This is a genomic window from Pseudomonas fluorescens (assembly GCF_018614775.1).
Classification (GTDB): Bacteria; Pseudomonadota; Gammaproteobacteria; order Pseudomonadales; family Pseudomonadaceae; genus Aquipseudomonas; species Aquipseudomonas fluorescens_BY.
Map to the genome: position 1 here is coordinate 57,488 of NZ_JAGGOF010000045.1, position 93,746 is coordinate 151,233.

The following is a 93,746-nucleotide window of genomic DNA, read 5'->3' on the forward strand; positions in this document are numbered from 1 at the left end:
ATCATCTGGCAGTCACATACCCCGACACGGGTTGCTGCTGGCTATCGACGTGGGGGGCACCAAGACTCACGTCGCCTGCTACGACATCGCCAGTGGGCAACTGCGCAGCGACATCGTCGCGACCCATGCCGAGGGCTTGCAGGGCGTCGCGGCGCTCGAGCGTATCCTGGATGCGGCGCGCGCCTGTGCCGAGGTTTTCCGCGGGGCGCCGTTGCTGAGCGTCGCCGCCGTATTCCCCGGTGTCATCCAGGGCAACACCTTGCTCATGGCGCCCAATACCCCGGGGCTGGATGGGCTGGACCTGCATGGGCTGATCGTTCGTGGGCTCGGATGCCCATCGGTGCTGCTGGACAATGACGTCAAGGCCGGTGCCCTGGCGGAAGCTCGCTGGGGCGCGTTGGTGGGCATCGACGACGCCATCTATCTGAACCTGGGCACCGGGTTGTCGGCGGCGGCCATTGTCAATGGACGGTTGCTGCGCGGGCACAACGGTGCGGCCATGGAAATCGGCTATCTGTCATCGCCGTTTCTCGACAGCGATGAGCAAGACAGTTGGCGTACCCACGCCGAGGGGGCCGCTCCGCTGGAAGAACTGTTTTCCGGCAATGCACTGGGTGAGCTTGCTCAGCAAATGCTCGGCGAAGGCCATCAGGCGCTGGATCTTTTTTCCAGCCACGATGCGGCGGTCCGCCGTGCACTGCACGAGCGCATCACGGCTTGCGCCGTGCAGGTTGCCAATATCGCCGTGGCTCTGGATGTTGAATGCATCGCCATTGGCGGGGGACTGTTCCGTCAGGCCAGCCTCCTGGAGCCGATCATCAAGCAGTTGATCGGCCGGATCGTACCTTTTGCGCCGCAGGTGGTGGCCGCGAGGTTTGCCCAGGATGCCCCACTCTGGGGTGCCCTGAGCATGGCCATGGACGCCGCCAACCTTGACCGGATCGACCTGCGAGCGATCGCTGCCACTGTCGAGCCTGTGGCTGTCCCTTGAGTCACGCCTGGAGAATTTGATGTCATTGATGCAGATCGAAACCTTGTCCATACCGGACATCTTGCAGCGGATGCTGGCGGATGATCACGCCATCCAGGCGCTCGTGCGGCAAATGGCCGTGGACTTGCCGGACCTGATGATCACCGTGGCGCGAGGCAGTTCGGACCATGCCGCGGCTTACTTCGGGCATGCGCTGATGAGCCAGGTGGGCGTGCCCTGTCTGTCCATCCCGTTGTCGCTGGTGAGCCTGCAGCGCGCGCCGTTACGCCTGAAAAACGCCTGGGTCGCAGCATTCTCGCAATCCGGCAAAAGCCCGGATTTGATTGACAGTGTCCAGCACCTCAAGCAGCTGGGCGCGAAGGCGGTGGCTTTCGTCAACACGCCAGCGTCGCCCTTGGCCGCTGTTTGCGACACGCAGATTCTGCTGCCCGCTGGCCTTGAACAGAGCGTGGCGGCGACGAAAAGCTTCGTCGCCATGCTGATGGCGGGCGTTCAGGTGACGGCGGGCCTGGCGGTGTCCCTGGGTCTCAATCGCGCCTTGGCGCACGCACTGCCGCAACTGCCGGCCCAGATGCAGGCCGCCGCCGAGCATGACTGGTCCAAGGCGGTCGCCTTGCTGGCAGGGGCCGACAAAATGCTGGTCATCGGCCGTGGCAGTGCGCTGTCGATCGCCCAGGAGGCCGCGCTCAAACTCAAGGAAACCTCCGGCATCCAGGCGGAAGCTTTTTCCAGCGCGGAGGTGCGCCACGGGCCGATGGAAATCATCGAGCCGGGTTACCCCGTCCTGGTGTTTGCCCCCAGCGGCCCGGAGCAGGCCGGCACGCTGGCGTTCGTCGAAGAGATGCGTCAGCGCGGGGCAAACGTACTGGTGATCGCGCCGGTGGGCACGGCGGGAGCCGATCTGGCGAGTGCCACCACCGGCCATCCGTTACTGGAGCCGTTCACCATGATCCAGGGGTTCTACCTGATGGCCGCGCAACTGGCTGAAGCCCGGGGCCGTGACCCCGATCAGCCGCGGTTCCTGAAAAAAGTCACCGAGACTCGGTAAGGCCGTAATCCGGCCGTTCATCGCTGCTGAAGTGCGCCTCACCCAACGTTGCGATCAAGGAACCATTGTCGTTGAGCTTCGTGCTCGCCAAGTTATCAGGGTAAGGCAGCAATGGAGTCGGTTTCAATTCGATCAGAACGCCGCATGGTTTCTGGAACACCGACCCATAGCAGCAAAAACGCCACCCCGGCGACGCCGCTAAGGGTCAGGAATGCCGCATCGTAGCCAGCCAGTCCGACCACATACCCCGCCAGACCGTTGCTCAACGCAGCGCCCAGGCCAAGCACGGTGGTGAGCGCACCCAGGCTGATATTGAAGTGGCCGGAACCGAGCGTGAGATCCTTGACGATGACCGGGAACAACGCACCGAAAAGACCGGCGCCTACGCCGTCGAGCAGTTGTACTGCGACTAGCCAATACGGATCATCCGACAACGTGTAGAGCACACCGCGTATGGGAAGAAACAGAAAGCCTGCCAATAGCAGGCGCTTTCGGCCCCACTGGTCGGCTTTGGCGCCAGCCAGCAAGGCCATCGGCACCATGACCAGTTGCGCCGCGACGATGCAGGCGGACGTGAGCGGGGTGGCCATGTGCAAATTGGCCTGGGCGAGCTTCTGGCTGACCAGAGGCAGCATTGCGGCATTCGCCAAATGGAACAAGCCACAGCATATCGCGAACATCAACAGCGACCGATGGGCCAATAGCACTGAAAACCCAGAGGGCTGGGGCTGGCCGCCGCTGTGGGGGGCGAGACCGCGCGCCAGATCGTGGTCAATGGCATCAGCTGAAACGAATCCCACGGCGCATATGCTTGCCAGAGCCATGACCGCCATCAGATAAAACACAGCCACCGGGCCGAACAGATAAGCAACCAAACCGGCCAGCAAGGCTGCGCAGGCGTTGCCGGCGTGGTTGAAGGTTTCGTTGCGCCCGGTTCGCCGGGTAAATGCTCGTGGGCCGGTCATTCCAAGGGTAATGGCGGAAATGGCCGGAGCAAAGATCGAGGCCGCCGCGGCACTCAAGGTCTGTGTGAGCGCCACCAGGCTGAATGACGAGACGAAGGGCAGCAGCAGGCAACTGGCGGTCACCACCAACGCGGCAGCAACAATCAGTGCTCGCTTGCTGCGGCTACTGTCAACCAGTGCTCCGGCGGGCGTTTGAGCAACGAGAGCAGCGATCCCGGCAAGGGTCATCACCACGCCGATGCTGGCCGGGTCCCAGTGATGCACTGCCAGCAGATAGATCGCCAGGTAGGGCCCGAGGCCGTCGCGCACGTCGGCGAGGAAGAAGTTGAGGCTGTCGAGCGACAGATTGATGCGGCGATCCAGGTAGATGCTCACGGGGCAGGCTGTTCGATGCTTGAGGTCCGGCGGAATGACTCAACCTCGGCCACCCTGATGACCTACGACTTCAATATTAGTTCTGAGATGTGTCGCGACAGAAATTGCGCAGAGCCTGAAGCTACTCCCTGCCGGCAGGCAGCGTGACAGGGTGGCTTATGTGCGTATTTACCGCAGGGCCACAGCCAACAATTGCAATCAGAAACCCTGCGTCCTCAAGTACGAAAATGCCCCACTCGTTGCAGTTGGTGGTTGGCCATTTCATAGAGCTGAAGGCTGGCTTGCGATGCGTCCTGCATCCGGTGGGTCAATGTTTCACTGATTGTGCGAATGTCGCTGACCCGATGGCTGATCTCTTCGACCACTGAGCTTTGTTCCAGGGAGGCGTTGGCGATCTGTTGGTTCATTTGCTCAATCACTTCTATGGCGTCACTGATGTGCTGCAAGGCCGCGTGGGTTTGTTCGACCTGCGTCACGCTGCCCCGCGCCAGTTCGCGGCTGAGTTGAGTGTTATGCACGACTTCCCGGCTGAGCTGCTGCAGCGCTTCGATCACCTTGCGGATGTGTTCGACCGAATTCTGGGTATTGCTGGCCAGGTGTCGAACTTCGTCTGCCACCACCGCGAAGCCGCGACCTTGTTCACCGGCCCGGGCTGCTTCGATCGCTGCGTTCAAGGCCAGCAGGTTGGTCTGTTGGGCGATGGCGCAGATCACGTCCAGCACCTGGTTGATCTGTTGGCTGTTGTCAGCGAGTGTCTGCACTTGACCGAGGGTGGTTTCGAGGCTTTGGTCAAGGGTACCGATGCTGGCGACGGCGTTGGCGAACAGCGCGCGCCCTGATCGGCTTGCGCCTTCGGCGCGGGTTGCCGCATCCGCTGCCTGGTGGGAGTTGCGAGCGACTTCCTGGGCACTGGCGCTCATCTCATGCAGGGCGGTGGCGGCCAGTTCGACGTCCCGGTACTGCCTGGACATGCCGGTGCTTACTTCCTGGGCCACCTGCGAGGAGGTGTCGGCGGTGTTGCGGGTGTCTTGGGACGCTTGCTGGATATCGTGGATGATGGGCTGCAGTTTGGCAAGGAAGCGATTGAAACCGTTGGCCAGCTGGCCCAGCTCATCGCTGCGATCGTCGGGCAGGCGCCGGGTGAGGTCGCCGTCGCCCTCGACAATGGCATTGAGCATGTCGGCCACGGTTAGCAGCGGCCGGGTCACGCCATAGGCGGTCAGCCAGATGAGTGACAACCCGAGGCCACCGGCCAGCAGGCCCAGGCCCAGATTGACCCAGTTGGCGTGTTGCTGTCTGTCATCCAACTGGGCTTGCATCTGCAAGGCCGGTGCCTGCACCAAGGCTTCGGGAACGCGTATCTGCAACTGCCACGGGGCGCCGGCGGTGACTGTCTGCACGGTCTGGCGCACGTCGACTGAGGTGTCCGATACGCTGCCGCTGTGGCCGGCAAGCTGCCCCGACGGCGACAGTATGCTGATCTCGCTGTGACCGGGATACAAGTCATCGGCCAGGCTGGTGGCGAGTTTCTGCAGGGTATCGAGGCTGATGTCCATGCCCACCACGCCGATGGCCTGGCCCTTGTCCATCAGTGGGATCGAGATACTGCTCATGAGGGTTTTCTGGCCCTCGACTTCAACCTCGTAGGGTTCTGTCACACACGTGCGCCGCTCCGTCTGCGGGCAGAAGTACCAGGCATTCCCCGGCTCGCTGCCCGGCGGCGCAGTGTTGGCGATGATCTGGGCTTCGCTGAGCACGTCCTGGACCAGTTGCCCTGGCTGGCTTTGCGACCAATACAAGGCAAAGCGACCGCTCTCGTTACCCGCCAGGTCCCGCTGGCCCGAGAAACCGGCATCTTCGCCGGCCAGCGCGTCGGGCAGCAACACGACGTACAGCCCAAGGATCTTCTCGCGCTTGAGCAGGGCCTGGCGGGTGGTGCCGATCAGCACCTGGCGCAGTTGCGCCGCGGTCAATCGCCCATCCAGGGTCTGGGCGCGCAGTTGAAGAACCTGTTGCGCGAAGCCTTCCCCGTACAGCGCTGTTTCATTGAAGAAGCGCTCCACCCGTTGGCCGTGGGCGAGGGCTTGGGCCTGCAAGCGTTCCAGGGCGGATTGGCCGAGAAGCAGACTGCTCTGCCGTTTCAACAACTTTGCGCCCTGTTGGTTCTGGTACAGGGACGCGCCGGTCAACGCGCCGACGACAGCCAGCAGGGAGAGCCCACTCAGGAGCGTGATCCGCCACTGAATAGTGAGACGAGTGAAGAACATGCTGAGACTTCCTGCTGGCGGCTTCAGATCGCGTGCAGCCAGGCCTGGGTTGGCGTTGGGAAGGCACGGCACACCTGAATTGTTGTTGGATGACCGGCCCTGGATGCAGGGGCGGGCGAGGCTATCTTGCGCGCGGGAGGGAGTCTCCCGTTAGCCCGAATCGGCAGCCATTGCCGTGTACCCGACACTGGGTTGCCCCACCGTGGGGCGCGACTTCCAATGCTGCCGATTTGGGATAGCGAACGGTTTTGGCGAGGGCATAGCATCGGCCTCAGCACCCAACCCACAAGGGTGTGCGGAACGGTGAATCTGGCATGCCCCGGTCCTGCAACAGCGGCCTCATACAATAAGGTTAAAAAAATGAGCGTATCTTTCCCGATCAACAGCTCGACGGAGTTGAAGCGAGGCGCCCTAGGCGTCGGCTTCATCATTTTCTTTGTGGTATCGGCTGCAAGCCCGCTGAGCGTCATCGCCGGGGGCTTTCCCATCGGCATCATGCTGGGTAACGGTGCCGGCACGCCGGCCTTGTTGATCCTGGCCCTGCTGGTATTGCTGGCGTTCTCGGCGGGATACACCGCCATGTCCCGGCACATGACCAACGCGGGCGGGTTCTATGCCTTCACTGCCCGAGGGCTGGGCGGCCTGGCTGGCGGCGCGGCGGGGGTGTTGGCGATGTTCGCCTACAACATCCTTCAGGTCGGCTTGTACGGCATGTTCGGTGGCGTCGTCAGCGGCACGATGGCCAGTGTCTTCAATCTGCAATTGCCCTGGTGGTGCTATTCGCTCCTGGCGATGGCCAGTGTTGCGATCCTGGGCTATCGCAAGATTGACCTCTCTGCGCGAGTGCTCTCGGTGGTGGTCATTGCCGAGTACCTGGCCATCCTGATACTGGATTTCGCCATCCTCAGAACTGGCGGCGACAGTGGCATCAATCTCGATTCGTTCGACCGCAGCCACGTGTTCAGCGGGACGCCGTCGATTGGCTTGCTGTTTTGCTTCGCCGCGTTCATCGGCTTCGAGGCCACCACCATCTATGGGGAGGAAGCGCGCGATCCGCATCGCACCATTCCGATTGCCACCTACAGCTCGGTGCTGATGATCGGCGGCTTCTATGCCTTGTCGGTCTGGGCAATGGTGGTGGGTGTAGGAGCGGACAAGATCGTCCCGACGCTGCAGGCCTTGCAGGACCCGACCACGTTCATCTATGGCATGTCCGATCACTTTGTCGGACCGCACCTGACCCAGGTCATCCGCATCCTGTTCATGGTCAGCATCTATGCCGGCCTGCTGGCGTTCCACAATGCTGCGGCCCGTTACTTCTATGCCATCGGGCGTGACGGCTTGCTGCCTCACCGATTGGGCACGACCCACCGGGTGCACCAGAGTCCGCACATGGGCTCGGCACTGCAAAGCCTGATCGCCGCCGTGGTGGTGCTGATTTTCGCTGCGCTGGATGCTGATCCGATCCTGCAGCTGTTCGCCTGGCTCTCCAACCTGGCGACCCTGTGCGTGATCCTGCTGATGGCGCTGACCTCGGCTGCGGTAGTGGTCTACTTCCGGCGTCATCCGGAGCTGAAACTGGGTCTCTGGCGCGGTCGGATCCTGCCGGTCTTTTCCTGTCTGGCGCTGCTGGTGGTCTTGGCGCTGGCGGTGATTCATTTCGACGTGCTGACCGGGGCCAGCGTGCTTCTGTCTTACTCCCTCTGCGCCATCATCCCTGTTGCGTTGATCGTCGGTGTAGGCCTGGCGGTCCGGCTGCGCAGGTTTTCGCCCGAGCGGTTCATGGCGTTGGGCAGCCACAAGCTCTAGGGCCCTGCGCGGCACTGTTCAACTCTCACGAAAAATACCGGTCCGCGTGGTACGGGACGGCCCGTCTGCGCGTGAAAGGGAGGTTCTGATGCACGATTATAAAATGCTCATCAACGGGGTTGCGGTCAGCGGTGAAAAGGGTGACTTCGATGTCATCAACCCGGCTACCGGCAAAGCCTTCGCCCGATGCCCGGCCGGCTCCCTGGCTCAGTTGGACCTGGCGGTCGACGCGGCGCAAGCGGCCTTCAGCGAGTGGCGGCACAGCACCGACGAAGACCGTCGCGAGCGCCTGCTGGGCATCGCGGCGGACATCGAAGCGCAGGCCGAGGCGTTGGCCCGGCTGATCGTCCAGGAACAGGGCAAGCCACTGGCGCTCGCCCGCTTCGAAGTCATGGGCGCGGTTGCCTGGACACGATATACCGCTGAACAGCAGATTCCGGTGGAGCGGGTGGAAGAAACACCGGCCCAGCGCATCGAGCTGCACCGCAAGCCGTTGGGGGTAGTGGCGTCGATCACGCCGTGGAACTGGCCGTTCATGATCGCCATCTGGCACATCATGCCGGCGCTGCGTGCGGGCAATTGCGTGATCAGCAAACCCTCCAGCCTCACGCCTTTGAGCACCCTGAGCCTGGTGCACATCATCGCCCGTCATGTGCCCAAGGGTGTGATCAACATTGTGACGGGTGAACAGGGTTTCGGCAGTGCGATCACCTCCCACAGCGGCATCCACAAGATCGTATTCACCGGCTCCACGGCCACCGGCCAGAGCGTGATGCGTGGCGCCGCCGGCAATCTCAAGCGCCTGACGCTGGAGCTGGGGGGCAATGACGCCGCGATCGTGTTGCCAGGTACGTCGGTGGAGGCCGTGGCCGAGGACATTTTCCAGGCGGCCTTCCTGAACATGGGCCAGACCTGCGCCGCCCTCAAGCGTCTGTACATCCACCAGTCCCAGTACGAAGCCTTCGCCGAGGCGCTGGCGCGGATTGCCGCGCGCCAGAAGGTCGGTGACGGCCTGGAACCCGGGGTCACCTTCGGGCCGGTGCAAAACCTCGAACAGTTGGAGCTGGTCGAGGCGTTGGTGGCCGATGCCCGTGCCCATGGGGCCCGGGTGTTGTGTGGCGGTGCACGCCTGGACCGGCCGGGCTTTTTCTACCTGCCGACCCTGGTGGCCGATGTGACGGACGGGCAGCGCCTGGTCGATGAAGAACAGTTCGGTCCGGTGCTGCCGCTGATCGCCTATCAGGATGTCGAGGATGTCGAGGATGTCCTGCGCCGCGCCAATGCCAGCGACATGGGCTTGGGTGGGTCGGTCTGGGGCAGCGACGTCGAGCAGGCACAGGCCTTGGCCTGCCGCCTGGAAAGCGGCGTGGCCTGGGTCAACTGCCATGCGCAGATCCAGCCGAATACGCCTTTTGGCGGCAGCAAGATGTCCGGGTTCGGTGTCGAGTTCGGCCTTGAAGGGTTGCTGGAATTCACAGGCCAGCAATTGCTGTTTGTACGCACCCGTGAAACTGAGTGAGGGTTTGAATCATGTATGAGCAATACAAGACAGCGCAGAAAAAATTCTGGCACCCGATGAGTTCTGCGGCACCGGCCCAGCGCTCGAAAACCCTGATCATCGCCAAGGGCGACGGCAACTACATCACCGACATCGACGGTCAGCGCATGCTCGACGGCGTCGGCGGCTTGTGGAACGTGAACGTGGGCCACAATCGGGCGTCGGTGAAGGCCGCCATTGCCGCGCAACTGGACGAGCTGGCGTACTACCAGACGTTCGATGGCATCGCTCATCCGCGGGTGTTCGACCTGGCTGAGCGACTGATCGCGATGTTCGCCCAGGAAAACATGGCCCGGGTGCTGTTCAGCGCCGGCGGTTCGGATGCGGTGGAAACCGCATTGAAAATGGCCCGCCAGTACTGGATCGCCAGCGGCGAGCCGGGGCGCACCCGCTTCCTGTCGTTGCGCAACGGCTATCACGGCGTGCACATGGGGGGCACTTCGGTGGGTGGTAACGGTGTGTACCACTACAACCATGGGCCATTGCTGGCGGGCTGTCATTTGCTCGACACGCCGTGGCTATATCGCAATCCCTGGGATTGCCGCGATCCGGAAGCACTGACGGCCCATTGCATCCGGCAGTTGGAAGACCAGATCGCGCTGCTGGGCGCACAAACCATTGCTGCGCTGATCGCCGAACCGGTGCAGGGCGCGGGTGGCGTCATCGTGCCGCCGGCGGACTACTGGAAGCGACTGCGCGAAGTCTGCGATCGCCACGGCATTCTGTTGATTGCCGATGAAGTGGTGACTGGGTTCGGCCGTACTGGCTGCATGCTCGGCAGTCGCGGGTGGGGTGTCGCGCCAGACATGCTGTGCCTGGCCAAAGGCATCACCGCCGGTTACATCCCGATGGGCGCCACGGTGTTCAACCAGCGCATTGCCGATGCAATCGAGAACGGGCCGGGGTTCAGCAGTGTGATCATGCACGGCTACACCTACAGCGGGCACCCCACCGCTTGCGCCGCCGCCCTGGCGGTGCTGGATATTGTCGAGGCCGAGGACCTGCCGGCCAACGCCGGGAAAATCGGCGCCCAGTTGCTGGAGCAGTTGCAGCCTATGACCGAGCGGTACGCGGTGGTGGGTGAGGTGCGTGGCAAGGGCCTGATGATCGCCTTGGACCTGGTGGCGGACAAGACCTCCCGCCAACCCCTTGATCCAGCGACAGGCCTTGCCAGTCGCATCGCTGACGAAGCACGCCGCGCTGGCGTGCTGGTGCGCCCGATAGGCAACAAGATCGTCCTGTCGCCGCCGTTGACCCTCACCTCCGAAGAAGCCGACGTGATGGTTCAGGCCCTCGACAGCGCCTTCGCCACCTGCCGCTGACCCTGTAAAGCCGGCGCGGTGAGCTGCGCCGGCTTCACGAATCGCCAAGACAGCCTTTGAAAGGCGCACCACAAGGAGCTTCAGCCATGCGGTATCCATCGCGTATTGAATTTTTCAGCGGCGGTCTCGCCTGCACATTGGCGTTCTGCGCCATGGGCCAGGCCCAGGCCTATGAGCTGTTTGCCGACGAAGACAGTCATCTCAACGCCGACGTGCTGGCGGTATTCGGTCATTTCAACAGCCGCAAGAACTACGACGGGACGCCGGGCGGGTCTATCTGGCGCGAAGGTTTCATCAAATATGGCTTGAGTGGCGACCAGGCCCTGGCCGGTCGTGGAACCGCCTACGGGGCGTTCAGCCTGGTCAGTTCCGCGACCTGGGGAGACGGTGACGCGGCAGGCAACAGCCTGGGAACCGAGCGGACCACGAAAATTGAAGACGCTTATCTAGGCTGGCGTTCCGCCGATCTGTTCCCGCTGTTGGGGCAAGACGGCGTCGACATCTCGGGCGGACGCCAGGTGGTCAAGCTGGGCAGGGGATTCCTGATCAACGATGACGGGCCGAACCTGGGCAAAGGCCCCGCCGATGGACGCCTGAATCGAGGTGGCGCCTATTACCTGGCCGCCCGACACGCCTTCGATCAAACCGCCGTGGTGCGCCTGGGTGGGCAGGACGGTGTGCATGGCAGCATGGCGTGGCTGAAGTCCGACAACCGCGCCCAGGCCGAAACCGAGCTGGCCGCCGCTACTCTGGACTACACCGCCAAGGCCGGGACGTTGGGGCTGACGTGGGTGCATGGCCTTGATGTGAATGAGCGCTGGGCCAGCGACTTCCAGAAGCAGCGCGAGGGGATGGATGTCTACAGCCTTCGTGGTGAGGGGGACGCGGGCATCGAGAACGTCAGCCTGGCGTTTGAGTACGCCTGGCAAGACAAGGACGCCGGCCCCGAGAAAGCCTGGTACGCCGAGGCTGGATACACCTTTGCCGACGTGGCCTGGGCACCGAAACTGACGTACCGCTATACCCGCTACTCGCAGAAATGGGACTCGTTGTTTACCGGCCAGAGTACCGGCTACGGGACCTGGTTCCAGGGCGAAGTAGCCGGTAACTACGCCGGGCCGTTCAACAGCAATACCGCCATTCACCATGTCGGCCTGAAGGCCACGCCGCTGGAAAACCTGACCCTCGGCGTGCTGTTCTTCGACTTCAACACGGTGCGTAAAAGCAATGCGCTGAACCTGGATGCACGGGAACTGGATGTCTACGCCGAGTGGGCCGTTAACCCACACCTGATCATCACCCCGCTTGTGGGTCTCTACAAACCGGACCGGGACTCGACAACGGGGGGCAATCAAGCGACAGGCAACGGCAGCAACCTGTACAGCCAGGTGACGGTGGCCGTTCCGTTCTGAAGCACGGGCTGCGGCTCTGAGTTGCGCCGCAGCACTGCGGTCTAGCGCTGGAGCGGCGCGGGTGGGGTCTGCATTTTTTCGGCGATGCGCCGGGTGGTGTCCATCACCATTTCGACCACCGTTTCCTGGCGCAGCAGCTTGAAGCTTTGGCTGCTGCCGACCGCAGAAAGGCTACCCACCACCTCGTCGATCTCAGGGTGGATGATCGGCGCCGCGATACCGGTCAGCCCCTGGTTGAGTTCATCGTGGGTCAGGCAGTAACCGTCCTTGCGGATCTTCTTCGCCGCTTTGGAGAAACTCGCCCAGTCATAGGGATTGTCGGGGTCGTTGGCCATGTGTTCGTCGTACAGGCGTTGCAGGCGTCGGCTCTTCTGGAAGGCGATCAGGACCTTGGACTGTGCACCCCGGAAAAACGGCAGCGGTTGCCCCCGGCCGAATGCGAAATGGTAGGTATCGGTGGGCTCGGCAATGTAGGTGTTGATGATGTGACCGTCATAGAAAACGCTGGCGAACACCGCCAGGCCGGTTTCTTCGGACAGCTCGTGCATCAGCTCGCGGCCGGCCACGAGGATCGGGTCGTACTGCCGCATCATCCAGTCCAGCTCGATGATCCGTGGCCCCAGGCCGTAGCTGCCGGCATCCACCCGGCTCAGCAGGCCCGCGTCGCAGAGGTCCTTGACGTAGCGATACACGGTCGCCCGTGAAAGGCCCATGTGCTCGGCAATGGTGTCGGGATCGATCTTCAGCCGTTGCGGGCCGAACAGGTCCAGGACACTCAACATTTTACTCAGACTGCTCATTTGGCTCCTAAGGGGGAAGGGCGCGTGGCTGGCCGTTGGGTGAGCACTATAGGTAGACGCGCCAGGGATGGAAAGCCTGCTCAGCAGCTGACTGATGCGCCGCCACGTTACTCCAAGGCTTGAGAAATGCAAGCGTATTTGTGGGAGTGATTTCTCGTAAAAATACATTAAATCTCAAAATACGAGTTTTACGCAAATAAAGTGCTTGTTATGTTGGTTTTGATGTGTGATAAATCTCAGCCAATGCAAACGCTCGTAGAAGAGGGCTGGAAATGAATGGCGCGCAACTGATAGTGAAGGCGGCGGTGGCAAGCGGTATCGAGTACTGTTTCGCCAACCCCGGAACGACTGAAATCCCCCTGGTGGCCGCCATGGCCAGCGCCCCGGCGCTCAAGCCGGTCCTGTCCCTGTTCGAGGGCGTGTGCACCGGCGCTGCGGACGGTTACGGGCGGATTGCCGGCAAGCCGGCGATGACCTTGACTCACCTGGGGCCCGGCTTTGCCAATGGCATTGCCAACCTGCACAACGCCCGCCGCGCCAACACCCCGATTGTCAATGTCATCGGCGATCACGCGTCATGGCACGTCAACTACGATCCACCGCTCGCCAGTGATATCCAGGCGCTGGCCGGTAGCGTCTCCGGGTGGGTGCGTACCTCGCGCACGGCGTCGGGCATTGGCGAAGATTTCCAAGAGGCCGTGCGTTGCGCCTGGCAAGCCAAGGGCCAGATCGCCAGCCTGATCCTGCCGATGGATCTGCAAGCCAACGAAGTGGTGCAGGAACGCGCCTTTACCACCTTGCACGCGCCGGTTCGGCGGTTTGCCGGTGATCGGATCGAAGCCGTCGCCCGGGCACTGCGCAATGGCCAACGGCTGGTGTTTATCGTGGGCGACCAGGGTCTGTCGGTCGCCGGCCTCGAAGCGGCAGGGCGCCTGGCGCAATTGCCCGGCGTGCATCTGTTTGCCGAAACCTTCCCACGCTTGAGCTACCGCGGCGGTGGCCTGCCGGACCTGGACCGCTTGCCCTATTTCCCCGAGGTCGCCATCGGCGTCCTGGACCAGTACGACGCGGTGGTGTGCGCCGGTATCCCCGAGCCGATCAGCTACTTCGGCTACGAAGGGATTCCCTCTCGCCTGGCCGAACGTGATCGCTTGCTTCACCTGGCAGACGTCGGAGATGACGTGGCCGGCGCACTCACCGCGCTGGCCGACGCACTGCAAGCGCCGGCCTTCGTGCCGACGCCGATGGGTGTCGAGTTGCCGCCGGCCGCCGCCGAGCTGACCCCGCAGTCGATAGGGCAAGTGTTGGCCGCGTCGCTGCCGCACGACTGCATTGTCTCGGTGGAAGGCGGCACCTGTGGCTACCCGTTCTTCACCGCTTCGGCCCGTGCCGCACGGCACCGGGTGCTGACCAACACGGGCGGCGCCATCGGCCAGGGCATTCCGGTGGGCTTCGGCGCGGCGTTGGCCGAGCGCGGCAGCCGGGTGTTCTGCCTGCAATCGGACGGCAGTTCCCAGTACACCATTCAAACCCTGTGGAGCATCGCTCGTGAACAACTGCCGGTGGTGATCCTGATCGCGGCCAACCATCGCTACGCGATCCTGCAGAACGAATTGCGCCGTTTTGGCATGACCGAGCTGGGCCCCGAAGCCCTGAGCCTCACTGTGCTGGACCGTCCACGTATCGACTGGAAAGCTCTGGCTAAAGGCTACGGCTTGCCGGCCAGCACGGTGCACACCAATGCCGAACTGCAGCGGGCTTTGGCCAATGCATCCGCCGATGGCGGTCCTTGCCTGATTGAAATGGCGTTGTGAAGGAGGGGATATGAGTCAGATCCAGTTATTGCCTGCCGTCGAAACATTCCTTTCGCAACCCGGCCGTCTATTCATCGGCGGCACTTGGCAGGACGCCGACGGTGGTCGCCGGTTCGCCGTGGAAAATCCGGCCAGCGAATGCAGCGTGGCTGAAGTGGCCGAAGGCAGCGAGCGCGATGTCGACGCCGCCGTTGCGTCAGCTCGCGCAGCCTTCACCGGACCCTGGGCGCAACATTCACCCGCCCAGCGTGGCCTGTTGTTGTTCCGTCTGGCTGAACTGCTGGATCAGCACCGCGAAGAGCTGGCTCAGTTGATCACCCTGGAAAACGGCAAGCCGATCGCCAACGCCCGCGGTGAGGCAGCCAGCGCCGCCAACATCATTCGCTATTTTGCCGGTTGGCCGACCAAGATCGAGGGCGGCACGCATCCGGTGTCACCTTCCAGTGGCGCGCCGATGCTCAATTACACCCTGCGTGAGCCCGTGGGGGTCTGTGCGCTGATCGTGCCGTGGAACTTCCCGCTGACCATGTGCGTGTGGAAGCTCGGTCCGGTATTGGCGACCGGTTGTGTCGCGGTGCTCAAGCCGGCCGAGCAGACGCCCCTGGTTGCGATTCGCCTGGTGCAGTTGATCGAGGCCGCCGGTTTTCCGGCCGGGGTGGTCAACCTGATCACCGGCCTGGGCGCCCATACCGGCGCACCACTGGCCGGGCATCCGGACGTGGACAAGATCGCCTTCACCGGTTCGACTCAGGTCGGTCGGCTGATCGCTCAAGCGGCCACCGGCAACATGAAAAAGGTCTCCCTGGAGCTGGGCGGCAAGTCGCCCAACATCATCTTGCCGGACGCCGATATCGTGCGCGCCGCCAAGGGCGCCGCCGACGGGATTTTCTACAACCAAGGGCAGGTCTGCACCGCTGGCTCGCGCCTCTACGTGCACGCCAGTGTGCTCGATCAGGTGCTGGAAGAACTCCAGCGCCACGCCGCCGCCCATGTGCTCGGGCCCGGGCTGGACCCGGCCAACAGCATGGGGCCGCTGGTATCGGCCCGCCAGTTGGGCTCGGTCCGTGGTTACTTGCAACGGGGCCAGGAGGAAGGCGCCGAGCTGATCTGCGGCGGCGAGCGGCCGGCCCATCTGGAGCACGGCCACTTCATCCAGCCCAGCGTGTTTCTTGACCGTGCCGAGCGGGCCTGCGTCGCGCGCGAAGAAATCTTCGGCCCGGTGCTGACCGTCATGAGCTGGACTGAAGTCGACGAGTTGGTACTGCGGGCCAACGACTCGCCCTATGGCCTGGCAGCGGGGCTCTGGACCCGGGACTTGCGCTCCGCTCATCGCGTCGCCGCGCAACTGAAGGCCGGCTCGGTGTGGATCAACTGTTGGAACGTCGTCGACCCGGCCTCGCCGTTTGGTGGTTACAAACATTCCGGTTGGGGACGGGAAATGAGCAAGAACGTGATCGATGCCTACACCGAAACCAAAAGTGTTTTCGTCGATCTCGCCTGAGCCGAACAATCACAAGAGGAACTGCTATGGATCTGGAATTAAAAGGCCGCGTGGCGATCGTCACCGGCGGTGGCATGGGCATTGGCAAGGAAGTCGCACGCTTTCTGTCCCAAGAGGGCTGCAAGGTGGCGATCTGCGCGCGGCGCATGGAGTTTCTCGAGCAGGCCGCCGAGGAAATCAGCGCAGAGACCGGCAACGAAGTGTTGCCGCTGTACTGTGACACCAACCAGATGTCGGCCGTGTCCGACATGGTGCAGGCCGCCCACAAGCACTTCGGCCGCATCGACATCCTGGTCAACGGGGCGGCGGCGCCGTCCGGCGTGGTGCGCAACGACATCGAGCACGCGGGCGACGATGAATTGCTCTCGGACCTCAACACCAAGGTCATCGGCTATTTCCGCTGTGCCAAGGCCGTCACCCCGCACATGAAGGCGGGCGGTTTCGGCCGGATCATCAACATCGGCGGCCTGACCGGGCGCGGCAGCAAGGTGCTCTCGGGAATGCGCAACCTGGCCATTGCTCATATGACCAAGACGCTCTCCGACCAGCTTGGTCCTAGCGGCATCACCGTCAACCTGATCCACCCCGGTGTGGTGGATACCCCGCACATCCAAGAGCTGTACGAGCGCGAGGGGGTCAAGCAGGGCAAGACGCCCGGGCAGATCGAGCAGGGCTACATCGACGCGACGCCGATCCGCCGCACCCTGGCGCCCATCGAGATGGGCTGGTTGATCGGCTTCCTGGCGTCCCCCAAGGCCGGCGCCGTCACGGGCGAGTCCATCGGCATCGATGGCGGCCTGACACGTGGCATCTTCATTTGAGGAGCAGCAGCAATGAGTAACGGAACCCTTTTGGTTGCCACCGTCGGCCAGGCGGTGATCCGCAGCGCCGACGACGGCCGGACCTGGCATCGCCTGGGCCTCGGGCAGGACCTTGAGTTCGATGCGATCACCCGATCCCTGAGCGTGCATCCCGGTACGCCTGAAGTGATCTATGCCGGTACCGACGTCGGCCTGTGCGTCAGCCACGACACCGGTGGGCATTGGCAGCGAGTGGACTCGCCGTTCAACGACCAGACCGTGTGGAAGGTTGCCGTGGACCCGGCAGATGCCCAGCGTATTTTCGTTGGCACAGGCGCACCTTCACGAGCAGTCCTCTGGCGCACCCTCGACGGTGGGCGAAACTGGGAGCGTGCCCCGGTGGAGATTCCGGAGTTCTGCGAGGGCGTCAGCCGGCCCCGCTTGCTGGCCTTCGCCTATGACCCGATTGATCGCAACCAGCTCTGGTTCGGCCTGGAAGAGGGTGGCCTGTTTCATAGCCGCGACGGGGGCGAGAGCTGGACCCGAGTCGACGATCGGCTGCTATGGGACTTCAACACGGACGTCCACAACATCCTGGTGTTGCCCAACCATGGCCAGAAAGTCATCGTGGTGGTGTGCGTCAACGCGGTCTACCGCAGCCTCGATGAAGGACAGACCTGGACCGGCATCGTCGCCCGCGAAACCTTCGGCTTGTATTACGTGCGCGCGATGAACGCACCACTGGGCAGTGAGAGCACGCTTTACCTGAGCATTTCCGACGGTACCCCCGGCACCACGAGCAAAGTGCTCATCTCCCGCGACGCGGCTGTCAGTTGGGAGGTGCTGCCATTGTCGCAACAACCCAACTCATGCATCTGGGCGATTGCCTGCAACCCGGCTGACCCACGCCAGATCGTCGCCGGCACCAAGTACGGGCACCTGTTCACCTCCGAGAACGGCGGTGACGGTTGGCAGAAGCAATGGCGCGAGTTCAGTGAAATCGCCGATGTGCTCTGGACACCGGCAGTGGCGCAGATCAAGTCCGGGCATCAATCCATCATCAAGAAGAACTGAGGTATCGCGCGATGAAAGTCGAGGTCGTTCGTACCCACCTGTCGCTGTTCGTTCGCGACCCGGAAACGTCGGCACGCTGGTACGCCGACGTCCTGGGCATGCACGAAAGCGCCCGGGGAGACAGCTGGATCATGATGGCGTTCGGTGCCAAGCACCACGACATCGCGTTACTCCGTGCCGAGCCAGGGGCCCATCAGGGCGGCCTGGGCCTGCAGCATTACGGGCTGGAAATCGCCGGTGACCTGACCACGCTGCGCCAGCTCTACGGCATGTTGCTCGGCAAGGGGATCGAGGTGGTGAAAATCACCGATCACGAGATCGGCAACGGCGTGTATTTCAACGACCCCGACGGCAACCGCATGGAATTCTTCCTCGAGACCGAACATGACGACGAGCGAGGCAAGGCCCGGTTCAGGGCCGCCGGAGCGCCCAGCCGCAAGTTTGACCTCGATCCACTTTGAAAGAGCACTGAGCCATGAAAAGCGCAAATTTCGCCAGTTACCACATCCGCAAATGGTACAGCTTCGTCGAAGAAACCCTGGCCAACGAAAGTGGCCGGTTGGCCGATGGCGAACCGTTGTTCAAATACGCCGTCGCCGCCGTGATCGCCAACCCCTACGCCGGCCGCTACAGCGAAAGCCTGGCCGAACTGGTGGAACCGTCACCGTTGCTGGGCCAGGAGTTTGGTCGGCGCATCCAGGCGTTGGCGGGCGAGCATGCGATTGTCAGTTATGGCAAGGCGTGCCTGGTCGGCACCCTGGGCGAATACGAGCATGGCAATGCGCTGCTCACCAATCCGGCGGCGGATCCGATCCGTGTTGCCTTGGGCGGTGGCAAGTCCTGGGTACCTTCCACCGGCAAGCGCGGCGGCCCAGGCGTGACCATCGACGTGCCGCTGGCCCACAAGGATGCGCTGTACGTGCGTTCGCATTACGACAGCCTTTCGCTTTCGTTTGGCGATGGGCCGTCTGCCGATGAGCTGATCATCATCTGGGCCTTCGCCACCCGTGGACGTTTGCATGCGCGTCTGGGCGGCCTGCAGGCCGCTGACGTCAAGGGTAATGACGGCTTGCATTGAGGCATTGACTGTGGGAACCGAACGAATGTCCGCAAACAGCCATTTCTTCAGCAATCGAACGGGGCTGCGCCTGCACTATCTGGCCTGGGGCAGCCTGTCCCGGGACGATACACCAGGCATCCCGGTGGTGCTGCTTCATGGGCTGCGATCCTATGCCCAGACCTGGCACTCCCTGGCCAATGCCCTGGGTGAGCCGTACTGCTGCTATGCCCTCGACCAGCGCGGCCGAGGACACAGCGAATGGGCGCCTGCCAGCACCTATCGGACCGAGACCTATGTCAACGATCTGGAGGATCTGGTGGCGCACCTGGGGTTGCAGCAGTTCGTCCTGGTGGGCCATTCCCTCGGTGGTACCAATGCGCTGGAGTATGCACGACTCAACCCCGGGCGACTCCAGGCACTGGTGATCGAGGATATCGGTCCCGGATCCTCGATCAGCGGCGACGGTGCCGAGCGCATCCGCCGCGAGATGAGCGAAACGCCCCTGTCTTTCTCCGACTGGGAAAGCGCCGCTCAATTCTGGCAACGGGCGCGCCCCGGTCTTTCCCAAGAGGCGTTGGCCTCCAGGCTGACGTATTCCATGAAGGAAACGCTCGAAGGTATCGAGTGGCGTCACGACCAACTGGGCATTGCCCAGGCGCGCCTGAGTATCACACCGACGGACCTGTGGCCGGCGGTAAGGGCGCTGGATTGCCCGACGTTGTTCATTCGCGGCGCGCGCTCCGACTTTCTTCCGGCGGCGACGCTCGAGGCAATGAAGGACGCCAACCCGATGGTACACAGCGCGGAGATCGCCGACGCCAGTCATTACGTCCATGATGATCAGGGCGCAGCGTTCAACCGTGTGGTCGCCGACTACTTGCACGGCCAACACCTACAACCACAACAACGAAGCGGTGAAGCGTGATGAAGCAGGACAAAACCCAGGTGGTCATCGTGGGCGGTGGCCCGAACGGGATCACCGCCGCGCATTACATGGGGCTGTACGGTATCGACTGCGTCGTCCTCGAGCTGTCGGACGGCATACTGCCGTATCCGCGTGCGGTGGGCATGGATGATGAAGCGCTGCGCGTTTTGCAAGGCATCGACATCGCCGAGCTGGCCACGCGGGACATGATCTGCAACGTGCCGCTGCGCTACTACAACGCCCGGGGCGTGTGCTTTGCCGAGGTCAAGCCCAGCACCGCCCACTATGGCTGGCCGATGCGTAATATCTTCATGCAGCAGTTGCTGGAAGGCACGCTGCGGGAGCAATTGGGCAGACACTCGAGCGTCGAGTTGCGCCAGAGGCATGAAATGCTCGGTCTGGAGCAGGATGCGCAAGGTGTGACCTTGCAGGTGCGCGATGCCCAAGGCGAACCGTATCAGCTCCAGGCGCAATACGTGATCGGTGCGGACGGCGGGCGTTCCAGCGTTCGCAAGAAACTCGGGATCGAGTTGCTGGGGCTGACCCATCCACGCAAATGGGTCGTGGTCGATACCACCAACGACAGCCTGGATGCCCCCTACACGGCCCTGCATGCCGACCCTCAACGGCCCTTCGTCTGCATCTACCTGCCTTACCAGCAACGCCGCTGGGAATTCATGCTGCTGGAGGGCGAAGATGAAAACACGATGTGCGAGGAAACGACCATCCGTGGCCTGATCCGCGGGCATATTGGCAGTGCAGCCGATCAACTGGAGATCATCCGCATACGCGCCTACACCCATAATTCCCGAGTGGCTGCACGGTTTGTCGAGGGCCGCGTGGCACTGGTGGGCGATGCGGCGCATATTTCCCCGCCGTGGGCCGGGCAGGGGCTTAACTCGGGCCTGCGGGATGTGGTGAATATCGCCTGGAAAATCGCCGCCATCATCCAGGGACGCGCCTCGGCGTCGATTCTGGCCAGTTACGACCAGGAACGGCGCGGGCATGCGACCGACCTCATTGCCCTGGCCGATAACATGGGCGCGGTGTTGGGGCTGACCAATCCGCTGATGGCCGGTGTGCGGGACTGGTTGTTCCAGGCCGTCAACAGCGTCGACAACCTGCGCTCGCACTTGCTGGAATTCAAGTTCAAACCCAAGGCGACCATTACCAAGGGCCTGGTGCATCACGAACGCGCCGAATTGCACGAGGATGACCTGGTGGGGCAGTTGTTCATCCAGCCGGCCGTCGAAGATGAGCAAGGCCAGCGGCGGCGTCTGGACGAAGTGTTGGGGCATTCTTATGCCGTGCTGGGCTATCGGGTCAACCCGAGCGAGCCCCTCAGCGAAGAAACCCGGACCTACTGGGCGCGCTGGGACACGCGCTTCATTCAGATCAACCGCTCGCGCAGTGGCAAGGGCCGTAACCAGCCGTTGTCCGCCGCCCGGGCCATTTGCGTCGAGGACGTCGATAACCGTCTGGGAGAGTGGTTTACCAAGGTCCGTGACTGCGTCGTGGTGGTGCGGCCGGACCGCTTTGTCGCCGCGATTACCACGCCCGAGAGACTTGACGGAGTACTGCGCAAACTCGCGGAGCAACTTTCATGAGGCAATCGGATGAACTGCTGGTCCAGCTTCATCGTGCAACCCTGGCGGCGCAGGCGTTGCCGGCCTTGAGCCCCCAGGCGTTCGACTTGCCGGCAGGCTACGCCATGCAGCGCGAAGCGTTGCGTCAGCGTCAGGCCCGTGGCGAGCAACTGAGGGGATGGAAGGTCGCGTTCGCCGGCAGCGCAGCGCAGAACCGGATGGGCATTCACGAACCGGTATTGGGCGCCCTGACTGATGTCATGGCCGTCGAGCCAGGCAGTTCGGTGGACCTGACGAGCCTGATCCAGCCCAAGCTCGAGATTGAATTGGCGTGCTTTCTGGGGCGAACCCTGGCGCCCGGCGATTATAGTGACGAGCAAATCCTGGCCTGTGTCTGCGCCGTCGCGCCGGCCTTTGAAATTGCCGACTGTCGATGGCAGGACTGGAGCTTCGGCGCCGGGGCGTTTCTGGCCGATAACGCGGCGGCGGCGCTGTACTGCGTTGGTCCGCGCATCGAGCTTGAGCCCGGTCAGATACCCCACGTGAGCTATTGCCTGGCGCGAGACGGCGTGGCTTGCGGCAGCGGTGATACCCAAGCGCGGGAGGACACGCCGCAGGTGAACGTATGCTGGCTGATCCGGCGATTGCTGGCGGACGGGCAGCGCCTTGAAGCGGGGCAGGTGGTGTTGTCGGGCGCGTTGCTGCCGCCCATGGACATTCAGCCCGCCGAGTACCGCCTGCACATGCTTGGCACGGAACTGGCTTTGGTTTTCCAGGCGGACGCTGGCGCCGTGTAAACCCTGCCGCTGTCATGGACGATCGAGGACCTTATGAACGGCCTGCCATAAAAATCGGGCCACCGAGGAACACTGATCATGCTCGCCGAAGTCCGTACCTTCAATGACCCTCAACAGCACGCCGGTTCGATCCTGGGCTGGCAGCAGGTCTATGACCAGCTAGGACGTGGATGCCTTTCCAGCGAACTGCAGCATATTTGCGCCGAGCGCTTTCAGATCTTCCAGGAAGTGCTGGACAAACGCGTGGTGCAGCGCGGTTGCGCGCCAAAGGGCCGCTTGTGCATTGCCATGTCGTTGGGCACCGCGCCGGTGGTCCAGGGGCATCAGGTCGACGCTCACAACGTCGTGCTGTTACGCGATGGGGAAGACTTTGTCTTGCATGCTCCGCAAGGGACGCGTTTCTTCGCGATCAACGTCGACATGCTGCGTTTTGCCAGGCTGGCGGCCCTTGAACTACCGGATGAACAACTCAAACGCTTGAAAAGCGTGTCGCAGGTCAGCGTGGATGAAAAGGTGCTGCTGCGCGTACAGCAGAGAATCCAGCCGCTGTTTCGTCACCTTCTGGAACAGGCGGAGGCGATCAGCCCGGCCTCGGAAAAAATGCTGGAGGACGTTCTGCTTGATGCCTTCCTCGATCTGTTCAGTCATGCCTCGGACGAAGTTCGCAGTCGTCGCGGCAATTTTGCCGTCAGCGCCTATTTGGTCAAGCGCTGCCAGGAGCTGGTCGGGGACAGCGGCGATACATCGCTGAGCATTCTCGATTTGTGCGAGCGTCTGCGGGTGAGTCGCAGGACCTTGCAGAACAGCTTCCAGGCAGTGACCGGGATGCGTCCGGTCGAATATCTGCGCAACCTGAGGCTCAATGCCGTTCGGCGATGTTTGATCACCACCCAGGCTACCGCGCAAAACGTCGGTGAGATCGCGGTGGCCATGGGGTTCTTTCACCTGAGCCACTTCGCCACGCACTACCGGGAACTGTTTGGCGAGTCACCTTCAGAAACACCGAGGGCGGGAAGCTGATTGCTCAGGGCCCCATCCTGGATAAGGATCGCTTCTTGTGCGCTCTTGTCATCTCATGTGAGACAGCCGCTTTGCCGGAGGACTTTTGACGGGGCCTGCGGCCCAGGCAAAGAAAAAGCGTGGGACTTTGCGCCCACGCTTCATTCAATCACAGCATGCGACGCAGGACGTCCTTTCGGGGATCCCGGTCGAGGAACCGATGCTTGAGCGCTCCGGCGATGTGCAGCAGGATCAGGCCGAGCAGGGTATAGGCGAGTACTTTGTGCAGCCATTGGAACACGACGAACCAATCGTCATTTTTCGGCAGGAGCTCCGGGAGATTGACCCCGAAAAAGAACACCCCGTCGCTCATCGTGTAGGTGCTCGACATGGAGTACCCCATCAGCGGCACGATCACGAGAAGCGCATACATGGTCCGTTGCACAAGGTTTGACAGTACCTGTTCAGACCCGGTCAGCGTCTGCAGCGGCTTCGGCAGCCTGGGGGTCATGTAACGCAAGGCGATCTGAACCAACACCACCAGGAACGTCAGCACCCCGAAGGATTTGTGCCAGGGGTAATAGAGCTCGTACTTGCTTGCCGCTTCATCGTTCATCCCGGTCATGTGCCAGCCTGCCCAGAGGAGGCCTGCCACGAGCACGGCGCGCGCCCAGTGCAGGAGCAGCAGGGACGTCGGATACCGATCAATGATCTCTTGATTCGTGGTGTTCATCGCGGTCGCCTCATCAATCGTCAAAGAAATCAGGAATGCACGTTGAACCACCACCCTCGGTACCCCACAGGAGGTGGAGGGTGGTTCGCTCCGTGCACTATTGTTCTCAAGCAGGCAGCAGCACGGTGATGACCTTCTCCTCGGTATACGCGAGTGCGCCGCTGAATCCTCCTTCACGGCCAATACCGCTGTCCTTGACGCCGCCCCAAGGCAGGTTGGCGTCCAGCGGGCTCCAGCAGTTGACGCCCACGGCACCGGCCTTCACCGCAGCGGCGACGCGGTGCGCTCGCACGAGGTCACTGGTCCAGACCGTGGCGGCCAGGCCATAAGTGGAATCGTTGGCCAGCGCAACCGCTTCATCTTCGGTGTCGAAGGTGATCACCGTGCCGACCGGGCCGAAGATCTCGTCGCGGGCGATCGCCATGTCATTGCTGGCATTGGCGAAGATGGTCGGCCGGACAAACCAGCCCTGCTCAGGGTTCGATACGCCGCCGGCCAGCAGAGAGGCGCCTTGGTCAATGCCCAGCTGGATGTAACGGTTGACCCGATCGAACTGCGCCTTCTTGGCGACCGGCCCCATCTGTACGTCGGGCTGCCGCGGATCGCCCACCTTGATGGCCCGCGCAGCATCGGCAAGCCCCGCGGCGAAGCGATCTGCGATGCTGCGCTGGACCAGGATGCGCGAGCCGGCCGCACAGACCTGGCCCTGGTTGGCGAACAGACCGAGGGTGCACCCACGCAGCGCGTCGTCGAAGCCGGCATCGTCGAAGACAATCTGCGGGCTCTTGCCGCCCAGCTCCAAGGCCACGCGTTTGAACAATACACCGGCAGTGCGCTGGATCTCGCGTCCGGCCTCGGGGCTGCCGGTGAAACTGATCTTGGCGACATCCGGGTGTTCGCACAGGGCGCGGCCGACTTCCTCGCCATAACCGGTGACCACGTTGATCACACCGTCGGGGAAGCCCGCTTCTTGAGCCAGCACCGCCAGGTGCAGGGCTGACTGCGGGGTTTCTTCCGATGGTTTGATCACCACGGTGCAGCCCGCTGCCAACAACGCGGCGAGTTTCCAGACCGTGATCATCAGGGGTGAATTCCAGGGTACGATGGCACCGACCACGCCCACCGGTTCGCGTACGGTGTACGAGAGGGTCCTGGTGCCAAAGTAGCCGCCGGAAGGGATGGTGCGACCTTCGAGCTGATTGGCCCACCCGGCAGCGGCGCGCAGGTTGGCGAGCACGTTGGGGATGTCCAGGCGGCGCGGTTCGATCGGTGAGCGACCGATGGCGTCGGCGTCCAGATCGGCCAGCAAGTCGGTGTCGCGCTCCACCAGGTCAGCCAGCTTCAACAAAAGCCGGCCGCGCTGGGCGCCGTCGAGCTGGCTCCAGGCGCCACGTTCGAGCTGGTTGCGTGCCGCTGCCACGGCACGGTTCACGTCCTCGGTCGTGCCGCGGGCGGCGCTGCCGTATACCTGCTCGGTAACGGGGTTGATGAGGCTCGTTCGACGGCCGTCGGAGGCTTCAAAGGACGCCCCTTCGATGAAGTGATTCAGGTGCTGAGTCATTTTGGTATCCATGAGTGATGTGCAGTCATGCCTTGAGGGAAGCCAGGGCGTCACCGAAGATGTCCAGAGCCTTGAAAAACAGCGAGCGCGAAATCGTCAGCGAAGGCATGACACGCATCACGTTGCTGTACCGACCGCAGGGAATCATCAACACGCCGTGGTTCAGCAGGTAGCCCATGAGTTGGCCGATCCTGGCGCCCTCCAGCGGCGCCTTGGTGACCGGGTCTTCCACCAGTTCGATGCCGATCATCAGGCCGCGGCCGCGGACCTCACCCACGAACGGGCTGTTGAAGCCGCGGATACGCTCCTGCGCTTCGAGCCCCAGCGTGTGAGCACGGTTGAGCAGATCGAGCTCCGGGTCTTGCAGAATGCTGATGTTGGTCAACGCCACGGCGGCGGACAACGAGTTGGCGGCAAAGGTATTGGGTACTGAACCGTCTGGAATCGAAGCTGCCAGGTCCGAGCGCATGATCAGGCCCGCCATGGGCAAGTCGCTGCCGATGCCCTTGCCAAAGGTGAGCATGTCGGGCTTCACGCCGGAGTGCTCGACCGCCCACATCTTGCCGGTGCGCCCGGCGCCGGACTGCACTTCGTCGACGATCAGCAGCGCGCCGCTACGGTCGCAGGCAGCGCGCAAAAGCTGCAGGAACTCAGGGGAGGGCGGCACGTAACCGCCTTCGCCTTGTACCGGTTCGACGATCACGGCGGCCACGTCATCGGCGGCGGTGTAGGGGGTGTTCAGCAGGTAATCGACGTATTCGCCGGCGATCTGCTCGGCGCTTTTATGGGTAGTGTCGAAGGGGAAACGGTAGGCATAAGGGTAGGGCGCGTGAATGACGCCGCCCATCATGGCGCCGTAGCCTTTGCGGTAGGCCGTACCTGTCGTCAGTGCGCCCGAGGCGTTCCACACACCGTGGTAGCCTCCGTGAAAGGCGATGATCTGGTGCCGCCCGGTGATGCGCTTGGCGAACTTGACGGCAGCCTCCAGCGCATCGCTGCCGCTCTGGGTGAAGAAGGTGATGCAGTCGCCGCGCAAGCCCTCGGGCGCGATCTCGGATATCTTGGCAGCCAGCTCGGTACGCCGGGTGCTGTTGACTTCCAGGGCATGCATCAGCACCTCGGACTGTTCGCGAATGGCCTGCACCACTTTCGGGTGGCAGCGGCCTACACTGCTGACGCCCACACCGGCGGACAAATCGATGTAGGTGTTGCCATCCGGGTCCTTGAAGGTCGCGCCGAAAGCCCGGTCCATGGCCACCGGCATGCGTGCGCCGCCGCGCGCCATCGACTCGGTGCGGGCCGATAATGCCAGGGCCTCGCGGGTCATCGGGCCGGGCAGGGTGCCTGAGGTAATCCGCGGGGCATCCGCGAAGTGCAGGGATTCAAGTTTGGCTTCACTCATGACGGTCTCTCTGGATGTCGGTTGTCGTGTGCCGATCATCTCTAGCGTGAGCCTTGGGCCGGTAGCCCGAATCGGCACATGGGTGAAACGCAGCGAATCAGGTGAATTGATATTCCCTTATGGAATTTTGCAAGATTCCTTTAATGTGCGAATATCGATCAAGAAGGCGAAATAAAAACAATAATAGTTAAGAGGCTTTCGCGTATTATGAGAAATAAACACATAAATCACTTTCGCGACGTCCATCTCCATGCCGCCACAGTCCAGGAGTGGAGCCAGGACTACAGCCAGTTAACCGCCGGTTCGGCCGAGAGTTCGCTCATGCAGTTGACCACCGCGCACTGCCACGTCTTTCGCGAGCAGATCAACCAGCGTGTCGTCCAACACGGCGTGGCCCCCCGAGGCAAGATGTGCTTTGCAGTGCCCATCAACGTCCCGGGCGCGATTCGGATGCAAGGGCGCGAGGTGGACGACAGCAGCCTGTTCTTTCTCCACGGCGGCGAGGAGTTCATGTTCCATATGCCGATGGGCATGGAGCTGCTGTCCATCACGTTCGAGCGTGAACTGTTCGAGCAGGCGCTGGCGCACACGGCATCGGCGAAGGACATCAGCCAGTTGCTGCGTCAACCGGTGATCAGAGTGTCCACGTCGCGCTTCGCGCAGGCACGTCGTCGGTTGCTGGCTGTATTCTCCCAAGCCCTGGCGAATGATGAGCTCGATAGCCTGTGGGAGCAGCAATTGGAACAGGCCATGCTCGGCGAATTGCTGCAGCTCATGACCGATCCGGCCTGCGACAAGTACCAACGCACCACCAGCTCCACCCGTAGCTTCATTGTCGAAAAATGCCACCGTCTGGCGACCGCTGAAATGAACAAGGTGCCCAGCGTGGACGAGTTGTGCCAGCGACTCCACGTGAGTCGGCGTACCGTGCAGAACAGCTTCCGCTCGGTTACCGAGACGACGCCGCTGAACTACCTGCGCTCCGTCAGGCTCAACGGCGTGCGCCGAACCCTGATGTCCACCCGTGCAGCGCACCTCTCGATCGGCGACGCCGCAGCCCAGTGGGGCTTCTATCACCTCAGCCACTTCGCGGCGGAGTACCAGGAGCTGTTCGCCGAGCTGCCGTCCCATACCCAGCGCGCAGCCATTGCCGGTTGTGCGCTTGCCTGAGCCTCGGTCAGAGGACCAAGTCGAGCAACCACAGGATTGTGTGGGGGCTGAAGGGATCGCTCGGGCTTTTTATGGGTAAGGTTTTTCTGATTACCGATTTGGGTTAGTGGCCCGCTGCCGGGCAGGCATAGGATCGAACCCGGCGCGCAACCGAACAAAAAGCCACTCGGTGCCGGTGAAAGGATGACTGCATCGAACCCACAGTGACTGCTCACACAATAAGGTCAAGCACATGAGTGTACCTCTCCCGGTCAACACCTCCACGGAGCTCAGGCGTGGTGCCTTGGGTGTCGGCTTCATCATTTTTTTCGTAGTGTCAGCGGCGAGCCCGTTAAGTGTCATCGCCGGTGGATTTCCCATCGGCATCATGCTGGGCAACGGCGCCGGTATGCCGGCGCTGCTGATCCTGGCCTTGCTGGTGTTGCTGATGTTCTCGGTGGGCTACACCACCATGTCGCGGCATGTCACCAACGCCGGTGGTTTTTATGCGTTTACCTCTCGGGGCCTGGGTGGCCTGGCGGGTGGCGCGGCGGGGGTGCTGGCGATGTTTGCCTACAACATCCTCCAAGTCGGGCTGTACGGCATGTTCGGCGGCGTGGTCAGTGGCACCATGGAGAGTGTGTTCGGCCTGGCAATGCCCTGGTGGTCGTATTCGCTCATGGCGATGGCCAGTGTCGCGATCCTGGGTTATCGCAAGATCGATCTCTCGGCGCGGGTGCTGTCGGTCATTGTGATTGCCGAGTACCTGTCTATCCTGGCCCTGGATTTCGCCATCCTCAGGTCGGGCGGTGACAGTGGCATCAATCTCGACGCGTTTGATCGCAGCCATGTGTTCAGCGGCACGCCGTCAATCGGCTTGCTGTTCTGCTTCGCAGCGTTCATCGGCTTCGAGGCCACCACCATCTACGGCGAAGAGGCGAGGAACCCGCAACGTACCATCCCGATTGCCACCTACTGCTCGGTATTGTTGATAGGAGGGTTCTACGCGCTGTCGGTCTGGTCGTTGGTGGTGGGGGTGGGCGCGGACAAGATCGTTCCGATGCTGCAGGCATTGCAGGACCCCACGACCTTTATCTATGGCATGTCCGACCACTTTGTAGGCCCGTACCTGACCCGGATTATCCGGGTGCTGTTCATGGTCAGTATCTATGCCGGGCTGCTGGCCTTTCATAACGCGGCCGCCCGTTACTTCTATGCCATCGGGCGTGACGGCCTGTTGCCGCGCCAGTTGGGCACGACGCATCGCGTCCACCAGAGTCCCCATATGGGGTCGGCGTTGCAGAGTCTGATCTCTGCCGTGGTGGTGCTGATTTTCGCGGCCATGGATGCCGACCCGATCCTGCAGTTGTTTGCCTGGCTGTCCAACCTGGCCACGCTGTGCGTGATCTTGTTGATGGCGCTCACTTCCGCGGCGGTATTTGCCTTTTCCCGGCGCCACCCCGAGCTCAAGTTGGGTGTCTGGTGTGGGCGGATCTTCCCCGGCCTTTCCTGCCTTGTCCTATTGGCGGTGCTGGTCATCGCGGTGCTGCATTTCGATGTGCTGACAGGCGCCAGCCAGGCCTTGTCATACGGCCTTTGCGCGATCATTCCCGCGGCCCTGCTGGCAGGCGTGTTCCTGGCGGCTCGGCTTCGCAAGGGCGCACCGGAGCGTTACCTGGCCTTGGGAAGTCACACGCTTTAAGGATGGAGCCGTTGTAGAGGTGGCTCATTCGGTGTAATGAAGGTGGGGGCAGCATGCCGGCGCCGTTGCCTTTTGCTGCCATCCGTTCATTTGCCACCGGTCACGTCGAGAAACGTACCGGTAATGAATGAAGCTTGCGCGCTGGCCAGCCATAGAATCGCCCGCGCCACTTCTTCCGGCTGGCCACCCCGGCCCATGGGGATCGAGTCCTTGACGCGATCGACCCGCCCCGGCTCGCCGCCGCTGGCGTGCATGTCGGTATAGATGTGACCGGGGCGAATGCAGTTGACGCGTATTCCTTCCCGAGCCACTTCTTTGGCCAAGCCGATGGTGAAGGTTTCCAGGGCCCCCTTGGATGCCGCGTAGTCGATATATTCATGGGGGCTGCCGAGGCGTGCCGAGGCCGAGGAGACATTGATCACCACGCCGCCCGGGCCGTTGTGCCGATAAGCCATGCGCTTCACCGCCTGCTGGGCGCAGAGAATCGGGCCAATGGCATTGACCGCGAAGATGCGCTGCATGCGCTCGAAGCCGAGGTCTTCCAGGCGTGACTGGGCTTGCAATACCGCTGCGTTATTCACCAGTACGTCGATGCGCCCGAACACGCGGTCGATGGTCGCGAACAATTCGGCGACCTGCTCGGGATCCGCGCTGTCGGCCCGCATGGCCAGCGCTCGGCGTCCCTGTGCTTCGACATCCGCCGCGACGGCCAGCGCGGCGGGCTCGTTGGCCACGTAGCTGATCGCGACGTCATAGCCTTGTGCGGCGGCGAGCCGCGCGGTGGCGGCGCCCACTCCGCGACTGCCACCGGTGATCAGAATCAGCGGTGCCTGGGAGACGTTTTCCATAGCGATGACCTCCTGCAATGGTAAGAGATGGGGCCTGTCAGCCGATGATGAAGATGCCGCCGGCCATCACTGCGCAGGCCAGGAGCCGGCGGGCGGTGAGTGCCTCGCCGAGAAACAGATAGCCAATCAATGCGGCAAACAGCACGCTGGTTTCGCGCAACGCCGATACCGCGCCCATCGGTGCCTGGTTCATGGCGAAGATGACGATTGCATAGGCCAGCAAGGAGACCAGCCCGCCAACCAAGGCGGTCAATAGTCCGGGTCGGATGGCGAACAAGCTGCGGGCGTCGCGCAGGCCGATGTACACCGCAGGCATCAGCACGCCCCACAAGGCGCACATCCACATCGTATAGGCGAGCGGCGCGCCGGAGAGCCTGGCGCCGATGCCGTCGGTGACGCTGTAGGCCGCAATGAAGCAACCCGTTCCCAGCGCATAGGGCAAGCTGGGAACCGACAGCTTTCGTCCCCGGAAGGCCAGCGAGATGATTGCGCCTGACACCAGCGCGATACCGAGCAGCGCGCCAGGGGCGATGCTTTCCCCGGCAAAGACCGCGGCACCGAGGGTGATCAGAACCGGTGACGATCCACGCGAAATCGGATAGACCTGCCCGAGGTCGCCGACCCGGTAGCTGCGCACCAGAAACAGGTTGTATCCAACATGCAGCAACGCCGAAAGTACCGCATAGCCCCAACTGGCAGGCGCCGGTGGCGCCATGAATGCAGCGGCCACGACACTGGCGATGGCAACGGCGATGCACATGACCGTCATTGACCAGAGCCGGTCGGCGCCGCCACGCAGCAGTGCATTCCAGCTGGCATGCAGGAGTGCGGCGAACAGAACCAGTAACGTGATATGGATAGGCATGCGTGCCAGTTTATGCAACGCAGCGCCCGGACTACAGAGAAGTCTCCTCATTGTTTCATGAGTAAATCCTCATGCATCAGCCATAGGCTTGCTGGACTTTCTGCGCCTCGCTGATCAACCACTGGCGGAAGCTGACGATGTGCGGCTGCGACTCGGTGCCTTTCGGGCAGACAAAATAGTAGGCAAGGGGTGAGGGGAACGGCACATCGAACAGTCGCACCAGGCGGCCATCGCTGATTTCGGTTTCAACATGCCCGCTGCGTACCAAAGCGACGCCCTGGCCGAGCAGGGCGGCCTCGACCGTCATGTTGGTATCGCCGAATCTGACGCTTTCCCTGAGCGGCAAGAACTCCAGTCCGACCTTTTGAAACCAGAGCTCCCATTTAGGCACCAGCTCGGCGCCATCCCGGGTCAGCAGCGGATAGTGCAGCAACTCCGCTGGGCTGCGCGGCGTCCCGAAGCGTTGCAGCAAGTCGGGACTTGCCACCGGAAAGACCTGCTCGCCGAACAGGAACTCCGAATAGAGGCCCGGGTAAGTGCCTTTGCCCAGGCGGATCGCGACATCCGCCTGGGCAGCGGAGAAGTGGATGATCTTGTCGGTGGTGTCCAGCGAGACCAACAGCTCGGGATGCTGGCGGGACAGGTTCGGCAAACGCGGCAACAGCCACTTCAGTGCGAACGAGTACGTGGTGCTGACGTCGAGTCGGACTCGGCCTTTCTGCTCGCGCAGATCGGCCAGAGTCGCTTCCAGGTTCAGGAAGAATTCCCGCACGATGGGCGCCAACGTGGCACCCGCTGCGGTGAGGCTTAACGACTTGCCACGCTCGAACAATTGCAGTCCCCAGAGCGCCTCGAGATGCTTGAGCTGGTGACTGACCGCACTCTGGGTAACGTGCAGCTCCTGCGCGGCAGCGGTAAAGGTCGCGTGCCGGGTGGCGACTTCAAAGGCACGCAATGTAGCGGTCGGTGGCAGGTCTCTCATGGATACGATGTCCCGGCGAGTCATCAGGATGCGTCATGAACGCAGGCTCATGGTAAAGCATCCGGGGTGCATGTCGTGTGTGTCCGGCGTGACGCAACACATCAAGCCTTGATGTAAACGGTCCCACCGCAATCGCGAGCAAGCTCGGCTCCCACAGAGGCTGCGACAAGTACAGAACCTGTGAACCCTTGTTTTGATATTGGTTGGCTTTCCAAGGAAAGCGCAATGAAAAACGCCGCGGGCCCTTTCCAGGACCCGCGGCGTTTTTCATGCGCGGTGAAGATTACTCTTCGAGGTTGCCCATGGCGGTGGTGTTGAAGCCGCCGTCCACGTACATGATTTCACCGCTGATGCCCGACGCCAGGTCGGAGCACAGGAAGGCGCCGGCGTTGCCGACTTCTTCGATGGTGACGTTGCGACGCAGCGGGGTTTGCGCTTCGTTGGCGGCCAGCATCTTGCGGAAGTTCTTGATGCCGGAAGCGGCGAGGGTGCGGATCGGGCCTGCCGAGACGCAGTTGACACGGGTGCCGTCCGGGCCCAGGGAGCCGGCCAGGTAACGAACGCCGGCTTCCAGGGAGGCCTTGGCCATGCCCATGACGTTGTAGTTCGGCATGGTGCGCTCGGCGCCCAGGTACGATAGGGTCAGCAGGCTGCCGTTGCGGCCTTTCATCATTTCGCGACCGGCCTTGGCCAGGGCCACGAAGCTGTAGGCGCTGATGTCGTGGGCAATGCGGAAACCTTCGCGGGTGGTGGCTTCGGTGAAGTCGCCGTCCAGTTGGTCGCCCGGGGCGAAGCCGACGGAGTGCACGATGCAGTCCAGGCCGTCCCACTTCTGGCTCAGTTGTTCGAAGACCTTGGCGATTTCTTCATCGCTGGCGACGTCGCACGGGAAGCACAGCTCAGGGCTCGAACCCCAGCCTTGCGCGAACTCTTCGACACGACCCTTGAGTTTGTCGTTCTGATAAGTGAAGGCAAGCTCAGCGCCCTCGCGATGCATGGCGGCGGCGATGCCGGATGCGATGGACAGCTTGCTGGCGACACCGACGATCAGTACGCGCTTACCGGCGAGAAAACCCATGTGTTGCTCCTCTTTCAGGTTATTCGGCAGCTGTTGGGGCCAGGAAAGCGGCCTCCAGCAACTGCTGTGTATAGGGGTGCTGCGGCGCGGCGAATATGCTGCGGGCATCACCTTGTTCGACCACTTGGCCATGCTTGACCACCATCAACTGGTGGCTCAGCGCTTTGACGACAGCCAGGTCATGGCTGATAAACAGGTACGTCAGGTTGTACTTGGTTTGCAGCGACCGTAACAGCTCCACCACCTGGCGTTGCACGGTACGGTCCAGGGCCGACGTTGGTTCATCCAGCAGAATCAACGCCGGCTTGAGCACCAGGGCCCGGGCAATGGCGATACGCTGCCGTTGCCCTCCGGAAAATTCATGGGGGTAGCGGTTCCGGGTTTCCGGGTCCAGGCCTACCTCCTTCAATGCCGCGATTATCGCGTGTTCCTGTTCGGCCGCGGTGCCGATCTTGTGGATCCGCAGGCCTTCGCCGACGATCTGGCTCACACACATCCGTGGGCTCAGGCTGCCGAACGGGTCCTGAAACACCACTTGCATCTCCCGGCGCAGCGGCCGGACCTGCTGCTGCGTCAGGCTGTCCAGCTGCTTGCCTTCGAAGCGGATCCCGCCCTGGCTTCCGATCAACCTCAAGATCGCCAACCCCAGGGTGGACTTGCCCGAGCCGCTTTCGCCGACGATGCCCAGGGTCTGGCCCTGGGGCAGGCTGAAGCGGATTCCGTCCACGGCCTTGATGTAGTCCACCGTGCGTTTGAGCAGGCCCTTCTTGATCGGGAACCAGACTTTCAGGTCCTGGACCTGCAACAACGGCGGGCCAACCTCGTTGCTCGCCGGGGTGCCGCTGGGTTCTGCACCCAGCAGTTCTCGAGTGTACGGATGCTGCGGTGCGCGGAACAACTCTGCGCACGATGCCTGTTCGACGATGCAACCGCGCTGCATGACACATACGCGATGCGCAATTCTTCGCACCAAGTTCAAATCGTGGCTGATCAACAGCAGCGACATGCCCAATCGTGCCTGCAGATCCTTGAGCAGATCGAGGATTTTCAGCTGGACGGTGACGTCCAGGGCGGTGGTCGGTTCATCGGCGATCAGCAGTTCCGGCTCGTTGGCCAGGGCCATGGCGATCATCACCCGCTGGCGCTGGCCGCCGGACAGCTCATGGGGCAGGGCCTTGAGGCGCTTGTGGGGCTCGGGGATGCCGACCAGCTCCAGCAACTCCAGGGTCCGCCGGGTCGCGACTTTGCCGCTCAGGCCCTTGTGGATACCGAGCACTTCATTGATCTGTTTTTCAATGGAGTGCAGCGGATTCAGGGACGTCATCGGTTCCTGGAAGATCATCGCGATCCGGTTGCCGCGGATATGGCGAATGGTTTTTTCCTTCAGGCCCAGTAGGTCCTGCCCGGCGTAGCGGATGCTGCCGGTGGGGTGATGGGCCAGCGGGTAGGGCAGCAGGCGCAGGATCGAGTGCGCCGTCACCGACTTGCCCGAGCCGCTCTCGCCCACCAGGGCCAGGGTTTCACCGCGCTTGATGTCGAAGCTGACGTCCTCGACTACGCGCTGGCGGTGTTCGCCGACTACGAACTCCACCGCCAGGTCGCGCACTTCGATCAGGTTGTCGTCGTTCATGTCACTTCCTCGGGTCGAAGGCATCGCGCGCGGACTCGCCGATGAACACCAGCAGGCTCAGCATCAGCGCCAGCACGGCGAACGCGCTGATGCCCAGCCATGGCGCCTGGAGGTTGGATTTACCCTGGGCCACCAGTTCGCCCAGGGACGGCGAGCCTGCCGGCAGGCCGAAACCGAGGAAGTCCAGGGCGGTGAGGGTGCCGATGGCGCCGGTGAGGATGAACGGCATGAACGTCATGGTCGAGACCATGGCGTTGGGCAGGATGTGGCGGAACATGATCGCGCCGTTCTGCATGCCCAGCGCTCGCGCGGCGCGCACGTATTCCAGGTTGCGCCCACGCAGGAACTCGGCGCGGACCACGTCCACCAGGCTCATCCACGAGAACAAGAGCATGATGCCCAGCAACCACCAGAAGTTCGGCTGGACGAAACTGGCCAGGATAATCAGCAGGTACAGCACCGGCAGCCCGGACCAGATTTCCAGGAAACGCTGGCCGGCCAGGTCGACCCAGCCGCCATAGAAACCCTGCAGGGCGCCCGCAATCACGCCGATGATCGAGCTGAGCACGGTCAGGGTCAGGGCGAACAGCACCGAGATGCGAAAGCCGTAGATCACGCGCGCGAGGACGTCACGGCCCTGGTCGTCGGTGCCCAGCCAGTTCATCGCCGAGGGCGGCGCCGGGGCCGGGACCTTCAGGTCATAATTGATGCTCTGGTAGCTGAACGGAATCGGCGCCCACAGCACCCAGGCGTCCTTGGCGGCCAACAGTTCGCGGATGTACGGGCTCTTGTAGTTGGCTTCCAGGGGGAATTCGCCGCCGAAGGTGGTTTCCGGGTAGCGCTTGAGGGCCGGGAAGTACCAGCCGTTGTCGTAGTGCACCACCAGCGGCTTGTCGTTGGCGATCAGTTCGGCGCCCAGGCTCAGCCCGAACAGGATCAGGAACAGCCACAGCGACCACCAGCCACGCTTGTTGGCCTTGAACAGTTCGAAGCGGCGGCGATTGAGCGGGGACAGGTTCATCTCAATGCTCCCGGCTTTCGAAGTCGATGCGCGGATCGACAAAGGAGTAGGTCAGGTCGCCGATCAGTTTCACCACCAGGCCCAGCAAGGTAAAGATGAACAGGGTGCCGAACACCACCGGGTAATCGCGGTTGATGGCCGCCTCGAAACTCATCAGCCCGAGGCCATCGAGGGAGAAGATCACCTCTACCAGCAGGGAGCCGGTGAAGAAGATCCCGATGAACGCCGAAGGGAAACCGGCGATCACCAGCAGCATGGCATTGCGGAACACATGGCCGTAGAGCACGCGATGACGGGTCAGGCCCTTGGCCTTGGCAGTGACCACGTATTGCTTGTTGATTTCGTCGAGGAAGCTGTTCTTGGTCAGCAGGGTCATGGTGGCGAAGTTGCCGATCACCAGCGCGGTCACCGGCAAGGCCAGGTGCCAGAAATAGTCGAGGATCTTGCCGCCCAGGGTCAGCTCATCGAAGTTGTTCGAGGTCAGCCCGCGCAACGGGAACCAGTCGAAGTAACTGCCGCCGGCAAACACCACGATCAGCAGGATCGCGAACAGGAACGACGGGATTGCGTAGCCGACGATGATCGCCGAGCTGGTCCACACGTCGAAATGGCTGCCGTGCCGCGTGGCCTTGGCGATCCCCAGCGGGATCGACACCAGGTACATGATCAGCGTGCTCCACAGGCCGAGGGAGATGGACACTGGCATCTTTTCCTTGATCAGGTCGATGACCTTGGCATCGCGGAAGAAACTGTCGCCGAAGTCCAGGTGCGCGTAGTTCTTGATCATGATCCACAGGCGTTCGGGGGCCGATTTGTCGAAGCCGTACATCCGCTCGATTTCCTTGACCAGGCTCGGGTCCAGGCCCTGGGCACCGCGATAGGAGGAGCCGGCCACCGACACTTCGGCGCCGCCGCCGGCAATGCGGCTGGTGGCGCCTTCGAAACCTTCGAGCTTGGCGATCATCTGCTCCACCGGCCCGCCGGGCGCGGCCTGGATGATGACGAAGTTGATCAGCAGGATGCCGAACAGGGTCGGGATGATCAGCAGCAGCCGCCGGAAAATATAAGCCAGCATCGGGTTACTCCACGCTCGCGGGGGCGGTGTTGGTCTGTTGTTCCATGACTTGCTTCTCGACTTCGGCGGCAGGCTTGGCGTCCGGCTTGACCCACCAGGTGGTGGTGCCGATGTCGTAGGTCGGCGTCACTTTCGGATGGCCGATGTGGTTCCAATAGGCCACGCGCCAGGTCTTGATGTGCCAGTTGGGAATCACGTAGTAACCCCACTGCAGCACCCGGTCCAGCGCCCGGGCATGGGTTACCAGGCTTTTGCGCGAATCGGCGTTGATCAGCTGTTCCACCAACTGGTCAACGGCCGGATCCTTCAGGCCCATGGTGTTGCGGCTGCCGGGCTTGTCGGCGGCGGCCGACATCCAGAATTCGCGCTGCTCGTTACCCGGTGAGCTGGATTGCGGGAAGCTGCCCACCACCAGGTCGAAATCCCGCGAGCGCACGCGGTTGATGTACTGGGACACGTCGACCCGGCGGATCACCAGGTCGATACCCAGGTCGCTCAGGTTGCGCTTGAACGGCAGCAATACCCGTTCGAATTCGGTCTGGGCCAACAGGAACTCCAGCACCACCGGTTTGCCCTGGGCATCGACCATCTTGTCGTCGACGATGCGCCAGCCGGCTTCCTGCAGCAACTGGTAAGCCTTGCGCTGCTGGTCGCGGATCATGCCGCTGCCGTCGCACATCGAAGGCTGGAACGCGTCGGTGAACACCTGGTCGGGAATCTTGCCGCGCAGCGGTTCGAGAATCTTCAGTTCGTCTTCACCGGGCAGGCCGGTGGCGGCCATTTCCGAGTTTTCGAAATAACTGCGGGTGCGGGCATAAGCGCCATTGAACAGCTGCTTGTTGGTCCACTCGAAATCCAGCAACAGGCTCAAGGCCTTGCGCACCCGCACGTCCTGGAAGATCGGCCGGCGCAGGTTGTAGACAAAACCCTGCATGCCGGTGGGGTTGCCGTTGGGGATCTGTTCCTTGATCAACCGACCCTCGGTGACGGCCGGGATGTTGTAGGCATTGGCCCAGTTCTTGGCCGTCATCTCCAGCCAGAAGTCGAACTGCCCGGCTTTCAGGGCCTCGACCGCCACGGTGTTGTCGCGGTAATAGTCGGTGGTCAGCACGTCAAAATTGTAGAAACCGCGATTGACCGCCAGGTCCTTGCCCCAGTAATCCTTCACCCGCTCATAACGAGTCGAGCGTCCGGCCTTCACTTCGGTGACTTTGTACGGGCCGCTGCCGAGGGGGATTTCCAGGTTGCCCTTGTTGAAGTCGCGATCGGCCCACCAGTGTTTCGGCAAGACCGGCAGTTGGCCGAGGATCAGCGGCAATTCACGGTTATTGGTGTGCTTGAACTTGAACAGCACCTTGAGCGGGGCTTCGGCGATGACTTCGGCGACGTCGTTGTAGTAGCCGCGAAACATCGGCGCGCCGTCCTTGGTCAAGGTCTGGAAGCTGAACACCACGTCTTCGGCGCGCACCGGGTGGCCGTCGTTGAAGCGGGCTTCGGGGCGCAGGTAGAAACGCACCCAGGCATTGTCCGGGGCTTTCTCGATCTTTTCGGCGATCAGGCCATATTCGGTGAAGGGTTCGTCCAGGCCCTGCTTGGCCAGGGTGTCGTAGATCAGGCCGATGTCATCGGCCGGTACGCCTTTGCTGATGAACGGGTTGAGGCTGTCGAAGCCACCAAACCCGCCCTGGCGGAACATCCCGCCCTTGGGCGCGTCGGGGTTCACGTAATCGAAATGCTTGAAATCGGCCGGGTATTTTGGCGGCTCGTTGTACAGGGTCAGGGCGTGCTGCGGCGCGGCACAAGCCAGCCCGGCGAACAGTAGGCCGCCGGCCTGCAGGAGCAGGGCGCGAAAAGGCTTCATTGATCTTTCTCCGAAGATTTCAGCCACCAGGCGCTCAGGCCCAGGGTGTAGGGCGGCGTGGTGACAAAGGCGAACCGGTTGCGGTAGGCCAGGCGATGATAGTTGAGGTACCAGTTGGGAATGCAGTAGTGCTGCCACAACAGCACCCGGTCCAGGGCTTTGCCGGCGGCGACCTGTTCATCCCGGGTCTGGGCGGCCAAGAGCTTTTCCAGCAGGTGGTCGACCACCGGGTTGGCGATCCCGGCGTAGTTCTTGCTGCCCTTGATCCCGACCTGGCTGGAGTGGAAGTACTGCCATTGTTCAAGGCCCGGGCTCAAGGTCTGGTTCAGGGTCAGCAGGATCATGTCGAAGTCGAACTGGTCCAGGCGCTGCTTGTACTGGGCGCGGTCCACCGTGCGCAGGCGGGCCTGGACGCCGATGCTGGCAAGGTTCTCGACATAGGGTTGCAGGATGCGCTCCAGGTTCGGGTTCACCAGCAGGATCTCGAAGCTCAGGGGCTGGCTGTTCGCGTTCAGCAGGCGCTGGCCGTTGAGGGTCCAGCCGGCCTCCTTCAATAGCCCCAGTGCCTTGCGCAAGGTTTCCCGGGGAATGCCGCGTCCGTCGGTCTGGGGCAGGCTGAAGGGTTCGGTGAGCAGGCGCGGCGGCAGTTGTTCGCGGTAGGGCTTGAGCATTAGCCACTCATGGCCCACGGGAACGCCGCTCGCGGAAAACTCGCTGTTGGGGTAGTAACTGAGGGTGCGCTTGTAGGCGCTGCTGAACAGCGTGCGGTTGGTCCACTCGAAGTCGAACATCAGCCCCAGGGCCTCCCGCACCTTGACGTCAGCAAAGGTGCCGCGGCGGGTGTTCATGAACAGACCCTGGCTCTGGGTCGGGATCTGGTGGGGAATCTGCGCCTTGATCACATCGCCGCGGCTGACCGCCGGGAAGTCATAGCCGTTGGCCCAGTTCTTGGCCTGGTGTTCGATGTAGATGTCGAACTCCCCGGCCTTGAAGGCTTCGAAGGCCACGTCGCTGTCGCGGTAGAACTCCACCTCCATGCGGTCGAAGTTGTATTTGCCGCGATTGACCGCCAGGTCCTTGCCCCAATAGTCCTTGACCCGTTCGAACACCAGTTGGCGACCGGGTTGCACTTTGGTGATGCGATACGGGCCGCTGCCCAGTGGCGGTTCAAAGGTCGTTGCCTTGAAGTCGCGCCCTTTCCAGTAATGCTGGGGCAACACCGGCAGCTCGCCCAGGCGCAGGATCAGCAGAGGATTGCCGGCGCGCTTGAAGACAAAACGGATTTTCAGCGGGTTGAGAATGTCGACCCGCAGCACTTCCTGCAGGTTGGTGCGGTATTGCGGGTGGCCGTCCTTGAGCAGCGTCCGGTAGGAGAACGCCACGTCATAGGCGGTGATCGGCACGCCGTCATGAAACCGCGCCTCGGGCCGCAGGTTGAACACCACCCAGCTACGGTCTTCGCTGTACTCCACCGACTGGGCGATCAGGCCGTAGCTGGACGTTGGTTCATCACCGGACGGCGCGTACTGGCCGGTGCCGACCATCAAGGGTTCGTTCAGCTCGTTGATGCCGTATTGCAGGAAATTCGGCGTGGAAACCGGGCTGCTGCCCTTGAACGTGTAGGGGTTGAGCGTATCGAAGGTGCCGAATGCCATGACCCGCAAGGTACCGCCCTTGGGCGCTTGCGGGTTGACCCAGTCGAAGTGGGTGAATCGGGCCGGGTACTTGAGCGTGCCGAACTGCGCATAGCCGTGGCTTTCGCTGAGGGCGGCACTGGCGGGAGGACTCAAGGCCAGGCTGATCAGGAGCAAGAGGAGGGGACGTATCAAGTCTGAGATCCGATCCAGGCGGCTTTGGCGTTATGGCCTGTACAGTAACAGCTTGTATCGGCAGGAAAAAGGCGGGGCAGCGGGAGCAGGCGGTCCGTCAAGGATCAAGTGGTGCCAAATCCGTGGGAGCAAAGCTTGCTCGCGATAGCAGGGTAACGGTCAACATCGATGTCGACTGCCGTCCCCCCATCGCGAGCAAGCTTTACTCCCACAGGTTTGTAGCGAGCTGACAGGCATCAATGAGGGGAATAGACCGTCAGCACCTGGCCTGGCTTGAGGGCCTTGCCCATCCGCGGGTTCCAGCGCTTGAGGTGCTGCATCTCGACGTTGAAGCGCTTGGCGACCACGTACAACGAGTCGCCCTGCTGTACCTTGTACTGGGTCTGGGGCTGTTGTTTCTTCTGGTTCTTGCTGTTGGCAGCCAGCACGGTGTTGATGCGCTTGTCAGTGGACCGGGTTGCCTTGATGGCTTTGGTGTCCTGCATCACCAGGGTCTGGCCGACCTTGAGTTTGTTGCCACTGAGTTTGTTCCAGCGCTGCAGGTCCTTGGTCTGGACGTTGTTGGCCTTGGCGATCTGGGCCAGGTTGTCGCCGCGCTTGACCCGGTAGCTGCGCCGGGCGCCTTCCACTTCGCTGTCATCGGCGGTTTCAAAGACCGGCTTGAGCGAGCGCGGGCTGATCAATTCTTCCGGACGCATGGTCGACAGACTGGCGGTCAGCAACTGGGCCTTGGACGTGGGCACCAGCAAATGCTGGGGGCCGTCGACGGTGGTGCGCTGCTTGAAGGCCGGGTTGAGCTGGAACAGCTCGTCTTCGTCGATATTGGCCACCGCCGCGACCTTGGACAGGTCCATGCGCTGGTTGATCTCGACGACCTGGAAGTAGGGTTCGTTGGCAATCGGGTTGAGGTTCACCCCATAGGCATCGGGGGCGAGCACCACCTGGGACAGCGCCAGCAGCTTGGGCACATAGGCCTGGGTCTCGGCGGGCAGCGGCAGGTTCCAGTAGTCGGTGGGCAGGCCGAGCTTTTCGTTGCGCTCGATGGCGCGACTGACCGTGCCTTCGCCGGCGTTGTAGGCTGCCAGGGCCAGCAACCAGTCGCCGTTGAACATGTCGTGCAGGCGCGTCAGGTAATCCATGGCGGCCGTGGTGGAAGCGGTGATGTCGCGACGCCCGTCATAGAAACGGGTCTGGCGCAGATTGAAGTAACGCCCCGTGGACGGGATGAATTGCCACAGGCCTACTGCGTTGGCCCGGGAATAGGCCATGGGGTTGTAGGCGCTTTCGATGACTGGCAGCAGGGCCAGTTCCAGCGGCATGTTGCGTTCTTCGAGGCGTTCAACAATGTAATGGATGTAGAGGCTGCCACGTTCACTGGCGCCCTCGAGAAACGACGGGTTGCTGGCGAACCACAGGCGCTGCTGCTCGATACGCGGATTGACGCCAGCCGTTTCCTGCAACTGGAAGCCCTGTCGCATGCGTTCCCATACGTCCTGGGGCACTTGGGGGCTTGGCTTTTCGCTGAGCCACAAGGGCTTCTGCTTGGCGCGAGCGGCGAGGTTCGGCGTGTGGGCCGCGTCGGTTGGCGGTACCTGGCTCGTGCTCTGGCAGCCCGCCAGCATGGCGGACACAGCCACCGCGATGGCTTGAGCCAAGCGGGTCAATGTGTCTGACTGGGCGGACCTGCGTATGGATGACGACATTGGCTGGAAGTAAGTTCCGGGCGAAAATGTCGGGCGATTCTAGAAAGCACACCCCAACAGGTCAACCATTCAGAATTTTTGTACCAATCGATAGCTGGCTTAGAACGTATCTTTCCACGCCCGCAAGGCCGCAAAAACCTCACTCGCCGTCTGGTTACGCTGGCCGTTCCGTTCGTCTGCTTTTTGTTTAACGGATGTTTCGGCGGTGCGTAGGAACGGGTTGGTGAGTTTTTCCAGGGCCAGGGTCGAGGGCAGCGTCATGATGCCTTCGCTGCGTTGCCGGCTGACTTTTACCAGGCGGGCAGCAATGTCCGCGTTGTCCGGCTCCACCGCAGCGGCGAACTTCAGGTTGCTGAGGGTGTACTCGTGGGTGCAGTAAACCAGGGTATCGTCCGGCAGGGCGGCGAGACGGCTGAGGGAGTGATGCATCTGCGCCGGCGTGCCTTCGAAGAGGCGGCCGCAACCGGCGGCGAACAACGTGTCGCCACAGAACAGCAGGCCGTGGTGGTAATAGGCGATATGCCCCAGGGTGTGGCCGGGCACGGCGTAGACCTCGAAGTCCAAGCCGAGCACGCTGACGGTGTCGTTGTCATTCAGGGCGGTGTCCCGCGCCGGGATGTTTTCGCTGGCCGGGCCATGGACGGTGGCGCCTGACGCATGCTTCAACGCCTGCACGCCGCCAACATGATCGTGGTGGTGATGGGTGATCATGATGTCGCTCAGGACCCACTCGGAGTGGGCATCGAGCCAGGCCTGGACCGGTGCGGCGTCACCCGGGTCGACCACGGCGCAGCGCTGGGTCGAGTGATCCTGTAACAACCAGATGTAGTTATCGGTGAAGGCGGGCAGGGCACTGATCTGTATCATCGCGGAATTCGCCAAGCTGAAAACAAAGGCGCATCTTAGAACTTCCTGACGCGTTGGAGAATGCAATGACCGATGAAGCGTTCGCCCAGGCCGATCCCGACTGGCTGGCGTTGATCAGCGCTGCCCGTGAATGGCTGTCCGGTCCTGTCGGGCAATTTTTGCTGGATGAAGAGCGGCGCATGCTCGAGGAGGAGCTGGGCAGGTTCTTCGGTGGCTACCTGGTGCACTATGGGCCGTCGGCGCAGACGCCGCCGCAGGCCCCCCAGGTCCAGCGCAACGTGCGCCTGGGCGCGCCGCTGCCCGGGGTGGAAATTGTCTGCGAGGAGCAGGCCTGGCCGTTGAGCGAGCATGCCGCCGATGTGGTGGTCATGCAGCACGGTCTGGACTTCTGCCTGTCGCCCCACGGTTTGCTGCGTGAAGCGGCGAGCAGTGTGCGTCCCGGCGGGCATCTGCTGATCATTGGCATCAATCCCTGGAGCAGTTGGGGGTTGCGCCGGGTCTTCGCCCAGGACGCCTTGCGCCACGCTCGCTGCATCTCGGCGTCACGGGTAGGCGACTGGCTCAACCTGCTGGGCTTCGCGCTGGAGAAGCGCCGCTTCGGGTGCTATCGTCCGCCGCTTGCGTCGCCCAAGTGGCAGGCCCGTCTGGCCGGCTGGGAACGCAAGGCCGGTGACTGGCAACTGTCCGGCGGCGGTTTCTACTTGCTGGTGGCGCGCAAGATCGCAGTCGGGCTGCGCCCGGTGCGCCAGGCGCGGCGCGAGCCGATGGGCAAGCTGATTCCCTTGCCGATGGCCAAGGTCAATCGTCGTCACATCGAGCCGTAAACCTTTTTGATGGCCCGGCCGACCTGTCGGCCACGGGTCTTTGCATTTTTTTTCTGGATAGATTGGCATGAGCGATAGCGTGGAACTCTTTACTGACGGCGCCTGCAAGGGCAATCCCGGCCCGGGCGGCTGGGGCGCGTTGCTGGTGTGCAAGGGCGTTGAGAAGGAGCTCTGGGGCGGCGAAACCAATACCACCAACAATCGCATGGAGCTGATGGGCGCCATTCGCGGCCTCGAAGAGCTCAAGCGGCCCTGCGATGTACTGCTGGTGACCGACTCGCAGTACGTGATGAAAGGCATCAACGAGTGGATGGCCAACTGGAAGAAGCGCGGCTGGAAAACCGCCGCGAAGGAGCCGGTGAAAAATGCCGACCTCTGGAGGCAACTGGACGAGCAGGTCAACCGCCACAACGTCACCTGGAAGTGGGTACGCGGCCACATCGGCCACCATGGTAACGAGCGGGCCGACCAGTTGGCCAACCGTGGCGTGGATGAGGTGCGGGGCTACAAGCAGGCCTGACTGCGGCAGTTCCCTGTGAGCGTGTTAACATCCGCGCTTTTGCAAGCCTGCCCGTTGAGAGCTGAACACAGATGGCCAACAGATCTGTAGTACTGGATACCGAAACTACCGGTATGCCGGTGACCGACGGTCACCGGATTATCGAAATCGGTTGTGTCGAGCTGATCGGCCGGCGCCTGACCGGTCGCCATTTCCACGTTTACCTGCAACCGGACCGCGAGAGTGACGAAGGCGCCATCGGCGTCCACGGCATTACCAACGAGTTCCTGGTGGGCAAGCCACGGTTTGCCGAAGTAGCCGACGAGTTCTTCGAGTTCATCAAGGGCGCGCAGTTGATCATCCACAACGCGGCGTTCGACGTTGGGTTCATCAACAACGAATTCGCCCTGGTGGGCCAGCACGACCGTGCGGACATCACCCGGCATTGCACCATTCTCGATACCCTGATGATGGCTCGGGAGCGGCACCCGGGGCAGCGCAACAGCCTCGATGCCTTGTGCAAGCGCTACGATGTCGATAACTCCGGCCGCGAACTGCACGGCGCCTTGCTCGACTCCGAGATCCTGGCCGACGTCTACCTGACCATGACCGGCGGCCAGACCAGCCTGTCCCTGGCCGGTAACGCTTCGGATGGCAACGGTTCCGGCGAAGGCTCCGGTAACCAGGCCACGGAAATCCGTCGGCTGCCGGCCGACCGCCGGCCAGCCCGGATCATCCGCGCCAGTGAAAGCGACCTGGCCGAACATGCCGCGCGTCTGGAAGCCATCGCCAAATCGGCGGGCGCTCCGGCACTGTGGACGCAGTTGGCTGAAGCTTGAGAGCATTTCACGCATAAATCCCTGTGGGAGCGAGCCTGCTCGCGATAGCGGTGAATCAGCCGATATTGATGTAACTGACACACTGCTATCGCGAGCAGGCTCGCTCCCACCAGGGATGTTGTCAGTATTCATCTTTCATTTCTCGCCACAATCGCCGCGACCTTCTAACCTGAGGTAACGGGCAGCTACGGATCCGCCTGATGAGTGAAGATTTGAAAGGCAAGGGCAATGGATGGCAATGCGCCGTTGGTTGTCTCAAGGAATGAGGACGTTTCCCAGTATGCAACCGGTCATGAATCCCAAGCACCCCGGCCTCTCGGTACGCGTTGCCGATGACGGCTTCGCGGTCTATATCTGGGGCAGTGATTTCAGCTTCGAGGTCAGCGACTACGTTACGGCGCAGATCGGCAGGCCCGTGAGCCAGTGGCCGGTGACGCCCATCGTTCCCTATCGCAAGTGCTATGGCATCGATCCCGAGGAGTTCAGCAGCTTCCGCGACGCCCCGGACAGTGAGATCTTCATGGCTTATCTCGATGACCAGCCGGTGGGACACCTGGTGGTCAGTACCAACTGGAACGGCTTCGCTCACATCGACGAACTGGCGGTACACGCCCCGGCTCGTCGCCACGGGGTGGCCAGGGCCTTGCTCGACGTCGCGCATTTCTGGAGCCGCAAGAAAAAACTGCCGGGCATCATGCTCGAAACCCAGAACAACAACCTGGGTGCCTGCCGGCTCTACGAGCGTTGCGGCTATGTGCTGGGCGGTATCGATCACCTGCGCTATCGCGGCATTGACCGCCATACGGCTGAGGTGGCGCTGTTCTGGTACCGGCTGTTCGATGATCCGCTGGGCATGGCCATCAGTGGCCCAGCAGCGCCTCGGCTTGTTCCGTAACCCGCTCCAGCAGTGACTGCAGGGCGGGCGAGGGCGTGCTGCCATTCAGGCTCAGGGCATAGAGGCTGATCGTCACCGCGGGCGACACCGGGCAGGCGTCCAGGCCGGTGGCTTTGGCGCCCGAGGCGGTGAACGGGTCGACGATGGCCAGGCCTTCGCCGGCTTCGACCATGGCGCGCATCATCTGATGCGTCTGCACGCGGATCTGGATCACCGGCGCCGGACGTAGCGCCCCCAGCTTGTGTTCGAACGCCGGACTCAACGGGTCGTGACCCTCCAGGCCGACCAGCGACTGGCCCGCCAGGTCCTGAAGCGAAATGTATTTTTGCCGTGGTTGCAGCCAGCCATGGGGCGCCAGCAATTGCAGCTTGCCCTGGGCGATCGGCTGGCATTGGATGTCGGGGTGTTCAGGGTTGTGCAGGCTCAGGCCCAGGTCGCTTTCGCGCAAGAGCAGGCTCTGGACGATCTCGCGGGTCGGCTGGCTGAGCAGGGTGCACGGTGCATCCGGGTAGCGTCGACGCAGGGCAGCGATGCTCTGGGGCAACAATTGCTGGGCCAGCGGCGGCGTACAGATGATGCGCAAGGGCGGTGCCTGATAGTGTTTCAGGCTGCTGGCCAGTCGCTGCACCGGCTCGAGGGTGTCATACACCCGCGCGATGCCGTCGCGCAATTCGAGGGTTTCCCGGGTGGCCTGCAGGCGCCCGCGCACACTGGCAAACAACATGAAGCCCAATTGTGCCTCGGCGTCGCGCAAGATCGCCTCGACTTCCGCTACCGGCAATTGCAGCCATTCGGCCGCCGTGCCCAGATGACCGGTCTGCAGCAGCGCCTGGATCACTTCGATGTGGCGTAAACGCATGCAAGAAGTCCATGTTCGGCGGGTAAGCCATTGAGTGGCCGAATCCTAACCCAAGTCCGGGCATGACTTCTGCTCATAACAATGGTTATGAGGCGATTTGCGTTTCAGGTTCGCGCGTCAGTTCAATACCAGACTGCACCAGCAGGAAGCGATCTTCGTCGAGTTTGTTGACGCGATCGCCAATGGCCAGTTTATAGGTGGTGACAGGCTCCTTGCCGTTTCCGTCGTGCGACGGGGTCGATTCCTGGAATTCATGCACCGAATAGACGCGACCTTCGGCGTCCCGCGCATGAAATTGTCCGACAAGTACTGCTGCCATTGCTAAGAACCTCTAAAAAAAGATCACTCGATTTGCGGTTCTGTAGACCTTGGTCAAGCGCGGTAAGTTTTCCCACAAGAAAAAAATAGTCCAGCCGGCAGGAATTCGTCGCTCCATTGGTCCAAATGTAACGCCGATCATCTATAACTACAGATCCTTTGAGCCGACAGTCGAGAAGCCTCTCATGAGTAATGTCTACACCGTGGCCGTTTTGGTGGGCAGCCTGCGCAAGGCGTCGATCAACCGCAAGATCGCGCTGGCACTGGCTGACCTGGCGCCCGCCTACCTGAAGCTGGAGATCGTCGAGATCGGTCAATTGCCGCTCTATAACGAGGACATCGACGTGACCCCGCCACCGGCCGCCTATACCGCGTTTCGCCAACAGGTGGGCGCCGCCGACGCGCTGCTGTTCGTCACCCCGGAGTACAACCGCTCGGTGCCGGCGCCGTTGAAAAATGCCATCGACGTTGGCTCGCGCCCCTACGGCCAGAGTTGCCTGAGCGGCAAGCCGGGCGCAGTGATCAGCGCTTCGCCGGGGGCCATCGGCGGTTTCGGCGCCAACCACCACCTGCGCCAGTCGCTGGTGTTCCTCGATGTACCTTGCATGCAGCAACCGGAAGGCTACCTGAGCGGGGCGGGTACGGCGTTTGACGAAGCGGGTAATCTGTCGGAGTCGTTAAAGCCGTTCCTGCAGAAGTTCATCGATGCCTATGGCGCGTGGGTTGAGCAGCATAAAAAGGCCTGATGCCCCTGAACACTGAGCCACGATAAGGGGTGGCGAGGACATTTGTGGGAGCAAAGCTTGCTCGCGATCCAGGCGCCGCGATTCTCAAGGACTGCGTCGTTGTTCATCGCGGGCAAGCCTTGCTCCCACAGGTGAAGTGTTTAAATTCAAGCACTGCTTTACTGAATATTCGAATTTCCATATATTCGCCCTTCGTTCATCCAGGCTTTCCCTGCCATGCCCGATTCCCACAACCCTGTCGATGTCTTCAAGGCGCTGGCCGACGACACTCGCACGCGCATCGCCTTGCTGGTGGTCCGTGAAGGTGAGTTGTGTGTCTGTGAACTCACCGCCGCGCTAGGCCTGAGCCAGCCGAAGATTTCCCGGCATCTGGCCCAGTTGCGCAGCGCCGGGCTGCTCAGCGACCGGCGTCAGGGGCAGTGGGTCTATTACCGCTTGCACGCGCAGTTGCCCTTTTGGATCAGCACCTTGCTGGAGCAGGCACTGGCCGCCAACTCGGCCTGGCTGGCGGCGGATGTGGCGCGCTTGGGCGCGATGACCGACCGTCCGGTGGCGCGTTGCTGCTGATGTCTTCTTTCCAATCCCTCTTGCAAGGCTGTTGCACATGCTTATCGCGTCGTTGATTTTCCTGCTGACCATTACCCTGGTGATCTGGCAACCCAAAGGGCTCGGCGTTGGCTGGAGCGCGACGTTCGGCGCGCTGCTGGCCTTGTTGAGCGGGGTGGTGCAGGTCAGTGACATTGCGCTGGTCTGGCAGATCATCTGGAACGCCACCGGCACTTTCGTCGCGCTGATCATCATCAGCCTGTTGCTGGACGAAGCGGGTTTCTTCGCCTGGGCAGCCCTGCACGTGGCCCGCTGGGGCCGGGGCAGCGGGCGCAAGCTGTTCGCGTTCATGGTGCTGCTGGGGGCGCTCGTGTCGGCCCTGTTTGCCAACGACGGCGCGGCGCTGATCCTGACGCCGATCGTGATCTCCATGCTGCTGGCGTTGCGCTTTTCCCCCGCAGCGACCCTGGCGTTCGTGATGGGCGCGGGTTTCATTGCCGACACTGCAAGCCTGCCGCTGGTGGTGTCGAACCTGGTGAACATCGTTTCGGCGGACTTCTTCGGCATCGGTTTCAACCGCTACGCGGCGGTCATGGTGCCGGTGAACCTGGTCAGCGTGGCGGCGAGCCTGGGGGTCCTGTTGTGGTTCTTCCGCCGCGACATCCCGAGCGATTACGACCCGCATCAGTTGGACGATCCGGCCACGGCGATCCACGACAAGGCCACGTTTTATGCAGGTTGGGCGGTGCTGGTGATCCTGCTCGTGGGCTGCTTTGCCCTGGAGCCGCTGGGCATCCCCATCAGTGCGATTTCGGCGGTGTGCGCCGCGTTGCTGCTGGCCGTTGCAGCCCGCGGCCACAAGATCTCCACCCGCAAGGCGATGAAGGAAGCGCCGTGGCAGATCGTGATCTTCTCCCTGGGCATGTACCTGGTGGTCTACGGCCTGCGCAACGCCGGGCTGACCGGCTACCTGGCCCACTGGCTCGATACGTTCGCCGAATACGGCGTGTGGGGCGCGGCCATGGGCACCGGGCTGCTCACGGCGCTGCTGTCGTCGATCATGAACAACCTGCCGACAGTGCTGGTGGGCGCGTTGTCCATCGACGCCAGCCACGCCACCGGGGCGGTGAAGGAAGCCATGATCTATGCCAACGTCATCGGCAGCGACCTGGGCCCGAAAATCACCCCGATCGGCAGCCTGGCCACCTTGCTCTGGCTGCATGTGCTGGCGCGCAAGGACATCCGGATCGGCTGGGGTTATTACTTCAAGGTTGGCATCGTGCTGACGGCGCCGGTGTTGCTGGTGACGTTGGCGGCGCTGGCGGTGCGGTTGTCCTTATAATTCGCGGCGGCCCTATCGCGAGCAGGCTCGCTCCCACAGTGGGCCTCTGGTGATCACAAAATTCATGTTCACAGAAGATCCCCTGTGGGAGCGAGCCTGCTCGCGATGAGGCCCTCGCAGACACCGCCAAACTCAAGCATTCCCCGGCACATCCGGCCAACGATCCGCCACCAGAAACACCCGTTCGGCTTCATCCCACTCACCCTCGCTGTTCTCACCCAGGCGCACCAGCAACTGCGCCGGCGCCATCGGGTCGAGCGCCCGCCGCCAGGCTTCCAGTTGTGCGCTGTTCCAGGTCTGCTCTTCCGGATACCGGGCCGGGGCCAGCCAGGCGGCGCGGGGCAGGGGTTGCCAGCGGCCCGGCGGACGTTGGGCGACGAAGGCCGGCCAATCCCGTTGATGCAGCCAACTGCCGCGCAAATGCCCGGGGTGGGCGCCGGTCGGCGATTCGGCCCGGTTCGGCCAAGGATACAGCAGGTACCCACCCAACCACAGCTCGGAGCGGAACAACTCGATACCCGACGGCTCAATGCCCAGCGCCGCCAGGGCCTCGCGGCTTTCCGGGCGTGCCGAGATCGGCAATTGGTGCTCGCGCAAATGGGTCAGCTTGCGGTCGAGCCGGTCATGGCAGCCCGGGCCCAGCCACTGGGCGGCGTCTTGACCGTCACCTTGTTGCGGGCCCAGGTACAACTTGATCGCCAGTTCCAGGTGATGGATGCCGTCGCCATCGCGCAGCAGCAGGTCCAGTTCGCCCAGGGTATGGCCCTCGCGGCGGATCGGCAGGTTCGCCGCGATCAGCTCGATGCCCGGTGCGTGCTGCACGGCAAATTGCCACAACCTTTCGTAATACAGCCCCAGGCGCCGCGTCTTCCCTTGCGACAGCCAGTGCAGCAACGGGTAGCTGTCGCGGTCCAACTGACGTAGCCAGTGTTCCAGTCGATCGGGGTGGCGTACCCAGTCACTGCCGGTCAGCGGATGACGCTGGGGCCAGGGTGTGTCGAGAAGCATGGGCGGGGCGAGCAGCGCCCATGCCAGGTCGCGCACTTCGGGATGGCGCAGGCGGCGGGGCAGGTCCAGCAATTCTGGGAACAGGATCATTTTGCGAGCATAGCTGTTGCGGCGACGTCTTAAAGAATTTTGTCTATGGAGCGCTTTCGCCCATAATCGTGATTTTCGCCCGCCGCAGACCCTCGCAGGAGCCTCATGGAGCAATTTCGCAATATCGGCATCATCGGTCGCCTGGGCAGTTCACAGGTATTGGACACCGTTCGCCGTCTCAAACGTTTCCTCTTGGAGCGGCACCTGCATGTGATCCTCGAAGACACCATCGCCGAGGTGTTGCCGGGTCATGGCCTGCAGACGTCCTCGCGCAAGATGCTCGGCGAAGTCTGTGACATGGTGATCGTGGTCGGCGGCGATGGCAGCCTGCTGGGGGCGGCCCGGGCACTGGCGCGGCACAACGTCCCGGTGCTGGGAATCAACCGCGGCAGCCTGGGCTTCCTGACCGATATCCGTCCGGACGAGCTGGAAATCAAGGTCGCCGAAGTGCTCGACGGCCATTATCTGGTGGAGAACCGCTTCCTGCTGCAAGCCGAGGTGCGCCGTCACGCCGAAGCCATCGGCCAGGGCGATGCCCTCAACGACGTGGTGCTGCATCCTGGCAAATCCACGCGCATGATCGAATTCGAGCTGTACATCGACGGCCAGTTCGTCTGCAGTCAGAAGGCCGACGGCCTGATCGTCGCCACGCCCACCGGTTCCACGGCCTATGCGCTGTCCGCCGGTGGCCCGATCATGCACCCCAAGCTCGACGCTATTGTGATTGTGCCGATGTACCCCCATACCTTGTCTGGGCGACCCATTGTGGTCGATGGCAACAGTGAGCTGAAAATCGTCGTGTCCAAGGATATGCAGATCTACCCGCAAGTGTCCTGTGACGGCCAGAACCATTTCACCTGCGCGCCGGGTGACACCATCACCGTCAGCAAGAAAGCGCAGAAACTGCGCCTGATCCATCCGCTGGATCACAATTACTACGAAGTCTGCCGGACCAAGCTCGGCTGGGGCAGTCGGCTGGGAGGTAGAGGCGATTGATGCTCGATCCTGCGCGCAGTTACGACCTGATCGGCGACGTGCACGGATGCGCCCTGACCCTGGAACGCCTGTTGGACCGACTCGGCTACCACAAGCAGGGCGGGGTCTGGCGGCATCCGTCGCGCATGGCCGTGTTCCTCGGCGATATCATTGACCGTGGCCCGCGGATCCGCGAGGCGCTGCACATCGTCCACGACATGGTCGTGGCCGGTGAGGCGCTGTGCATCATGGGCAACCACGAGTTCAACGCCCTGGGCTGGAGCACCCCGGCATTGCCCGGCAGTGGCCAGCGCTACGTGCGCGAACACACCCCGCGCCACGCCCGCCTGCTCAACGAAACGCTGACCCAGTTCGAGCAGCACCCCGGCGACTGGCAGGACTTTCTCGAATGGTTCTATGAGCTGCCGTTGTTTGTCGATGCGGGCCGTTTCAGGGTGGTGCACGCCTGTTGGGATGCCGGCCTGATCGAACCGCTGCGGGGCCTGTTCCCGAACGGCTGCGTCGACGAGCATTTCCTCCAGGCGTCGGCGCAGCCGGGCAGCTTTGCCTGCACGGTGTTCGATCGCTTGCTGCGTGGCACCGACATGCGTCTGCCCCACGGCATGACCCTGACCGGTGGCGACGGCCTGACCCGGTCGTTCTTCCGCACCAAATTCTGGGAAGACGACCCGAAAACCTACGGGGACATCGTGTTCCAGCCCGACGCCTTGCCCGAGCCGGTCGCGCGCACGCCGTTGACTGCGGATGAGAAGAACAACCTGTTGCGCTATGGCGTCCATGAGCCGTTGCTGTTCGTCGGCCACTATTGGCGCAGCGGCAAACCCGCGCCGATCCGTCCGAACCTGGCGTGCCTGGACTACAGCGCGGTGCTCTACGGCAAGTTGGCCGCTTATCGACTTGATCAGGAAACCCGCCTCGACCCGCACAAGTTCGTCTGGGTCGATGTCGAGCGGCCGGAGGTGGTGCGGTGAACCTTGTCGCGGTGCTGCGTTTACCTCTGGCGGCGGACCTGAGCGGCTTCGTCACGCTGCTGCAGCGCATGCAGGTGCCCCACCGGGTCAGCGAAGAAGCGGGCGAGCAGGTGCTCTGGGTGCCGGACGACATCGGCGAAGATGTGCTCTCCTTGTATGCACGCTTTCCGGCCGGAGATCCTGAGCAATTGCTGGAGCTGCCGGCCATCGGCAGCACCGCGCGGCGGCCAGGCTTCGTCCAGCAACTGACCCACAGCCCGATTACCGCCCTGATACTGCTGCTGAGCCTGATTGTCGGCGCCGTGACCCTGCTGGGCGACAATCTCCAGGCGTTGCGCTGGCTGACCTTCCTGGAGTTTCGTGTCGTCGGCGAGTACATCCAGTTCACACCGCTGGCCGACAGCCTGGCGGCGGGGCAGTGGTGGCGCCTGGTGACGCCGATGCTGATCCACTTCGGTTTCCTGCACATCGCCATGAATGGCATGTGGTACTGGGAACTGGGGCGGCGGATCGAAGCGCATCAGGGCGGCATCAACCTGCTGGGGCTGACGCTGCTGTTCAGCCTCGTGTCCAATTTCGTCCAGTACTTTGTCAGCGGCGCGACGCTGTTCGGCGGTTTGTCCGGCGTGTTGTACGGCTTGCTGGGCCATTGCTGGATCTATCAATGGCTGGCGCCGAACCCGGCGTATCACTTGCCCCGGGGCGTCCTGGTAATGATGCTGGTGTGGCTGGCGCTGTGCCTGTCCGGGCTGGTCTCGATGATCGGCTTCGGCGAAATCGCCAACGGCGCCCATGTTGGCGGGTTGCTCATCGGTTGCTTCACAGGCTTGTTGGGTGGGCTGTTCGCTCGCCGAAAAATGGCCGCCTGACCGGTGCTTGTACCACTTTAATAGGCGCGAACGCGCGGAGAACCCATGTCCTCGTTCAACGAAATGATCCAGAACATCACCCCCGACATCTACCAGAACCTGAAGCTGGCGGTGGAAATCGGTAAATGGGCCGATGGCAACAAGCTCACTGCCGAACAGCGCGAGCTGTCGTTGCAGGCGATGATCGCCTGGGAAATCCAGAACCTGCCCGAAGAGGAGCGCACCGGTTACATGGGCCCGCAGGAGTGCCAGTCGAAATCGACCACCGTGCCGAACATCCTGTTCAAGTCGGACGCCATCCATTGATCGAGATTGGCCGTGGTGCAATCAGCAAGATGTCGGCGCGCCTTGACGGGCCGACCGTTCAATACGCCTTTCGCCTGGGCGATGTCGAGGTGCCGGTCAACCCGTTGATCGGCAGCACGGTGCGCCTGGAGTTTCTCGGTGCGATTCATTGCAGCCATTGCGGACGCCGGACCAAGACCAGCTTCAGCCAGGGCTATTGCTACCCATGCATGACCAAGCTGGCCCAGTGTGACCTGTGCATCATGAGCCCCGAGCGCTGCCATTTCGAGGCAGGCACCTGCCGCGATCCGGCCTGGGGCGAGCAATTCTGCATGACCGACCACGTGGTCTACCTGGCGAATTCCTCCGGCGTGAAAGTCGGCATCACCCGGGCCACGCAGCTGCCGACCCGCTGGATCGACCAGGGCGCCAGCCAGGCGTTGCCGATCCTGCGGGTCGCCACTCGTCAGCAATCGGGCTTCGTCGAAGACCTGTTCCGCAGCCAGGTGGCGGACAAGACCAACTGGCGCGCCTTGCTCAAGGGCGATGCCGTCGCGGTGGACCTGCGGCAGATCCGCGATTCGCTGTTTGAAAGTTGCGCCCAGGGATTGCAGGGCTTGCAGGAACGATTCGGCCTGCAGGCGATCCAGACCATAGCGGACGTCGAGCCCGTCGAGATCCGTTATCCGGTGGAGCAGTACCCGGCCAAGATTGTCAGCTTCAACCTGGACAAGCACCCGATCGCCGAAGGCACGCTCCTGGGGATCAAGGGCCAGTACCTGATTTTCGATACCGGCGTGATCAACATTCGTAAATACACGGCCTACCAGCTCGCCGTGCATCAGTAGAAGGATTCGACCCATGCGCACCGAACAACCGAAGATGATTTACCTGAAGGACTATCAGGCGCCCGAATACCTGATCGACGAAACGCACCTGACCTTCGAGTTGTTCGAGGACCATAGCCTGGTCCATGCGCAACTGGTGATGCGCCGCAACCCCGAGCGCGGCGCCGGACTGCCGCCGCTGGTGCTCGACGGCCAGCACCTGGAGTTGCTCTCGATCAAGCTCGACGACGCCGACCTGGCGCCGGGCGACTATCAGCTCGATGACAGCCACCTGACCGTGCAGCCCAAGGCCCAGGCCTTTACCGTCGACACCAGCGTCAGGATCCACCCGGAAACCAACACCGCCCTGGAAGGCCTGTACAAATCCAGTGGCATGTTCTGCACCCAGTGCGAGGCCGAAGGTTTCCGCAAGATCACCTATTACCTCGACCGCCCGGATGTGATGAGCAAGTTCACCACCACCGTGGTGGCGGAACAGCACCGCTATCCGGTGCTGCTGTCCAACGGCAACCCGGTTGCCAGTGGTCCTGGCGAAGACGGCCGGCACTGGGCGACCTGGGAAGACCCGTTCAAGAAGCCGGCTTACCTGTTTGCCCTGGTGGCCGGTGACCTGTGGTGCGTCGAAGACACCTTCACCACCATGAGCGAGCGCAGCGTGGCGCTACGCATCTATGTCGAGCCGGAAAACATCGACAAATGCCAGCACGCCATGACCAGCCTGAAAAAATCGATGCGCTGGGACGAAGAGGTGTACGGGCGCGAGTACGACCTGGACATCTTCATGATTGTCGCGGTCAACGACTTCAATATGGGCGCCATGGAGAACAAGGGCCTCAACATCTTCAACTCCAGCGCCGTGCTGGCCCGCGCCGAAACCGCGACCGACGCCGCTCACCAGCGGGTCGAGGCGATCGTTGCCCACGAATACTTCCACAACTGGTCGGGCAACCGCGTGACCTGCCGCGACTGGTTCCAGCTGTCGCTCAAGGAAGGCTTCACGGTGTTCCGCGACGCCGGCTTCTCCGCCGACATGAACTCCGCCACCGTCAAGCGCATCCAGGACGTAGCCTACCTGCGCACCCACCAGTTCGCCGAAGACGCTGGCCCCATGGCCCACCCGGTGCGTCCCGACAGTTTTATCGAGATCTCCAACTTCTACACCCTGACCGTGTACGAAAAGGGTTCGGAAGTGGTTGGCATGATCCACACGCTGCTGGGGGCGGACGGTTTCCGCAAGGGCAGCGACCTGTACTTCGAGCGCCACGACGGCCAGGCCGTGACCTGCGATGACTTCATCAAGGCCATGGAGGATGCCAACGGCGTCGACCTGAGCCAGTTCAAGCGCTGGTACAGCCAGGCCGGCACGCCGCGGCTGGCGGTGAGCGAGTCCTACGACGCCGCTGCCAGGACCTACAGCCTGACCTTCCGCCAGAGCTGCCCGCCGACCCCGGACAAGCAGGAAAAGCTGCCGTTCGTGATTCCTGTCGAACTGGGCCTGCTGGACAGCCAGGGCGCTGAAATTCCCCTGCGCCTGGCGGGTGAAGCAGCGGCCAGCGGCACTTCGCGGGTGATCTCGGTGACCGAAGCCGAGCAGACGTTCACCTTTGTCGATGTCGCCGAAAAACCATTGCCATCGCTGCTGCGCGGCTTCTCGGCGCCGGTGAAGCTGAGCTTCCCCTACGACCGCGACCAACTGATGTTCCTGATGCAGCATGACAGCGACGGTTTCAACCGCTGGGATGCCGGCCAGCAGTTGTCGGTGCAGGTGTTGCAGGAACTGATCGGCCAGCATCAGAAGGGCGCGAGCCTGGTGCTCGACCCGCGTCTGGTCACGGCCTTGCGCGCGGTACTGTCGGACGAATCCCTGGACCAGGCGATGGTCGCGGAGATGCTTTCGCTGCCGAGCGAAGCCTACCTGACGGAAATCAGCGAAGTGGCCGACGTCGAGGCGATCCATGCCGCCCGCGAGTTCGCCCGCCAGCAACTGGCCGAGAACCTGTTCGAGGCCTTGTGGCTGCGTTATGAAGCCAACCGCGACCTGTCGAAACGTACGCCGTATGTGGCCGAGGCCGAGCACTTTGCCCGGCGCGCCTTGCAGAACATTGCGCTGTCGTACCTGATGCTCACCGACAAACCGGAAGTGTTGAGCGCGACCCTGGAGCAGTTCGACAGCGCCGACAACATGACCGAACGCCTGACGGCGTTGGCGGTGCTGGTCAATTCGCCGTTCGAGACCGAGAAGGCTCATGCCTTGGCAGTGTTCGCGGAAAGCTTCAAGGGCAACCCGCTGGTCATGGACCAATGGTTCAGCGTCCAGGCCGGCAGCCCGCTGCCGGGTGGCCTGGCGCGGGTCAAGGCGTTGATGGAACACCCGGCGTTCAATATCAAGAACCCGAACAAGGTGCGGGCTCTGATCGGTGCGTTCGCCGGGCAGAACCTGATCAACTTCCACGCCGCCGACGGTTCGGGTTACCGCTTCCTGGCCGACCTGGTCATCCAGCTCAACGGCTTCAACCCGCAGATCGCCTCGCGGCAACTGGCGCCGCTGACCCGCTGGCGCAAATACGACAGCGCCCGCCAGGCGCTGATGAAAGCCGAACTGGAACGCATCCTCGCGTCCGGCGGGCTGTCCAGTGATGTGTTCGAGGTGGTGAGCAAGAGCCTGGCGTAAATAGGCACTGCTTGATCGTTCCCACGCAGCAGCACTGATCGTTCCCACGCTCCGCGTGGGAATGCATCTGGTGACGCTCCGCGTCACGACCCAAAGCGGACGCGGAGCGTCCATGGCTGCATTCCCACGCGGAGCGTGGGAACGATCAGTCGCGAGCGTGGGAACGATCGATCGCGAGCGGAAACGATCGGGTCCGCTTTCGCAGTGTTCATCCATCACCCCACCGAATACCCCGCCATTCACCCGCGCCCCAATCCCCCGTGGTTAACAAAAGATAACGTGGCGTCGATTGTCAGACCTTTCGAAAGCCCGATAGGATAGGTCAGCTTCCGAAGGGGCTCTAGATTGCAGGTTTCAGGACTATGCTCCAGATCCGGCAATCGAGAGGAGCCCGCTTACGGCGCCCTGAAAGGTTGAATGACCTAACAATAATAATGGGGGAAAGGTCTATGAATGAGCCTGTCATGGCTGTGGGCCGCTGCCGCCCGCCAGTGCTGCGCAGAGTCGCGTTGCTGGCATCGGTGCTCTCGCTGCTGGGCTCTGCCGTGTTGTCGGCACCGGTGATGGCCGTTGCGGCGTCGACCTCCGATGTCATCTACTCCGTCGAATCGGCCAAGGCCAGCAAGACCCTGATGCTCGATGTGGTCCATGCCGGCCCGCGCCTGGTGGCGGTCGGTGACCGGGGGCACATTGTCTACTCGGACGACCAGGGCCGCTCCTGGAGCCAGGCCAAGGTGCCGACCCGCCAACTGCTCACCGCCGTATTTTTCGTCGACGACAAACACGGTTGGGCCGTCGGTCACGACGCACAGATCCTCGCCAGCGAGGACGGTGGCAGCACCTGGACCAGGCAATTCGAAGACCTCACCCGTGAAGCGCCGCTGCTGGATGTCTGGTTCAAGGATGCCAGCAACGGCTTCGCCGTCGGCGCCTACGGTGCGTTGCTGGAAACCACCGACGGCGGCAAGCACTGGGAAGACGCCAGCGACCGCCTCGACAACGAAGACCAGTTCCACCTCAACGCGATCACCGCGGTGAAAGACGCCGGCCTGTTCATCGTCGGCGAGGCCGGCAGCATGTTCCGCTCCGCCGATTGGGGCCAGACCTGGGAAAAACTCGAGGGCCCTTACGAAGGCTCGCTCTTTGGCGTGATCGGCACTGCCCAGCCTTCGACGCTGTTGGCCTACGGCTTGCGCGGCAATCTCTATCGCTCCACCGACTTTGGCAGCACTTGGGAGCAGGTCGAACTCAAGGCCGCCCGTGGCGCCCTGGAATTTGGCCTGTCGGGGGCCACGCTGCTGGCGGACGGTTCCATCGTGATCGTCGGCAACGGCGGCAGCGTGGTACGCAGCACCGACGACGGCGTGAGCTTCAACGTGTTCAACCGCCCGGACCGGATTTCGGTATCGGCGGTCACCGCGGCGGGCAATGGCAACCTGATCTTGGCGGGGCAGGGCGGCGTGCGCGCCACGACGTCAACCGGTGCTGAACTGAGCAAATGAGTCGAGCCTGCACGACGGGCATAAAAACAAGAAGGCGCAACCCATGAGCAGTCATCACCAAGACAAGGCGACGTTTCTCGAACGCCTGATTTTCAATAACCGCCCGGCAGTGATCATCATTTGCCTGCTGGTCAGCGTTTTCCTGTTCTGGCAGGCCACGCTGATCCGGCCGTCCACCAGCTTCGAAAAAATGATCCCGCTCAAACATCCTTTCATCGAGAAGATGCTTGAGCACCGCAACGACCTGGCGAACCTGGGCAACACGGTGCGGATTTCGGTGGAAGCCACCGACGGCGACATCTTCTCCAAGGAGTACATGGAGACCCTGCGCCAGATCCACGACGAGGTCTTCTACATTCCGGGCGTCGACCGCTCCGGACTCAAGTCGCTGTGGAGCCCGAGCGTGCGCTGGACCGAAGTGACGGAGGAGGGCTTTGCCGGCGGCGAGGTGATTCCCCAGAGCTACAACGGCTCGGCCGACAGCCTCGACCTGCTGCGCAACAACGTCCTCAAATCCGGTCAGGTCGGACGGCTGGTTGCCAACGATTTCAAGTCGAGCATCATCGACATCCCGTTGCTGGAGTCCTATCCGGACCCACAGGACCAGGGCAAGCTGCTGGCGCTGGACTACCAGAAATTCTCCCACGAGCTTGAAGACAAGATCCGCAACAAGTTCGAGGCGCAGAACCACAACGTGCAGATCCACATCGTCGGCTTCGCCAAGAAGGTCGGCGACCTGATCGATGGCCTGATCATGGTGGTGATGTTCTTCGGCGTGGCCTTCGTCATCACGCTGATCCTGTTGTACTGGTTCACGAACTGCATGCGCAGCACCGTCGCGGTATTGAGCACCACGCTGGTGGCGGTGGTCTGGCAACTGGGATTGATGCATGCCGCCGGTTTCGGCCTTGATCCATACTCGATGCTGGTGCCGTTCCTGATCTTCGCCATCGGTATTTCCCACGGCGTGCAGAAGATCAACGGCATCGCCTTGCAATCCAGCGAAGCGGACAACGCCCTCACGGCGGCACGGCGCACCTTTCGCCAGTTGTTCCTGCCGGGGATGATCGCGATCCTGGCGGACGCCGTCGGCTTCATTACCTTGCTGATCATCGACATCGGCGTGATCCGCGAGCTGGCCATTGGCGCATCCATCGGCGTGGCGGTGATCGTGTTCACCAACCTGATCCTGCTGCCGGTGGCAATTTCCTACGTCGGCATCAGCAAGCGCGCCGTCGAGCGCAGCAAGAAAGACGCGACCCGCGAGCATCCGTTCTGGCGCATGCTGTCGAACTTCGCCAGTGCCAAAGTCGCGCCGGTGTCCATTGCCCTGGCCGTGATCGCCTTTGGCGGTGGCCTCTGGTACAGCCAGAACCTGAAGATCGGCGACCTCGACCAGGGCGCCCCGGAGTTGCGCCCGGACTCACGCTACAACCAGGACAACAATTTCATCATCAGCAACTACTCCACCAGCTCCGATGTACTGGTGGTGATGGTCAAAACCAAGGCCGAAGGCTGCTCGCGCTACGAAGCCATGGCGCCGATCGATGAGCTGATGTGGAAGATGCAGAACACCGAGGGCGTGCAGTCGGCGATTTCCCTGGTGACCGTGTCCAAGCAGATGATCAAGGGCATGAACGAGGGCAACCTCAAGTGGGAAACCCTGTCGCGCAACCCTGACGTGCTGAACAACTCCATCGCCCGGGCCGATGGCCTGTACAACAACAGCTGCTCCCTGGCGCCGGTGCTGGTGTTCCTCAACGATCACAAGGCTGAGACCCTGGACCGTGCAGTCGCGGCGGTGCAGGCCTTCGCCAAGGAAAACAACCGCGACGGCCTGGAGTTCATCCTGGCGGCCGGTAACGCCGGCATCGAAGCGGCCACCAACGAAGTGATCAAGGAATCGGAGCTGACCATCCTGATCCTGGTGTACATCTGCGTGGCAACCATGTGCATGATCACCTTCCGTTCCTGGGCGGCGACGCTGTGCATCGTCCTGCCGCTGGTGCTGACCTCGGTCCTGGGCAACGCGCTGATGGCTTTCATGGGCATCGGCGTGAAGGTCGCGACGTTGCCGGTGGTGGCGCTGGGCGTGGGGATTGGCGTCGACTACGGCATCTACATCTACAGCCGCCTCGAAAGCTTCCTGCGGGCCGGGTTACCGTTGCAGGAGGCTTACTACCAGACGCTGAAGTCCACCGGTAAAGCCGTACTGTTCACCGGCCTGTGCCTGGCCATCGGCGTGTGCACCTGGATCTTCTCGGCCATCAAGTTCCAGGCCGACATGGGCTTGATGCTGACGTTCATGCTGCTTTGGAACATGTTCGGCGCGCTGTGGCTGCTGCCGGCGCTGGCGCGGTTCCTGATCAAACCGGAGAAACTGGCGGGGCAGAAGGGTAATTCGTTGTTTGCCCATTGACCGATATCTGTGGGAGCAAACTTTGCTCCCACAGAACGGGGATAAATCCCCTCGCCACAAGGACTCGATCAAGGCGCCAACGGCAAGAACCTGCGCTGGGCCAACGGCCTGCCGATCTGTCCTCGATGCACATTCACCACCGCGTAGGGGCTGTTAGCCCTGGCGAGCATTGAATAGTAGTGCTCCATGCGTTGTTCCCTGTTTTTCAGATGCGCGACGCTGAAGTCGGCTTTCGGCGTATCGGCCGTTTCGTAGTGAAAATGCGCGTACCAGAGGGGCCGGCCGTCACGGTCATTGATGGCGTACTCCTGAAGAAAATCCTTGCGCGGGCCTTTCAAGGCGGTGCGGTCACCCAAGCGAGCCACTTGGATCAAGTCTTTGTCGAACAGGTAGCGCAGGTTGCTGTCGGTGGGCGGCAGTTTCAAGCTCAGTTCGGTGCGCAGTTCGCTGCCCCTGGCACTCAGGCGGGACACGGCGTCGGATAGTTGATCCAGCAGTGTTTGCTCTGCGGCGGTGCGCGGTGTGGTCGAGGCGGTGAGGGCTCTTTCGAGTTCCTCGGTGAGCTTGCGGTAGCGGCTGCCCTCGTTGTTCATGATCTCTTCGATTTCCTGAGGAAAGCGGCAGCGTATTTTGTAGCGTTCGGCGCTGGCTAAACGGTTCTCCAGTTGCTCGAGCAATCTGCGCGCATCGCCCTTGACCGCCCTGATCGACCGGGTGCTTGGGACAGGCGCGGGGCGTGGGGTGTCGACCACATCCCAGACGTCGTCGTGTTGCGAATACGTGGCGAGCAACTGGTTGTCGGCTTCCGAGCGCAGCTCGACGACATCAATGGGCAGGCGGGTGCCCGCCGGTTTCAAATCACCGATCAGCACGCCACTGTGGCGGGTCTTGATGACCTTTTTTTGCAGGTGCCCGGTCGATACCTTGGAGTGTTTTGGCGCACGCTTGCGTGGCGTTGGCTCGGGTTTGATTTCTGCCGCGAGTTTCCCGGAAACCTCCTGGTAAAGCCCCTCGACCAGATTGATCAGCCTGTCGAAATAGGTTTCGTTGATGTCGTCCGGGTAGAGGGCCTTTGTCCCCCTCAACGCATCCAGGGTCTTGCCGTATTGCTCGGTCAGGCTTGCCAGCACCTCGAGTTGTTCTGACGCAGGCAGATCGTACATTCGCAGGTCATGGTGGGAGCGCATCTGCTCCGCCAATGGCATGACAATGCGAAGCAGGCTTTCGGCCAGGCTCGATTGCAAATTCTTCACGGACAGAATGGGAAGGGTGGAGAGTTGCAAGGTCTTGCTGCCGATGGCATTTCTCTCATCGAGGGGGCGGCCCCTGGTCAGGCGCTCGAACGCCTGTGCGCCCGCCGGATCGAGATTCAGTAGCCGCTCCAGATAGTCGTCCTTGAGTTCCAGCCAGTGGATCGCCCGATCATTGATGTCGCTCATGGTGTCGAGGTACTTCCGGTACGGCTCGAGGTTGTAAGCGACGATTTCCCTGAAGTCGCGACCCCAGTGAAACTGGGGATGGGCTTGTTGGGTGGCGACGTAATCCTTTTGGGTGATCAGGAACGCCTTGCGGGCATTGTTGATCACGTTTTCCATCAGCCCATGCAGGTAGCCAGGCGGGAACCCGATGCCCAGGCTGGCACGTTCGGGTGCGCTGTCCGCCATCTTCAGGTAAATCTCGGTCTGCTCCTGTAGCAGGTCGTAGAACGTCTTGCGCTTCTGGGCACGCTGGGCTTCGGTGTAGTTGCCATCCTCGGTTCGGGTCATGACCTGCTGGGCCACGTCCAGGGCTTTTTGTCGATCATCGTCTTTTTCAATCCATCGGTTGTGTTCCTCGGTCAGTTGCCGGACGCGCTGGAGGTTGATACGGCGCTGCGCCTCCACCCGCTTGGGCGGCATGCCGCCACGCAGGCGCAGGCGCAGATCCAGCGACCAGTTGCCCTGGCCGTCCGACTTCAAGGGCGGGCCACTGGCGTTTGGGTCGCGCGGATCGACAATCGTCACGCTGCCATCCGTTTCGGGGCTGACCTGATACAGGCGGTCTTCAACCAGCGCATGCCACCTGTTGGCGATCACGTATAGGCCGGTGTTAGGGCCATAGCCAATCGCTTCGGGCAGTGACGCGGGCCGCGGCAGTTGCACCCGCAGCAGGTAGTTGTGCTGTGCCGATGTCAAACGGTGACGGGCGTTGGCGAAGCCGAAGTCCAGGTACCCGCTGGCGGTGGCGGAGTGCTTGCCGGGCAGGGCCGCGGGCTGTTCAACCAGGCTGGGTGGAGGGGGCGCTGGCCATTGTTCGGGTATGACGCGCGGCGCGGGCGTACGCATGGCCTGTTGCTGGGCCGCTTCGGGCACCGGCAGGTGGACTGGGCGGATGGCGGGGAACTGGCTCACCAGCATACCGAGGTTGACCAGCAAGTCGACGGCGGCCAGCTCCCTTGCCACCGGGTCTTGGCTGCTCAGCGCCGGAATATCATGACTGGCACTGGCCATCAGGTTCCAGAGCCAGGCGGTGGCCATGACCGGGCCCCGCAGCAACGGCATCAGCAGCGAGTTGAAGATCAGGTTGCCGCCTTCCAGCAGCACGGCCCAGCGGCTTTCACTGTTGGACACCGAGTCCCGGTCCGCCTGGGTGACCAGGGCGTGCGCATTGCTGCGGTAGAGGCAGGGCATCAGGTCGCCGTTGCGTAGCCACTTTTGCAGCTCGGCGCTGCTTTCGTCGTCGACCGCGAGTGTTGCCGGGGCAGGCTTCGCGGGAAGGCTGAACTCGTCGCCCTGGAAGAAGCGCACGATGTGCGGCTCGACGAAGCCGCCGTCGGCATAGATCCGCCGTGCGGTGTCGGACATCCAGGTCAGAATGCTTTCTTGCAGGTCCCCAGGGGTGACGATGGCCTGCAACAGTGCCTGGCGTGTCGGGTACTCCTGCAACGCAGGGGAATAGAGCGGTCGATAGAGCAGGTGCGGGCCGGTGCTGACGTCTTGCGGCTCGATCATGAACATGTTGGTCACGATGTCAGGCTGAGCCCCGGGTTTGCACAGGAAGGCCAGGTGCCGAATCGTCACGGCTCGACCATCGAGTTTCTGCCCGTCGACATCGGGTTGCAGGACGGCTGCAAGCAGACGCAGGCCCGGGCGGGTCATGCCGTTTTTCTGCTCCAGCAGGTGTTGCAGCGCCTCCAACTGCAGTTGCGCTGGCATCTGGTCGGTGAACATACGTTGCCGTTGCCGCGCGTGAGGCAAATCGTCCACCAGCCGCTGTTGCAAGTAGCGAGGGTAGGTCGCGCCAATATCGACCTGTTCGATCAGCCCGTTCTTGCGGGTAATGAAATCCGGCGTCAGCCACGCCGGCAACGCCAATCCCAGGCGATGGCCGAGCACCAGGTTGGCACTGGGACGAGCGACGAGGTTGTGGATCGCCAGGTCGGTCAGGCTCATGGTTTTTTTCTCGATGATCCCGACCGTACCGGGATAACCAGCGGCCACGGTGAAGGTCAGCTCGACGTCATCGGGGTGGAAATGGCTGGGTGGAGCCCTGTCCAGGCGGTTGTCGTTGGTCTGCTGCATCTGTTTGACCAAGGCGTCGGCCGTGAAGGCCTTGATGTCCTGGACGTCGCTGAGATAGGTCCGGCCCAGGCTGCGCTGCTTGGCACTGGCCACCGTCAGGCTGAGGTGTTGGAAGTGGGTTCGATCAACACTGGACGCATTCTTCAGCCAAGCGGGCAACAACGGCTCAAGGCGGGCTGATATTTCCGGCGTGAGGCGCGGCGCGTCAAGCAGGTAGCGGGCGGGGTCGCTCAGGTCCTGATACAACGTCGTCAGGGCTTGCAGGCCAATTCGCGCAGGCAACTGCACCGCTTGCAGGTCCGCCAGTTGCTGTTCCAGGATCATGGCCGCCTGGACATCGAAGGCATTGCCGCCGATTTCGTTGCGTTGACAGGTGATGGTGTCGACGACGTACTGGCTGGCGATGCGCGTGCTCCAGTAACGGTTGAAAGCCTCCAGGGAGGAAAAGGATTGCACGGCGCTGCCAGGGCTGCACAGCAGATAGAGGGTTGCACCTTGGGCCAAGTGAGCGAGGAGGATCTCGCTGCCGATCAGGACGCTGCTGACGCCGCCCTGGCTGATCACGGTCTCCAGGCTGTAGGCGTAGACCGGAGAAGGGTTGTTGTGAAAAAAACGCAGGTCGCGGTCCGGCCAGCGGACAATCTGGTCCAGCGCCTCGCGCGCCTGATCCGTGAGGCCTGGCTGTTGCAGGCCGCGGATCTGCAGGACGTTCTTGAGCACATCACTGAACCAGCGCCAGCGACTGACGCCGTCGTGACCGTCGATCTCGGCATTCCAATAACCGGTCAGCGCATCCTGCAGTCCGATCGGTGCGGTCCAGGGCAATTCGGTCAACAATTTCTTGATGTCCTGCATGTCCACCTTGCGCTCGGCCCACCTGAGGGGGTGCGGCATTCTTTCGCTCAGAAAGCAGGAAAGCCCCCCGGCATCCCTGAAGTCCCAGGGCGTGCCCAGGGCCAGATAGTCGAGGACGCGGGGCATGAAAGGCTGGACTCGCCAGGCACGATCAGCTGCATTCGGCGTCGCCAGTTGGAGCTGGGACAGGTCGAAGGACAATGAGGGGTACTGTTTCTGGATGGCTTGTTCGAGCATGCGCCGGGCGACCTGTTCGAAGGTCGGGCGACTGGCGAATTGCAGGCTGACGGTTAGCGCAAGGGCAGACGCGCTGTCAGCCGGGGCGGGCGAGGTCATAGGAAGTCCTTTTCATAAACGCATGGCCGTCGGATGACGACCTGAAAAGTATCGACTTCTGTGTCTCGCAGGGGCGGTAGATAAATACCGCCCTGGCGGCTGCGGGGTGTGTCAGGCCCGTCGTGGAATCAGGCTGGATCGGCGCCCAGCACAACGTTCAGCGCGCTGCGGGCATCGTCCAGTTGCACCAGCGTGGCATGGCGGGCACCGAGGGCGTCGCGGTTCTCGATGGCGGTGAGAATCGCCCGGTGTCGCGGCATCGCCAGCTCGTGCAAGTTGGGCCGCTGGTTGGAATGCTTGAGCGCTTCGGCGATGGCCACCGACAGCATGTTGCACAGGTTGGCGAGCAGGTCGTTGTGGGTCGCATCGGCGATCCGGCTATGGAAATCCAGGTCCGGTTGCAGCAGGGCTTCGGGCGTCGGTGCCGCGTCCATGCGCTCATAGGCTTCGCGGATAGAGGCGATGTCGTCGTCGGTGGCGAATTGCGCAGCGAGGGCAGCGGCAGCGGGTTCGATGATGCTGCGAACGCTGGTCAGCAAACCGAAGAACTCATTTTGCGGGCTGCTTTGCATCAACCAGTGCAACACGTCCGGGTCGAGCATGTGCCATTCCTTACGGGCCTTGACCACCGTACCCACCCGCGGCCGCGAATACACCAGGCCCTTGGCGACCAGCACCCGCGTGGCTTCGCGCAGCACCGGCCGGCTGACGGCGTACTCCTCGCACAACAAGGCTTCGGCGGGCAGTTTGTCGTCCGGCTTGAAGCGCCCTGAAACGATCTGCATGCCCAGTTCCTGGACGATGCGCGCGTGCATGCTTTTGCGGTCGGAGGGTTTACGGTAATCCATGGGAAGCGGCGCGATCCGGTGGGAGGAGGTGCTGCGCATGATAGCAGGCGCGGGGAGGGCGGGTCGCTAGTGCGATTTCATGTAGACGCGGCCCCCCTGATGTGGGAGCGGGCTTGCTCGCGAAAGCGGTGTATCAGTCGCCACGGATGTAGCTGACATACCGCTTTCGCGAGCAAGCCCGCTCCCACAGGGGATTGTTGGCGGACTGGATGTCCGGACCGCCTCGAAATCACTGTGCTAGCCCGCTCCCACAGGGATGGGTGAGGTCAGTGAGAGTGACGCGGCACCTCGGCGCCGCGGCAACCGACCAGGAAGTCGAAGTCGCAGCCCTGGTCCGCTTGCAGCACATGATCGATGTACAACTGGCGGTAGCCGCCCACCAACAGCTGTTGCGGCGGGACGAGGTCGGCCAGGCGCGCGGCCAGTTCAGCGTCCGGGATGTCCAGGTGCAGGCGGCCGCTGGCGCAATCCAGTTCGATGAAGTCACCTTCCTTCACCGCTGCCAGAGGTCCGCCGGCGGCGGCTTCCGGTGCCACGTGCAGCACCACGGTGCCGTAGGCGGTGCCGCTCATGCGCGCATCGGAAATCCGCACCATGTCGGTCACGCCCTGGGCCAGCAGCTTGGCCGGCAAGCCCATGTTGCCCACCTCGGCCATGCCCGGGTAACCCTTGGGCCCGCAGTTTTTCATCACCAGGATCGAGTTGGCGTCCACGTCCAGCTCCGGGTCGTTGATGCGTGCCTTGTATTCGTCGAAGTTCTCGAACACCACCGCGCGACCGCGATGCTGCATCAGCTCGGCCGTCGCGGCGGAAGGCTTGAGCACCGCCCCCAATGGCGCCAGGTTGCCACGCAGCACGCAGATGCCGCCGTCGGCGCGAATCGGGTTGTCCAGGGGGCGGATGACTTCGTCCTGGCCGTAGATCGGCGCGTCCTTGGTGTTTTCGCCCAGGCTCTTGCCGTTGACCGTCAGGGCGTTCGGGTGGGGAATCAGGTTGGCTTCGCCCAGACGCCGTAGCACGGCGGGCAAGCCACCGGCGTAGTAGAACTCTTCCATCAGGAAGCGCCCGGACGGCTGCAGGTCGACGATGGTCGGCATGCCGCGACCGATGCGGGTCCAGTCGTCCAGGTCCAGTTGCACGCCGATGCGCCCGGCGATGGCCTTGAGGTGGATCACCGCGTTGGTGGAACCGCCGATGGCCGCGTTGACGCGGATGGCGTTTTCAAAGGCTTCCTTGGTCAGGATCTTCGACAACCGCAGATCTTCACGAACCATCTCCACCGCACGCATGCCGGACATGTGCGCCAGCACATAACGGCGTGCGTCCACCGCCGGGATGGCGGCGTTGTGCGGCAGCGAGGTGCCGAGGGCTTCGGCCATGCAGGCCATGGTCGAGGCCGTGCCCATGGTGTTGCAGGTACCGGCCGAGCGGGACATGCCGCCCTCGGCCGCGAGGAAGTCGTCAAGGGTGATGGTGCCGGCCTTGACCTGCTCGCTCAACTGCCAGACCACGGTACCCGACCCGATGTCCTGGCCTTTGTGCTTGCCGTTGAGCATCGGCCCACCGGTGACGACGATGGCTGGCACGTCACAACTGGCCGCGCCCATCAGCAAGGCGGGGGTGGTCTTGTCGCAACCGGTGAGCAGCACGACGCCGTCAATCGGGTTGCCGCGAATCGCCTCTTCCACGTCCATGCTCGCCAGGTTGCGGGTCAACATGGCGGTAGGACGCAGGTTCGATTCGCCATTGGAGAACACCGGGAACTCCACCGGGAAGCCACCGGCTTCGATCACGCCGCGCTTGACGTGCTCGGCGATCTGCCGGAAGTGCGCGTTGCACGGCGTCAGCTCCGACCAGGTGTTGCAGATGCCAATGATCGGCTTGCCATGGAACTGATGGTCGGCGATGCCCTGATTTTTCATCCAGCTGCGGTACATGAAGCCGTTTTTGTCGGCAGTGCCAAACCATTGGGCCGAGCGCAGGGAGGGTTTCTTATCAGACATGATCGATTCTCTTATTGTATGACTATATTGTTCGAGCTGAAGCGTAACATAAGCGCTATTTGTGCGCTTTGGAAGTGTTGTTGGGTAAATAGTATTACTATATAGTCCGATTCAACGGAGGGGTTGTCCTGGCGGTCATTCGCGAGAGAAATCCCCGGGTTCTATAACAACAACAAGTGGAGAACGGTCCCATGAGCCAGGAATTGCGGCTTATTCGTCGCATCACGCTGAAACTGATTCCCTTCCTGATACTGCTGTACCTGATCGCCTACGTGGACCGCTCCGCAGTGGGTTTTGCCAAGCTGCACATGGGCGCCGACCTCGGCATCGGCGACGCCGCCTACGGCCTTGGGGCCGGGTTGTTCTTCATCGGTTACTTCCTGCTGGAAATCCCCAGCAACCTGATGCTCGAACGCTTCGGTGCCCGGCGCTGGTTCGCCCGGATCATGATCACCTGGGGCGCCATCACCATCGGCATGGCATTCGTCCAGGGCCCCCACAGCTTCTATGTAATGCGCTTCCTGCTCGGCGCGGCCGAAGCCGGGTTCTTCCCTGGCGTGCTCTACTACATTACCCAGTGGTTCCCGGTGCGTCATCGCGGCAAGATCCTCGGCCTGTTCATTCTTTCCCAGCCGATCGCGATGATGATCACCGGTCCCGTGTCCGGCGGCTTGCTGGGCATGGACGGGGTCCTTGGCCTGCATGGCTGGCAGTGGCTGTTCATCGTCATCGGCCTGCCGGCGGTGCTGTTGACCTGGCCGGTGCTGCGTTATCTGCCCGACGGCCCGCAACAGGTGAAATGGATGGACCAGGCCGAGAAGGACTGGCTCACCGGTGAACTGAAAAAGGATCTGCAGGAATACGGCCAGACCCGCCACGGCAATCCGCTGCATGCATTGAAGGACAAACGTGTCCTGCTGCTGGCGCTGTTCTACCTGCCGGTGACCTTGAGCATCTATGGTTTGGGCCTGTGGTTGCCGACGCTGATCAAGCAGTTCGGCGGCAGTGACCTGGTGACCGGTTTCGTTTCTTCGGTGCCCTACATCTTCGGCATCATCGGCTTGCTGATCATTCCGCGCAGCTCCGACCGCTTGAATGATCGCTACGGTCACTTGGCCGTGCTCTATGTGCTCGGTGCCACCGGCCTGTTCCTCAGTGCCTGGCTGTCGGTGCCGGTGTTGCAACTGGCGGCGCTGTGCCTGGTGGCGTTCGCGCTGTTTTCCTGCACGGCGGTGTTCTGGACCTTGCCGGGGCGGTTCTTTGCCGGCGCCAGCGCGGCGGCGGGCATCGCCTTGATCAACTCGGTGGGCAACCTCGGTGGCTACATCGGGCCGTTCGTGATCGGCGCACTGAAGGAATACACCGGCAACCTGGCCTCCGGGCTGTACTTCCTGTCCTGCGTCATGGTGTTCGGCCTGGTGCTGACCGGTGTGGTCTATCGTCTGCTGGAGCGCAAGCACGTGCTGCCGGCAGACCAGTTCGCGGCCAGCGCGCGGGGGGCGACGCGTACCTGATTCAAAGGTCGCCGCCGACCCACTGTGGGAGCGAGCCTGCTCGCGATAGCGGTGGGTCAGCTTTCACCCATGTTGAATGTGCCGCCGTCATCGCGAGCAGGCTCGCTCCCACAAGGGAATTGGCGTTGTATTTGAATTTTGTCTACTGGAGAAACCCATGCGTTTAGTTCAATTCGAATTGCCCAACGGCGAGCGCCGCGTTGGCGTGGTTGACGGCGACCAGGTGCGCGAAGTGCTGGGGGCTACAAGCGTGCGCGAGTTGGCGCTGGCGGCTATCGCAGCCGGCGTGAAACTTGAGCAGGAGGTCAATGGCATGGGCCTGGGGGCCGGCCACGACTACGCGCAGTTGCTGGGTGAGCTGCGCATCCTGCCGCCGCTGGATCACCCGGACCCGGCACACCTGCTGGTCAGCGGCACCGGCCTGACCCACCTGGGCAGCGCCTCGGCACGGGACAAGATGCACCAGCAGGCCGACGACGAAGCGGCCATGACCGACACCATGCGCATCTTCAAATGGGGCGTGGAGGGCGGTAAACCGGCATCGGGGCAGGCGGGTGTGCAACCGGAATGGTTCTACAAGGGCGACGGCAGCATTGTGGTCCGTCCGGGGCATCCGTTCCCGTTGCCACCGTTCGCCGAAGACGCCGGCGAGGAGCCGGAAATCAGCGGCCTGTATGTCATCGGTCACGACGGCAAGCCTTATCGCCTGGGCTTTGCGGTGGGTAACGAGTTTTCCGACCACGTGATGGAGCGCAAGAATTACCTGTACCTGGCCCATTCGAAATTGCGCAGCTGCAGCTTTGGTCCGGAACTTCGCCTCGGTGAATTGCCTCAACATCTGTCCGGGAGCAGTCGTATCCTGCGCGATGGCGAAGTGCTGTGGCAGAACGAATTCCTCAGCGGCGAGGCCAACATGTGCCACAGCCTCGAGAACCTGGAATTCCATCACTTCAAGTACAGCCAGTTCCTGCGCCCGGGGGACGTTCACGTTCACTTCTTCGGCACCGCGACCCTGTCGTTCGCCGATGGCATCCGTACTCAGCCGGGGGATGTGTTCGAGATCAGCCAGGCCGAATTCGGCGCACCGCTGGTCAACGGCATTGCCCCGGTGGACGCGGTGTTCAACCCGGGTACTATCGGCACACTTTAAAAGGAGACTTGCATGAACCAGATCCTTGGCCACAACTACATCGGTGGGTCGCGCAGCGCGGCCGGCCAGACACGTTTGCAGAGCCTCGATGCCAGCAGCGGCGAAGCCTTGCCGGGTGAGTTCGTCCAGGCCACGGCCGAAGAAGTCGACGCAGCGGCCAAGGCAGCGGCGGCAGCTTATCCGGCCTACCGCAGCCTGAGCGCAGCACGCCGGGCCGAGTTCCTCGACGCCATCGCCGATGAACTGGACGCCCTGGGCGATGAGTTCGTGGCCGTGGTCTGCCGTGAAACCGCACTGCCTGCGGCGCGCATCCAGGGCGAGCGCGGTCGTACCAGCGGCCAGATGCGCCTGTTTGCCAAGGTCTTGCGCCGCGGCGACTTCTACGGCGCGCGTATTGACCGGGCCCTGCCGGAGCGCACGCCGCTGCCGCGTCCGGACCTGCGTCAATACCGCATCGGCCTGGGCCCGGTGGCGGTGTTCGGCGCGAGTAACTTTCCCCTGGCGTTTTCCACCGCCGGCGGCGACACCGCAGCGGCCCTGGCCGCCGGTTGCCCGGTGGTGTTCAAGGCCCACAGCGGGCACATGGCGACTGCCGAGTGGGTGGCCGATGCAATCATCCGCGCCGCCGAGAAAACGTCGATGCCGGCCGGTGTGTTCAACATGATCTACGGCGGTGGCGTTGGCGAATGGCTGGTCAAGCACCCGGCGATCCAGGCTGTGGGTTTCACCGGTTCCCTCAAGGGCGGGCGCGCCCTGTGCGACATGGCCGCCGCGCGGCCCCAGCCGATTCCGGTGTTCGCCGAAATGTCGAGCATCAACCCGGTGATCATCTTGCCACAGTCCTTGGCAACCCGCGCCGAGACAGTCGCCCGCGACCTGACCGCCTCGGTGGTGCAGGGCTGCGGTCAGTTCTGCACCAATCCAGGCCTGGTGATCGGTATTCGCTCGCCAGACTTCACAGCCTTCACTCAGCAGGTAGCCACGCTGATCGGCGACCAGGCGCCGCAAACCATGCTCAACGCTGGCACCCTGCAAAGCTATGGCAAGGGCTTGCAGAAACTGCTCGCTCACCCGGGCATCGAGCACCTGGCCGGGCGTGCGCAGCAGGGCAACCAGGCCCAGCCACAGCTGTTCAAGGCCGACGCCAGCCTGTTGATCGACGGTGACGAGGCGTTGCAGGAAGAAGTGTTCGGCCCGACCACGGTATTCGTCGAAGTGGCGGACCAGGCGCAACTGATTGCGGCGCTCAATGGATTGCACGGTCAACTGACGGCCACCCTCATCGGCGAGCCGGCGGACTTCGAGCAGTTTGGTGAATTGACGCCGCTGCTGGAGCAGAAGGTCGGGCGCATCCTGCTCAACGGTTATCCGACCGGGGTGGAAGTGTGTGATTCGATGGTGCACGGCGGGCCATACCCGGCGACGTCCGATGCCCGTGGCACCTCGGTGGGGACGCTGGCGATCGATCGCTTCCTGCGCCCGGTGTGCTTTCAGAACTACCCCGACAACTTGTTGCCGGAGCCGCTGAAGAACGCCAACCCGCTGGGGATCCAGCGGTTGGTGGATGGGGTGCCGGGGCGCGAGGCGCTCTAGGGACCTGACGAGGCAGCGCCATCGTGGTTGGATGGCGCCGCCGCTATCGCGAGCAGGCCTGCTCGCGATAGCGGTTTTACATGAGACATGGCCCAAAGCCCACCCCGACATTGGGCTATCATGTGCACTTCCCAATGAATGACTGATTTCCCATGACTGCCGTAACTGACACTCTGCTCGATGCCCTTCACAAATGCGACATGCTGATCATCGATGGGCTGCACGCATTCGATTTTTCCCTCGACGAACAGTACCAGTTGCACGTCGAGTGCATGAACGGTCGCACCCTTGAGCATTGGCGTTTCACCCCGACGCAAATGCAGGCGGCGACGTTCGACACCGCCCTGAAGCACTGGATCATCACCAGCGATTCGGGCGACCACCATCTGGAATGCGTGGAAGCCACCAGCGGCCACGACGATGAGGACGACGAACATGAAGATGCGTAGTCTCTGGCCGTTGTTGATGGCCGGCAGCGTGGGCGCCATGGGCGTCCAGGCTGGCACCGACGAACACCATCAACTGCTGGTGGGTTCCTACACCGCCGGCCAGAGCCAGGGCATCTACCGCTTGCAGTTCGACAGCCGCACCGGCCAGCTCGATGCCAAGCCGTTGCAGGTGATCAAGACCGACAACCCGTCCTGGCTGACCCTGTCCCCGGACATGACCCGGCTGTTCGTGGTCAATGAGAACGGGCCGGGGCAGAAAGACCCGGTGGGCAAGGTCAGCAGCTACGCCATCGACCCCAAGACCCATGCGCTGAGCCTGATCAACCAAGTGCAGTCCGTAGGCAACGAGCCGACCCATTCCAGCCTCAGCGGTGACGGCCGGCATCTGCTGGTGAGCAATTACTCGGTGGTGGAAGACCCGGGCGGCACCCTGGCGGTCCTGCCGGTCGGTGCCGACGGCAAGCTGTCCCCCGTGGTGCAGTTGAGCAGCCATCAGCCGAGTCGGGTCAACCCCGAGCGGCAGATGTCGGCCCATGTCCATTCGGCGGTGTCGTCACCGGATGGCAAGTACGTGTTCGCCAACGACCTGGGGGCGGACAAGGTGTTCATCTACCGCTACGACCCCAAGGCCAATCCCGAGCTGCCCTTGACTGCGGCGGATCCGGCCTTCGTGCAACTGCCGCCCGGCAGTGGCCCCCGGCACCTGTTGTTCAGCGCCGATGGCAAGCACGCCTGGCTGACCATGGAGATGACCGCGCAAGTGGCCGTGTTCGATTACCAGGACGGGCGCCTGACCCAACGCCAACTGGTCGACCTGGCGGCCGGTAAACCTCAGGCGGGCAGGGCGGCGGCCGGCCTGCATGCGTCCCGGGATGGCAAGTTCCTCTACGTCAGCAACCGCGGCACCACCAATGAGGTGCTGGTGTTCGCCATCGACCCGGTGGCCGGCACGCTGAAAGAGCTGCAGCGCCGCTCTGTCGAAGGGGATCACCCGCGGGAGTTCAGCCTCGACCCGAGCGGTAAATTCCTGCTAATCGCCAACCAGAAAAGCAACCAGATCGTCGTGGTCGAGCGTGACCCCAGGACCGGTTTGCTGGGTAAGACCGTGCAGAAACTGGCGATGGACGCGCCGAGCGACCTCAAGTTCATCGTCCTGCAATAGCCCGCAGGCCCCGTTTTTCGGGGTCTGCGCGGTTGTATCAACGGGACTGATAGTGGCTAGTATTGCAAAGCATTTCAAAGCGGGACGCCCCGGCGCGTAAGTTTGCTTCACGGCCCAACCGGGCAGACAAGCCAACTGAATCCGAGGATTACCGCCATGAACCTGAATCTCTTCTCCGTTATCGCCGCTTCCGCAATCTCCGCCACCGTGGCGCTGCCCGCCAGTGCCAGTGTCGAAATCAGCGACAAACGCAACCACACCCAGAGCTACACCCAGAAATACCTGCAACAAAGCGCCAATTTCTACGCCGCCCTGGATCACAAAGCTCAACACTGAGCGGTGGGTTACGCCTGAAGCCTGCGATCTTTTCATCTTTCCACAAGATAAAAGATCGCAGGCTTCGTCGTTTTCGGTGTTTGAAGGAATGGGTGCTGCAATATCACATGGCCATATTTTTAAATTTTACGCTGATAAATTGACTCCTTTGCCGATAAGGATCGACACATGGCGATGCGTCTGGCAGTGATGCGGACACCGCCCATCCCTTGTGGGAGCGAGCTTGCTCGCGATAGCGGTCTGTCTGTGCCGGTGATGTTGGATATGCCTACGCCTTCCCCCACATTCATTTCACCTCCACGGTGCTCAAGCCATTGCCCTGGCGACGCACCTGGATCTGCACCGGGATCCGCTCGTGCATTTCCTGCACATGGGAAATCACCGCGACCTTGCGGCCCTGAGCCTGCAAGCCGTCCAGCGCATCCATAGCCAGTTGCAGGGACTCGGGGTCGAGGCTGCCGAAACCTTCGTCAATGAACAACGATTCGATTCGGAGCGTGCTCGACGCCATCGACGCCAGGCCCAGCGCCAGGGCCAGGGACACCAGGAAGGTCTCGCCGCCGGACAAGGAATGCACCGAGCGCAGCTCGTCACCCATTTCCGTATCCATCACCAGCAGCCCAAGCATGCTGCCGCCGCGCTTGAGTCGGTAGCGGCGCACCAGTTGCCGAAGCTGGGCGTTGGCGTGGTGCACCAACAGGTCAAGGTTGTAGGCCTGGGCCAGTTTGCGGAAGCGGTCGCCGGTGGCCGAGCCGATCAGCGCATCCAGGCGTGCCCAGCGCTGATACTCGGCATACGCCTGTTCGATCTGTTGCGCCAGGGCCTGGTTGGCGTTCTGCCGGCGCTGGTCCTCGGCCTGTTCGGCGCGCAACTCGGCGTAGCGCTGTTCGCTTTCAACGAATTGGTTTTGCAGCTCGGCGAGGGCTTCGGCCAGTTGTTCGGGCAGCAGGTTACCGTTGTGTTGGGCCTGATGGTTGTGCAAGCGCTGCTCACGTTCGGTGAGCAGTACGCGGGCCTGTTCGATGGCTTTTTCGCTATTGAGCAGGCGCTGGCGTAACTGGCTGACGCCTTGTTCATCCAGGCTGAGCAAAGCCTCCAATGCCGCATCGTCCAGCTCCGGATGGGAGGCGCGCCAGTGGGCGATGCCGGCGGCCAGTGCCTGGTGCTCCGCCTCCAGGGATTGCGCCTGTTCCTGACGGGCCTTGAGTTCGGCAGCGAGCTGCACCAGGGTGTTGCGCAGTTCCTGCAACTGTTGACCGGCCGCTGCTTCGGCGACGCGAGCCTGTTCCAGCGCCTGATCCAGTTGTTGCTGCCACTGCTCGGCGCTGGTGTGTTCGCCCAGCAGCAGCGTGAGCCTCTGCTGGCAAGCCTGCTGTTGTTCAGTCAGGGCCTTGAACTGCTGTTGCGCGGATTCAAGTTGCTGCACGCGCGTCTGCTGGCGGTCCTGTTCCTTCTCCAGGGTTTGTTGGCGCTGAAGTTGTTCGCTGAGTTCCTCGCGCTGCTGCTCCAATTGTGCCAGGCGCTGGGCGATCTGCTGGTCAAGTTGCAGGAACGTCGCGGCGGGCTCGCTGCGCAAGGCGTGCAGGGTCTCTGCCGGCAACAAGGCGCTGAAGTGCTGCAGTTCTTCATCCAGGCGCTGGCGGTCACGGGCCAGTGCCTGTTGCTGGTTGCTCAGGTGCTGGGAGGCCTGTTGGCTCGCCGTTTCGGCATTGCGCAGTTGCTGGGTGAGGCGCGCGGCGTCCTGCTGCAAGGTCAGCAGGGCGGCTTGCCGTTGTTCGTCCTGGTCGATGCGCTGGTGCAGTTGGCTGTTCTGCTGGGTCAACCAGGCGTCGCGCTTGTCGGCATCCTGGTTCAGCAGTTGCCCTGACAGTGGATGGGCCTCGAGGCTCGGGGCGAGGCTCTGCTGCTGGCTGGCCAGGTGTTCCTGCTGCTGTTTGAGTTCCTTGAGCTGGGCGATGACGCCGCTGTACTGCGCGCGCAGGTCGATGACTTTTTCATTGAGCACATCGACAGCCTTGCGGGCATTGGCTTCCTCGCTTTCATCGTGGCGGCCGAGGTTTTGCAGCAAGGCTTCGGGCTGATGGTAGGGGTGCTCGACGCTGCCGCACACCGGGCACGGCTGGTCGTCCTGCAACTGCGCGCGCAGTTGCTCGATGCTTTCGCTGCGGGCCAGGCGCTGACGCTCCAGCAGCTCACGGGTGACGGTCAGGGTCTGTTCGGCAATTGCCAGCTCGGCCTTGGCTTCACCGCCCTCACGTACCAACTGGTCACGCTCCTGCAACGCGTGTTGCTGGCGTTGTTCGAGGTCGGCGCCGCGCTTGTCCAGTTCTTGCTGGCTGGCCCAGAGCCGGCTCAGCTCTTCAAAGGCACGCTGTTGCTTGCGGTTGTCTTGCAGCAGGTTACCCAGCAACTGCACCTGTTCGGCCACCGCTTCCGGCTCGGCGCCCGCTTCTTTGTAGAGCACTTCGAGGACTTGGCGATGGGTCGTCAGCTCCGCCGAAGCGCTGGTAGCGTTTTGCTCCAGGGTGGCGAGTTCGGCCTGGCCCTGGTTCAGGCGATTGCCGATCAGCATCAATTGCTGGAGGCGATCGCGGTAGGCATTCCAGGCGTCGCTGAGCGGCGCCAGGTGGGTACTTTGCTCAAGCTCGCCAGTGATTCGCTGCAGGCGCTCGGCCAGCTGTCCTTGCTGATCAAGCAAGGTATCGATCGTGCGTTGGCCGTCGGTGCAGGCCTGCTGCGCCTGTTCCTGGCGTTCCGCGCCTTGGCTGGCGTCTTTCACGAGGCGAGCCAGGGTGCTTTGTTCGTCGAAGGCCTGACGCAACAATGGCGCAGCGTCGCTGCTCTGTTGCCGGGCCAGGGCCAAGGCCTGCTGTGCAGTGCTCAGACCCTTTTCCAGGTCTGCCTGTTGTCCATGCAGATCGATTTGCTGTTGGCTGAGCTGCCGGACCTGCAACGCCAAGGGCTCCAGCTGTCGACCCAGTTCCGCCTGGCGGATGAATTGATGGCGCTGGGGGGCCAGTTGCTCCAGACGCGTCAGTTTCAGGCGCTCATCGGCCAGGGCATTCCAATCGGTCTGGGCCTGTTGCAGTTGCTCGGCCGCGCTGATCTGTTCGTCCTGCAGTTGGCGCAGGTCTTTGAGCCAGGTGTGTTGCAGCTCCAATTGCTTGAGTTGGGCTTGCTGGGCCTTGAGAAGCTGCTGGGCTTCGCTGAAACGCTGGTCCAGTTCGGCCCGGGCTTCGGGGGCCAGCGGGGTGACACCAATGGCCTGGTCCAGCAACTGCTTGTGGGTTTCCCTGGCGTGCTTGGCCTTGTCGAAGGCGCGGCGACCGAGGCGAGTGTACAGGGCGGTGTCGGTGAGTTTTTCCAGCAGCTCGCTGCGGTCGTTGTCATCGGCCTTGAGGAACGCACTGAACTCGCTCTGGGCCAGCAGCACGGCGCGGGTGAACTGCTCGAAGTTCAGGCCCAGGGCCGCTTCGAGCTGGGCCTTGTACTCGCCTTTCTGGCTCGCCAGCAGTTGATCGTTGTCCAGGTCGCGCAGGCTCTGGCGGCTGGCCTGCAACTTGCCACTGGCTTTTTCCCGGGCGCGATTGGCTTCCCAGCGGGCGCGGTAGCGGCGCCCATCGATGCCGCGAAAATCCACTTCGGCGTAGCCGTCGCCGGTGCCACGGCGCAACAGCGTGCGCGGATCACCGGTGGCAATTTCACCGTCGGCGTCCGGGACCTTGGCATCGCGACCCGTGTTGTGCAGGCGCGGCACGGCACCGAACAGCGCCAGGCACAAGGCATCGAGCAACGTGCTCTTGCCGGCACCCGTCGGGCCGGTGATGGCGAACAGGCCGGCGCTGGCCAACGGTTCGGCGGTGAAGTCGATTTCAAAGGGGCCGGCCAAAGACGCCAGGTTCTTGAGGCGGATCGCGAGGATTTTCATGGCTGTTCGTCCTCCATCTGCACGTCTTGCAGGAGTACGGCAAAATCCTTGAGGGTCTGTTCGTCCACTTCGTTGCCGTAGGTGTCCTGCCAGGCACGGCTGAACAATTCCTCGGGGCTGAGTTGATCCAGTTCGATCAGCGCGGCGCCGTCATCGGCGCGCCCGCTGCCACCGTTACCGGCGTATTCGGCGGCGATCCGCACCAGGCGCACGGCCTTGCCTTGCAGTGCGGTTTCCACCTGGTGGCGCAGGTCCGGTTGCGGCTCGTCGAGACGCACCCGCACTTCCAGCCACGGCTGGCGCTGGACCTCGGCGAGCAGGTCAATGTCGGGCAATGCCTTGAGCTGCACCAGGATGTCGGCCAGCGGCGCCGGGCCCAGCCGTTGCAGGTTGACGGCCCGGGGAATCAGCCGGGGCTCGACCTTGACCAGGTGTTCGCCGTCCAGGGTGATGTCGAGAATCTGGTGCTGGTAGCCGATCTCGGAGAATGACAGCGGGATCGGCGAGCCGCTGTAGCGAATGCGTTCTTCACCGTTGACCTTCTGCGGCTTGTGCAAATGGCCGAGGGCGACGTAGCTGATGCTCGGGCCGAACAGGCTGGCGGGCAGGGCTTCGGCATTGCCGATGATCAGGCTGCGTTCGGAGTCCTCCGACACCGAACCGCCAGCCATGTGTGCATGGCTGACGGCGATCAGCGCCTGGCCTTTCTTGCGCTTGCTGTTGGCCGCGGCGATCAACCATTCATGCACTTGGCCGATGCCCCGCAGGTAATCATCGCCCAACTGCGCGCCGGTGACTTCGGCGGGCCGCAGGAATGGCAAGGCCAGGCACCACGCCTTGACCTTGCCCTTGGCGTCGGGCAATGGCAGCAGCAGGCGTTCGACATCCAGCTGGCCGTCGTCCAGCCACAACACCCGGCCCAAGGCATGGGTGCGCAAGCGCAGCATCAAAGGCGCAGGCAGCTCGATCCGCGAGCCGGAGTCATGGTTGCCGGCGATCATCACGATGGTCAGGTTGGGGTTTTGTTCATGGGCACTGACGATGAAGTCGTACAGCCGCTCCTGGGCTTTGACCGGCGGGTTGACGGTGTCGAAGATGTCGCCGGCGACCAGCAGCACATCGGGCTTCTCGGTGGCCAACTGACGCAGCAGCCACTCCAGAAAACACCCATGCTCGAAATCGCGCTCCTGGCCGTGCAGGTTTTGCCCCAGGTGCCAGTCGGAGGTGTGGAACAGACGCAAGGCAAACTCCAGAAAACAGATGATGGCCGCGGGTGAAGAGGGCGGCTGGAAAAGTGCAGAGTTTACTGGGAAAAAGCAGAGAGGGGCTGCCGAACTTCTGCTTGGATCGTTCCCACGCTCGGCGTGGGAATGCAGCCCGGGACGCTCCGCGTCCCAAAAGCCGAACGCAGAGCGTCCGCAGAGGCGTTCCCACGCAGAGCATGGGAACGATTCGAAGGCAGGTGCTATTTCGGATACAGCGGCGGCAAGCCGCTGTCACCCAGCGGGTCCCGGCTGCGTTCCGCCGTGGGGATCGATCGTTCCCACGCTCTGCGTGGGAATGCAGCCTGGGACGCTCTGCGTCCCCAAAAGCCGAACGCGGAGCGTCCGCAGAGGCGTTCCCACGCAGAGCATGGGAACGATCCGAAGGCAGGTGTTATTTCGGATAAAGCGGCGGCAAGCCGCTGTCACCTGCGGGTCCTGGCTGCGCTCTGCGTTGGGGATTGATCGTTCCCACGCTCTGCGTGGGAATGCAGCCCGGGACGCTCCGCGTCCCCAACAGCCGAACGCGGAGCGTCCGCAGAGGCGTTCCCACGCAGAGCAGGGAACGATCCGAAGGCAGGTGCTATTTCGGATAAAGCGGCGGCAAGCCGCTGTCGCCCAGCGGGTCCTGGCTGCGTTCGGCGGTGGGGATGGTGCGAATCGCGCGCCACAGGTCTTCGCCTTGCCAGTGCTGGCCGGTTTCGCTGTAGAGCGCGCCGTTGAGGCCGTCGAGGGCGTCGGACAGCGGCACGAAGCGCGCGGCCATGTCGGCCAGGGTTTCCGGTTGCTGACGGGCCCAGGCGTCCAGGGCCTGGCGGGTGGCGTGGGGGTCGTTGGCCAGGCAGGTGCGCTTGAGGTCGTCCAGCAGCGTACGCGGGCTCGGTCCGGCCTGGGTCGCGCGCAGGACGGCCGGCTGCGAGCGCGCCCGCCACCACAAGCCGAAACCGAGCACCGTCGTGCAAGCCAGGACGAAGGTACCCAGTTGCCAGTACCACAGGGTGTCGCTGTCGACGGTGGTCATCACCTGAGGTGTACCCGCCGGCGCGTCCACCATCAGGCTCGGGTTGTTCGCTACTTGCAGGGTCCGCGCCGGAAGGCTGGTGCGGTCCAGGTGGTCTTCCAGGGTGTTCCACCAGACCACTTCCACCGGCGGCAGGTCGATGGTGCCGCTGCGGTTGGGCACCAGCGCTTCGCGGTCTTCGCGGCTGCCCACCAGGCCCCGCTCGCTGCTGCGGCTGCTGAGCACCGGTTGGTCGGGGTAGCGTCGCAGGCCATTGATCTCGGTGGCCGGCAGCGGTGGCAGTTGGGCACTGGCCAGACCTTCGGCTTCGAGGGTGAGGCTGCGGGTCAGGGAATCGCCCACCTGGCTATGGGTCGGTTCCGGGCTCCAGCTCTCACTCAGGGACAGGCTACGTGCCGGCAGCCAGGGCACATCGGCCGGGTAGCTGGCGGGCTTGGGGTTGACGGTCAACTGCAGTTGTTCGGAACTGACGCGCATCAACTGGCCGGGTTTAGGCCCCGATGGCGCAGCGCCCTGGGCCACTGGTTCAACCAGGGTGGCGCTGAAGGTCTGGGCCGGGATCGTCAATTCGCCGCTGCGTTGCGGGTAGATGCCGTAACGCAGTTCAATGACCCCGTGGCGCACATCATTGATGACTTTTTCATAGGTGCGCGACTCACCCAGTTGTTCGGTGCGGGCGTCGGGAATGTGCAACGGCGTCAGGCTGCTGTCGTCGTAGAGCGACACCGAGTGGTAGATGCGCAGGGTCAGGATCGCCTGGGCCTGCACGTACACGCGGCTCTGGTCGAGGCTGGCCTCGATGAACACCGGCGCCAGGGTCCCGGACGCATTGCGGGTTTCGCTTTCGATCACTTGCAGGGTGATCGGCTGGGTGCTCACTTCGCCCAACTGCAACGGCGGAATGATCACGGTACCGCTCTGGCGCGGCAGCAGGGTAACGATCCAGCGGGTGGTGGCGCGGTTCTCGCCGTCGAGGGTGGTCAACTGGTTGACCTGCCGGGTGCCGCGCACATCGAACAATGCCTGGAGCGGGGCAAGGTCGGGCTTGCCGAACAAGGTGGCGTCGTTGGATTCCAGGGTCAGCTCCACCGTTTCGCCGGAGTTCAGGCGACTGCGGTCCACACTGGCAGTCAGCTGTGCAGCCTGGACCCCGGAGACCCAGAGCAGCAAGACGAGGAGGTAGGCGGTGAAGCGGGTCATGGGGCTTTTCCCTGGGCCTGATGGCTTTGTTGTTCGTACCAGAATTTACGTCTGAGCAGTTCGCCTGGATTGTCCGGAATCTGGCGCAGCCATTGTTCCAGTGCCTGGCGCTGCTCTTCTTCATTGCGCTGGTCAGCGGCGGGGCGCAGCGGCGGCGTGGTGGTCTGCTCGTCGGGCAGTTCGCTGCCCGGCACGTCCTGGGCGCCGGGTGGCGGTGCCGGGTGCGCCGGGGCCTGGTCGGGTGGCGCTGCCGTTTCGGCGGAGGGTTGCCCCGGCTCCGAAGATTGCGCGGGGGAAGCGGCGTCCGGCGATTGTTCGGCAGGTCCATGTTCCTCGTTTGCCGCCGGCTTGGGTTCTTCCGCGGGCGGCGCCTGCTCTTTCAGCAGGCTCTGCACCAACGCCTTGTTGGTCTGGGCGGGGCGCAGGTCCGGTTGCAACTCCAGCGCCTGCTCATAGGCATCCAGTGCTGCCTCCAGTTCGCCGCTGCGGGCCAGGGCGTTACCCCGATTGTAGTGGGCGCGGGCATCGGTGCCTTCGGCGAAGCGCCGGGCAGCTTCGCTGTAGTCACCGGCCTCGTACAGGGCCACGCCTTGCCATTGATGATCCTCGAAATGCGCGGCGGCCTCGGCCGCGCGCTTTTGCTTGAGCAAGTGCTGGCCCTGTTGGTCGGGGCGTAACCACAGGTCCTCGAATTCGAAGGCGTGGCCGGTCTGCGGCAACACTAACAGCAGCGGCAGGCAGAACAGCCAGCCGCGGCGTCCGGCGCAGGCGGCCAGCAGCAACAGCGGCAGGAGCAGCCAGTAACCCTGGTCAGCCCAGGTGTCCAGGCGCAAGGTCTGGCCATCGTTGCGCAGATGACGCGGACCGTCCAACAGGCCCAGGCCGCGCAGGTCGCTGTCGTCCAGGCGCGCCGGACGATAACGGCCGTCCAGCTCACTGGCGTAGGCCTTGAGCCCCGGGCTGTCCAGGCGCGGTATCAGGATCGCCCCCTGGGCATCTTTGAGATAACTGCCATCCTCCTGGGCCACCGGTGCACCATCGCGGGTACCGATGCCCAGCATCAGCCACTGCGTAGGGGAGCCGTCCAGGACCTGGTGGATACCCTCGCGCTCCTGTTCGTTCAACGACGAAGCGATCAGCAGGATCCGGCCGTGGCCGAGTTCGCCCTGATTCAACAGGGCCAGGGCCTTGGTCACGGCCAGGTCGGCGCGATGACCGCTTTGCGGCATGATCGAGGGCTTGAGGGCTTCGAGCAGGTTGGCGCTGGTGGCCAGGTCATCGGACAGCGGCACCAGCGTATGAGCGCTGCCGGCGTAGACGATGATCGCGGTCTGGGCGTCGCTGAGGTTGTGCAGCAGGTCCAGCACCTTGCGCCGGGCCTGCTCCAGGCGGGTCGGCGGGACGTCGGTGGCGAGCATTTCCGGCGTCAACTCCAGCACCACCACCAACGGGTCGGCGGGTTTCTGGCTGGTCTGTTCGACCCGCGCCCAGCTCGGCCCCAGCAACGCCAGCACCATCAACAGCCAGCCCAGGCCGAGGGCAATCCACGGCAGTCGGCTTTCGCGGCCTTTGCCGCCACTGAGCAGCACCGAATGAAACGCCGCAGGCAAGATCATCTGCCAGCGGCCGACCCGACGCTGCCGATGCCAGAGTTGCCAGAGCAACCAGCCCAGCAACGGCAGCAGCACTATGAACGCGGGGCGCAGCCAGTGCGGCCAGAGGGCGATCATCGGCGCCTCCGCAAGCGCAGGCGCTTGAGGCGTTGGCGCCAGTCGGCATGTTGGGTCGACTGGAACAGTGGCTGGCTGAACAGGCGCTGCAACGGGTTGTCCGGCCAGCGTTCGCGGGCCACCAGCACCATGCTCAACAGCAGCGCAACGGCCAGCGGCCAATGATAGAGCGCCAGGGCGGGGCGGGCCTGGGTCGGTTGCTGGGCCACGGGTTCGAGCTGGTCGAGGGTGGTCTTGATCGCCAGCAACTGCTCACCGTCCTGGGCGCGGAAGTAGCGGCCACCGGTGGCTTGGGCAATCTCCCTGAGTGCCGCCTCGTCGAGGTCCAGGCTCGGGTTGACGCCTAGGAAGCCCGCCGTGCCGCTTTGCTCAGGATCGGCACCGATGCCGATCGGGTAGATCTTTACACCTTCATCGGCGGCCAGCCGCGCGGCGGTCAGCGGATCGATTTCGCCGCCGTTGTTGGCGCCGTCGGTGACCAGGATCAGCACGCGACTATGGGCCGGACGCTGGCGCAGGCGCTTGAGGGCCAGGCCAATCGCGTCGCCAATGGCGGTGTTCTTGCCGGCGATGCCGATGCGTGCTTCGTCGAGCCAGCGCCGTACCGTGCGGCGGTCGAAGGTCAGCGGCGCCTGCAGGTAGGCCTGGCTGCCGAACAGGATCAGGCCGACCCGGTCACCTTCGCGACCTTCGAGAAAGTCCCCGAGCATGTGCTGGACCAGCGCGAGGCGGCTGACCTCTTCGTCCTTCCACTGCATGTCGGGGAAATCCATGGAGCCGGAGACATCCACGGCCACCAGCAGGTCGCGACCGCTGGCGGCGATGGGCAGCGGTTCGCCGAGCCATTGCGGGCGGGCGGCGGCAATCAGCAGCAGCAACCAGAGCAGGATGAAAGGCGCCTGCTGACGCCAGCTCGGCAGGTGGGACCTGGCCCGCCGCCCGACCAGGCCTTCGAGGTCGCCCAGGAAACTGACCTTGAGCGCCGGCTCGCCGCTGTCGGCCGCCGGCAGCACCAGGCGCATCAGCCACGGCAGCGGCAACAGGGCGAAGATCCATGGCCAGGCGAATTCAAACATGTTTGCGAATCCAGATGTCGACCGCCTGGGTCAGGCCGGCAATGGCTTTGTCGTCCAGTTTGCATTCGGGTTTGTAGGCACCTTCGACCAACACCATCCAGCGGGTCAGGCCGGCAGCCGGGCAGCGATTATCCAGGAAGGCCAGCCACTTGCGCCCATTGAGGGTGTGGCTCTGACTGTAGGGGTAGTGATTGCGGCACAGGCGCTTGAGCAGGCCATTGAGCTGTTGCAGCCAGGCGCCGGCCGGCGCGCCATCGTAGGGCTTGGGCAGCAGGGCGAGTTCGGCCAGGGCGGCGAGGCGCACCGGGTCCAGGGGTTGTTCGGTGCGCGGCGTGTCGCGCTTGGCGGGCAGGAAGCGGCGCAACTGCCACAGCCCCAGGCCCAGCAATGGCAACAACACCAGCAGCAGCCACCAGCCCGGCGCGGGCGGCCAGAAGCCGATCGGCGGCGGGGCCATCAGCGGCTGCAATTGATCGAGGCTGCTCATCGGCTTTTCCCGGCCCGCTTGGGGTTCAGGTACTCGCGCAACTGTTCGACCATGTCGCCTTGAGTGCTCAAGGGCATCATCAGGATCCGCAGCTTTTGCGCGAGTATTTCCCAGCGTTCCTGACGGGCCTCGGCCTGGGCGCGATAGGCCTGGCGCAGGTCGAAATTCAGGGTGTCGAGTTCCAGTTGCGCGCCGCGCTGGGCGAAACGCAGCAAGCCGGCGGCGGGCAGGGCGTGGTCCAGCGGGTCGGAAAGCGGCAGCAACAACAGGTCGCAATGGCGCGAGAGCAGGCTCAGTTGCTGCTCGGCGCTGTCGGACAGCGCACGTTCGTCACAAATGACGATCGCCAGGCTGCCGGGCCGCAGCACTTCCCGGGCCCGGCGCAGGGCAATGCCGAATGAATCGCGGTCCGGCTCGCCTTCGGCGTGCAGCGACTGGTTGACCCGCACCAGGCGGTTGAGCAATTGCAAAAGGCTCTGTTTGCTGCGCCTGGGCTTGACCTCGTAGTGGGTGTTATTGCCAAACACCAGGCCGCCAACCCGGTCGTTGTGCCCCAGTGCGGCCCAGCCGATCAGGCTGGCGGCCTGGGCGGCGAGCACCGATTTGAACATCAGCCCTGAACCGAAGAACAGGCGGTGGCTCTGCTCGATCATGATGAAGATCGGCCGTTCGCGTTCTTCGTGGAACAGTTTGGTGTGGGGTTCCTGGGTCCGCGCAGTGACGCGCCAGTCAATCGTGCGCACGTCGTCGCCGGCCTGGTACACCCGCACCTGATCGAAATCCACCCCGCGCCCGCGCAGCTTGGAGTGATGCAGGCCGATCAGCGGGCTGCGCTGGCCAGGGGTCGAGAACAACTGCACTTCGCGCACGCGATGACGCATCTCGATCAGCTCCGAAAGGCTGACGCGGATGCCCGGTGCGGGCGCCAATGGGTTATTCATGAGGCATGCTCAAGCGACAGCGACGACGTCGAGAATCCGCTGCACCACGCGGTCCTGATCGATACCGGCAGCTTCGGCCTCGAACGACAGGATGATGCGATGGCGCAGCACGTCGAACAGCACGGCCTGGATGTCCTCCGGGCTGACGAAGTCGCGACCGGCCAGCCAGGCGTGGGCGCGGGCGCAGCGATCGAGGGCGATGGAGCCACGAGGGCTGGCGCCGTAGGCGATCCATTCGGCCATCTCCGGGTCGAACTTGGCCGGGTTGCGAGTCGCCATGATCAGTTGCACCAGGTATTCCTCCACGGCGTCGGCCATGTACAAGCCAAGGATCTCCTTGCGCGCAGCGAAAATCGCCTGCTGGCTCACCCGGCGCTCGGGCTTGGCTTCGCCGTTCAGCGCTTCACCCCGGGCCTGCTGCAGGATCCGGCGTTCCACCGCCGCGTCCGGGAAACCGATCTTGACGTGCATGAGGAACCGGTCGAGCTGGGCTTCGGGCAGCGGGTAGGTGCCTTCCTGCTCGATCGGGTTCTGCGTGGCCATCACCAGGAACAGCGGCGACAGTTCATAGGTACTGCGCCCAACGCTGACCTGCCGCTCGGCCATGGCTTCAAGCAGCGCGGACTGGACCTTGGCCGGCGCACGGTTGATTTCATCCGCCAGCACCAGGTTGTGGAAGATAGGCCCCTGCTGGAAGACGAAACTGCCGGTTTCCGGCCGATAGATTTCCGTGCCGGTGATGTCGGCGGGCAACAGGTCGGGGGTGAACTGGATGCGATGGAACTGCGCTTCGATGCCTTCGGCCAGCTCTTTGATGGCCTTGGTCTTTGCCAGCCCCGGCGCGCCTTCCACCAGCATATGGCCGTCGGCGAGCAGGGCGATGAGCAGGCGCTCGATGAGTTTTTCCTGGCCGAGGATCTGCGTTGAGAGAAAGGTTCGCAGCGCCAGCAGCGCTTCACGATGTTCCATCGGTGACTGTTCCTGGAAAGGGTGGCCCCTGGCGTTCGGATAACGTCGGGGCTGGGGGCGTTACTTTAATGCATGGCGGGGCGTGGCGACTAACGGGATTTTGATCAGGTGTGCACAATTGTGATCGGCTTGGAAACATTGTGGGGGTGGGCTTGCTTGCGATGACGGCAGTTCATCCAACACCTGTGCAAGCTGACCCACCGCCATCGCGAGCAGGCTCGCTCCCACAGGGGTTAGGGGTGAGCGCAAATTTTTCGGCTGACCCCGGACCTTGTGGGAGCCGGGCTGAACTGGCCTAATGATTTTGGACGCCATCATAGCGCCTGATTGAAGTGTCCAAAATCATTAGGCCAGTTCAGCCTGCTCGCGATAGCGGCAGCAAAGGCACTGCTAATGCCGGATCTCATCCAGCAACAATTCAACCGCTGGCCTGCTCACCAGCTCCCGCCACGGGCCGTCATCCACGATCACGCCCGTTGAATCGTGGGAAGTAAGCGATGTCAGCTTGTAGGAACCTGTCAGTCCTGACAGTAGACGCTTGATTTGGCCCGAGTTATAGATTGGCTGGTGGCAGATTAGCGCCTGCGGAATCCATCCCAATCAAGAGAGGAGACTGTTATGGACTACCCAAAAGATCGCCCCTTCAAAGGGTACATAATTCGTCAGCACGACCCGGCCTATCAGCTGTATGACAATACATTTCAAGGATTGGACTCGAATAAAGAGCCGATCACCGGGTTCTGCAAAACTGCAGAGGAAGTGGAGGCGCTGATCATTGAATACATTAATGATGAGTCTATATGACAGGCCATGGTCAGAAGGGCGGATACCACTCAGGCAAGCGCACTAACCCTGTGGCGAGGGAGCAAGCTCCCTCGCCACAGGAGCCAGTGACACCCTCACAATCCAGGGACAACCCCAGAACCTGTGGGAGCCGAGCTTGCTCGCGATGGCGGCGGTACATCTAACATAGATGTCAGCTGAACCACCGCCATCGCGAGCAAGCTTTGCTCCCACATTAGGCCGGTGGTAATCCCTCAAACCCTAGGCACACCGCAAGTCCTGTGGGAGCGAGCCTGCTCGCGATGGCGGCAACAAAGGCACCACTAATGCCGGATCTCATCCAGCAACAATTCAATCGCCGGCCTGCTCACCAGCTCCCGCCACGGGCCGTCATCCACGATCACTCCGCCGTCCATCACAATGACCCGATCAAAACGATGCAGATGGTCGACATCATGGGTCACGCAGATGAGCCCCCGATCGGCAAACACCTCGAACAACAGGTCCCACAGCGGCGCGGCCAACCTGGGTTCGATGGATGCACTGGGCTCGTCGAACAGGTTGAACGTCCCCGGCTTGTTGATCAGCCGCAGCAGTGACAGGCGCTTGGCCTCGCCGCCGGAAATATTCGCTGCGTTCTCACTGATGTGCCGTCCTGTAACGTCCTCGAGTTGCAGCTGCCGTATGGCGTGAGACAGCAGCGGTGACACGTCGCCGCCGAACAGCACCGACCTTTCAAAAAGGCCTTCGAGAAACCGTGGTTGTTGAGGGCAGTACCTCAAGGCAGACAGGTGTGCTCGGCGCGTCAATAGCGAAACCGATATCGAATCGATACTCAGGTGGTCTCGCGTCAACGCGTCGAGCCCGGCGAGCACTTCCAGAAAGGTGGATTTGCCTGCGCCGCTTGGTCCCGTAATGGCCACCGATTGGCCTTGGCTAAAAATCAGCGACTGCTTGATGGACAGACGAGGTTCACCCGTTTCGGTCACGGTGCAGGGCGTGAGTTCCAATATTGAATCGCCGTCAAAATCCATGTCTGTCTGCCGGTCGCAATGATCGAAATCCGCCAGCGATAGCAAACCCTGGAACTGCCGCTGATCCGCCAGGAACTGATCAAGCACCCGATAGCCTTCGGTCAAGGTGGCGATACTGAGCAGATAAGTCCCTGCAATGGAGAAAATGGCAACCAGTTGTCCGACACTGAGGCTGGGTTGGCCCGACAGTTGGTCCACGACACCCCACCACAGCAACCCGCCGGTGGACAGGCTGACGAACAGGATTTTGGCAGCACTCAGGAGCCCCCCTGAAGAAGCCGTGGTCACCGCAGCCGTGGCGTATCGCTCGAACGCCTGGTTCAACGGCAGCATTGCCGTAGACTCGGCACATTCCAGTTTGATGGCTTTACCGGCGTTGAGGGTGTTGTACAGGCGGGCACTGAGTTCATCTTCCTGCTCGTTGACCGCGTCGATGTGTTTTCGGCGCCAGCGGATAATCCTGTGGGTCACCACCAGGTAGATGACTCCGAGCCCGGTCATGCTCAGGAAAACACCACTGCCCCCCATATAAAGGAAAGCACCGCCCACCACGACAAACTCCAGGCACACCGGCAGGGCGACGGTGACCAGGAATGTCAGCAGCTGCTCGTGCGCGGTGATCCCACGCTCAACCGACTTGATGAAGTGACCGATTCGCCACGAATCGAACAGAGCGAATTCCTTGCGTATCAGGCGCCTGATCCAGCCAATGGAGGCCGTCATGACAATGTGTTGAACCAGTTTGCACAGCACATGGATTTGCAGCGGGCTGATGATGGCGTGAATGCAACCGGCGACAATCAGGCCCGCCGTCAGCATCAACAGTGTATTGGACGCTACGGTTGCGTCGCCCTGCAGCGTATCGATGATTGTTCCAAGGAGCAGTGGCGGAGCGAGCACGATGAGCTTTAGCGCCAGGATCGTGACGAGGGTCGTTACCAGAAGTGCCGTATGTTTCTGGTAAGCGCTTTTGATCATGGTTTGTATGGCGTACAAGCACTCGCTCCCGATTGCTTTGTGTTCATCGCGAAGCGATCACCTGGCGTGTTTTCGCAGGTGATTAATTAGTAGCAGCCGGGATATGGATGGGCTATGGCGCAGCTTCCGACGCTAGCGTAGGTCGGTTCCTGGATCTCGGTAGGAAGCGCCCCCTTGCCATCGCAAACCCGCTCACGATGGCAACGATGCCGGCGAAAAACCACTCAGCGATGCCACGCCCCCGGGTTCACCAGGTTCACCGGCCGTTCTCCCGCCAGCGCCATCAGCAGGTTATCCACCGCACAACGTGCCATCGCTTCCCGTGTCTCGTGGGTGGCCGAGCCCATGTGCGGGGTGGCCACCACGTTGTCCAGTTGCAGCAGTGGCGAGTCTGCGCTCAAGGGTTCGCGCTCGAACACGTCCAGGCCGGCGCCACGGATCTGGCCGTTGCGCAGGGCGTCGATCAGTGCCGTTTCGTCCACCACTTTGCCCCGGGAGATGTTGATGAAAAGGGTCTCGGGGCGCATCTGGGCGAACGCTTGTGCATTGATCAACCCTTCGGTCTCGGCCGTTAACGGCAAGGTCAGGCAAACGAAATCCGCCTGCCGCAGCAGCGTGTCGAGGTCACAATAGCGCGCATTGAATCGCTGCTCGACCGCCGGTTTGGGCGAGTGGCTGTGGTAGATCACCGGCATGCCGAAGCCGAAGTGACCGCGTTGGGCCAGGGCTTCGCCGATGCGGCCCATGCCGATGATGCCCAGGGTCTTGCCATGGACATCGCTGCCGAAATGCTCGGGGCCGATGCTTTTTTGCCATTGGCCCGCGCGGACCAGGTTGGCCAGTTCCACCACGCGCCGGGCCGTTGCCAGGATCAGGGCAAAGCCGGTGTCGGCGGTGGTCTCGGTGAGTACGTCCGGTGTATTGCTGAGCAGGATCCGCCGTTCTGTCAGGTAATCGATGTCGTAGTTGTCGACGCCTACCGAGACGCTGGCGATGGCTTGCAGGTTCGGCGCCAGGTCGAGCAACGGCGCATCCAGCTTGAGGCTGGCACCGAGCAGGCCGTGGGCGCTGGGCAGGGCGTCGCGCAGTTGCGCCAGGCCCTGGGCGTCGAGGCGTTCGATGAAGGTGACCTCGGCCTGCGCTTGCAGGCGGGCCATCAGTTGCGCGGACAGCGCCTTGTACAACACCACGTGCTTTTTCATGGGAAGGTCTCGATTCAGGAGTGGGCGGGCGCCGGCTGCGGCGCGGGTTTGGAAGGGACGCGGTCGCTGGCGCCGGGCTTGAGGGCCAGGGTAAGCACCACGGACAGCAGCAATGCGCCGCTCATCAGCAGGAAGGACATGCCCGGCGAGCCAGTGGAGCCGTTGAGGTAGCCCACCATGTACGAGCCGCCGAACGAACCCAGCGCGCCCATGCTGTTGATCAGCGCCATGGCGCCGCCGGCGACGTTGGCCGGGAGGATTTCCGGCACGATGGCGAAGAACGGCCCGTAGGGCGCATACATGCACGCGCCGGCGATCACCAGCAGGCTGTAGGACCACCAGAAATGTTCAGGCCCCAGCAGGTAGGAGGCGTAGAACGCAACCGAGGCGATCAGCAGTGGCGGCCAGACGAAGCGTTTGCGCTTCTGGGCCTTGTCCGACGCCCATGACACGCCCAGCATGCCGATTACAGCCGCCAGGTACGGCAACGACGACAACCAGCCGGCCTCGACCATGCTCATCTGCAAGCCGGCCTTGAGGATGGACGGCAGCCACAGCACGAACCCGTAGACGCCGATGCTCCAGCAGAAAAATTGCAACGCCAGGAGGATGACCTTGGGCGAGCGGAAGGCCTCGGCGTAGTTCTTCACTGCCTTGATGCCGACCTGTTCGGCCGCCAGCGCGCTTTCCAGGTCGTGTTTTTCCTGGTCGCTGAGCCACTTGGCCTGGGCCGGGCGATCATCCGCCAGGCGCCACCAGATAAAGGCCCAGAGCACCGCCGGCAGGCCTTCGATGATGAACATCCAGCGCCAGTCGAATTGCTGCACCAGATAACCCGATACCACCGACATCCACAGCATGGTCACCGGGTTGCCCAGGATCAGGAAGGTATTGGCCCGCGAGCGTTCGGCCCGGGTGAACCAGTGGCACAGGTACACCAGCATGGCGGGCATCACGGCGGCTTCGACCACACCGAGCATGAAGCGGATCACGATCAGCCAGTAGGCGTTGGACACCACGCCGGTCAAGGTGGCCAGCGAGCCCCAGAGGATCAGGCTGACGAAGATCAGCTTCTTCACGCTGTGTTTCTGCGCGTAGATTGCCCCTGGCACCTGGAAGAAAAAGTAGCCGAGGAAAAACAGCGCGCCGAGCAATGACGACAGCCCTGGGGTGATCATCAGGTCCTTGGCCATGCCCGAGGCGGCGGCGAAGCCGTAGTTGGCCCGGTCCAGGTAGGCCAGGCTGTAGGTGATGAACACGATGGGCATGACGTACCACCAGCGGCGGGTGGCGAGGTTGAGCGTTTGCATGTCGTTGACTCCTGAGCTTGTTGTTTTTGTTGCAGCAGGTGTATTTGCGGTGTGCTTCAGGCCTTTATCGCGAGCAGGCTCGC

At 62.7% G+C, this 93,746-nt stretch carries 74 protein-coding genes and 1 pseudogene (1 of these 75 cut by a window edge); 40 read left to right on the plus strand and 35 right to left on the minus strand.

Features of this window, described 5'->3' with window-relative positions; all coding sequences use genetic code 11:
- Both J7E36_RS12630 and J7E36_RS12635 read left to right on the plus strand, forming a co-directional pair.
- Positions 1 to 991 carry the 3' portion of an ROK family protein gene (locus tag J7E36_RS12630; RefSeq protein WP_215003335.1) on the plus strand. 17 nt of this gene lie to the left of the window's left edge, so 991 of the gene's 1,008 nt are visible here — the last part of the coding sequence; the start codon falls outside the window, past its left edge; it ends in the stop codon at positions 989 to 991.
- A gap of 19 nt (positions 992 to 1,010) precedes the next feature.
- The gene (locus J7E36_RS12635; RefSeq protein WP_215003337.1) at positions 1,011 to 2,039 is read left to right on the plus strand and encodes an SIS domain-containing protein; all 1,029 of its coding nucleotides are present in this window, start codon (positions 1,011 to 1,013) and stop codon (positions 2,037 to 2,039) included.
- Between the two features lie 95 nt (positions 2,040 to 2,134).
- Here J7E36_RS12635 and J7E36_RS12640 read toward each other — a convergent pair whose 3' ends face one another.
- The 3 genes and pseudogenes from J7E36_RS12640 to J7E36_RS25585 form a co-directional block, all read right to left on the minus strand.
- The gene (locus J7E36_RS12640) at positions 2,135 to 3,379 is read right to left on the minus strand and encodes an MFS transporter (protein WP_215003339.1); all 1,245 of its coding nucleotides are present in this window, start codon (positions 3,377 to 3,379) and stop codon (positions 2,135 to 2,137) included.
- A 215-nt stretch (positions 3,380 to 3,594) separates the two neighbouring features.
- Entirely contained in the window at positions 3,595 to 4,350 is a 756-nt protein-coding gene (locus tag J7E36_RS25580; protein ID WP_435304174.1) for a methyl-accepting chemotaxis protein, read from the minus strand.
- Positions 4,351 to 4,452: 102 nt separating this feature from the next.
- Positions 4,453 to 5,646: pseudogene (locus J7E36_RS25585) on the minus strand (PDC sensor domain-containing protein); the annotation flags it as partial.
- Between the two features lie 360 nt (positions 5,647 to 6,006).
- Here J7E36_RS25585 and J7E36_RS12650 point away from each other — a divergent pair.
- The 4 genes from J7E36_RS12650 (at position 6,007) to J7E36_RS12665 (ending at position 11,747) form a co-directional block, all read left to right on the plus strand.
- A complete protein-coding gene (locus J7E36_RS12650; RefSeq protein WP_215003343.1) occupies positions 6,007 to 7,455 on the plus strand; it encodes an APC family permease in 1,449 nt (482 codons plus the stop codon).
- 88 nt (positions 7,456 to 7,543) lie between these two features.
- The gene (locus tag J7E36_RS12655; protein ID WP_215003345.1) at positions 7,544 to 8,974 is read left to right on the plus strand and encodes an aldehyde dehydrogenase family protein; all 1,431 of its coding nucleotides are present in this window, start codon (positions 7,544 to 7,546) and stop codon (positions 8,972 to 8,974) included.
- A gap of 11 nt (positions 8,975 to 8,985) precedes the next feature.
- A complete protein-coding gene (locus J7E36_RS12660; RefSeq protein WP_215003347.1) occupies positions 8,986 to 10,335 on the plus strand; it encodes an aminotransferase class III-fold pyridoxal phosphate-dependent enzyme in 1,350 nt (449 codons plus the stop codon).
- A gap of 86 nt (positions 10,336 to 10,421) precedes the next feature.
- Positions 10,422 to 11,747: an alginate export family protein gene (locus tag J7E36_RS12665; RefSeq protein ID WP_215003349.1), complete on the plus strand. Its 1,326-nt coding sequence runs from the start codon at positions 10,422 to 10,424 to the stop codon at positions 11,745 to 11,747.
- A 41-nt stretch (positions 11,748 to 11,788) separates the two neighbouring features.
- Here J7E36_RS12665 and J7E36_RS12670 read toward each other — a convergent pair whose 3' ends face one another.
- Positions 11,789 to 12,547, minus strand: a complete 759-nt coding sequence (locus J7E36_RS12670) for an IclR family transcriptional regulator (protein ID WP_215003350.1) — start codon at positions 12,545 to 12,547, stop codon at positions 11,789 to 11,791.
- 272 nt (positions 12,548 to 12,819) lie between these two features.
- Between J7E36_RS12670 and J7E36_RS12675 the strand changes: the two genes are divergently transcribed.
- The 10 genes from J7E36_RS12675 to J7E36_RS12720 all read left to right on the plus strand — a co-directional run bounded on the left by J7E36_RS12675 (position 12,820) and on the right by J7E36_RS12720 (position 23,124).
- Positions 12,820 to 14,361 carry an acetolactate synthase large subunit gene (locus J7E36_RS12675; RefSeq protein ID WP_215003352.1) on the plus strand — a complete coding sequence of 514 codons (1,542 nt, stop codon included), beginning with the start codon at positions 12,820 to 12,822 and terminating at the stop codon, positions 14,359 to 14,361.
- A gap of 10 nt (positions 14,362 to 14,371) precedes the next feature.
- Positions 14,372 to 15,862 carry an aldehyde dehydrogenase family protein gene (locus J7E36_RS12680; RefSeq protein ID WP_215003354.1) on the plus strand — a complete coding sequence of 497 codons (1,491 nt, stop codon included), beginning with the start codon at positions 14,372 to 14,374 and terminating at the stop codon, positions 15,860 to 15,862.
- Positions 15,863 to 15,888: 26 nt separating this feature from the next.
- Positions 15,889 to 16,683: an SDR family NAD(P)-dependent oxidoreductase gene (locus J7E36_RS12685; RefSeq protein WP_215003356.1), complete on the plus strand. Its 795-nt coding sequence runs from the start codon at positions 15,889 to 15,891 to the stop codon at positions 16,681 to 16,683.
- A gap of 12 nt (positions 16,684 to 16,695) precedes the next feature.
- Positions 16,696 to 17,736 (plus strand): YCF48-related protein, encoded by a 1,041-nt coding sequence (locus J7E36_RS12690; protein ID WP_215003358.1) that lies wholly within the window; start codon positions 16,696 to 16,698, stop codon positions 17,734 to 17,736.
- A gap of 11 nt (positions 17,737 to 17,747) precedes the next feature.
- Positions 17,748 to 18,197 carry a VOC family protein gene (locus tag J7E36_RS12695; RefSeq protein WP_215003360.1) on the plus strand — a complete coding sequence of 150 codons (450 nt, stop codon included), beginning with the start codon at positions 17,748 to 17,750 and terminating at the stop codon, positions 18,195 to 18,197.
- 14 nt (positions 18,198 to 18,211) lie between these two features.
- The gene (locus tag J7E36_RS12700) at positions 18,212 to 18,814 is read left to right on the plus strand and encodes an amino acid synthesis family protein (RefSeq protein ID WP_215003361.1); all 603 of its coding nucleotides are present in this window, start codon (positions 18,212 to 18,214) and stop codon (positions 18,812 to 18,814) included.
- A gap of 25 nt (positions 18,815 to 18,839) precedes the next feature.
- On the plus strand, positions 18,840 to 19,721 hold the full coding sequence (locus J7E36_RS12705; RefSeq protein ID WP_215003363.1) for an alpha/beta fold hydrolase: 882 nt from the start codon (positions 18,840 to 18,842) through the stop codon (positions 19,719 to 19,721).
- Complete coding sequence (locus tag J7E36_RS12710; protein ID WP_215003364.1) at positions 19,721 to 21,328, plus strand: bifunctional 3-(3-hydroxy-phenyl)propionate/3-hydroxycinnamic acid hydroxylase; 1,608 nt, start codon at positions 19,721 to 19,723, stop codon at positions 21,326 to 21,328. Before J7E36_RS12705 ends, J7E36_RS12710 begins: the two co-directional genes overlap by 1 nt.
- Positions 21,325 to 22,104 (plus strand): 2-keto-4-pentenoate hydratase, encoded by a 780-nt coding sequence (locus J7E36_RS12715; RefSeq protein ID WP_215003365.1) that lies wholly within the window; start codon positions 21,325 to 21,327, stop codon positions 22,102 to 22,104. Before J7E36_RS12710 ends, J7E36_RS12715 begins: the two co-directional genes overlap by 4 nt.
- Before the next feature lie 78 nt (positions 22,105 to 22,182).
- Positions 22,183 to 23,124, plus strand: a complete 942-nt coding sequence (locus J7E36_RS12720; protein ID WP_215003366.1) for a helix-turn-helix domain-containing protein — start codon at positions 22,183 to 22,185, stop codon at positions 23,122 to 23,124.
- Between the two features lie 148 nt (positions 23,125 to 23,272).
- Here J7E36_RS12720 and J7E36_RS12725 read toward each other — a convergent pair whose 3' ends face one another.
- From J7E36_RS12725 to J7E36_RS12735, 3 genes are all read right to left on the minus strand, one after another.
- Positions 23,273 to 23,836, minus strand: coding sequence for a cytochrome b (locus tag J7E36_RS12725; RefSeq protein ID WP_215003367.1), 564 nt, complete (start codon positions 23,834 to 23,836; stop codon positions 23,273 to 23,275).
- A gap of 106 nt (positions 23,837 to 23,942) precedes the next feature.
- On the minus strand, positions 23,943 to 25,397 hold the full coding sequence (locus tag J7E36_RS12730) for an aldehyde dehydrogenase family protein (RefSeq protein ID WP_215003368.1): 1,455 nt from the start codon (positions 25,395 to 25,397) through the stop codon (positions 23,943 to 23,945).
- A gap of 25 nt (positions 25,398 to 25,422) precedes the next feature.
- Positions 25,423 to 26,799 carry an aspartate aminotransferase family protein gene (locus tag J7E36_RS12735; protein WP_215003369.1) on the minus strand — a complete coding sequence of 459 codons (1,377 nt, stop codon included), beginning with the start codon at positions 26,797 to 26,799 and terminating at the stop codon, positions 25,423 to 25,425.
- Between the two features lie 207 nt (positions 26,800 to 27,006).
- On the opposite strand from J7E36_RS12735, the gene J7E36_RS12740 reads away from it, so the two are divergent.
- Positions 27,007 to 27,969 (plus strand): helix-turn-helix domain-containing protein, encoded by a 963-nt coding sequence (locus tag J7E36_RS12740; RefSeq protein WP_215003370.1) that lies wholly within the window; start codon positions 27,007 to 27,009, stop codon positions 27,967 to 27,969.
- A 232-nt stretch (positions 27,970 to 28,201) separates the two neighbouring features.
- Positions 28,202 to 29,650, plus strand: coding sequence for an APC family permease (locus tag J7E36_RS12745; RefSeq protein ID WP_215003371.1), 1,449 nt, complete (start codon positions 28,202 to 28,204; stop codon positions 29,648 to 29,650).
- Between the two features lie 86 nt (positions 29,651 to 29,736).
- Here J7E36_RS12745 and J7E36_RS12750 read toward each other — a convergent pair whose 3' ends face one another.
- The 11 genes from J7E36_RS12750 to gloB all read right to left on the minus strand — a co-directional run bounded on the left by J7E36_RS12750 (position 29,737) and on the right by gloB (position 43,409).
- Positions 29,737 to 30,498 carry an SDR family oxidoreductase gene (locus tag J7E36_RS12750; RefSeq protein ID WP_215003372.1) on the minus strand — a complete coding sequence of 254 codons (762 nt, stop codon included), beginning with the start codon at positions 30,496 to 30,498 and terminating at the stop codon, positions 29,737 to 29,739.
- A 37-nt stretch (positions 30,499 to 30,535) separates the two neighbouring features.
- Positions 30,536 to 31,363, minus strand: a complete 828-nt coding sequence (locus J7E36_RS12755; RefSeq protein ID WP_215003373.1) for a DMT family transporter — start codon at positions 31,361 to 31,363, stop codon at positions 30,536 to 30,538.
- Positions 31,364 to 31,439: 76 nt separating this feature from the next.
- Positions 31,440 to 32,345, minus strand: a complete 906-nt coding sequence (gene gcvA / locus J7E36_RS12760; protein ID WP_215003375.1) for a transcriptional regulator GcvA — start codon at positions 32,343 to 32,345, stop codon at positions 31,440 to 31,442.
- Between the two features lie 283 nt (positions 32,346 to 32,628).
- Positions 32,629 to 33,423 carry an enoyl-ACP reductase FabI gene (gene fabI, locus J7E36_RS12765; protein ID WP_215003377.1) on the minus strand — a complete coding sequence of 265 codons (795 nt, stop codon included), beginning with the start codon at positions 33,421 to 33,423 and terminating at the stop codon, positions 32,629 to 32,631.
- A gap of 19 nt (positions 33,424 to 33,442) precedes the next feature.
- Positions 33,443 to 35,053, minus strand: a complete 1,611-nt coding sequence (locus J7E36_RS12770; protein WP_215003379.1) for an ABC transporter ATP-binding protein — start codon at positions 35,051 to 35,053, stop codon at positions 33,443 to 33,445.
- 1 nt (position 35,054) lies between these two features.
- Entirely contained in the window at positions 35,055 to 36,074 is a 1,020-nt protein-coding gene (locus J7E36_RS12775) for an ABC transporter permease (protein WP_215003381.1), read from the minus strand.
- A gap of 1 nt (position 36,075) precedes the next feature.
- The gene (locus J7E36_RS12780) at positions 36,076 to 37,149 is read right to left on the minus strand and encodes a microcin C ABC transporter permease YejB (RefSeq protein ID WP_215003383.1); all 1,074 of its coding nucleotides are present in this window, start codon (positions 37,147 to 37,149) and stop codon (positions 36,076 to 36,078) included.
- Positions 37,150 to 37,153: 4 nt separating this feature from the next.
- Entirely contained in the window at positions 37,154 to 39,010 is a 1,857-nt protein-coding gene (locus J7E36_RS12785; protein ID WP_215003386.1) for an extracellular solute-binding protein, read from the minus strand.
- Positions 39,007 to 40,839: an extracellular solute-binding protein gene (locus J7E36_RS12790; protein WP_251030614.1), complete on the minus strand. Its 1,833-nt coding sequence runs from the start codon at positions 40,837 to 40,839 to the stop codon at positions 39,007 to 39,009. The genes J7E36_RS12785 and J7E36_RS12790 overlap by 4 nt, the downstream gene beginning before the upstream one ends.
- Positions 40,840 to 41,075: 236 nt before the next feature.
- Positions 41,076 to 42,542, minus strand: coding sequence for a transglycosylase SLT domain-containing protein (locus J7E36_RS12795; protein ID WP_215003388.1), 1,467 nt, complete (start codon positions 42,540 to 42,542; stop codon positions 41,076 to 41,078).
- Between the two features lie 99 nt (positions 42,543 to 42,641).
- Positions 42,642 to 43,409, minus strand: a complete 768-nt coding sequence (gene gloB, locus J7E36_RS12800; protein WP_215003390.1) for a hydroxyacylglutathione hydrolase — start codon at positions 43,407 to 43,409, stop codon at positions 42,642 to 42,644.
- 65 nt (positions 43,410 to 43,474) lie between these two features.
- Between gloB and J7E36_RS12805 the strand changes: the two genes are divergently transcribed.
- The 4 genes from J7E36_RS12805 to J7E36_RS12820 all read left to right on the plus strand — a co-directional run bounded on the left by J7E36_RS12805 (position 43,475) and on the right by J7E36_RS12820 (position 46,466).
- Positions 43,475 to 44,233, plus strand: coding sequence for a class I SAM-dependent methyltransferase (locus J7E36_RS12805; RefSeq protein ID WP_215003392.1), 759 nt, complete (start codon positions 43,475 to 43,477; stop codon positions 44,231 to 44,233).
- A gap of 67 nt (positions 44,234 to 44,300) precedes the next feature.
- Entirely contained in the window at positions 44,301 to 44,753 is a 453-nt protein-coding gene (gene rnhA / locus J7E36_RS12810) for a ribonuclease HI (protein WP_215003393.1), read from the plus strand.
- Between the two features lie 71 nt (positions 44,754 to 44,824).
- Positions 44,825 to 45,571, plus strand: a complete 747-nt coding sequence (gene dnaQ / locus J7E36_RS12815) for a DNA polymerase III subunit epsilon (RefSeq protein WP_215003395.1) — start codon at positions 44,825 to 44,827, stop codon at positions 45,569 to 45,571.
- Between the two features lie 280 nt (positions 45,572 to 45,851).
- Positions 45,852 to 46,466, plus strand: coding sequence for a GNAT family N-acetyltransferase (locus J7E36_RS12820; protein WP_215003397.1), 615 nt, complete (start codon positions 45,852 to 45,854; stop codon positions 46,464 to 46,466).
- Here J7E36_RS12820 and J7E36_RS12825 read toward each other — a convergent pair.
- Entirely contained in the window at positions 46,432 to 47,325 is an 894-nt protein-coding gene (locus J7E36_RS12825; RefSeq protein WP_215003400.1) for a LysR substrate-binding domain-containing protein, read from the minus strand. The two genes, J7E36_RS12820 and J7E36_RS12825, sit on opposite strands and share 35 nt — an antisense overlap.
- Positions 47,326 to 47,410: 85 nt before the next feature.
- A complete protein-coding gene (locus J7E36_RS12830) occupies positions 47,411 to 47,644 on the minus strand; it encodes a hypothetical protein (protein WP_215003402.1) in 234 nt (77 codons plus the stop codon).
- Between the two features lie 184 nt (positions 47,645 to 47,828).
- On the opposite strand from J7E36_RS12830, the gene J7E36_RS12835 reads away from it, so the two are divergent.
- From J7E36_RS12835 to J7E36_RS12845, 3 genes are all read left to right on the plus strand, one after another.
- Positions 47,829 to 48,389: an NADPH-dependent FMN reductase gene (locus J7E36_RS12835; protein ID WP_215003403.1), complete on the plus strand. Its 561-nt coding sequence runs from the start codon at positions 47,829 to 47,831 to the stop codon at positions 48,387 to 48,389.
- 216 nt (positions 48,390 to 48,605) lie between these two features.
- A complete protein-coding gene (locus J7E36_RS12840) occupies positions 48,606 to 48,956 on the plus strand; it encodes a metalloregulator ArsR/SmtB family transcription factor (RefSeq protein ID WP_215003405.1) in 351 nt (116 codons plus the stop codon).
- Between the two features lie 37 nt (positions 48,957 to 48,993).
- On the plus strand, positions 48,994 to 50,277 hold the full coding sequence (locus J7E36_RS12845) for an arsenic transporter (protein ID WP_215003407.1): 1,284 nt from the start codon (positions 48,994 to 48,996) through the stop codon (positions 50,275 to 50,277).
- A gap of 132 nt (positions 50,278 to 50,409) precedes the next feature.
- Here the strand turns inward: J7E36_RS12845 and J7E36_RS12850 are convergent, their stop codons facing one another.
- A complete protein-coding gene (locus tag J7E36_RS12850) occupies positions 50,410 to 51,375 on the minus strand; it encodes a DUF1853 family protein (RefSeq protein WP_215003408.1) in 966 nt (321 codons plus the stop codon).
- 105 nt (positions 51,376 to 51,480) lie between these two features.
- On the opposite strand from J7E36_RS12850, the gene J7E36_RS12855 reads away from it, so the two are divergent.
- From J7E36_RS12855 to J7E36_RS12890, 8 genes are all read left to right on the plus strand, one after another.
- A complete protein-coding gene (locus J7E36_RS12855; protein WP_215003410.1) occupies positions 51,481 to 52,371 on the plus strand; it encodes an NAD(+) kinase in 891 nt (296 codons plus the stop codon).
- Positions 52,368 to 53,342, plus strand: a complete 975-nt coding sequence (locus tag J7E36_RS12860) for a metallophosphoesterase (protein WP_215003412.1) — start codon at positions 52,368 to 52,370, stop codon at positions 53,340 to 53,342. Before J7E36_RS12855 ends, J7E36_RS12860 begins: the two co-directional genes overlap by 4 nt.
- On the plus strand, positions 53,339 to 54,211 hold the full coding sequence (locus tag J7E36_RS12865) for a rhomboid family intramembrane serine protease (protein WP_215003414.1): 873 nt from the start codon (positions 53,339 to 53,341) through the stop codon (positions 54,209 to 54,211). The genes J7E36_RS12860 and J7E36_RS12865 overlap by 4 nt, the downstream gene beginning before the upstream one ends.
- A gap of 45 nt (positions 54,212 to 54,256) precedes the next feature.
- Positions 54,257 to 54,517, plus strand: coding sequence for a YeaC family protein (locus J7E36_RS12870; RefSeq protein WP_215003416.1), 261 nt, complete (start codon positions 54,257 to 54,259; stop codon positions 54,515 to 54,517).
- Positions 54,514 to 55,344, plus strand: coding sequence for a DUF2797 domain-containing protein (locus J7E36_RS12875; RefSeq protein ID WP_215003418.1), 831 nt, complete (start codon positions 54,514 to 54,516; stop codon positions 55,342 to 55,344). Before J7E36_RS12870 ends, J7E36_RS12875 begins: the two co-directional genes overlap by 4 nt.
- Positions 55,345 to 55,357: 13 nt before the next feature.
- The gene (pepN, locus tag J7E36_RS12880) at positions 55,358 to 58,015 is read left to right on the plus strand and encodes an aminopeptidase N (RefSeq protein ID WP_215003420.1); all 2,658 of its coding nucleotides are present in this window, start codon (positions 55,358 to 55,360) and stop codon (positions 58,013 to 58,015) included.
- A gap of 449 nt (positions 58,016 to 58,464) precedes the next feature.
- A complete protein-coding gene (locus J7E36_RS12885; RefSeq protein WP_215003422.1) occupies positions 58,465 to 59,517 on the plus strand; it encodes a WD40/YVTN/BNR-like repeat-containing protein in 1,053 nt (350 codons plus the stop codon).
- Positions 59,518 to 59,560: 43 nt separating this feature from the next.
- Positions 59,561 to 61,936, plus strand: a complete 2,376-nt coding sequence (locus tag J7E36_RS12890; RefSeq protein WP_215003424.1) for an efflux RND transporter permease subunit — start codon at positions 59,561 to 59,563, stop codon at positions 61,934 to 61,936.
- A gap of 68 nt (positions 61,937 to 62,004) precedes the next feature.
- Here J7E36_RS12890 and J7E36_RS12895 read toward each other — a convergent pair whose 3' ends face one another.
- From J7E36_RS12895 to J7E36_RS12905, 3 genes are all read right to left on the minus strand, one after another.
- Positions 62,005 to 66,687: a dermonecrotic toxin domain-containing protein gene (locus J7E36_RS12895; RefSeq protein WP_215003426.1), complete on the minus strand. Its 4,683-nt coding sequence runs from the start codon at positions 66,685 to 66,687 to the stop codon at positions 62,005 to 62,007.
- Positions 66,688 to 66,815: 128 nt separating this feature from the next.
- Entirely contained in the window at positions 66,816 to 67,535 is a 720-nt protein-coding gene (locus tag J7E36_RS12900; protein WP_215003428.1) for a FadR/GntR family transcriptional regulator, read from the minus strand.
- Positions 67,536 to 67,801: 266 nt separating this feature from the next.
- Positions 67,802 to 69,538, minus strand: a complete 1,737-nt coding sequence (locus J7E36_RS12905; protein ID WP_215003430.1) for an IlvD/Edd family dehydratase — start codon at positions 69,536 to 69,538, stop codon at positions 67,802 to 67,804.
- 191 nt (positions 69,539 to 69,729) lie between these two features.
- On the opposite strand from J7E36_RS12905, the gene J7E36_RS12910 reads away from it, so the two are divergent.
- The 6 genes from J7E36_RS12910 (at position 69,730) to J7E36_RS12935 (ending at position 75,742) form a co-directional block, all read left to right on the plus strand.
- The gene (locus J7E36_RS12910; RefSeq protein WP_215003432.1) at positions 69,730 to 71,052 is read left to right on the plus strand and encodes an MFS transporter; all 1,323 of its coding nucleotides are present in this window, start codon (positions 69,730 to 69,732) and stop codon (positions 71,050 to 71,052) included.
- 157 nt (positions 71,053 to 71,209) lie between these two features.
- A complete protein-coding gene (gene araD1, locus J7E36_RS12915; RefSeq protein ID WP_215003433.1) occupies positions 71,210 to 72,202 on the plus strand; it encodes an AraD1 family protein in 993 nt (330 codons plus the stop codon).
- 12 nt (positions 72,203 to 72,214) lie between these two features.
- Positions 72,215 to 73,795 carry an aldehyde dehydrogenase (NADP(+)) gene (locus tag J7E36_RS12920; RefSeq protein WP_215003435.1) on the plus strand — a complete coding sequence of 527 codons (1,581 nt, stop codon included), beginning with the start codon at positions 72,215 to 72,217 and terminating at the stop codon, positions 73,793 to 73,795.
- A gap of 152 nt (positions 73,796 to 73,947) precedes the next feature.
- A complete protein-coding gene (locus J7E36_RS12925) occupies positions 73,948 to 74,244 on the plus strand; it encodes a DUF5629 family protein (RefSeq protein ID WP_215003437.1) in 297 nt (98 codons plus the stop codon).
- Complete coding sequence (locus J7E36_RS12930; protein WP_215003439.1) at positions 74,231 to 75,406, plus strand: lactonase family protein; 1,176 nt, start codon at positions 74,231 to 74,233, stop codon at positions 75,404 to 75,406. The genes J7E36_RS12925 and J7E36_RS12930 overlap by 14 nt, the downstream gene beginning before the upstream one ends.
- A gap of 156 nt (positions 75,407 to 75,562) precedes the next feature.
- Positions 75,563 to 75,742: a hypothetical protein gene (locus tag J7E36_RS12935; RefSeq protein WP_215003441.1), complete on the plus strand. Its 180-nt coding sequence runs from the start codon at positions 75,563 to 75,565 to the stop codon at positions 75,740 to 75,742.
- Between the two features lie 286 nt (positions 75,743 to 76,028).
- Here J7E36_RS12935 and J7E36_RS12940 read toward each other — a convergent pair whose 3' ends face one another.
- From J7E36_RS12940 to J7E36_RS12975, 8 genes are all read right to left on the minus strand, one after another.
- Positions 76,029 to 79,670, minus strand: a complete 3,642-nt coding sequence (locus J7E36_RS12940) for an AAA family ATPase (RefSeq protein WP_215003443.1) — start codon at positions 79,668 to 79,670, stop codon at positions 76,029 to 76,031.
- Positions 79,667 to 80,911: an exonuclease SbcCD subunit D C-terminal domain-containing protein gene (locus J7E36_RS12945; RefSeq protein ID WP_215003445.1), complete on the minus strand. Its 1,245-nt coding sequence runs from the start codon at positions 80,909 to 80,911 to the stop codon at positions 79,667 to 79,669. Before J7E36_RS12945 ends, J7E36_RS12940 begins: the two co-directional genes overlap by 4 nt.
- A 604-nt stretch (positions 80,912 to 81,515) precedes the next feature.
- Complete coding sequence (locus J7E36_RS12950) at positions 81,516 to 83,153, minus strand: BatD family protein (RefSeq protein WP_215003447.1); 1,638 nt, start codon at positions 83,151 to 83,153, stop codon at positions 81,516 to 81,518.
- Positions 83,150 to 84,883, minus strand: coding sequence for a VWA domain-containing protein (locus J7E36_RS12955; RefSeq protein ID WP_215003449.1), 1,734 nt, complete (start codon positions 84,881 to 84,883; stop codon positions 83,150 to 83,152). The genes J7E36_RS12950 and J7E36_RS12955 overlap by 4 nt, the downstream gene beginning before the upstream one ends.
- A complete protein-coding gene (locus tag J7E36_RS12960) occupies positions 84,880 to 85,959 on the minus strand; it encodes a vWA domain-containing protein (protein ID WP_215003451.1) in 1,080 nt (359 codons plus the stop codon). The genes J7E36_RS12955 and J7E36_RS12960 overlap by 4 nt, the downstream gene beginning before the upstream one ends.
- Complete coding sequence (locus J7E36_RS12965) at positions 85,952 to 86,446, minus strand: DUF4381 domain-containing protein (RefSeq protein WP_215003453.1); 495 nt, start codon at positions 86,444 to 86,446, stop codon at positions 85,952 to 85,954. The genes J7E36_RS12960 and J7E36_RS12965 overlap by 8 nt, the downstream gene beginning before the upstream one ends.
- Entirely contained in the window at positions 86,443 to 87,387 is a 945-nt protein-coding gene (locus J7E36_RS12970) for a DUF58 domain-containing protein (protein WP_215003455.1), read from the minus strand. Before J7E36_RS12970 ends, J7E36_RS12965 begins: the two co-directional genes overlap by 4 nt.
- Positions 87,388 to 87,396: 9 nt before the next feature.
- On the minus strand, positions 87,397 to 88,356 hold the full coding sequence (locus J7E36_RS12975; protein WP_215003457.1) for an AAA family ATPase: 960 nt from the start codon (positions 88,354 to 88,356) through the stop codon (positions 87,397 to 87,399).
- A 618-nt stretch (positions 88,357 to 88,974) separates the two neighbouring features.
- Between J7E36_RS12975 and J7E36_RS12980 the strand changes: the two genes are divergently transcribed.
- A complete protein-coding gene (locus tag J7E36_RS12980) occupies positions 88,975 to 89,160 on the plus strand; it encodes a hypothetical protein (RefSeq protein ID WP_215003459.1) in 186 nt (61 codons plus the stop codon).
- Between the two features lie 302 nt (positions 89,161 to 89,462).
- Here the strand turns inward: J7E36_RS12980 and J7E36_RS12985 are convergent, their stop codons facing one another.
- The 3 genes from J7E36_RS12985 to J7E36_RS12995 all read right to left on the minus strand — a co-directional run bounded on the left by J7E36_RS12985 (position 89,463) and on the right by J7E36_RS12995 (position 93,663).
- A complete protein-coding gene (locus J7E36_RS12985; RefSeq protein WP_215003461.1) occupies positions 89,463 to 91,169 on the minus strand; it encodes an ATP-binding cassette domain-containing protein in 1,707 nt (568 codons plus the stop codon).
- A gap of 206 nt (positions 91,170 to 91,375) precedes the next feature.
- Positions 91,376 to 92,353: an NAD(P)-dependent oxidoreductase gene (locus tag J7E36_RS12990; protein ID WP_215003463.1), complete on the minus strand. Its 978-nt coding sequence runs from the start codon at positions 92,351 to 92,353 to the stop codon at positions 91,376 to 91,378.
- Between the two features lie 14 nt (positions 92,354 to 92,367).
- Positions 92,368 to 93,663: an MFS transporter gene (locus tag J7E36_RS12995; RefSeq protein ID WP_215003465.1), complete on the minus strand. Its 1,296-nt coding sequence runs from the start codon at positions 93,661 to 93,663 to the stop codon at positions 92,368 to 92,370.
- Between the last annotated feature and the right edge of the window lie 83 nt (positions 93,664 to 93,746).

Bases quoted from the DNA above. Each gene is read 5' to 3' on its own strand.
- J7E36_RS12635 (WP_215003337.1), top strand. From the start codon at position 1,011: ATGTCATTGATGCAGATCGAAACCTTGTCCATACCGGACATCTTGCAG.
- J7E36_RS25580 (WP_435304174.1), bottom strand. From the start codon at position 4,350: ATGTCCAGGCAGTACCGGGACGTCGAACTGGCCGCCACCGCCCTGCAT.
- J7E36_RS12650 (WP_215003343.1), top strand. From the start codon at position 6,007: ATGAGCGTATCTTTCCCGATCAACAGCTCGACGGAGTTGAAGCGAGGC.
- J7E36_RS12655 (WP_215003345.1), top strand. From the start codon at position 7,544: ATGCACGATTATAAAATGCTCATCAACGGGGTTGCGGTCAGCGGTGAA.
- J7E36_RS12660 (WP_215003347.1), top strand. From the start codon at position 8,986: ATGTATGAGCAATACAAGACAGCGCAGAAAAAATTCTGGCACCCGATG.
- J7E36_RS12665 (WP_215003349.1), top strand. From the start codon at position 10,422: ATGCGGTATCCATCGCGTATTGAATTTTTCAGCGGCGGTCTCGCCTGC.
- J7E36_RS12670 (WP_215003350.1), bottom strand. From the start codon at position 12,547: ATGAGCAGTCTGAGTAAAATGTTGAGTGTCCTGGACCTGTTCGGCCCG.
- J7E36_RS12675 (WP_215003352.1), top strand. From the start codon at position 12,820: ATGAATGGCGCGCAACTGATAGTGAAGGCGGCGGTGGCAAGCGGTATC.
- J7E36_RS12680 (WP_215003354.1), top strand. From the start codon at position 14,372: ATGAGTCAGATCCAGTTATTGCCTGCCGTCGAAACATTCCTTTCGCAA.
- J7E36_RS12685 (WP_215003356.1), top strand. From the start codon at position 15,889: ATGGATCTGGAATTAAAAGGCCGCGTGGCGATCGTCACCGGCGGTGGC.
- J7E36_RS12690 (WP_215003358.1), top strand. From the start codon at position 16,696: ATGAGTAACGGAACCCTTTTGGTTGCCACCGTCGGCCAGGCGGTGATC.
- J7E36_RS12695 (WP_215003360.1), top strand. From the start codon at position 17,748: ATGAAAGTCGAGGTCGTTCGTACCCACCTGTCGCTGTTCGTTCGCGAC.
- J7E36_RS12700 (WP_215003361.1), top strand. From the start codon at position 18,212: ATGAAAAGCGCAAATTTCGCCAGTTACCACATCCGCAAATGGTACAGC.
- J7E36_RS12705 (WP_215003363.1), top strand. From the start codon at position 18,840: ATGTCCGCAAACAGCCATTTCTTCAGCAATCGAACGGGGCTGCGCCTG.
- J7E36_RS12710 (WP_215003364.1), top strand. From the start codon at position 19,721: ATGAAGCAGGACAAAACCCAGGTGGTCATCGTGGGCGGTGGCCCGAAC.
- J7E36_RS12715 (WP_215003365.1), top strand. From the start codon at position 21,325: ATGAGGCAATCGGATGAACTGCTGGTCCAGCTTCATCGTGCAACCCTG.
- J7E36_RS12720 (WP_215003366.1), top strand. From the start codon at position 22,183: ATGCTCGCCGAAGTCCGTACCTTCAATGACCCTCAACAGCACGCCGGT.
- J7E36_RS12725 (WP_215003367.1), bottom strand. From the start codon at position 23,836: ATGAACACCACGAATCAAGAGATCATTGATCGGTATCCGACGTCCCTG.
- J7E36_RS12730 (WP_215003368.1), bottom strand. From the start codon at position 25,397: ATGACTCAGCACCTGAATCACTTCATCGAAGGGGCGTCCTTTGAAGCC.
- J7E36_RS12735 (WP_215003369.1), bottom strand. From the start codon at position 26,799: ATGAGTGAAGCCAAACTTGAATCCCTGCACTTCGCGGATGCCCCGCGG.
- J7E36_RS12740 (WP_215003370.1), top strand. From the start codon at position 27,007: ATGAGAAATAAACACATAAATCACTTTCGCGACGTCCATCTCCATGCC.
- J7E36_RS12745 (WP_215003371.1), top strand. From the start codon at position 28,202: ATGAGTGTACCTCTCCCGGTCAACACCTCCACGGAGCTCAGGCGTGGT.
- J7E36_RS12750 (WP_215003372.1), bottom strand. From the start codon at position 30,498: ATGGAAAACGTCTCCCAGGCACCGCTGATTCTGATCACCGGTGGCAGT.
- J7E36_RS12755 (WP_215003373.1), bottom strand. From the start codon at position 31,363: ATGCCTATCCATATCACGTTACTGGTTCTGTTCGCCGCACTCCTGCAT.
- gcvA (WP_215003375.1), bottom strand. From the start codon at position 32,345: ATGAGAGACCTGCCACCGACCGCTACATTGCGTGCCTTTGAAGTCGCC.
- fabI (WP_215003377.1), bottom strand. From the start codon at position 33,423: ATGGGTTTTCTCGCCGGTAAGCGCGTACTGATCGTCGGTGTCGCCAGC.
- J7E36_RS12770 (WP_215003379.1), bottom strand. From the start codon at position 35,053: ATGAACGACGACAACCTGATCGAAGTGCGCGACCTGGCGGTGGAGTTC.
- J7E36_RS12775 (WP_215003381.1), bottom strand. From the start codon at position 36,074: ATGAACCTGTCCCCGCTCAATCGCCGCCGCTTCGAACTGTTCAAGGCC.
- J7E36_RS12780 (WP_215003383.1), bottom strand. From the start codon at position 37,149: ATGCTGGCTTATATTTTCCGGCGGCTGCTGCTGATCATCCCGACCCTG.
- J7E36_RS12785 (WP_215003386.1), bottom strand. From the start codon at position 39,010: ATGAAGCCTTTTCGCGCCCTGCTCCTGCAGGCCGGCGGCCTACTGTTC.
- J7E36_RS12795 (WP_215003388.1), bottom strand. From the start codon at position 42,542: ATGTCGTCATCCATACGCAGGTCCGCCCAGTCAGACACATTGACCCGC.
- gloB (WP_215003390.1), bottom strand. From the start codon at position 43,409: ATGATACAGATCAGTGCCCTGCCCGCCTTCACCGATAACTACATCTGG.
- J7E36_RS12805 (WP_215003392.1), top strand. From the start codon at position 43,475: ATGACCGATGAAGCGTTCGCCCAGGCCGATCCCGACTGGCTGGCGTTG.
- rnhA (WP_215003393.1), top strand. From the start codon at position 44,301: ATGAGCGATAGCGTGGAACTCTTTACTGACGGCGCCTGCAAGGGCAAT.
- dnaQ (WP_215003395.1), top strand. From the start codon at position 44,825: ATGGCCAACAGATCTGTAGTACTGGATACCGAAACTACCGGTATGCCG.
- J7E36_RS12820 (WP_215003397.1), top strand. From the start codon at position 45,852: ATGCAACCGGTCATGAATCCCAAGCACCCCGGCCTCTCGGTACGCGTT.
- J7E36_RS12825 (WP_215003400.1), bottom strand. From the start codon at position 47,325: ATGCGTTTACGCCACATCGAAGTGATCCAGGCGCTGCTGCAGACCGGT.
- J7E36_RS12830 (WP_215003402.1), bottom strand. From the start codon at position 47,644: ATGGCAGCAGTACTTGTCGGACAATTTCATGCGCGGGACGCCGAAGGT.
- J7E36_RS12835 (WP_215003403.1), top strand. From the start codon at position 47,829: ATGAGTAATGTCTACACCGTGGCCGTTTTGGTGGGCAGCCTGCGCAAG.
- J7E36_RS12840 (WP_215003405.1), top strand. From the start codon at position 48,606: ATGCCCGATTCCCACAACCCTGTCGATGTCTTCAAGGCGCTGGCCGAC.
- J7E36_RS12845 (WP_215003407.1), top strand. From the start codon at position 48,994: ATGCTTATCGCGTCGTTGATTTTCCTGCTGACCATTACCCTGGTGATC.
- J7E36_RS12850 (WP_215003408.1), bottom strand. From the start codon at position 51,375: ATGATCCTGTTCCCAGAATTGCTGGACCTGCCCCGCCGCCTGCGCCAT.
- J7E36_RS12855 (WP_215003410.1), top strand. From the start codon at position 51,481: ATGGAGCAATTTCGCAATATCGGCATCATCGGTCGCCTGGGCAGTTCA.
- J7E36_RS12870 (WP_215003416.1), top strand. From the start codon at position 54,257: ATGTCCTCGTTCAACGAAATGATCCAGAACATCACCCCCGACATCTAC.
- pepN (WP_215003420.1), top strand. From the start codon at position 55,358: ATGCGCACCGAACAACCGAAGATGATTTACCTGAAGGACTATCAGGCG.
- J7E36_RS12885 (WP_215003422.1), top strand. From the start codon at position 58,465: ATGAATGAGCCTGTCATGGCTGTGGGCCGCTGCCGCCCGCCAGTGCTG.
- J7E36_RS12890 (WP_215003424.1), top strand. From the start codon at position 59,561: ATGAGCAGTCATCACCAAGACAAGGCGACGTTTCTCGAACGCCTGATT.
- J7E36_RS12895 (WP_215003426.1), bottom strand. From the start codon at position 66,687: ATGACCTCGCCCGCCCCGGCTGACAGCGCGTCTGCCCTTGCGCTAACC.
- J7E36_RS12900 (WP_215003428.1), bottom strand. From the start codon at position 67,535: ATGGATTACCGTAAACCCTCCGACCGCAAAAGCATGCACGCGCGCATC.
- J7E36_RS12905 (WP_215003430.1), bottom strand. From the start codon at position 69,538: ATGTCTGATAAGAAACCCTCCCTGCGCTCGGCCCAATGGTTTGGCACT.
- J7E36_RS12910 (WP_215003432.1), top strand. From the start codon at position 69,730: ATGAGCCAGGAATTGCGGCTTATTCGTCGCATCACGCTGAAACTGATT.
- araD1 (WP_215003433.1), top strand. From the start codon at position 71,210: ATGCGTTTAGTTCAATTCGAATTGCCCAACGGCGAGCGCCGCGTTGGC.
- J7E36_RS12920 (WP_215003435.1), top strand. From the start codon at position 72,215: ATGAACCAGATCCTTGGCCACAACTACATCGGTGGGTCGCGCAGCGCG.
- J7E36_RS12925 (WP_215003437.1), top strand. From the start codon at position 73,948: ATGACTGCCGTAACTGACACTCTGCTCGATGCCCTTCACAAATGCGAC.
- J7E36_RS12930 (WP_215003439.1), top strand. From the start codon at position 74,231: ATGAAGATGCGTAGTCTCTGGCCGTTGTTGATGGCCGGCAGCGTGGGC.
- J7E36_RS12935 (WP_215003441.1), top strand. From the start codon at position 75,563: ATGAACCTGAATCTCTTCTCCGTTATCGCCGCTTCCGCAATCTCCGCC.
- J7E36_RS12940 (WP_215003443.1), bottom strand. From the start codon at position 79,670: ATGAAAATCCTCGCGATCCGCCTCAAGAACCTGGCGTCTTTGGCCGGC.
- J7E36_RS12950 (WP_215003447.1), bottom strand. From the start codon at position 83,153: ATGACCCGCTTCACCGCCTACCTCCTCGTCTTGCTGCTCTGGGTCTCC.
- J7E36_RS12955 (WP_215003449.1), bottom strand. From the start codon at position 84,883: ATGATCGCCCTCTGGCCGCACTGGCTGCGCCCCGCGTTCATAGTGCTG.
- J7E36_RS12960 (WP_215003451.1), bottom strand. From the start codon at position 85,959: ATGTTTGAATTCGCCTGGCCATGGATCTTCGCCCTGTTGCCGCTGCCG.
- J7E36_RS12965 (WP_215003453.1), bottom strand. From the start codon at position 86,446: ATGAGCAGCCTCGATCAATTGCAGCCGCTGATGGCCCCGCCGCCGATC.
- J7E36_RS12970 (WP_215003455.1), bottom strand. From the start codon at position 87,387: ATGAATAACCCATTGGCGCCCGCACCGGGCATCCGCGTCAGCCTTTCG.
- J7E36_RS12975 (WP_215003457.1), bottom strand. From the start codon at position 88,356: ATGGAACATCGTGAAGCGCTGCTGGCGCTGCGAACCTTTCTCTCAACG.
- J7E36_RS12980 (WP_215003459.1), top strand. From the start codon at position 88,975: ATGGACTACCCAAAAGATCGCCCCTTCAAAGGGTACATAATTCGTCAG.
- J7E36_RS12990 (WP_215003463.1), bottom strand. From the start codon at position 92,353: ATGAAAAAGCACGTGGTGTTGTACAAGGCGCTGTCCGCGCAACTGATG.
- J7E36_RS12995 (WP_215003465.1), bottom strand. From the start codon at position 93,663: ATGCAAACGCTCAACCTCGCCACCCGCCGCTGGTGGTACGTCATGCCC.